General features: G+C 41.3%; 83 protein-coding genes, 8 tRNA genes, 1 rRNA gene, 3 pseudogenes and 1 riboswitch. Of the genes and pseudogenes, 80 read left to right on the plus strand and 15 right to left on the minus strand.

What is annotated here, in order from left to right:
* Window positions 1-11 precede the first annotated feature (11 nt).
* The 22 genes from rrf to AEQ18_RS02725 all read left to right on the plus strand — a co-directional run bounded on the left by rrf (window position 12) and on the right by AEQ18_RS02725 (window position 14,385).
* Window positions 12-127, plus strand: a 5S ribosomal RNA gene (rrf, locus tag AEQ18_RS02620).
* A 16-nt stretch (window positions 128-143) separates the two neighbouring features.
* Window positions 144-216: transfer RNA gene (locus AEQ18_RS02625), tRNA-Val, on the plus strand.
* A gap of 3 nt (window positions 217-219) precedes the next feature.
* Window positions 220-292 (plus strand) — tRNA-Lys (locus tag AEQ18_RS02630).
* Window positions 293-306: 14 nt separating this feature from the next.
* Window positions 307-388, plus strand: a tRNA-Leu gene (locus tag AEQ18_RS02635).
* Window positions 389-396: 8 nt separating this feature from the next.
* Window positions 397-469, plus strand: a tRNA-Thr gene (locus AEQ18_RS02640).
* Window positions 470-480: 11 nt separating this feature from the next.
* A tRNA-Gly gene (locus AEQ18_RS02645) sits at window positions 481-552 on the plus strand.
* A 17-nt stretch (window positions 553-569) separates the two neighbouring features.
* Window positions 570-655: transfer RNA gene (locus AEQ18_RS02650), tRNA-Leu, on the plus strand.
* 12 nt (window positions 656-667) lie between these two features.
* Window positions 668-741: transfer RNA gene (locus tag AEQ18_RS02655), tRNA-Arg, on the plus strand.
* Between the two features lie 29 nt (window positions 742-770).
* Window positions 771-844, plus strand: a tRNA-Pro gene (locus tag AEQ18_RS02660).
* A 96-nt stretch (window positions 845-940) separates the two neighbouring features.
* Window positions 941-1,822 (plus strand): ribosome small subunit-dependent GTPase A, encoded by an 882-nt coding sequence (gene rsgA / locus AEQ18_RS02665; protein ID WP_054114818.1) that lies wholly within the window; start codon window positions 941-943, stop codon window positions 1,820-1,822.
* 12 nt (window positions 1,823-1,834) lie between these two features.
* Window positions 1,835-2,485: a ribulose-phosphate 3-epimerase gene (gene rpe / locus AEQ18_RS02670; protein WP_054114899.1), complete on the plus strand. Its 651-nt coding sequence runs from the start codon at window positions 1,835-1,837 to the stop codon at window positions 2,483-2,485.
* Window positions 2,486-3,127: a thiamine diphosphokinase gene (locus AEQ18_RS02675; protein WP_054114819.1), complete on the plus strand. Its 642-nt coding sequence runs from the start codon at window positions 2,486-2,488 to the stop codon at window positions 3,125-3,127.
* A gap of 136 nt (window positions 3,128-3,263) precedes the next feature.
* Window positions 3,264-4,121, plus strand: a complete 858-nt coding sequence (gene mreC, locus AEQ18_RS02680; protein WP_054114820.1) for a rod shape-determining protein MreC — start codon at window positions 3,264-3,266, stop codon at window positions 4,119-4,121.
* Between the two features lie 2 nt (window positions 4,122-4,123).
* Entirely contained in the window at window positions 4,124-4,633 is a 510-nt protein-coding gene (mreD, locus tag AEQ18_RS02685) for a rod shape-determining protein MreD (protein ID WP_054114821.1), read from the plus strand.
* 173 nt (window positions 4,634-4,806) lie between these two features.
* Entirely contained in the window at window positions 4,807-6,162 is a 1,356-nt protein-coding gene (locus tag AEQ18_RS02690; protein ID WP_054114822.1) for a C40 family peptidase, read from the plus strand.
* Between the two features lie 140 nt (window positions 6,163-6,302).
* On the plus strand, window positions 6,303-8,000 hold the full coding sequence (locus AEQ18_RS02695; protein ID WP_235505475.1) for a PTS sugar transporter: 1,698 nt from the start codon (window positions 6,303-6,305) through the stop codon (window positions 7,998-8,000).
* A complete protein-coding gene (locus AEQ18_RS02700; protein ID WP_054114823.1) occupies window positions 7,963-9,993 on the plus strand; it encodes a BglG family transcription antiterminator in 2,031 nt (676 codons plus the stop codon). The genes AEQ18_RS02695 and AEQ18_RS02700 overlap by 38 nt, the downstream gene beginning before the upstream one ends.
* 12 nt (window positions 9,994-10,005) lie before the next feature.
* Window positions 10,006-10,440, plus strand: coding sequence for a PTS sugar transporter subunit IIA (locus AEQ18_RS02705; RefSeq protein WP_054114824.1), 435 nt, complete (start codon window positions 10,006-10,008; stop codon window positions 10,438-10,440).
* A 149-nt stretch (window positions 10,441-10,589) separates the two neighbouring features.
* The gene (locus tag AEQ18_RS02710) at window positions 10,590-12,356 is read left to right on the plus strand and encodes a PTS mannitol transporter subunit IICBA (protein WP_054114825.1); all 1,767 of its coding nucleotides are present in this window, start codon (window positions 10,590-10,592) and stop codon (window positions 12,354-12,356) included.
* A gap of 13 nt (window positions 12,357-12,369) precedes the next feature.
* Complete coding sequence (locus AEQ18_RS02715; protein ID WP_054114826.1) at window positions 12,370-12,807, plus strand: PTS sugar transporter subunit IIA; 438 nt, start codon at window positions 12,370-12,372, stop codon at window positions 12,805-12,807.
* 13 nt (window positions 12,808-12,820) lie between these two features.
* The gene (locus AEQ18_RS02720; protein ID WP_054114827.1) at window positions 12,821-13,969 is read left to right on the plus strand and encodes a mannitol-1-phosphate 5-dehydrogenase; all 1,149 of its coding nucleotides are present in this window, start codon (window positions 12,821-12,823) and stop codon (window positions 13,967-13,969) included.
* Between the two features lie 116 nt (window positions 13,970-14,085).
* Complete coding sequence (locus AEQ18_RS02725; RefSeq protein ID WP_054114828.1) at window positions 14,086-14,385, plus strand: hypothetical protein; 300 nt, start codon at window positions 14,086-14,088, stop codon at window positions 14,383-14,385.
* Window positions 14,386-14,457: 72 nt separating this feature from the next.
* Here the strand turns inward: AEQ18_RS02725 and AEQ18_RS02730 are convergent, their stop codons facing one another.
* A complete protein-coding gene (locus AEQ18_RS02730; protein WP_054114829.1) occupies window positions 14,458-14,970 on the minus strand; it encodes a type 1 glutamine amidotransferase domain-containing protein in 513 nt (170 codons plus the stop codon).
* 132 nt (window positions 14,971-15,102) lie between these two features.
* Here AEQ18_RS02730 and AEQ18_RS02735 point away from each other — a divergent pair, with 132 nt between their 5' ends.
* The 3 genes from AEQ18_RS02735 to AEQ18_RS02745 all read left to right on the plus strand — a co-directional run bounded on the left by AEQ18_RS02735 (window position 15,103) and on the right by AEQ18_RS02745 (window position 17,017).
* Window positions 15,103-15,654, plus strand: a complete 552-nt coding sequence (locus AEQ18_RS02735) for a hypothetical protein (RefSeq protein ID WP_054114830.1) — start codon at window positions 15,103-15,105, stop codon at window positions 15,652-15,654.
* A gap of 179 nt (window positions 15,655-15,833) precedes the next feature.
* Entirely contained in the window at window positions 15,834-16,256 is a 423-nt protein-coding gene (locus AEQ18_RS02740) for a hypothetical protein (protein WP_054114831.1), read from the plus strand.
* A gap of 8 nt (window positions 16,257-16,264) precedes the next feature.
* Entirely contained in the window at window positions 16,265-17,017 is a 753-nt protein-coding gene (locus AEQ18_RS02745) for a DUF6681 family protein (protein WP_054114832.1), read from the plus strand.
* 83 nt (window positions 17,018-17,100) lie between these two features.
* Here AEQ18_RS02745 and AEQ18_RS02750 read toward each other — a convergent pair whose 3' ends face one another.
* Window positions 17,101-17,508: an Hsp20/alpha crystallin family protein gene (locus tag AEQ18_RS02750; protein WP_054114833.1), complete on the minus strand. Its 408-nt coding sequence runs from the start codon at window positions 17,506-17,508 to the stop codon at window positions 17,101-17,103.
* A gap of 188 nt (window positions 17,509-17,696) precedes the next feature.
* Between AEQ18_RS02750 and ispE the strand changes: the two genes are divergently transcribed.
* From ispE to thiT, 8 genes are all read left to right on the plus strand, one after another.
* Entirely contained in the window at window positions 17,697-18,548 is an 852-nt protein-coding gene (ispE, locus tag AEQ18_RS02755) for a 4-(cytidine 5'-diphospho)-2-C-methyl-D-erythritol kinase (RefSeq protein ID WP_054114834.1), read from the plus strand.
* A gap of 233 nt (window positions 18,549-18,781) precedes the next feature.
* Window positions 18,782-19,714 carry a metal ABC transporter substrate-binding protein gene (locus AEQ18_RS02760; protein ID WP_054114835.1) on the plus strand — a complete coding sequence of 311 codons (933 nt, stop codon included), beginning with the start codon at window positions 18,782-18,784 and terminating at the stop codon, window positions 19,712-19,714.
* A gap of 11 nt (window positions 19,715-19,725) precedes the next feature.
* The gene (locus AEQ18_RS02765; protein ID WP_054114836.1) at window positions 19,726-20,406 is read left to right on the plus strand and encodes a metal ABC transporter ATP-binding protein; all 681 of its coding nucleotides are present in this window, start codon (window positions 19,726-19,728) and stop codon (window positions 20,404-20,406) included.
* Window positions 20,379-21,209, plus strand: coding sequence for a metal ABC transporter permease (locus AEQ18_RS02770; protein ID WP_054114837.1), 831 nt, complete (start codon window positions 20,379-20,381; stop codon window positions 21,207-21,209). Before AEQ18_RS02765 ends, AEQ18_RS02770 begins: the two co-directional genes overlap by 28 nt.
* A gap of 151 nt (window positions 21,210-21,360) precedes the next feature.
* Window positions 21,361-22,188 (plus strand): pur operon repressor, encoded by an 828-nt coding sequence (gene purR / locus AEQ18_RS02775; protein WP_054114838.1) that lies wholly within the window; start codon window positions 21,361-21,363, stop codon window positions 22,186-22,188.
* A gap of 162 nt (window positions 22,189-22,350) precedes the next feature.
* On the plus strand, window positions 22,351-23,730 hold the full coding sequence (gene glmU / locus AEQ18_RS02780; RefSeq protein WP_054114839.1) for a bifunctional UDP-N-acetylglucosamine diphosphorylase/glucosamine-1-phosphate N-acetyltransferase GlmU: 1,380 nt from the start codon (window positions 22,351-22,353) through the stop codon (window positions 23,728-23,730).
* A 111-nt stretch (window positions 23,731-23,841) separates the two neighbouring features.
* Window positions 23,842-24,816: a ribose-phosphate diphosphokinase gene (locus AEQ18_RS02785; protein ID WP_054114840.1), complete on the plus strand. Its 975-nt coding sequence runs from the start codon at window positions 23,842-23,844 to the stop codon at window positions 24,814-24,816.
* Between the two features lie 156 nt (window positions 24,817-24,972).
* Window positions 24,973-25,074: riboswitch (TPP riboswitch) on the plus strand.
* 52 nt (window positions 25,075-25,126) lie between these two features.
* Window positions 25,127-25,699 carry an energy-coupled thiamine transporter ThiT gene (gene thiT, locus AEQ18_RS02790; RefSeq protein WP_054114841.1) on the plus strand — a complete coding sequence of 191 codons (573 nt, stop codon included), beginning with the start codon at window positions 25,127-25,129 and terminating at the stop codon, window positions 25,697-25,699.
* 33 nt (window positions 25,700-25,732) lie between these two features.
* Here the strand turns inward: thiT and AEQ18_RS02795 are convergent, their stop codons facing one another.
* Window positions 25,733-26,521: a hypothetical protein gene (locus AEQ18_RS02795; RefSeq protein ID WP_054114842.1), complete on the minus strand. Its 789-nt coding sequence runs from the start codon at window positions 26,519-26,521 to the stop codon at window positions 25,733-25,735.
* 231 nt (window positions 26,522-26,752) lie between these two features.
* On the opposite strand from AEQ18_RS02795, the gene AEQ18_RS02800 reads away from it, so the two are divergent.
* From AEQ18_RS02800 to gor, 19 genes are all read left to right on the plus strand, one after another.
* On the plus strand, window positions 26,753-27,466 hold the full coding sequence (locus AEQ18_RS02800; protein ID WP_054114843.1) for a class A sortase: 714 nt from the start codon (window positions 26,753-26,755) through the stop codon (window positions 27,464-27,466).
* Window positions 27,467-27,539: 73 nt separating this feature from the next.
* Complete coding sequence (locus tag AEQ18_RS02805; RefSeq protein ID WP_054114844.1) at window positions 27,540-29,210, plus strand: patatin-like phospholipase family protein; 1,671 nt, start codon at window positions 27,540-27,542, stop codon at window positions 29,208-29,210.
* A complete protein-coding gene (locus AEQ18_RS02810) occupies window positions 29,191-29,406 on the plus strand; it encodes a YdbC family protein (protein ID WP_054114845.1) in 216 nt (71 codons plus the stop codon). The genes AEQ18_RS02805 and AEQ18_RS02810 overlap by 20 nt, the downstream gene beginning before the upstream one ends.
* A 45-nt stretch (window positions 29,407-29,451) precedes the next feature.
* On the plus strand, window positions 29,452-30,336 hold the full coding sequence (locus AEQ18_RS02815; protein WP_054114846.1) for a YicC/YloC family endoribonuclease: 885 nt from the start codon (window positions 29,452-29,454) through the stop codon (window positions 30,334-30,336).
* Between the two features lie 12 nt (window positions 30,337-30,348).
* The gene (locus AEQ18_RS02820; RefSeq protein WP_054114847.1) at window positions 30,349-30,630 is read left to right on the plus strand and encodes a hypothetical protein; all 282 of its coding nucleotides are present in this window, start codon (window positions 30,349-30,351) and stop codon (window positions 30,628-30,630) included.
* Window positions 30,631-30,756: 126 nt separating this feature from the next.
* Window positions 30,757-31,371 carry a guanylate kinase gene (gene gmk, locus AEQ18_RS02825; protein WP_054114848.1) on the plus strand — a complete coding sequence of 205 codons (615 nt, stop codon included), beginning with the start codon at window positions 30,757-30,759 and terminating at the stop codon, window positions 31,369-31,371.
* 5 nt (window positions 31,372-31,376) lie between these two features.
* Window positions 31,377-31,682: a DNA-directed RNA polymerase subunit omega gene (gene rpoZ, locus AEQ18_RS02830; RefSeq protein ID WP_054114849.1), complete on the plus strand. Its 306-nt coding sequence runs from the start codon at window positions 31,377-31,379 to the stop codon at window positions 31,680-31,682.
* Between the two features lie 125 nt (window positions 31,683-31,807).
* Window positions 31,808-34,210: a primosomal protein N' gene (gene priA, locus AEQ18_RS02835; RefSeq protein ID WP_054114850.1), complete on the plus strand. Its 2,403-nt coding sequence runs from the start codon at window positions 31,808-31,810 to the stop codon at window positions 34,208-34,210.
* 10 nt (window positions 34,211-34,220) lie between these two features.
* Window positions 34,221-34,712, plus strand: a complete 492-nt coding sequence (gene def / locus AEQ18_RS02840; RefSeq protein WP_054114851.1) for a peptide deformylase — start codon at window positions 34,221-34,223, stop codon at window positions 34,710-34,712.
* Window positions 34,705-35,658: a methionyl-tRNA formyltransferase gene (gene fmt, locus AEQ18_RS02845; protein WP_054114852.1), complete on the plus strand. Its 954-nt coding sequence runs from the start codon at window positions 34,705-34,707 to the stop codon at window positions 35,656-35,658. Before def ends, fmt begins: the two co-directional genes overlap by 8 nt.
* Window positions 35,648-37,006 carry a 16S rRNA (cytosine(967)-C(5))-methyltransferase RsmB gene (rsmB, locus tag AEQ18_RS02850; RefSeq protein WP_054114853.1) on the plus strand — a complete coding sequence of 453 codons (1,359 nt, stop codon included), beginning with the start codon at window positions 35,648-35,650 and terminating at the stop codon, window positions 37,004-37,006. The genes fmt and rsmB overlap by 11 nt, the downstream gene beginning before the upstream one ends.
* Before the next feature lie 14 nt (window positions 37,007-37,020).
* Complete coding sequence (locus tag AEQ18_RS02855) at window positions 37,021-37,761, plus strand: Stp1/IreP family PP2C-type Ser/Thr phosphatase (RefSeq protein WP_054114854.1); 741 nt, start codon at window positions 37,021-37,023, stop codon at window positions 37,759-37,761.
* Window positions 37,758-39,740, plus strand: a complete 1,983-nt coding sequence (gene pknB, locus AEQ18_RS02860; protein WP_054114855.1) for a Stk1 family PASTA domain-containing Ser/Thr kinase — start codon at window positions 37,758-37,760, stop codon at window positions 39,738-39,740. The genes AEQ18_RS02855 and pknB overlap by 4 nt, the downstream gene beginning before the upstream one ends.
* A 227-nt stretch (window positions 39,741-39,967) precedes the next feature.
* Entirely contained in the window at window positions 39,968-40,435 is a 468-nt protein-coding gene (locus AEQ18_RS02865) for a CtsR family transcriptional regulator (protein ID WP_054114856.1), read from the plus strand.
* A 5-nt stretch (window positions 40,436-40,440) separates the two neighbouring features.
* Window positions 40,441-42,921: an ATP-dependent Clp protease ATP-binding subunit gene (locus AEQ18_RS02870; RefSeq protein WP_054114857.1), complete on the plus strand. Its 2,481-nt coding sequence runs from the start codon at window positions 40,441-40,443 to the stop codon at window positions 42,919-42,921.
* 166 nt (window positions 42,922-43,087) lie between these two features.
* Entirely contained in the window at window positions 43,088-43,420 is a 333-nt protein-coding gene (locus AEQ18_RS02875) for a hypothetical protein (protein ID WP_054114858.1), read from the plus strand.
* A gap of 258 nt (window positions 43,421-43,678) precedes the next feature.
* Window positions 43,679-44,599, plus strand: coding sequence for a peptidase U32 family protein (locus AEQ18_RS02880; RefSeq protein ID WP_054114859.1), 921 nt, complete (start codon window positions 43,679-43,681; stop codon window positions 44,597-44,599).
* 13 nt (window positions 44,600-44,612) lie between these two features.
* Window positions 44,613-45,854, plus strand: coding sequence for a peptidase U32 family protein (locus AEQ18_RS02885; RefSeq protein WP_054114860.1), 1,242 nt, complete (start codon window positions 44,613-44,615; stop codon window positions 45,852-45,854).
* Between the two features lie 145 nt (window positions 45,855-45,999).
* Window positions 46,000-47,343: a glutathione-disulfide reductase gene (gor, locus tag AEQ18_RS02890; protein ID WP_054114861.1), complete on the plus strand. Its 1,344-nt coding sequence runs from the start codon at window positions 46,000-46,002 to the stop codon at window positions 47,341-47,343.
* A 40-nt stretch (window positions 47,344-47,383) separates the two neighbouring features.
* On the opposite strand, the gene AEQ18_RS02895 is transcribed toward gor, so the two are convergent.
* From AEQ18_RS02895 to AEQ18_RS02910, 4 genes are all read right to left on the minus strand, one after another.
* Window positions 47,384-48,370 (minus strand): polyprenyl synthetase family protein, encoded by a 987-nt coding sequence (locus AEQ18_RS02895; RefSeq protein WP_054114862.1) that lies wholly within the window; start codon window positions 48,368-48,370, stop codon window positions 47,384-47,386.
* An 11-nt stretch (window positions 48,371-48,381) separates the two neighbouring features.
* Window positions 48,382-48,945 carry a Gx transporter family protein gene (locus AEQ18_RS02900; protein WP_054114863.1) on the minus strand — a complete coding sequence of 188 codons (564 nt, stop codon included), beginning with the start codon at window positions 48,943-48,945 and terminating at the stop codon, window positions 48,382-48,384.
* A 10-nt stretch (window positions 48,946-48,955) separates the two neighbouring features.
* A complete protein-coding gene (locus AEQ18_RS02905) occupies window positions 48,956-49,366 on the minus strand; it encodes a NusG domain II-containing protein (RefSeq protein WP_054114864.1) in 411 nt (136 codons plus the stop codon).
* A gap of 190 nt (window positions 49,367-49,556) precedes the next feature.
* A complete protein-coding gene (locus AEQ18_RS02910) occupies window positions 49,557-51,500 on the minus strand; it encodes an NAD(P)/FAD-dependent oxidoreductase (protein WP_054114865.1) in 1,944 nt (647 codons plus the stop codon).
* 271 nt (window positions 51,501-51,771) lie between these two features.
* On the opposite strand from AEQ18_RS02910, the gene pplA reads away from it, so the two are divergent.
* The 11 genes from pplA (at window position 51,772) to menA (ending at window position 61,456) form a co-directional block, all read left to right on the plus strand.
* Window positions 51,772-52,713: an extracellular electron transfer flavoprotein PplA gene (gene pplA / locus AEQ18_RS02915; protein ID WP_054114866.1), complete on the plus strand. Its 942-nt coding sequence runs from the start codon at window positions 51,772-51,774 to the stop codon at window positions 52,711-52,713.
* A 221-nt stretch (window positions 52,714-52,934) separates the two neighbouring features.
* Window positions 52,935-53,402: a hypothetical protein gene (locus AEQ18_RS02920; protein ID WP_054114867.1), complete on the plus strand. Its 468-nt coding sequence runs from the start codon at window positions 52,935-52,937 to the stop codon at window positions 53,400-53,402.
* A complete protein-coding gene (locus AEQ18_RS02925; RefSeq protein WP_054114868.1) occupies window positions 53,383-53,883 on the plus strand; it encodes a thioredoxin family protein in 501 nt (166 codons plus the stop codon). The genes AEQ18_RS02920 and AEQ18_RS02925 overlap by 20 nt, the downstream gene beginning before the upstream one ends.
* 26 nt (window positions 53,884-53,909) lie before the next feature.
* The gene (locus AEQ18_RS02930; RefSeq protein ID WP_054114869.1) at window positions 53,910-54,809 is read left to right on the plus strand and encodes an ATP-binding cassette domain-containing protein; all 900 of its coding nucleotides are present in this window, start codon (window positions 53,910-53,912) and stop codon (window positions 54,807-54,809) included.
* On the plus strand, window positions 54,793-55,515 hold the full coding sequence (locus tag AEQ18_RS02935; protein WP_054114870.1) for an ABC transporter permease: 723 nt from the start codon (window positions 54,793-54,795) through the stop codon (window positions 55,513-55,515). The genes AEQ18_RS02930 and AEQ18_RS02935 overlap by 17 nt, the downstream gene beginning before the upstream one ends.
* Before the next feature lie 17 nt (window positions 55,516-55,532).
* A complete protein-coding gene (locus tag AEQ18_RS02940; RefSeq protein ID WP_054114871.1) occupies window positions 55,533-56,087 on the plus strand; it encodes a hypothetical protein in 555 nt (184 codons plus the stop codon).
* A gap of 963 nt (window positions 56,088-57,050) precedes the next feature.
* A complete protein-coding gene (locus AEQ18_RS15890; protein WP_235505476.1) occupies window positions 57,051-57,722 on the plus strand; it encodes a sensor histidine kinase in 672 nt (223 codons plus the stop codon).
* Window positions 57,719-58,471: a LytR/AlgR family response regulator transcription factor gene (locus tag AEQ18_RS02950; RefSeq protein ID WP_235505477.1), complete on the plus strand. Its 753-nt coding sequence runs from the start codon at window positions 57,719-57,721 to the stop codon at window positions 58,469-58,471. The genes AEQ18_RS15890 and AEQ18_RS02950 overlap by 4 nt, the downstream gene beginning before the upstream one ends.
* Window positions 58,472-58,888: 417 nt before the next feature.
* On the plus strand, window positions 58,889-59,158 hold the full coding sequence (locus tag AEQ18_RS02955) for a hypothetical protein (RefSeq protein ID WP_054114874.1): 270 nt from the start codon (window positions 58,889-58,891) through the stop codon (window positions 59,156-59,158).
* Between the two features lie 257 nt (window positions 59,159-59,415).
* The gene (locus AEQ18_RS02960; RefSeq protein WP_054114875.1) at window positions 59,416-60,492 is read left to right on the plus strand and encodes an FAD:protein FMN transferase; all 1,077 of its coding nucleotides are present in this window, start codon (window positions 59,416-59,418) and stop codon (window positions 60,490-60,492) included.
* A gap of 10 nt (window positions 60,493-60,502) precedes the next feature.
* A complete protein-coding gene (gene menA / locus AEQ18_RS02965) occupies window positions 60,503-61,456 on the plus strand; it encodes a 1,4-dihydroxy-2-naphthoate polyprenyltransferase (RefSeq protein WP_054114876.1) in 954 nt (317 codons plus the stop codon).
* Window positions 61,457-61,519: 63 nt separating this feature from the next.
* Here the strand turns inward: menA and AEQ18_RS02970 are convergent, their stop codons facing one another.
* On the minus strand, window positions 61,520-62,482 hold the full coding sequence (locus tag AEQ18_RS02970) for a biotin--[acetyl-CoA-carboxylase] ligase (RefSeq protein ID WP_054114877.1): 963 nt from the start codon (window positions 62,480-62,482) through the stop codon (window positions 61,520-61,522).
* Window positions 62,483-62,915: 433 nt separating this feature from the next.
* Between AEQ18_RS02970 and rpoB the strand changes: the two genes are divergently transcribed.
* Window positions 62,916-66,533 (plus strand): DNA-directed RNA polymerase subunit beta, encoded by a 3,618-nt coding sequence (gene rpoB / locus AEQ18_RS02980; protein WP_054114878.1) that lies wholly within the window; start codon window positions 62,916-62,918, stop codon window positions 66,531-66,533.
* Window positions 66,534-66,620: 87 nt separating this feature from the next.
* Complete coding sequence (gene rpoC, locus AEQ18_RS02985; RefSeq protein WP_054114879.1) at window positions 66,621-70,271, plus strand: DNA-directed RNA polymerase subunit beta'; 3,651 nt, start codon at window positions 66,621-66,623, stop codon at window positions 70,269-70,271.
* Window positions 70,272-70,358: 87 nt separating this feature from the next.
* Here the strand turns inward: rpoC and AEQ18_RS02990 are convergent, their stop codons facing one another.
* The gene (locus AEQ18_RS02990; protein ID WP_054114880.1) at window positions 70,359-71,003 is read right to left on the minus strand and encodes a hypothetical protein; all 645 of its coding nucleotides are present in this window, start codon (window positions 71,001-71,003) and stop codon (window positions 70,359-70,361) included.
* A gap of 124 nt (window positions 71,004-71,127) precedes the next feature.
* Here AEQ18_RS02990 and AEQ18_RS02995 point away from each other — a divergent pair, with 124 nt between their 5' ends.
* The gene (locus AEQ18_RS02995) at window positions 71,128-71,616 is read left to right on the plus strand and encodes a Dps family protein (protein WP_054114881.1); all 489 of its coding nucleotides are present in this window, start codon (window positions 71,128-71,130) and stop codon (window positions 71,614-71,616) included.
* Window positions 71,617-71,657: 41 nt separating this feature from the next.
* Here AEQ18_RS02995 and argH read toward each other — a convergent pair whose 3' ends face one another.
* Window positions 71,658-73,037, minus strand: coding sequence for an argininosuccinate lyase (gene argH, locus AEQ18_RS03000; protein ID WP_054114882.1), 1,380 nt, complete (start codon window positions 73,035-73,037; stop codon window positions 71,658-71,660).
* Window positions 73,038-73,106: 69 nt separating this feature from the next.
* Entirely contained in the window at window positions 73,107-74,321 is a 1,215-nt protein-coding gene (locus tag AEQ18_RS03005) for an argininosuccinate synthase (protein WP_054114883.1), read from the minus strand.
* A 408-nt stretch (window positions 74,322-74,729) separates the two neighbouring features.
* Here AEQ18_RS03005 and rplM point away from each other — a divergent pair, with 408 nt between their 5' ends.
* The 8 genes from rplM to AEQ18_RS03045 all read left to right on the plus strand — a co-directional run bounded on the left by rplM (window position 74,730) and on the right by AEQ18_RS03045 (window position 84,685).
* Window positions 74,730-75,176 (plus strand): 50S ribosomal protein L13, encoded by a 447-nt coding sequence (rplM, locus tag AEQ18_RS03010; protein ID WP_326930183.1) that lies wholly within the window; start codon window positions 74,730-74,732, stop codon window positions 75,174-75,176.
* Between the two features lie 20 nt (window positions 75,177-75,196).
* On the plus strand, window positions 75,197-75,589 hold the full coding sequence (gene rpsI, locus AEQ18_RS03015; RefSeq protein ID WP_054114885.1) for a 30S ribosomal protein S9: 393 nt from the start codon (window positions 75,197-75,199) through the stop codon (window positions 75,587-75,589).
* A gap of 362 nt (window positions 75,590-75,951) precedes the next feature.
* Entirely contained in the window at window positions 75,952-76,530 is a 579-nt protein-coding gene (locus AEQ18_RS03020) for a restriction endonuclease subunit S (protein WP_054114886.1), read from the plus strand.
* Between the two features lie 4 nt (window positions 76,531-76,534).
* Window positions 76,535-79,609, plus strand: a complete 3,075-nt coding sequence (locus tag AEQ18_RS03025) for a type I restriction endonuclease subunit R (protein ID WP_200908889.1) — start codon at window positions 76,535-76,537, stop codon at window positions 79,607-79,609.
* A 6-nt stretch (window positions 79,610-79,615) separates the two neighbouring features.
* Complete coding sequence (locus AEQ18_RS03030; protein WP_054114887.1) at window positions 79,616-80,608, plus strand: virulence RhuM family protein; 993 nt, start codon at window positions 79,616-79,618, stop codon at window positions 80,606-80,608.
* Window positions 80,605-81,882 carry a restriction endonuclease subunit S gene (locus AEQ18_RS03035; protein ID WP_054114888.1) on the plus strand — a complete coding sequence of 426 codons (1,278 nt, stop codon included), beginning with the start codon at window positions 80,605-80,607 and terminating at the stop codon, window positions 81,880-81,882. Before AEQ18_RS03030 ends, AEQ18_RS03035 begins: the two co-directional genes overlap by 4 nt.
* A 15-nt stretch (window positions 81,883-81,897) precedes the next feature.
* The gene (locus AEQ18_RS03040) at window positions 81,898-83,514 is read left to right on the plus strand and encodes a type I restriction-modification system subunit M (RefSeq protein WP_054114889.1); all 1,617 of its coding nucleotides are present in this window, start codon (window positions 81,898-81,900) and stop codon (window positions 83,512-83,514) included.
* Window positions 83,515-83,578: 64 nt separating this feature from the next.
* Entirely contained in the window at window positions 83,579-84,685 is a 1,107-nt protein-coding gene (locus AEQ18_RS03045) for an Abi family protein (protein ID WP_160316047.1), read from the plus strand.
* A gap of 724 nt (window positions 84,686-85,409) precedes the next feature.
* On the opposite strand, the gene AEQ18_RS03050 is transcribed toward AEQ18_RS03045, so the two are convergent.
* The 3 genes from AEQ18_RS03050 to AEQ18_RS03060 form a co-directional block, all read right to left on the minus strand.
* On the minus strand, window positions 85,410-85,853 hold the full coding sequence (locus AEQ18_RS03050; protein ID WP_054114891.1) for a helix-turn-helix domain-containing protein: 444 nt from the start codon (window positions 85,851-85,853) through the stop codon (window positions 85,410-85,412).
* Between the two features lie 310 nt (window positions 85,854-86,163).
* On the minus strand, window positions 86,164-86,385 hold the full coding sequence (locus AEQ18_RS03055; protein ID WP_054114892.1) for a helix-turn-helix domain-containing protein: 222 nt from the start codon (window positions 86,383-86,385) through the stop codon (window positions 86,164-86,166).
* A 257-nt stretch (window positions 86,386-86,642) separates the two neighbouring features.
* Complete coding sequence (locus AEQ18_RS03060) at window positions 86,643-86,861, minus strand: helix-turn-helix domain-containing protein (RefSeq protein WP_054114893.1); 219 nt, start codon at window positions 86,859-86,861, stop codon at window positions 86,643-86,645.
* A gap of 287 nt (window positions 86,862-87,148) precedes the next feature.
* Here AEQ18_RS03060 and AEQ18_RS03065 point away from each other — a divergent pair, with 287 nt between their 5' ends.
* From AEQ18_RS03065 to AEQ18_RS03085, 5 genes and pseudogenes are all read left to right on the plus strand, one after another.
* Complete coding sequence (locus tag AEQ18_RS03065; RefSeq protein ID WP_054114894.1) at window positions 87,149-90,178, plus strand: glycoside hydrolase family 2; 3,030 nt, start codon at window positions 87,149-87,151, stop codon at window positions 90,176-90,178.
* A 19-nt stretch (window positions 90,179-90,197) separates the two neighbouring features.
* Window positions 90,198-91,493, plus strand: a complete 1,296-nt coding sequence (locus tag AEQ18_RS03070) for an ABC transporter substrate-binding protein (protein WP_054114895.1) — start codon at window positions 90,198-90,200, stop codon at window positions 91,491-91,493.
* Between the two features lie 23 nt (window positions 91,494-91,516).
* Complete coding sequence (locus AEQ18_RS03075) at window positions 91,517-92,398, plus strand: carbohydrate ABC transporter permease (RefSeq protein ID WP_054114896.1); 882 nt, start codon at window positions 91,517-91,519, stop codon at window positions 92,396-92,398.
* The gene (locus AEQ18_RS03080) at window positions 92,395-93,210 is read left to right on the plus strand and encodes a carbohydrate ABC transporter permease (RefSeq protein ID WP_054114897.1); all 816 of its coding nucleotides are present in this window, start codon (window positions 92,395-92,397) and stop codon (window positions 93,208-93,210) included. Before AEQ18_RS03075 ends, AEQ18_RS03080 begins: the two co-directional genes overlap by 4 nt.
* A 765-nt stretch (window positions 93,211-93,975) precedes the next feature.
* Window positions 93,976-94,476: pseudogene (locus AEQ18_RS03085) on the plus strand (family 1 glycosylhydrolase); the annotation flags it as partial.
* Window positions 94,477-94,486: 10 nt separating this feature from the next.
* Here the strand turns inward: AEQ18_RS03085 and AEQ18_RS03090 are convergent.
* Window positions 94,487-95,444 (minus strand): annotated as a pseudogene (locus tag AEQ18_RS03090) (IS30 family transposase).
* Window positions 95,445-95,616: 172 nt separating this feature from the next.
* Between AEQ18_RS03090 and AEQ18_RS03095 the strand changes: the two are divergent.
* Window positions 95,617-96,095 (plus strand): annotated as a pseudogene (locus tag AEQ18_RS03095) (hypothetical protein); the annotation flags it as partial.

A 96,095-nucleotide genomic window follows, 5' to 3' on the forward strand; every position in this document is an offset into this window, starting at 1 on the left:
CAATTGAATAGTGTGGTGGCGATAGCAAGAAGGATACACCTGTAACCATGCCGAACACAGAAGTTAAGCTTCTTAGCGCCGATTGTAGTGAAGGGTTTCCCTTTGTGAGAGTAGGACGTCGCCACGCGTTTTTTTTACCTTATGGGGGTTTAGCTCAGCTGGGAGAGCATCTGCCTTACAAGCAGAGGGTCAGCGGTTCGAACCCGTTAACCCCCATATGAGCCGTTAGCTCAGTTGGTAGAGCATCTGACTTTTAATCAGAGGGTCGCAGGTTCGAGCCCTGCACGGCTCATAGTAATAACCTATGCGGGTGTGGCGGAATTGGCAGACGCACTAGATTTAGGATCTAGCGCCTTCGGGCGTGGGGGTTCAAGTCCCTTCACCCGCACTTAAATCGCCGGCTTAGCTCAGTTGGTAGAGCATCTGATTTGTAATCAGAGGGTCGAGGGTTCAAGTCCTTTAGCCGGCATCAGGATTTATGCGGAAATAGCTCAGTGGTAGAGCACCACCTTGCCAAGGTGGGGGTCGCGGGTTCGAACCCCGTTTTCCGCTTTTGCCAACGCAATAAAGCCGGGGTGGCGGAACTGGCAGACGCACAGGACTTAAAATCCTGCGGTGAGTGATCACCGTACCGGTTCGATTCCGGTCCTCGGCATTTTTATATGATGCGCCCATAGCTCAATTGGATAGAGTGTTTGACTACGGATCAAAAGGTTAGGGGTTCGACTCCTCTTGGGCGCGTAGTCTTTTTATTTTTTGTTTACTATTATCGGGAAGTAGCTCAGCTTGGTAGAGCACTTGGTTTGGGACCAAGGGGTCGCAGGTTCGAATCCTGTCTTCCCGATTTTTTATGTCTGAAGCAGATATGCTTCAGGCTTTTTTTGTCTTCAGAAATAGTGGATAAAGTATGATACAATAGAACAAACGAGGAGGAATCTTTTTGAAAGGACAAATCATCAAAGCTTTAAGCGGCTTTTATTATGTTGATGCGGCAGACGAAATCTTCCAAACCCGTGGACGGGGGAATTTTCGCAATCGCAATATCACACCATTGGTTGGGGATGAAGTCGTATTTGAAAGCAGCAGTCGGACTGACGGCTACTTATTAGAAGTTTTGCCGCGTAAAAACCAATTGGTGCGTCCCCCTGTGGCGAATGTCGATCAAGGCGTTGTAGTAACAAGCCTGATCGAGCCTAATTTTTCGTATAATTTGCTGGATCGTTTTTTAGTTACACTAGAATATGAAGACATAGAGCCAATCATCTTTTTGACAAAGGCTGATTTAATGGCGGATGAGAAAATGATTCACGAAATTGAAGCAATTTATGAGGAAATCGGCTATCACGTGATCACTTCTAAAGCTGATGGAGAAGAACTACAGGCACTACAAAGGTATTTTCCTGAGCGGCTTACCGTCTTTATGGGACAATCGGGTGCTGGAAAATCTACACTCCTTAATCGGATCATGCCTGAACTTGAGTTGAAAACTGCGGCTATTTCTGAATCTTTAGGGCGTGGCAAGCATACGACAAGACACGTTGAGCTCTTGCCAATTTGTGATGGTTTAGTGGCAGATACACCAGGTTTTAGTTCCATTGATTTTTTGGAGATCGAGAGTAGTCAGCTACCTAAGTTATTTCCAGAATTTCAAGCAATTGCGAATCAATGTCGTTTTCGAGAATGTATGCATTTAAATGAGCCTGATTGTGCCGTGAAAGAGGGCGTCGATGAAGGCCACATCGCAGCCTCTCGTTATAACAATTATGTACAATTTTTAGAAGAAGTAGAGAACCGACGTCCGGTTTATAAAAAGAAGAAGTGAGGGAATCCAATGATCAAGTTAGCGCCATCGATTTTAAGTGCTGATTTTGCAAATTTGCAAAGAGATATTGAATTAGTTGAGCAACATGGAGCCGATTATATCCATGTTGATGTTATGGACGGACACTTTGTCCCCAATATTACTTTAGGCCCCAACATCGTTAAAGCGATTCGTCCTGTAACGAAGCTGCCATTAGATGTTCATTTGATGATCACTGAGCCTGAAAATTATATCCATGCATTTGCTGAAGCCGGTGCAGATATTATTGGTGTACATGCCGAAGCAACCGCACATATTCATCGGGCAGTTCAAATGATCATTGCCGAAAATGTGAAAGCTGAAGTTGTGATCAATCCTGGAACACCTGTTTCAGCAATTAAACATGTTTTATCTATGTGTGATCAAGTATTGGTGATGACGGTCAATCCAGGATTTGGTGGGCAATCTTTCATTGAAGAGTCATTGGAAAAAATTAAAGAGTTAGCTGAGCTGAAAGCAGAAAATCAGTACCATTACGATATTGAAGTGGATGGTGGCATCGTACCAGAAACGGCCAAACGTTGCTTAGATGCTGGTGCGAATGTTTTTGTAGCAGGAAGCTATATCTATGATGCGGATGAACCTGCCGCGCAGATCAAGGCGCTGAAAGAAGCATTGCAGTAGATGAGGATCCTATTAGCTGCTGGCGGTAGGCCTGAAACATGGCCAGATCTAATCAACTATGATGTATTTGTTGGCATTGATCGAGGGGCATTTTATTTATTCAATGCTGGGTTTCCTTTGACACTTGCAATAGGTGATTTTGATTCACTGACACCAGAAGAATTGGTTCAAGTAAAAACACAAGCTGAAGCATTTATCCAAGCACCGCCAGAAAAAGATGATACAGATACGCAACTTGCTTTAGCCGAGACTTTGAAACGTTATCCCACAGCTGCCATTGATTTAATCGGTGTGACCGGGGGACGGTTAGACCATTTGCTGGCGAATCTTTGGCTTGTTTTAGAGCCTAGATTTCAACAATATGCAGCAAATATTCGTTTACTTGATCGTCAAAATAGTATTCGTTTTTACTTACCGGGGAGCCATCTGATCACTCATGAAAAAGGCATGAACTATTTGGCCTATTGTTGTTTGACGCCGGTAGTCAATCTAACTTTAAGAGACAGTAAATATGTATTGAACAATATGGATGTTTCTCACCCAACTTCTTATGCCAGCAATGAGTTTGTCACTGAAACAGCTTCATTTTCATTTGATGAAGGTGTGATAGCGGTGATTCAAAGCCGTGATGAAGAGACCTAGGTCTCTTTTTTTTGTTATTGAAATTTTCAGAAAGTCAATTACAAAAAAAACATTAAGACGGTCAACTTATCTTTTGTTTCAGTGATTTTAATGGTAAAATTAAGCCTATCAGTTTCTAACTATTTGAGGTGTCTTTGTGAAAAAGTTTAATCCGAATAAAAATATTATTATCACATTGATTATTGTGATTTTAGTCGTGACCGTATTGAGTGTGACCATTGCCAAACGTGCAGTGGGTAATTCGACAAATGTTGTTCAATCGACAGTGAATGATACCATGGCGATCGTTGATAAAGTGATCACAGCCCCTATCCGCTGGATTGAAAGTGGTGCCAACTCTGTGAAGAACTTGTTTGTCACGTTTGAAGAAAATGAGCGTCTAAAAGAAAAATTAGACAGCTATGATGAACTTGCCCAATCCAATGAAAATTATCAACGTGAGATTGATGCGTTAAAAGAAGAATTGGCGCTGAATGAAACATTGACCAATTATGATAAAATCTCAGCGAATGTCATTAATCGCTCACCTGATACTTGGCAAGATATGCTAGTTGTCGATCAAGGAACCAAAGACGGTGTTGAGATCAATATGGCAGTCATGTCGCAAAAAGGCTTGATTGGTCGTGTGATTGAAGTCAATGCGGCGTCTTCTAAGGTGGAATTGTTGACATCTGAAAATCAAAATTCCAATCATTTTCCAGTGAGGATCAGCGGAGAAGATGGAGAAAACTTTGGTATCTTAAGCAGCTATGACCAAAAAGAAAAATCACTAGTCATTACACAGTTAACTGGCTCAAGCGATCTAAAAGAAGGCGATGTCGTTCAAACATCTGGCCTCGGTGGGAATTCTCCAGCTGACCTTGCAATCGGTACAGTTGTCAGTACGACCAAAGATGAGTTTGGCCTGGATACAAAAGTTTACGTCAAACCGTATGCACAAATGTATGATATTCAAACTGTGACCATTATCAAACGGTTGGCAGGTGATGAATAGCCATGAAAAAGCATGACTATATCAAATATATTTCAGCATTATTCTTGTTTGTGATGATGCTTGTCGACGGACAGTTGACGCGATTGTTAGAAAAATGGACACAGGATAACTATATTGCGAGTGCGCATGTCTTGCTGATTGCTTTATTATGCGGCGCCCGATATCTGCCGAGAAATTTTCTGATTCCTACAGCGTTGGTTATTGGATGTCTATACGATCTATACTATATAGGTTTGATCGGTATTTATACTGTTGCCTTTCCTTTGATTGTTTGGATCATGTATTTGCTTGATAAAACAATCTATCAAAATATTTTTACTATGTTTTTTGGGATGATCATTTTTGTCACAAGTCTGGAAATCGTTACACTGAGCATTCAGCTTTTGTTTAAAATTGCTTCGGTCAATACGTCCTTTTTTGTATCAAGATTTTTGGCCCCGACATTATTGCTGAATATGATTTTATTTTTTATTTTAGTGATTCCATTTATGAAGCTATTCAAAGAAGAATAGCTTCATTTTTTTGTTCTGAACCATCGTTAAATGAAATGTTTTTGTAATATTTCCTTTATCAATCTGACATGGGGCTATGTTACAATCAGTTTAGCCTAAATATCTTTAGATATTTTTAAGTAATTGTACATAAAAAAAGCACATTATGAGCATGTCAGCCGGAGGAATGAAGCGTGAAAAAACGTATTTTGTCAGCATTATTAGTAAGTTCGATCGTTCTTACAACAATTGCCGCACCGACAATTGTTTCAGCAACTGATTATGACAACAAAATTGAAGCGAAAAATCAAGAAATCACAGATCTGAAAGATCAACAAGCAAGTACGCAAGCGCAGGTTTCAGCACTTGAAAGTGAAGTTGCTGGCATCAACGAAAAAGCGCAAAACTTATTGCAGCAGCAAAGTGAATTGCGCAGTGATTCTGAAAAATTGACACAAGAAATTGCTGATTTGAAAGTAAGAATCGAAAAACGCGAAGCAGCCATTCAAGAACAAGCGAGAGATGTTCAAGTCAATGGAAAAAGTTCTTCTTTCATTGATGCTGTTTTAGAAGCAGACTCTTTGACCGATGCGATTGGCCGCGTCCAAGCGATGACGACGATCGTGAATGCCAACAATGACTTGGTTGAACAGCAAAAAGCTGATCAAGAAACAGTCGAAAGCAAAAAAGCTGAAAACGATGAAAAATTAAAGACGATTGAAACCAACCAATATGAGTTGGAAACTCAATTAAGTGATTTGCAAACCAAACAGGCAGCTTTGAATGTTTTGCAAGCTGATTTGGCTCTGCAACAAGCCAGCAAAGAAGATGAAAAAGCTGATCTAGAAAACCAAAAAGCTGAATATGAAGCAGAACAAGCCCGCATTGCTGCGGAAGAAGCTGCTGCCAAGGAAGCTGCTGCCAAAGAAGCCGCTGAAGCACAACAAGAAGCCGAAGCTGCTGCAGCCCAAAGCACTGAATCATCTACAACTGCCAGCACAAATGAAGAATCAACGAGTTCAGCATCATCAACAAATCAATCTTCAAATAACGCTAGCAGTACAGAAACTTCAACTTCTGAGAGCAATTCAAGCAATACATCAAATAATAGCCAAGAATCTGCGAATACCGATTCATCAACAAATAACTCAGGATCGACGACTGATTCCGGCAACACATCAACACCTGCACAATCAGTGGATGGCGCAGCCATCATTGCGGAAGCACAAAAATACATTGGCACACCTTATCTGTGGGGTGGTTCAACACCTAATGGTTTCGACTGTTCTGGTTTCACGCAATATGTTTTTGCTAAAGTCGGCATTTCATTGCCTCGGGTGACGTATACGCAAGAGTATGCAGGTACTGTTATTTCAATCGATGAGGCCAAAGCGGGTGACTTGCTATTTTGGGGCAGTCGCGGCAGCACCCGTCATGTGGCGATCGCTATGGGAAATGGACAATACATCCATGCACCAACAACTGGTCAAACTGTATCGATCAGTAGTTATTCATACTACTCTCCAGATTTTGCGGTTCGCGTAAATTAATCAAAATGATCTTCAAAAAAAGCTGGCGTTTGACGTCAGCTTTTTTAGTGTCTTATACTATTCTTGCAGAAGAAACGATGGAAGGCAGTATTTTCATAGTGTCGAAAGTTAATGTGAAGGTGCAGAGAAAGGTAGCAAGCATGATAAAACGCACATATGCAGCCAGAGAAAAAATGGATACGCTTAAATTTTATACAAACTACCTCACCAGAATGATGATGCCTAATTTGAGTATATTTATTGCTTGGATGCTCATCTCTTTGGTTTTGACCAAGCTAAATGTCGAATCAGCAATCATTCAACAAGCGGAAAAAGGCATCTTTCAGTTTGTGCTACCATTAATGATCGCCTATACAGGAGGGGAACTTCAGTATCGCGGCCGAGGAGGGATTGCTGCCATCCTCGCTGTATTCGGCTTGATTTTAATGACAGATGCACCCCAAGTATTTGGTGCGATGGCACTTGGTCCAAGTGCTGGTTGGCTGATCAAACAGTTGGATATGAGAATCAAAAATAAAGTACCAACCGGATATGAAATGATTACTTCGAATATATCGGTAGGTTTTGTGGGCGGTCTGCTTTTTTTGCTTAGTTTTTTTTTATTGGCGCCTTTGTTCGAAAGTGTCAATCAAGCAAGTTATCAAATGGTTGACTTCTTTATTGACAAAAATGCGATTGCCATTATCCATATCATTCTTGAACCGATGAAGATTTTCTTTTTCAATAATGTCATCAATCATGGTTTGTTTACTCCTTTGGGCATTGAAGATACTGCTGTCCATGGTCGCTCACTTTTGTTTTTGATTGAAACCAATCCTGGACCGGGGATGGGGGTCTTAGCGGCTTATTGCTGGTTGAGCGCAAAGCCAATGCGAACTAACGCTGCTACTGCAATCGTCGTCCAGGCGTTGGGCGGTATCCATGAGGTGTATTTTCCATTTGTCTTGCTTCATCCAGCACTGTTTCTGGCGCCAATCATGGGGGGGATTAGCGGCACATTGATTTTTCAATTATTTGATGCGGGACTCAAGGCACCCGCATCACCAGGTTCAATCCTCATCCTCTTGGCCAATGCCCCTTTGACAAAAATGGCTGCTGTTCTAGGAGGAATTGTCATTAGTATGTTTGTTTCATTTAGCATAGCAAGTATTGTTCTGAGAAGAAGCAGTCCAAAGTACGAGGTGAAAAATATGCCAAAGATCAATCAAATCACTGAGATCATCGTTGCTTGCGATGCTGGTATGGGATCTAGTGCGATCGGTGCCAGTATGTTAAAACGCCAATTGCAAGCAGCTCAGATAACCTTGCCTGTTCGATATGAATCGATTTATCGTGTCACTGATCAAGACAATATTTTGCTGGTCACACAAAAAGAACTGGCTGCACTTGCCCAAAAGCAAGCACCATCTGCCCAACACTTTCATGTTGGAAACTTTTTAGATACAGCTGAATATGATCAGCTGATCTATCACATCCAAACAACACAAGCACCAGACGATCCCACCACGGCGATGGCCCCACAGTCTACAGTACGTGCAATGGTCTTTTTGTATCAGGGAACGGTACGAGGATCACAAACGATGGCAGTAGAGTTGGTCAAAAAAATGGTTTCTGAGGAAGGGTTATCGATTGAAATCAGTAAAGCACCACTGGAAGAGGTATCTTTTTCTAAAGATGTGATCTATATCGCTTCAGAAGAATTAGCAAAGACAGTGGATGCCAAAGGTGCAGCACTATTTGCAGTCAACGACATGCTGCAAATGGAACAATATCGTCAGTTGCTGACAGAAGGAGCCGACTATGTTCTTAACCAAACGCGAAACGATTTTATTAACTGAACTAATGAATAGTGCAGGGCCTGTATCGTTGGATCGAATGATGCAAGTCTTAAAAGTCAGCAAACGGACACTTTATAGAGAACTCGCTAACTTGGAAAATTCTTTGCAGCGAGTGGATGCATCATTGGAAAAGAGTGGCCGTGGTGCTTTCCAAATCATTGCTTCAGAACAAGGGTTCCGACAATTGCAAGAAGCCATCATGACGGACACAGGGCAAGAATTTGCCGCCAATGAACGACAACACCATATTCTATTACAACTGACGATGGCAAAGGAGCCAGTATCGATTCACGATCTATTAGCAACCTATCAAATCAGCAATACGACCTTTTTTGCCGATATCAAACAATTGGAAGAAAGTTTAGCGCGCTTGCCGTTGCGGATTGTCCGCAACCAGGGCTATGAAATCCAAGGATCGGAAAAATATCGCCGCTTGGTAACTGCCAATACGATGGTGATGGAAATCAATGAGTATCAGTTTTTTCACTTGCCCGAAGCAGAAGAGCAAGAGCGATCCGTTTTTCAATTCATCTCTCGTACCCACTTATTGTTGGCACAGCGTTTGGTTCGCGAGATGATCGAACCTAAGTTTACAGAACTTAGTGATCGTAAATTGGCGTTTATTATCTTGATGTTGGCATTGGCGATGGATCGTGTCGAGCAAGGGCATGCTGTAGAAGAAGAAACCTATCCTAGCCAACTCAATAAAGGACTCTTAAAGGCGGCGAAGCAAGTCTTTGGTAAAGTGGCTGAGCAGACCAAGTTGTTGTATTCGATCAATGAGATTGTCTTTTTTGCTGTTCTGTTGGGTGATTTTGCCAATTCATTTGATCGAGATTTTTTTGATGAAAATTTTGATACTGATTTGGCTTATCGGGTCAAACGCCTGATCGAAGGTGTCAGCAAGCAAACTGAGGCGGCATTTTATGAGGATACCAATCTCTATAAAATGTTATTGACACATATTTCAGGGGTGATGACACGGGCAATTTTAGAAGAAAATCAATTGAATAATCCAATCTTAGAAAAAATCATGAATCAATATGTAGAGATAGCGGCTGCCATCAGAAGCAACTTGCCGCATATCTTTTCGCAACAACAATTTTCCGAAGAAGAAATTGCCTACATGGTCTTGCATTTTGCTAATTCCTTAGAGAAAAATCCTAAAGTATTAGAAGTTAATATTGCAGGGGTTTCACCCAGTGGCTTAGCCTCAATCAGTTTGTTGGAGATGCAGTTGCGAAAACATTTTCCGTTCATCAACCAAATCACCTTTTTTCGCGTAGGAGATGTGCAGCGGGAGAAAATCGAAGAACACTACGACTTGATTATTTCTACTTCGTTGCTGCCGGGTTATCAAGGAAACTATCAACTGGTTTCACCGATATTACTAGACGAAGACATCAAAAAACTTAAAACGGCCTTTCAAGAAATCAGTCAGCAAAAGCACTCGGCCCATAAAGCACCTCCGCAAGCGAGTAAGAGTGATACCTACGAAGAAGTTTTGGCCTTTATTGACGCTATCAACGCTTTGTTAGCTCTGTTTCGTGTTGAAATGATCGACAACAGTCTCGACTTAGAACAAACCCTTGCTGAAGTCATGGCTCGCTTTGAACGAACGCTGATTGCTGATCCCAAAAAAGTAGCTGAAAAATTGTTAAAACGGTATCTTCAAGCACCGGTTGGTATACCCGACACGCATGTTGCTCTGTTCCATGCATCGAGTTCAGCGATTCTGGCGCCGGTCTTTCGCATCTTTGATTTACGCCAACCTTTAGAACTATTCGCGATGGACAAAAAAGAAATCACGGTCACACGGCTGCTCGTTATGCTTGCACCTTATCCAATCAATGAAAAAAGCAGCCAAATGCTTGGGAAAATCAGCGGATCGATCATTATGAATGATTTGAATACTGAGATATTCAACTCGGGGAATGAATCGATCATTTACCAGTTGTTGTCATCCCTTTTGATTGAAGAAGTCAAACAATAGGAGGAATACGCGTTGTATATTCCAATCGAACGAATTATTGTTAACCAGCAATTTGCCAGTGCGGAAATTGCTTTACAGGAAATTGGTGCCTATCTGGTACAACAGGGCATCGTTGCTGAACCCTATGTCGATAGCTTGTTGCGTCGGCAACAGCAGTACGGTGTCTATATTGGTAATTTTGTGGCATTGCCTCACGCTGAAGAACAGGCGCATCAATGGATCATGGAAGAAGGGGTCTTTTTATTCCAAGTACCTGATGGTGTAGATTTCGGTACTGCAGCAGAAGCCAAGATCGCCACGATTTTGTTCGTGGTCGTTCTGAAAGAAAAGCAGTTATCTTTTTTACAGGAGATTGCCTTTTTTTGTTCAGATATCCAAAACGTCCGCTTACTCAGTGATGCCAGCAGCCCGCAAGAGATACAGCAAATTTTACTAGATGAAGAATGATGCAATCTGGAAGCCTAGCAAGTGTATCTTGCTAGGCTTTTTTTGCGTGGATAATATTTGGCACAGCTTTTTGTGCCAAAGTGCGACTTTCGGCAAGTTTCGTAAGCGCCTACAATGAGGATGTCAAGAAAACGAAGGGAGTTAGGAAAATGGAACAAGTACAAGGAGCAAATAAATCATCGCTGAAATCCAAAGTCCAAAAACTGGGGAGCACGTTATCAAGTATGGTGATGCCGAATATCGGCGCATTGATTGCATGGGGTGTATTAACGGCATTATTTATTCCAGATGGTTATTTACCAAATGAATCTTTCGCAACGATGGTCGGTCCGATGTTGACTTATTTGATCCCAATATTGATTGGCTATACCGGTGGGAAAGTGATTGCTGGTGACCGCGGTGCGGTCGTGGGCGCGATTGCGACAATGGGTGTGATTGTCGGAACAGATATCCCGATGCTGCTGGGAGCCATGATCATGGGTCCTTTAGGCGGCTGGGTAATCAAGAAATTTGACGAAATGTTTCAAGATAAAATCCGAGCTGGCTTTGAGATGCTGGTCAACAACTTCTCGGCAGGTTTGATCGGTTTTGCTTTAGCTTTACTAGGATTTGTTGCAATTGGTCCAGTTGTCAATACATTGACTGAAGCCATGGCTTCTGGTGTAGAAGTGATCGTCAATGCTCATTTGATTCCACTGGCAAATATCTTTATTGAACCAGCAAAAATTTTATTTTTGAACAACGCAATCAACCACGGTATTTTGACACCGCTTGGCACTGAACAAGTGAGTGAATTCGGTAAATCGATTCTTTATCTATTAGAAGCAAACCCTGGACCAGGTTTGGGTGTCTTGCTTGCTTTCACCTTGTTTGGCAAAGGGGCTGCAAAATCCTCTGCGCCAGGTGCGATCATCATTCATTTTATCGGCGGAATCCACGAAATTTATTTCCCCTACGTAATGATGAAACCAATTATGTTTTTAGCAGTAATAGCCGGTGGGGTTTCTGGAAGTTTCACCTTCCAATTACTAGGTGCTGGATTACGCGCACCCGCTTCACCAGGATCAATCATTGCGATCATGGCCATGACCCCATTTAACTCGGTCATGAGTGTAGTATCCGTATTAGCCGGAATCGCGGTGGGTGCCGGGGTATCATTTGTGATCGCCGCAGCGATCTTGAAAGCCGATGCCAAAAATACTGTTGATAATTTTGAAGAACAAGTCCAACAAACACAAGCGGCAAAACTCAGCGCAAAAGGGATCGCTGTGCAACCCGTCAGCGGTATCAACCGGATCATCTTTGCTTGTGATGCAGGCATGGGCTCTAGTGCTATGGGCGCATCGATTTTGCGAAAGAAAGTCAAAGAAGCTGGTCTAGCACAACAAGTCAGCAATTCTGCGATCAACAATTTACAAGACGATGCCAACGCATTGATCGTGACGCAAGAAGAACTGCAAGAACGGGCAAAGCAAAAAGCACCAAATGCGACCTTTGTAGCAGTTGAAAACTTTCTGAATTCACCTCGCTACGATGAAATCGTTGCAAGTCTTTCAGGCAATACAGGTGAAGAAGCAAAAAAGCCTGAAGCGTTTCAACCAGAAGAACAGTTTTCATCAAATGAGTTGAAACATGTCAATGAAATTATTTTGGCCCATGATGACCGTAAGGGATCGGCTACGATGGCAAAAAAAGTCGTCCAAGATCTACTGACCAAAGAGTCATTGACAGTGCCAATCAGAAAGAGTCATATCAATGATCTGCAGGCGAGTGCCTCATCGTTGGTCATTACCAAAGAAGCATTGACCCAGCAAGCCAAAAATACAGCACCTGAAGCCATTCATTTTTCTGTTAATAGCTTGATGGGCAATACCAACTATCAACGAATCATCTCTTCACTGAAAGAAACAGTATAGGAAGGTGTGTACGATGAAAGAATTACAAAAAGAAATGATCGAACTGAATAAACAGTTTGCGACAAAGGAAGAAGCCATTCGCTACTGTGGAGAAAAGTTATTGGCCGCAGGCTGCGTTGAACCCGAATATGTCGATGCAATGGTGGTTAGAGATGAGATGCTTTCTGTCTATATGGGGAATTTTATCGCTATTCCCCATGGAACAGATGAAGCCAAGAAATATGTCAAAGAATCTGGGATCTGTATCGTACAAGTGCCAGACGGCGTCAACTTTGGTACAGCTGAAGAAGAAAAAATCGTGACGGTTCTTTTCGGGATCGCCGGCAAAGGGGAAGACCATTTGCAACTGGTCCAACAAATCGCCCTGTTCTGCAGTGACATCGACAATGTTGTTGAATTGGCTGATGCACTGGACAAAGAAGAAATTGCCAGAAGCTTAACGGTGGCATAAGGGGGAAACAAAGATGAAAGCAGTTCATTTCGGTGCCGGCAATATTGGCCGGGGATTTATTGGCGAGATATTAGCCAACAATGACTTTGAGATTACATTTATCGATGTCAATGATACAATCATTGACGCCTTGAAAGCGCGAGAAAGCTATACGATCGCATTAGCAGATGATAGCCACGAACAGATCCAGATCGATCACGTGACTGGGTTAAATAATGCCAAAGAACCCGAAGCAGTGATCCAAGCGATCGCTGAAGCAGACATTCTGACAACGGCGATCGGCCCCAATATTTTGCCGCGGATCGCTGCATTGATCGCCCAAGGTCTAGAAGCCCGCGCACAAGATACGACGAAGCAGCCAATCGATGTGATCGCGTGTGAGAATATGATAGGTGGATCAACCTTCCTGAAAAGTGAAGTTCAAAAACATCTTGCAAATTGGCAAGAGATCGAGGCAACAGTGGGCTTTCCGGATGCAGCCGTTGATCGAATCGTTCCCATGCAGCAGCATGATGATCCATTGTTTGTGCAAGTCGAACCTTTCAGCGAATGGGTCATCCAAGAAACAGGAATGAAATCAGGCATTTACTTAAACGGTGTCCACTATGTTGCCGATCTGGAACCGTATATTGAACGGAAATTGTTTAGTGTCAATACTGGGCATGCCACAGTTGCCTATACAGGCGCATTGCAAGGCTATCAGACGATCGATGAAGCGATGCAAGACCATTTAGTTGTTATTCAGCTAAAATCGGTCTTAGAAGAAACTGGACGGCTATTGATTGAGAAATGGGATTTTGATCCTGAAGAACATGAACAATATATCGAAAAAATCATCCAGCGCTTCAAAAATAAATATATTTCTGATGCCATTACCCGCGTAGCACGGACGCCTGTGCGGAAATTAGGAACGGAGGAACGGTTTATCCGTCCAGTCTTGGAATTGGAAAAACGCAATGTCCAGCCAGAGCATCTGTATGAAACGATTGGAATGATCTTTAATTACCATGATCCAGAAGATGAACAAAGTCGCCAACTGCAAGCGCTTTTGGCAGAAAAAGAGTTGTCAGAAGTGATTACAGAAGTGACTGGCCTGACTGATGTCGAAATGATTGACCTCATTCGGCAAAATATCGAAAAATATGCCTATGTGGCAGCATAAAGCAGCAACAACCACTGGTTTGACTCAATTTTAGAGTCAAACCAGTGGTTTTATCATTTCTAGGATTGACTTTTATCTGGTCTAGCTGATAATAGAGAGTGAAATGAGGGGATCATATGGATAGATGGTTTGAAGAGGCACAGCTGCATGTCGTTGAGCTGCCAGTTGAATGGGTAGAAGACCGCCCATTGTATCAGGCATTTATTCGCGAGTTGCCGACGCTGCAAGCACAAGGCCCTTCTCGTCAAGCAGTCTATCGGCAACTGGCCGAGTTGTACGCGGCATATGCGGCACAACTAAGAGAGCGTGCCGAATCAACGGAAGAGATGACCTCTTCTTTACTGACGACGGAAGAACTGTTGAGATATTATGATGGTGAAACCTTCGATGGGTTTGAATTGCCGCAAAATGACTAAAAAAAATCAGCCGCTGACTTTGATCAGTTGGCTGATTTTTTTGCAGGATATGACCACCCTGCTATGGAGACATTATTTCAAGGCATCAACGATTGCTTGATTGAAAGCGGGGATATCGTCTGGATTCCGACTGGTGATCACACGATAGGTCTCATCGATCACCACAGGTTGATCTTTGACATCCGCGCCTGCGTAAGCCAAGTCAGGGCGTACTGAATCATACGCAGTCAATGTCAGTTTATCTGTTAAACCAGTTTGAATAAACAGCTGTGGGCCATGGCAAATGGCAAAAACTGGCCGATCTGAGTTGATGAAAGCTTTAGTCAGGTCCACATAGCGGTCATCTGTTCGTAGTTGGTCAGGAGAGAATCCGCCTGGGATCAACAAGGCATCGAAACGATCTGGGTCAATGGCATCGATGGTGGTGTCCACCGCGAAGGTCCCGCCTTGTTTGCCGGTTACTTGAGAAGTGCCTTCATTACTGATCACGACGACATCGTGTCCGGCAGCTTCTAACGCTTCCTTAGGTGCTGACAATTCAATATCTTCTACTAAATCTGTGACGATCACTGCAACTTTACTCATATGATTTCCTCCTTATGACTTGATGGACAAGACGTCCACCTGTTACTATTTATGCTAACGAAGTTTGTCATTGCTGACAAATGATTTGTTTGGCAGCGAGACATACGTCTATCAAAGAAAGAGGTGCCTGATGTGGCTGAGATCGAGTTATATATAGCAGAAGATCCTTTATGTTTGGAGAAAGTGACGTTACACTTTATGGGCAGCGAGGTGAGCCGCACGCCACAAAAAATATTTGAAAAAGCCGATGCCAGGATGCACGAATCAGTAGATCACTTATGTACAGTGCTTATAGAAGAGGCAATCACTCAGTTAGAAGCAATTGGCGAAGAGTCAGATTATCTTGATCTCATCTATCTCAGGATCAAGGATGTTTATCAGACGAGAAGCGGCAAACAATTGATACAATACCCTTTCCCTAATATGGAGGCGGCATTAAGACCGATCATGATGGAGGTAGCTGAGCCAATCGCTGAGAAATTCTATGAGGAACTGACCAATCAATTGGAAGAACTTACAGACGACGAGTTGTTCAGTACCTACTACCTTGATGACCAACAGGTCGTGATCCAAGTGACGGCGCCAATCGACTATGAAGAAGTTTTGTCCATCGACACATTGATCAGAAATTACCACGACACACTGCACATCGTGTATGAAAAAATCTATCCCTATATCGTTTAACGACTGCTAAGACAGTCGTTTTTTGTTGCAAACGGATGCAAGTTTAGCTTTTTTTTAAATCAAGCCAATTGTTGCCAAGAAACCTTGACCCTTGTGAAAGAAACGATTATAAAGAAAATAAGCGGTGCAATCCTTTAAGCCAGATGTGCATCAAATAGAGAAAGAAAAGGATGAGATCTATGCGCAAAGTTCCGCCAATTTTGAAACCAATTGCTTTATTGACGATTTCAACGATCATCGCTACGGCAACGGGCGTCGTCAATTCTCAAAGCTACCGTGCCCCAAGTACGAGCAGCCAAACAAGTGAATCGACTGACCAGTCAGTACCCGCGTCGACACAAACTTCAGTGAGTCAAGAAACGGATGAACAACAGACACAGCCGACAAGCAGTTCTCAATCTATGGAACAAGAGCAGCCAGCTTCATCGGTTGATCAAAACGTGACAGATGAAATAAGCAGTGGGACAGCGGATGACAGTACGACACCTTCCAGCGAGGCGAATACGGAACAAGAAAGTCAAGAAAATCAACAAACGCCAGCTTCTAGCGAAGAGAATAGTGTGGATCCACAAGTCGTTACAGACGAAAATCAAGATGAGTAGGTGAGAAGATGACACTTATATTAGATATGATCAATGGCATCCACAAATTTTTGGGCTATTTGGATATTAGTCCGAAATACTTAAATCGGGCCTATACCGTTTTGAGTATCATTCCCACGGCGTATATCGTACGGATCATCTTTGGTTTGTTCTCTAACCAAAACTATGTCCAAGCAACGCTGTATAGTATCGGTTTTTTGCTCTTGATCTACTTCTGGATTTTGAATATCTTTTACTATTTTTTGGATAAAAATATGAAAGGCGATGTGACCCAAGTATTTGTCAAAGTATTGCCAGATGAAGTATTCAATATCGAAAGTGAGCACGTCAGCACGACACAAATCGATCATTTACACACCGAAAAAGCCCAAATCGACTTCGAGGAAGACTATCAATTGATTTTGGCCGATCACTTGCAGACCTTGATCAGTCGTGATGAATTGCGTTTGCAGCCATTGAAAAATGGATTTACGATTCCTAAGAATACGTTATATCCCTATTACTTTATCAAACAACAATCAGCCGATCGTTATATCTTGCAGATTGGTACCAGCTATAGTGACATGACGGCTATTGGCACGATTCAGTGGCAAGAGGAGAAAGCGTTGGAGCCAGTTGGATTATTCATCACTGGGGGCGATTTCCTCAAAAATGAGGTGACGTATCATGAGCCTTACAGCTTGAAATTATATATCAAAAAAGCGGTTAGCCAAGAAGAAGCCACCACGTCTAGACAAGCGTATCGCCGACGAAAAAAATAAACGTAGTTGTGTAAATAGTGAAAACCTGCGCCAAAAGGTTTGCAATGCATCATGCATGCAAGCTCTCGGCGCAGGTTTTTTGGTTATTCAATAGGAATATTTTTGGCAGGCGCATCTTTATAACTTGCTTTAGGCAAGGTCAAAGTCAGCACGCCATCTTCAAACTTAGCTTTGATCGAGGCTTCATCGATATCTGTTATCGTGAAGGTCCGTTGATAAGCACTGCTGGAACGTTCTTTGCGCAAATAATGGCCCAGGTCGTCTTTTTCTTCCACTTCATCCGTCTGCGTTGCCGAGATCGTCAAGGTGTTGTTGACATAACTAACGCGGATATTTTCTTTTTTGATGCCAGGCAAGTCTGCTTTTACGAGATATTGATCTTCGTATTCTTTAATATCCGTATTCATTTGCCGTTCTTGCCAAAAGCTATTCATTAATTTTCCCAACAATTCTTCGCCGCCTGTAAAATCTTTTGGAATCAAGTTTGCCATAATGTTCCCTCGCTTTCTTTTGTGCATATAATGATTGGTTCTCAGTTGCTACTTTTATTTTACGAGGAACAACAGGAAAGGGCAACCAAAAGGTCGGCATCTAAGAAAACAAGAGAAATCACTCAACTATCTTTACAGAATCTGCTATGATAGAACTAAACAACTATCAGATGATGGGATGAATGAAGATGGAGATAATTGAAAAAGCGCCCGCTAAGATCAACCTCGGTCTTGATGTCGTAGACAAAAGAGCAGATGGGTATCATGAGTTAGAGATGGTGATGTCCAGCGTTGATTTAGCCGACCGTCTGATATTGGAAGAACTTGCAGAAGATAAAATCATTATCGAAACCAATAAAGCGTTCTTACCAGTAGATAAACGCAATAACGTTTATCAAGCAGCAAGTCTGATCAAAAAACGATTCGGGATCACCAAAGGAATCAAAATCAAAATCACCAAGCATATTCCTGTTGCAGCAGGATTAGGTGGTGGCAGTACCGATTGTGCTGCGGCATTGCGGGGGATGGTCCGTTTATGGGATCTGCACATATCCATGGAGGAACTGATCGAGATTGGCATGGAAGTGGGGACCGATGTTCCCTATTGTCTATATGGCACCACAGCCCATATCGCCGGAAAAGGAGAAATCGTCACACCCTTAAAACCGATGCCGCAATGTTGGGTCGTTCTGGTGAAGCCGCGCTTGAGTGTGTCGACAGGTAAAATCTTTCAACAAGTAGCTTTAGACCAATTGCATCATCCGAATATTGCTGCCTTATCTGAAGCAATTTTGGCAGAAGACTACCCAGCGATGGTGGCAGCGATGGGCAACAGCTTAGAAGCGATCACGATTCCTAAGTATCCAATTGTGCAGCAAATCAAAGACCGCATGCTAAAATATGGTGCCGATACCGCGTTGATGACCGGCAGTGGTCCAACTGTCTTTGCTTTATGTCAAAAATACTCTCGGGCACAACGCGTATACAATGGGTTAAAAGGCTTTTGTGATGAAGTCTATTTGGTTCGGACATTGAAATAACAGACGACAAAAAACACAAGTGGATGACTTGTGTTTTTTGTATGTGGCCAACATATGAACAAAAGTACGGATGTTTTCCGATTTGGCAGTCGATTTCCTAAGCAAATCGGAAAACATCCGATTTATCTTGACGAAGTTGCAAAGATTTGATAAAGTATCTCTTGCTTGATAAAACGGAACAAGTCCGTTTTGTATTAAGATTGTCGATTTTAAAAGGAACAAAGGAGAAAATAATGAAAAAAATCATCGCCGCAACCGCACTGTTTTGTAGTTTGCTCTTAGGTGCCTGCAGCAATAGCCAGAGCAATGACGCTGATCCTGCGAAAGATGCAGGATTGTCGATCGTGACAACTTTTTATCCAATGTATGAGTTTACCAAAGAAGTAGTCGGTGATGCTGGAGAAGTATCCTTGCTGATCCCAGCAGGAACCGAACCTCATGATTTCGAACCAAGTGCCAAAGATATGGCCAAAATCATGGAAGCTGATGCCTTTGTCTATAATAGTCCAGCATTAGAAACGTGGGTATCAAACGTAACAGATTCTATTGATACAAAACAAACAGCGATCATTGAAGCCGCCCAAGATATTGACTTAGCAGAAAATGAGGAAGAGCATGACCACGAAGAAGCAGACCATGACCATGAATTAGATCCGCATGTCTGGACGGATCCGGTGTTGGCCATCCAAGAAGTAAAAACGATTCGCGATCAGCTGTCAGAAGCGTACCCTGACCAAAAGGACCAATTTACGGAAAATGCCGCCGCCTATATCGAGAAACTAGAGGCCTTAGATAAAGCTTACAGTCAGGCGTTTAAAGAGGCGACACAACGGACATTCGTGACCCAACATGCTGCTTTTGGGTATTTGGCACGACAATACGATTTGGTTGAGGCATCGATTTCTGGGATCTCGCCAGATCAAGAGCCAACACCTAGTCGTTTGGCTGAGTTGAAAGAATACGTCGAAGAAAATCAAGTCAAAGTGATTTATTTTGAGGAAAATGCATCGTCTAAAGTCGCAGAAACGTTGGCGAATGAAACAGGCGTCGAGTTAGCGGTCTTGAATCCAATAGAAAGCTTGACACAAGAACAGATGGACAATGGCGAGACCTATCTATCCGTAATGGAAGACAATTTATCGGCTTTGCAAAAAAGTATCAAATAAGGAGGCGCTCCGTGCGTTATATCGATGTAAAAGACTTAACCTTTTATTATGATGATGAACCAGTTTTAGAAGACATTTCTTACTATGTAGAAGATGGAGAGTTCGTCATCTTGACAGGAGAAAATGGGGCAGCCAAATCCACCCTGATCAAAGCAACACTAGGCTTGCTGAAACCGTCAAAAGGACAGGTCACAGTAGCTAGTCAAAATGTGGCAGGTGAAAAATTAAGTGTTGCGTATATTCCCCAGCAGATTGCTTCTTTCAATGTGGGTTTTCCAAGTACAGTTTTGGAATTGGTAGAATCTGGCCGTTATCCTAAAGATCGCTGGTTCAAACGTTTGACCAAGCGTGATCACGAACATGTACGTCGCGCTTTGGATGCGGTGGGTATGTGGGAGATGCGCAACAAACGAATTGGAGAACTATCCGGCGGGCAAAAACAACGGATTAGTTTGGCACGGATTTTTGCCACAGATCCTGATTTGTTTATTTTAGATGAACCAACGACGGGAATGGATGAACAATCACGTAATTTGTTTTATGAACTATTGCGGCACAATGCCCATGATCATGGCAAATCGATTTTGATGATCACCCATGACCACGAAGATATCAAAGAATACGCGGACCGTCAGATTCGCTTAGTGCGGAAGGAGGATTCACCATGGCGCTGCTTTCATATGAATTCATGAGAAGGGCTTTTTTAGCCGCTATTTTTATTGCAGGTATCGCACCGATGCTAGGCGTCTTTCTCGTGATCCGTCGCCAATCTTTAATGGCAGATACACTTTCCCATGTTTCATTGGCAGGGGTGGCTTTAGGGTTCTTCCTCAATTTGAACCCGGATCTAACCACTTTGCTTATCGTGGTGATCGCAGCCATCATCCTGGAATATTTGCGGACATTATATCGAAGCTATTCGGAAATATCGATTGCTATTTTAATGTCAGGCGGGTTAGCCCTTGCTCTGGTCTTAATGAATCTTAGTGGTGGGAATTCTGCGACAAGTATCCAATCATACTTATTTGGGTCAATCGTGACGATCACCCAAGAGCAAGTCTGGATTTTAGGCTTCCTTTTCTTGATTGTTTTTGCTTTATTCTTTTTGTTCAAGCGTCCCATGTATATATTGACATTTGACGAAGATACCGCCCATGTGGATGGTTTGCCGATTCGTGTGATGTCGATGCTGTTCAATGTCTTAACAGGTGTGGCCATTGCCATGATGATTCCCATCGCAGGGGCACTATTGATCTCAGCCATCATGGTCTTGCCAGCAGCCATCAGTATGCGTTTAGGTAAAAGCTTTAATGCAGTGATCTTGATCAGTGTCGTGATTGGCATGATCGGTATGATGACGGGATTGACGAGTTCGTTTTATTTAGACACACCACCAGGAGCCACGATCACGTTAGTTTTCATCGGCTTGTTCTTACTTATCAACCTGATCAAAAGGATCATCATTCTCTTCCAACGAAAACAACGACTAAAATAAACCGCTTTATGAAAAAGAAACGAAGAATCAGCGTTTCTTTTTTTTATATTCTAATCAAACCCGAACGTTTTAAACTTATTTTGAGATAATGCTCGCATTTATTTCAGAAAAGCCTTATAATAAGGCGAATAAACTAAAGGAGTTGTCTGGTGTGAAAATACGTCGCAGTGAACGTCTGATCGACATGACCCACTATTTATTGAATCATCCCCATGAACTGATTTCATTGTCTTTTTTTGCGAAGCGTTATGCCTCTGCAAAATCATCGATCAGTGAAGATCTTTCGATTATCAAAAAGACTTTCAAAGAGCGTGGAACTGGCCTGTTAGATACTGTACCTGGCGCAGCGGGCGGTGTTTTTTTTGTGCCTGAAATCTCAAAGGAAGAAGCGTATGCATATGTAGAAGGATTGGCAGAACGATTGTCGGAACAAGACCGTTTACTACCAGGCGGCTATGTGTATCTTTCAGATTTGTTGGGGGAACCAGAACTGTTGCGGCAAGTTGGCCGAATCATTGCGTCAAAGTATCTTGGTGAAAAAATCGATGCGGTCATGACGGTGGCGACGAAAGGTGTACCCATCGCACAAGCCGTTTCTTATTATCTGAATGTCCCTTTCGTTATCGTTCGTCGGGATTCTAAAATCACTGAAGGCTCAACTGTGAGCGTAAACTATGTTTCCGGATCTTCTGAGCGGATCGAGAAGATGGAATTATCCAAACGCAGTTTAAAACGCGGTTCTCGCGTGTTGGTGGTCGACGACTTTATGAAAGGTGGCGGCACAGTCAACGGGATGAAGAGCTTGATCGAAGAATTCGAAGCCGAACTCGTGGGGATCACGGTATTTGCTGAAACGAAATTCAAAGGTAAGCGGGCAATCACGGATTATAGCTCATTGTTATTCGTAGAAGATGTTGATACCCAAACCAAAACGATCTCGGTTGTACCAGGAAATTATTTTACAAAAGAAGCTGAATAATTGAAACACCTTGCTCGCAGATGTTCATCTGAAGCAAGGTGTTTTTTCAATTGGTCTAGGTGCAAATAACGCTAAACATTGAAATTTACAATCACTTGGGCTAAACTAATTGTAGGATAAACCAAAGGGCAGAATATGTCCCAATCGATAGGAGTGGAATACGTGGAAGCACGTTATGCAATTATTTTGGCAGCTGGTAAAGGCACACGCATGAAATCAAAGTTATACAAAGTCTTACATCCAGTTTGCGGGAAACCAATGGTCGAGCATATTATGAATCGTGTGGCTGAAACTGCACCTGAAGAGATCGTTACGATCGTCGGTCACGGCGCAGAAATGGTGAAAGAACAACTAGGGGACCGCACACAATACGCCCTTCAAGCTGAGCAGTTAGGGACAGGGCATGCAGTTGTCCAAGCTGAAACATTTTTGAAAGGCAAAAAAGGGACAACACTTGTGATTAGCGGGGATACACCGCTTTTAACGACCGAAACATTGAACAATTTGTTTGATTACCATCAAGGCAAAAACGCCTCAGCCACAATTTTAACTGCCCAAGCAGACGATCCAACCGGTTATGGCCGTATTTTGCGTGATCATGTCGGCATCGTAGAGAAAATCGTTGAGCAAAAAGATGCTACAACGGAGGAAGCACTAGTCAAAGAAATCAATACAGGCACGTACTGTTTTGATAATGAACTGCTTTTTGATGCCTTGGCAAAATTAGATACAGACAATGCACAAGGGGAATATTATCTAACGGACATTATCGAGATCTTGAAAGAAGAAGGCAAAATTATCGCGGCGTATCAAACCGAAGATTTCAATGAATCATTAGGCGTGAATGATCGCTTGGCATTGGCCGAAGCCAATCGATTGATGCGGATTCGTATCAATCAAACCCACATGCGCAATGGTGTCACGTTGATCGATCCGGCAACGACCTACATTGACGAAGGTGTTGTGATCGGTTCAGATACATTGATTGAAGCAGGGGTCGTGATCAAAGGTCAGACAACGATTGGCGATGACTGCATCATCACAGCCTCGTCGCAAATCATTGACAGTCAAATCAAGGATCATGTCACGATCAAAGCATCTGTTGTCGAAGAAAGTATCATTCATGCAGGAGCTGACGTGGGTCCTAATGCGCACTTGCGGCCAAAAGCTGAAATCATGGAAGGCGCCCATGTGGGCAACTTTGTTGAGATCAAAAATGCCACGATCGGCGAAGGAACCAAAGTGGGTCATTTAACCTATGTTGGGGATGCGACATTAGGCAAAAATATCAATGTCGGCTGTGGTGTCGTATTTGTCAATTATGATGGCAAGCATAAATTTAAAACAACTGTCGGCGACAACACCTTTATCGGTTCGGGTTCAAATTTGGTTGCACCATTGGCGATTGCTGAAGAAACGATGATCGCAGCAGGTTCCACGATTACCCAAGATGTGCCCAAGCACAGTATGGCGATTGCACGTGCCCGCCAAGAAAATAAAGCGGATTATGCAAAAAAACTGCCTTATCTAAATGAGAAATAGCGAAATGACTTGATTTATTCACGAAAAATGACTACTATTTATTAGGAAGAAGATTCTAGTAAAATAGTCGTCATTTTTTATTAGTTACACGTAAAGAAAGTGGAGGTTCTCATGTCAAATCATTATTTTGATCCAAGATTGAAGATTTTTTCTCTGAACTCAAATCGTCCTTTAGCGGAAAAAATCGCAGCTGCAGTAGGTGTCGAATTAGGTAAGTGTTCCGTAAAACAATTCAGCGATGGCGAAATCCAAGTGAATATCGAGGAAAGTATTCGCGGTTCACATGTCTATGTGATCCAATCGACCAGCAGTCCTGTAAATGATAACTTAATGGAATTGTTGATCATGATCGACGCATTGAAACGCGCAAGTGCGAAGACGATCAATGTGGTCATGCCTTATTACGGCTACGCTAGACAAGACCGAAAAGCACGTTCAAGAGAACCAATCACAGCAAAACTTGTAGCAAATATGATTGAAAAAGCCGGTGCGGACCGTATGGTGACACTTGACTTGCACGCATCGCAAATCCAAGGATTTTTCGATATGCCAGTCGATCATTTGATGGGTGCGCCATTGATTGCCAATTACTTTTTAGAACGCAATATCCAAGGAGATGACGTTGTTGTCGTTTCACCAGACCATGGTGGTGTGACACGTGCGCGCAAACTGGCTGAGTTTCTTAAATCACCCATTGCAATCATTGACAAACGTCGGCCTAAAGCCAATGTAGCTGAAGTCATGAATATTATTGGTCATGTTGAAGGCAAAACGTGTGTCTTGATCGATGATATGATCGATACGGCAGGAACCATTACACTAGCGGCCAATGCTTTGAAACAAGCCGGTGCCAAAAGTGTCTATGCCTCATGTACACACCCAGTATTGTCAGGCCCAGCTTTGGAACGGATCGAAGATTCTGCCATCGAACATTTGGTTGTGACTGACTCGATTTATTTGCCATCAGACCGCAAATCAGAAAAAATCGATGAAATCAGTGTTGGTGCGTTGATGGGCGAAGCCATCAAACGAATCCATGAGAACAAACCTGTAAGTCCATTGTTTGAATCAAAATTATCTATCTAATACTTGGTGTTCCTTCAAGTATGTTGTATCCTCCAGTTGACCGAGACAGCTGGAGGATTTTTATATTTGATTGGTATCGGAACAATAACGCTTCTTTTTTTACAGAAGTATGATATGCTATGAGAGGACTTACAGTCCAAAAAAAACAAATAGAATCTAATCACAAAGGGGAGCCTGAAAAGGCTGAGAATGAGTATACTCTAAACCCTTCGTACCTGTTTCGGTCATACGAACGTAGGAATTGTGACGAGTTGAAGTGTCTGACACTTCTCCTTTGTGAATTGTGATGATTCGAAAAGGAGGAGTTTTTTTGACGAAAAAAATGGATCTGCGGGTATGGACGGAAGGGACGATGATTGCGGCGCTTGGGGTGGCATTGTCTTTTATTCCAGTACAATCGGTCAATGCAGGGTTGGATCTCTCGCTGGGATTGGTTCCTTTGGTCTTGTATTCCTATCGCCGCGGTTTTGTGCCTGGTGTGACAGCTGGCTTCATGTGGGGGCTATTGAACATACTGGTGGGTAGTGCTATGAAAAATTTCATCAGCGTCCCACAAATTATTTTTGAATATCCTTTTGCCTTTGCATTTGGTGGATTTGGCGGGTTGTTTGCCAATCGGATCCAACAAGCACTGCGGAACAAAGCCAATATCGCTTATTGGTATATCGGGATTGGTGGATTTATCGCCGTGGTTTGCCGCTGGTTCTGGCATTTCTGGGCGGGGGTATTTGTTTGGGGAATGTATGCACCAGAAGGTCAAAGCCCCTATGTTTATTCACTGATTTTTAATGGCGGGTCCGTAGTGATCAACACCATATATGTTAGTGTTGTGCTGATATTATTAGCCAAAACCGCACCAAAATTATTTTTGCCGAAAGCATAAAATAAAAAATGTCATGCCCGCGAGTCGTGTGGGTCATGACATTTTTTTGTCCATAAAGCCAAAAGCTAGATCTTCTTGATCAATATCTAGTGTCCATTTTTTTTGGTTGGCGTAGTAGCGCAACACGGCAATTTGATCAAGGGAACTTTTGTTGACTTGGCTGCTTTTCAAACCGGAGTCTTCCATCAGATAAATCGGGATCGTGAATGTTTTGTCGATCAATTGATCTTGGCTCAAGCAGAATAAGACACCTTCTTGCATGACACTGCGGAGTTCTTTCAGTAGATTGAAGTCTAATTTTTCGACAGAAACAGCTTTTTTGAAGAAAGAAATACGGTCGTTGATTTTTTCTAAGACGATTCGGGTGATTCGATCGGCTAAAATGCGGTAATACTCGTCTAAATAGCGGTAATATACACGGGAGCGGTTGTCTTTCAAATCAAAAAAGACAAAGTTGTTTTGCAATTTATAAAAAAACGGTGAATGCAAGTGGGTTTTCATATGACCAAAATATAACAGTTCTGAAATCTCTAATGGCGTGAGTTCTTTCAACATATCGAAATCATTGAAATCGACCCATTTCATTTCTTCCGTGACGCGTCCTTTGTTCAATTGTTGGAAGAAAAGTTGCACATTTTCGATGCCGCGAATCACTTTGAGGCCAGTGTGGCCGTCAAATTCACCAAATTCGCTGGAAGGATCAAGCAAAAGCAGATTCTTGGGTTGATGCACAATGCTCTTGTTGAAATCTTGGGGGGCAAGCCCACGGGTCAAGACGGCATTGCTGGTTGTATCTATATGTACGTAAATCGTATTGGACATGCCGGTTGATCCCTCCTATGTAATATGTTCATTCTACAACAAAGCGCTGAAAAATGCTTGTATCTTTTCGTTTAAAGTTATATTACAAAATAACAGAAAAAACAATTTTTAAGCTCCACCCCCCTCTTTGCCTAAACATTTCTTTTCTTTTGGTAAAATAACTGAGCAAAATTGGCGCTATCAAGAGGTTTTTGGTATGATAAAAGGAGATAAAAATTGGAGAGATATGAGATGAAAAAAAAGAAGAGATTCAGGCGCTGGCTCAGCAATCTTTTTTTGTTATTATTGCTTTTAGTTGGACTAGTGCTGGTATTCAACAATCAAATCAAAAACTTCTTTATCAAGCAGACCGGGGATGCATACGCGGTCAGTGAGATCAGTCGTGCCGATGTCGAAAAAAACATGGAAGCTGACACGACATTTGATTTCGATGCAGTGGAGCCGGCCAGTTCAGAAGCAGTGCTGAGAGCGCAACTCAGCAATAAAGTATTGCCTGTGATCGGGGGCGTAGCGATCCCAAGTGTGGCGATCAACTTACCGATTTTCAAAGGATTATCCAATGAAGCCTTATTATATGGTGCAGGGACTTTGAGCCCTACGCAGCAAATGGGTGAAGGCAATTATGCCTTAGCCAGTCACCGCGCACAATCGCCGGAACTGTTGTTTACACCTTTAGATGATGTGGCGATCGGCGCAACGATTTACATCACTGATCTGGAGAATATTTATACCTACACCGCGACTTCAACAGTGCGGGTCGAGCCAACAGATGTCTATCTTTTAGACGAAGTGGAAGGACGCAAAATGATCACATTGATTACCTGCGGCGAAATGGGTGGTATCACTCGGCGGGTCGTGCAAGGGGATCTGCAAGCAGTGACACCTGTTGCTGAAGCCACATCAGATATGTTGGCTGCATTTAATATGGCACAACGAACATTTTAACGTGAAGAATAGCGAGTGGTAGGTCAACAGCCGTGTCATTCGGCTATTCTTTTGTTCTTTAAGGAGGTTTTTGATGAAAGCCAAAAAAGTAACGACCGTCGATTTCGTTTTGCAACGCAAGGCGTTTCAAGAAAGCCAACTGACCTTTTCATTCTTTGACAGTCATTCTGCAGGCAGGGCGTATTTTGGCCAGCACATAGAAGAGCAAGGCTGGCAGATCAACACACGTCAAGGCCGTTTGTACCTCAGTTACCGTCTTGAAGAAAATCAAATGATCATTTATGATTTGTTGCATGAAGCCGATACGCAGTTTTCCTGGCAAAAATACACGGGGGTTGTCGAAAGTTTTGCCCGCAGTCGATTTGCCGCAAGTGTCTGTTGGCGATTGCCTGACCATCCGCTATTGTCGGAGTTTTTCACCCAGCAAGGCTATCAAAAGGTGGCAGCCGGCTTTCAAAAAACATTGGTTTATAATACAGCCTTGGTTTTAGGTGGCGGCGGGGCTCATGGCGCATATCAAATAGGGGTCTGGCAAGCGCTGCAAGAGCGCGGCATCAATTTCAAGTGGATCACTGGTACCTCGGTGGGGGCGTTGAATGGCGCGTTGATTTTAATGAATGATGTCGAAGCGGCCGTGGACTTGTGGGCCAATATTTCAAGCGCCAAAGTCTTGCAGTATCCGTTAGCAGAAGCCAAGGCGCAGACGCTGCGAGAAATGATGGACCAGACCCATTCCTTAGTGACGACCGCATTGAGGACCAATGGCGCAAGTACGGCACCGTTGGCCGCTTTATTGGCTTCCGTATTTGATCCAGAAAAATTTGCGCAAACGACGAGGCAACTGCTGATTTGTACCACGCGACTGCCTGATTTCAAAGAAACGATTTATACCTTTGATCCTGCAGATACGGCAGAGAACTTGCAATGGCTGTTGGCTTCAGCATCTTTCTACCCGGCGATGCAAGCCCAGCAAATCAATGGCACTTATTATATCGATGGCGGCTACCGCAATAATCTGCCGATCGATGTAGCCATTGCACAAGGCGCAACAGAATGTATCACCGTGGATGTCCAAGGACCCGGCGTCAATAAAAAAATCAATGTGTCGGAAAATATCGCGCAAATTTCTCTCGGTTCCCCGTGGACGATGGGCAGCTTCTTGATCTTTGATGCCCAAAGGTCTTTAGACAATATGACCTTGGGCTATTTGGAAACGTTGAAAACCTTTGGCAAGTACCAAGGCTATTGGTATACTTTTGAGAAAGATGCCCAGTTCCAGCGTCCATGGCGACAGTGTTTGCGTTGGTTGAAGCAAGAGCACGCGTATCTATACGAAGAAATCAAAAAAACTGATTTCTTAAAAAAACTGCGTAAATTTTATCAAGGGGATATCCCAGTGGCCGAGTGGGGACGGATCTTGTTGGAGTGCAGCGCCAAGACGTTACATTTGCCGCCAACAGTCATTTATGAACCAGTAACGATGACCCAAGGCATTGCCAAAAAAATTGCGCAAGAAGCCAATGGCGGTAGCGAAGCGTGGTCCATCAGTGAGTGGCTGACCTTTTATAAAGACCGTTTTTACCTTTTATCGGAGCAAAATCGTTTTTTGTTCTTTTATCGAACACAAGCCTTATCCACACCTGCATTGCAGCAAATCCGCCGGCGATATCTTCTGCTTGCGACGCTTGCTGCTTATAGTTATTATCTTTTGAAAGGAGATAGAGATGGAGAAATTTTCTTATGAAATCGTTGAAGAGATTGCCGTTTTGTCAGAAAACCCGAAAGGATGGCGCAAAGAATTGAACTTGGTCAGTTGGAGCGGCCGGCCGCCGAAGTTTGACTTGCGAGATTGGGCACCTGATCATGAAAAAATGGGCAAAGGCATCACATTGTCCAATGAGGAATTTGAAGGGTTGAAAAAGGCATTGGCGTCAATGTAGTCGCCAACCGCCAAGTCAGGTACGACCAAGAAAGGACGTCAACAGATGAAAAGTATGACAGGTTTTGGCAAGGGCAGTGCGGATACACCAGCTGGTCAAATCGAAGTAGAGATCAAAAGTGTCAATCAGCGCTTTTTTGATTTACAATTACGCATGCCTAAGCAATTGAATACCATCGAGAGCACGATCAGACAACAAATCAAGCAGACCCTGCAACGCGGGCGCATCGAACTGTATGTCACGATAAAAGAGACCGCAGCGCAGCAGAAACAAATCAATATTCAATGGGATCTATTGTCGGCATTTATGGAAGAAGTAGAAACAGAAGCAAAGCAACGTTTTGGCCTCACTGATTTGCCTAGGGAACAATTATTGGAGCGCTTTTTGACCAATGACGCTTTTTTGTCTGTATCGGACAATGAACCAGAGGAAAATCAGCTCACATCAGGGGTCTTGGCTGCGTTGACGGACGCGTTAGCCGCTATCGAGAGTAGTCGCCAAGCAGAGGGTGCTGGCATTTTGCAAGTGTTGCAAGAGAATCAGCAGCAACTGCAAGACAAACTGGCGGAGTTGGCGCAATTTGTCGCTGTCTATGAGGCGGATTACCAAGCCCGTTTTGAGAAAAAATTGACCGCTTATCTTGGGGAAACTGTCGATCAAGATCGCTTGCTGACAGAGCTAGCCTTGCTATTGGAGCGTGGCGACATCCACGAAGAAATCGATCGTCTAGGCATCCACTTGACAACAATGACCAGTTTATTGGCCACTGAAACGCCGGTCGGTCGGGAGTTGGATTTTTTGATCCAGGAAATGAATCGCGAAGTCAATACGATCGGCTCGAAATCAGGCGCGATCACCATCAAAAATCACGTCGTTCAAATGAAGACGATCCTAGAAAAAATCCGCGAACAAATCCAAAATATTGAGTAGGAGGAAGCATCAATGACATATTACGATATCACTTTTCATGAATTAAGCGGCAAAAGTATCATCAAACGGAGTGTCCCTTCGGACAAAACAAATTTCGATGCATGGCAAGATGCTTGTGCAGCCATCGAACCCGATTTTTTGCATATTCTAGTCAATGGAGATGCCGTTTCGTTGAACCGACGCTATATCGTGCGTATTGATTGCCAAGAAGTATCAGATCCAACTGAAAAAGCCATCACCGCAAAGGATGAATTGGCAGGTGTCATCAATACCTTGAGCAATATGGGCTTTTGATGAGAATCCCGCAGACTAGGGACTAGCTATTTCATAAAATTCCCATTATAATAAAGTAGTTCTTGAAAGTTGCTGAAAAAAAGTGCAAAATAGACGTTAAGCAAATGTCAGTGAAAGGACGTCATTATGTCAGAGCGAGGATTACTTATAGTTTTATCAGGGCCTTCTGGAGTAGGCAAAGGCACCGTTAGAAAGGCGATTTTTGAACGTGATGACAACGATTTTCAATATTCGGTGTCAATGACAACACGCCAACAACGCCCAGGAGAAGTCGAAGGTGTAGATTATTATTTCCGCAGTCGCGAGGAGTTTGAAGCCTTGATCGAGGCCGGCGAAATGTTGGAGTATGCCGAATATGTCGGCAATTATTATGGCACACCATTGTCTTATGTCAGACAGACCTTAGACCAAGGAAAAGATGTTTTCTTGGAGATAGAAGTACAAGGGGCTAAACAAGTCAAAGACAACGTACCCGACGGAGTCTTTATTTTCTTGACGCCGCCTGATCTGGCCGAATTACGCTCTCGTATTACAGGAAGAGGGACCGACTCTGCCGAAGTGATCGATGAACGCATGCGGGTGGCCCGCGAAGAAATCGAAATGATGGCATTATATGATTATGCTGTTGTGAATGATGAAGTCCCCAAGGCAGTCGATCGGATCCGCGAGATCATTTCTAGTGAACATTTTCGCGTCGACCGAGTGATCGGAACCTATATCAAAATGTTAGAGGAGCTGTAAGAAAAATGATGTTAAAACCTTCAATCGATTCATTATTGGATCGTGTCAATTCAAAATATTCATTGGTGATCCTAGCCAGCAAACGTGCCCATGAGCTAGATGCCGGTGCCCAAGCAACATTGGAATCTTTTGACTCAGTCAAAAGTGTTGGCCAAGCATTAGAAGAAATCGAGGCAGAAATGGTCGTAAACGATCCGCATCCAGAAATCAAACGTGCCCGTTTGAAAATGGAGCAAGAAGAACGTAAAGCGCTAAAAGACCAAGAACAAAAAGAATTAGAAGCGCGCATTCGTGACGAACAAAAGCTTTAAACAAAACAGCTGGAGCACGCCTGTGTTCCGGCTTTTTATTTGGTTTGCCGATCGTTAAATTTTTGTAAGGGATACAGACAAACAGACAGCTATTTAGTAAAATAGAGCCTAAAGGAGGAGCAGAGATGACGCACATAGCAGAAGTCATCGTGGATGTCCCCACGATGCAGACCGACCAGCCGTTTACATATGAAGTACCAACTGAATTACAAGCTGTCATCGAAACTGGGATGCGTGTGGAAGTCCCCTTTGGCCAAGGCGATCGCCACATCCAAGGCTTCGTCGTTGGATTGTCACAGATAGCAAAGATTGACCAGCCATTGAAACCAATCACGCGGTTGTTGGATCTTTCGCCAGTAGTCAATGATGAGCTGCTCCAACTCGCTGATTATATGAAGCAAACCACATTCGCCTTCAAAATCACTTGCTTGCAAACGATGTTGCCGAGTGTGATGAAGGCCGAATACCAAAAACAAATCGTTTTGTTAGATGACAGCCACCAGATTCGCAGTTATTTTCCAGAAAACGGGGTACTAAGCTGGCAAGATGCTGAAGCAGCTGGTTTGCTGCCGCGTTTAAAACCATTACGGTCAGCTGCCGTAGTAGAAGTACAGTACTTAGTCAAAAATAAGAACAAAGCCAAAATGATCCGCTACGTGCAACGACAAATCGATCCGGCAGTGATTCCTGATATCGTGGATCAGTTGCGTAAAGGGTCGACCCGAAAAGCAGCGCTCTTACACATTTTGTCACAGGAAGCCTATTTGCCGGTTTCCTTTTTTACCGAAAATGGCATTTCTTCTGCTGTCTTGAATCAAGGGGAAGCAGAAGGGTGGTTGACCTTCAAAGAAGTGGAAGCCTACCGAGATCCTTTCAAGGACCATGACTTTCAAAAAACCAGCCCACTTGAATTAAATACCGATCAAATAAAAGCAGTGACGGCTATCACAGCAGCCGTGCAAAACAAGCAAGCCCAAACCTTTTTATTGGAGGGCATCACTGGCAGCGGTAAAACTGAAGTCTATCTCCAAACGATTGCTCAGTTGCTGGAACAAGGCAAAACAGCGATCATGCTCGTACCTGAAATTGCATTGACACCTCAGATGGTGGAACGCTTCAAGAGCCGTCTAGGCAATGCCGTCGCGGTCTTGCACAGTGGCTTGTCGCAAGGCGAAAAGTATGATGAGTGGCGCAAGATCGAACGAGGTGAAGCGCAAGTCGTGGTTGGTGCCCGATCAGCTATTTTTGCTCCGTTGAAAAATATTGGGGTGATCATCGTTGATGAAGAACATGAAGCGACATACAAACAAGAAGAAGCCCCCCGTTACCATGCACGAGATTTAGCCATTTGGCGTGGCTCTTATCACCATTGCCCTGTTGTGCTAGGCAGTGCAACGCCTTCACTGGAATCGCGGGCCCGGGCACAAAAAAATGTCTATCAGCTATTGCGCTTGAACCAACGGGCAAAAGCCAATGCCCAACTGCCGACAATCGATGTCGTAGATATGCGGACTGAGTTTGCGCAAAAACAATACCAAACCTTTTCAAAACTGCTCCAGGAAAAAATCGTTGATCGTTTGGCGCGTAAAGAACAAATCGTCTTGTTGTTGAACCGCAGAGGCTATTCTTCCTTCGTGATGTGTCGCGACTGCGGCTATGTTTTACCCTGTCCCAATTGCGATATTTCTTTGACCTTGCATATGGATACAAAAACGATGCGCTGCCACTACTGCGGCCATGAAGAACACATTCCGCATCGTTGCCCCAACTGTCAAGCCGACAAGATCCGTTATTATGGAACGGGTACCCAAAAAGTGGAAGAAGAACTGCATGAATTATTCCCAGAGGCGCGCGTGCTGCGGATGGATGTCGATACCACGCGTAAGAAAGGCGCACATGAGAAGATTTTAACGGCCTTTGGCGAAAAGAAAGCGGATATTTTACTGGGTACCCAAATGATTGCCAAAGGTTTGGATTTTCCCGATATTACTTTGGTAGGCGTCCTCAATGCTGACACAGCATTGAACTTGCCAGATTTTCGCTCCAGCGAGCGAACATTTCAATTGCTGACGCAGGTTAGTGGTCGGGCAGGACGAGCTGAAAAAACCGGTGAAGTAGTGATCCAGACTTTCAACCCAGAACACTATGCGATCCAATTGGCACAAACGCAGGATTATGAAGACTTTTATCAAAAAGAAATGTGGGTCCGCCATCAAAGCGGCTATCCGCCTTACTTTTATACCGTTAAAATTACGTGCAGCCATCCTGAAGAACAGGTGGCGGCCCAGAAAATGTTTGCCATCGCCCGCGACCTCAAACAAGAGCTTTCTCCGCAAAGTGTCTTATTGGGTCCGGCACCTAGTGCGATTTTGCGGATCAAAAACCGTTATTATTATCAACTGATCATCAAATATAAACAAGAACCGCAATTACCAGCAATGTTGACCCGTCTGTTGGATCAAAGTCAAATCGATCAGCGCAAAGGCCTATATGTGTCGATTGACCAAGAGCCGTTGAATTTTATTTAGAGGAGAAATTATGCGTTATCCAATTATATTAAATCCCGACGAACGTCTTCGTCGTAAAGCCAAACCTGTATCCGTGATCACAGATGAGCTGGTCCAGTTGTTAGATGATCTTTATGAGACGATGGTCGCCCATGACGGCATTGGCATCGCTGCACCGCAAGTTGGCAAAAATCTGCAAGTGGCTATCGTTGAAGTAGACGAAGACGATCGGTTTGAACTGATCAATCCTGAAATCATCGAAGCCAAAGGCGAAACGCTAGATGTTGAAGGCTGCTTAAGCATTCCCCACACATTCGGTACGGTCAAACGGGCGGATGAGATCACTGTCCGGTACTATGACCGTGAAGGAGAAGAAATGGAAGTGGAGGCTTTTGGCTATTTGGCGCGTGCCATGCAGCATGAAATCGATCATTTGAACGGGGTCTTATTTACCGATAAACTGATCGAACGTATTCCAGAAGAAGACCTAGAAAAATATATGGAGGAACATGACCATGACTAAAATCGTCTTTATGGGGACACCGGCTTTTTCAGTGCCGATCCTGGAAGGCTTGCTAGAAGAAGGCTACGACATCGCTGCAGTTGTGACACAACCAGACCGACCCGTCGGCCGTAAAAGAATCATCACACCGACACCAGTCAAAGAAGCTGCTTTGAAACACGGGTTACTTGTTTTGCAACCAGAAAAAATCAGCGGTTCTCCAGAAATGGAACAAATCAAGACGCTGGCGCCTGATTTATTGATCACGGCAGCTTTTGGCCAATTTCTGCCTAGCAGCTTGTTGGCAGTGCCTACACATGGTGCGCTGAATGTCCATGCATCATTGTTGCCGAAATATCGCGGCGGTGCGCCCGTTCATTATGCCATCATGGCAGGTGATCAAGAAACTGGCGTCACCATCATGGAAATGATCAAAAAGATGGATGCTGGCGGCATTTTTGCCCAAGAACGGTTACCAATCACCCCTCAAGATGATGTGGGTACGATGTTTGACAAACTAAGCGCACTAGGTAAAACGCTATTGCTGCAAACTTTGCCAAACATTTTATCGGGGGAATTGACACCTGTGCCTCAAGATGAAGATTTGGTGACCTACTCGCCAAATATCAGCCGAGAACAAGAAGCAATCGATTGGCGCAAAACAGCCCAGCAAATTGATGCACAAGTTAGAGGCATGCGGCCATGGCCTATCGCATTCACAATGTATCAAGACCAACGTTGGAAAATTTGGTCAGTGTCATCAGTAGCGCAAACGACAACTGCTGCGCCGGGTACGATCATTGAACGCAGCAAAAAAGAACTATTGATCGCTTGCGGATCAGGAACCGTTTTAGCAATCGATTCATTGCAACCGGCAGGCAAAGGCCAACAAGACATTGCTGCTTTTTTAAATGGTAGTGGACAACAGGTTCAGGTTGGACAAAAGGTCGGTGCATATGAAGCGTGATGTAGGAGATATTCAATATACCGTTCGATATGTAGCACTGGATGCACTGCTTAGGATCGAAAAAGGCGGGGCTTATTCCAATCTCTTATTGCGAGAGTTGATCAGCCAGGGGCGCTTAAACAGCAAAGATGGCCGCTTATTGACAGAATTGGTCTATGGTACAGTCAGCCGACAAATCTTGCTTGATTTTTATTTAGAACATTTTATCAAGGATGCCAAAAAAGTTGAAACATGGGTCAAATCTTTGTTGCGTTTGTCGCTATATCAATTATTGTATCTAGATAAAGTACCGGACCATGCGATTATTCATGAAGCAGTAGATATCGCGAAAGCCAAAGGCAATCCAGGTACAGGCAAGTTCGTGAATGGCGTCTTGCGCAATGTCCAAAGAAAAGGTGTACCAGCCGTTAAAGTGCTCAAAAAACCGCTCAAACGCTTGGCCACGGAGATCAGTATGCCCAAGTGGCTGACAGAACAATTGGTGGATCAAATCGGTATGGAAGAAACACGAGAGCTAGGGTATTCATTATTCGACCCGAATCACGCCAGCGGTCGGATTGACTTAGCGCGTATCTCTCAAGAGGCGGCGATCGCACAATTACAAGAAGAAGGTATCGATGCCAGACCTAGTGAAATCTCGCCTTATGGCATTATCGCCGATAAAGGCTTTTTGGCTGGTTCCTCCTTGTACCGATCGGGTATGCTGACGATTCAAGACGAAAGTTCTATGCTGGTGGCACCGGCATTACAGATTGCACCCGATCATAAGGTGTTGGACGCTTGTGCGGCACCTGGGGGCAAGACCACCCACATTGCTTCTTTCTTATCCGCAGAAGCCGGTGGTAAAGTGACGGCATTGGATATCCATGAGCATAAAGTGAAATTGATCCAGGAAAATGCGACCCGCTTGGACGTATCCTCTGTCGTTGAAGCGATGGTCTTAGATGCGCGTAAGGTCGCGGATACATTTCCTGCAGAATCTTTTGACCGAATCTTGGTAGATGCGCCTTGCTCCGGTTTAGGCCTGATGCGCCGCAAGCCAGACATCAAGTACAACAAAACAGCCGCTGATTTCGCGCGGTTGCCAGTCATTCAACGGGCAATTTTGGAAAGTGTTGCCCCAACACTGAAGAAATCGGGTATAATGGTGTACAGCACATGTACGATTCTTGCAGAAGAAAATCAACAAGTTGTGGCTGCCTTTTTGGCCGATCACCCAGAATTTGAGTTGTATGATATCGCAGTTGATCCTTTGGTGGCAACATCGATCAAAGACGGCTTATTAACGATTTATCCGCAAGATTTTATGACAGATGGCTTTTTTATCAGTTGTCTGCGCAAAAAGTAATGAGGTGAAAGAAATTGGAGATACGTTTTCAATCAGATGTCGGCAAACGGCGTAATACGAACCAAGACTTTGCAGCAACCTATGTCAATAAAGCCAATATCACATTGGCATTGCTTGCAGATGGCATGGGCGGCCATCGTGCCGGCGATGTAGCCAGTCGACAAGCAGTTAGTGAGATCGGCACCGCTTGGGAACAAACGACACTGACCGATAGTGAAAAAACGGCCCAATGGCTGATCCAAAAGATTCAGCAAGAAAGCCAAGCCATTTACCAAAAAGGCCAAACGCAAGAAGAACTCAATGGTATGGGTACAACGATCATTGCCGTGGCGCTTTTTGGCGATCAATTTACGATCGCCAATGTAGGCGACAGCCGTGCGTATTTGTTGCGTAATCATACATTGACACAAATCACGGAAGATCATTCATTGGTCAATGAATTGGTCAAATCGGGACAAATCACTGCTGAAATGGCCTTGAATCATCCAAGGAAAAATGTGTTGACCCGCTCTGTGGGGATGCCCAGTGAAGTAGAAGTGGATGTGGCAATCCATTACTTTGGTGCACAAGACTATTTATTGGTTTGTTCAGATGGATTGACCAATATGGTGTCTGATCAAGAAATCGCTGCGACGATCGAAGGAACGCCAGCGTTAGAAACCACTGTCCAACAACTGATCGACCAAGCCAACGCTAGAGGCGGCGTAGACAATATCACTGTACTGCTGATCAAAGTCGGAGGAGAAGGCCTATGATAGAAATTGGCAAGAAAATCAACGGCCGTTACAAAATCATCGGCAATATCGGCAGTGGCGGCATGGCCAACGTCTTTTTGGCCCACGATCTGATTTTAGACCGTGAAGTTGCCATCAAAGTCTTGCGCTTTGATTTCCAAAATGATCAAAGTGCGATCCGTCGTTTTCAGCGTGAAGCATTGGCAGCTACCGAATTGGTTCATCCCAATATCGTGACGGTCTATGATGTAGGTGAAGAAGATGGGATGCAATTTTTGGTCATGGAATACGTCAAAGGCATGGATCTGAAACGATACATCCAAACGCATTATCCAGTTCCTTACTTGCAAGTGGTCGATATCGTGCAACAAGTATTGTCGGCAGTAGCCTTAGCCCATCAGCACCGAATCATTCACAGAGATTTGAAACCGCAAAATATTTTGATCAATGAAGAAGGTGTCGTGAAAATCACCGATTTTGGGATTGCGATCGCATTATCGGAGACATCGATCACGCAAACCAATTCGATGTTAGGTTCAGTCCATTACTTGTCACCAGAGCAAGCCCGGGGCAGCATGGCGACCAATCAATCGGATATCTACGCCATCGGGATCATTCTATATGAAATGTTGACGGGCAAAGTACCTTTCGACGGTGAGTCAGCCGTCACCATTGCATTGAAGCATTTCCAAGATGATATCCCATCGATTCGCATCTATGATAAAAATGTCCCACAATCGATTGAAAACATCGTATTGAAAGCCACTGCCAAAGAACAAGCCGATCGCTACAAAACGGCAGACGAAATGCGAGAAGATTTGGCTACTGTTTTGTCACCAGACCGTTTGAATGAGCCTAAATGGACGCCGCATGCTTTGTTGGATGAAACGCGGGTGATCACGCCAATCGAGGAAGCAGCGATCGTGGCACCTGCGGAAACAGAACCAGTCGAGGTGCCTGAGGAAGAAACCAAGGACAAACCTAAGAAGAAAAAGAAATGGTGGTTGATTTTTCCGATTCTAGTGTTTGCAGCGATGCTTGGGATCGGCGGTTATTTCTTATTTGGCGGTGGTCGAGGAGATGTCGCGATCCCAGATGTCAGCGGCGATACCGAGGCCACTGCTCGAACAACCCTGACGGATGCGGGCTTACAAGTTGCTGAGGAAGTTGAAGAAATCGCTGACGATGAGATCGAGGCAGGACAAGTGGTCAAAACCGATCCTCCAGCCGGCAATGAAGTCAAAAGAAATGCGACGGTGACCCTGTATATCAGCAGCGGCACGGAGAAGATTGCGTTCAAAGACTATACTGGCCAAACCTTTGAAGATGTCAAAGAAGAATTGATCAAACTAGGCTTCTCTGAAGATCAGATCAATACAGAAACCAAGTCAGATGATGATGTAGAGGAAGGGGATATCATTAGCCAATCCCCAGCAGAAGACGAAGAAGTATCGCCGAAAGAAGATACAGTCAGCTTCGTTGTCAGCAGTGGTCCTGCTTCTTTTGAAATGGACAACTATTACGGGATGACTGAAGCAGCTGCAAAAGCGGATCTAACCTCTAAAGGTGTTGCCTCAAGTCAGATTTCGATTGTCTATGCCACCAGTGATCAGCCATCAGGCACTGTGATCGCCCAAGCCCCTGAATCAGGCGGCGAAGTATTTGCCTCTAGAACGACGATCACTTTGACGATCAGCAGCGGACAAGAAATGGTCAATGTGCCACGGATCGTCGGCAAATCACAAGCGGATGCTGAAGCAGACCTAAATGAAGCAGGATTACTCTTTGACATTGAAGAAGCGTCTGATTACAGTGATACCCCAGCTGGTCAAGTGACAAGTGTTTCACCAGGTGCAGGGACGTCAGTTGCTGTCGGCTCAACAGTGACAGTCACAGTTTCAAAAGGACCAGAACCAGAAGAATCAAGCAGCAGTTCTACGACAAGTTCAGAATCGACAACAGACACACCAACGAGCTCTACTGAATCGAATGATGACTAACGATTAGAAGCATGGTATGTTTTAGAAACGTCAATCGCCAGCATGGGAGAATGATCCCTGCTGTCGACTTGGCGTTTTTTGCGCTAGTTAAGCAAGACATCAGCCCAATTCCAGTGTGCGACTTTAAAAATTCCTTTAGTAAACGCCTCCTGTTAAGCGTACGTCTTTGCAACGACGTAAAATTTGGGTATAATGAAGGTCAGAATTAGTCAAGGGAGGGAAATGAATTGAGTCATCATAACACTTCCGATTTGATTGAAGCCTATTTGAAAAAAATCCTTGAAGATAGCGAAATCATTGAAATTCGCCGTGCCGAAATGGCCAACCTTTTCAATTGTGTGCCTTCACAAATAAACTATGTCATCAATACCCGTTTTACCGTACAGCGGGGCTATACCGTTGAAAGCAAGCGAGGCGGGGGCGGATACATTCGGATCGAAAAAGTCAAAATTACAGATAGCCATCACTATTTAAAAGAAATCAATCAATTATTTGATGAAACGATTTCTGAAAAAGATGCCTATGCGATTATTCAAAAGCTGTACGAGGAAGGAATCCTGTCCAAGCGAGAAGGCAATTTATTATTGACCGTCATCGCGAAAGCAGTTCTAGGACGTTCTCCTTATGAAAATAGAACACGCGCAGATTTGCTCCATGCAATACTAGAACGATTAAGTTATGAAGACAGGAAGTGAAAGAGATGGATGAACTATTCACCCAACGCGCGAAAGCCGTTTTGGCGATTGCGCAAGAAGAAGCGAAATACTTTAAGCACCAAGCCGTTGGTTCAGAACACATCTTGCTTGCCTTAGTCATTGAACAAAATGGCATTGCTGGCAAAACACTACGAGAAATGAATATCACTGAAAATGATATACGTGAAGAAATCGAACATTTGACCGGATATGGCACTGTACGCCATTATCCAGAGAACGCCTATTTGGCTTACTCGCCACGGGCGAAACATACCTTCGCCTTTGCAGGAGATGAAGCCAAGCGATTAGGGGCTCCGCAAATTGGTACAGAGCATTTATTGCTGGGACTATTACGAGATGAAGACATTCTGGCGTCTCGCATCATGTTGAATTTGGGCTTAAGCTTAGCCAAAATGCGGCAATTATTGAAGAAAAAAATGGGCTTTAGTGAAACCAAAAATGGTACAGCCGGTCGTCGTCGTCCAGCCCAAGGAAAGGCGCAGCCACAAGGCACGCCAACCCTTGATTCATTGGCGAGAGATTTGACCAAATTGGCCAGTGACAAACGCTTAGACCCTGTTGTCGGCCGTGCCAAAGAAGTCAAACGGCTGATCCAAATTCTGAGTCGCCGGACCAAAAACAATCCAGTATTGGTTGGTGAACCTGGTGTAGGTAAGACCGCGATTGCTGAAGGGTTAGCCCAAAAGATCATCAATGGCGAGGTCCCAGAAGATATGCAGAACAAACGCTTGATGATGCTAGATATGGGTGCATTGGTGGCAGGCACGAAATACCGTGGCGAATTTGAAGATCGGATGAAAAAAATCATCGATGAAATCTATCAAGATGGGCAAATCATTCTCTTCATCGATGAATTGCACACCTTGATTGGTGCTGGTGGTGCAGAAGGCGCGATCGATGCCTCAAATATCTTGAAACCAGCATTGGCCCGTGGGGAACTGCAAACTATCGGGGCAACTACACTAGATGAATACCAAAAATATATCGAAAAAGATTCCGCACTTGAACGGCGCTTTGCTCGGGTTCAAGTGGATGAACCAACACCTGAAGAAGCCGAAGAAATTTTACGTGGCTTACGTCCACGTTATGAAGAACATCATGGCGTAGAAATTTCTGATGAAGCATTGCATGCAGCCGTTCAATTGTCTGTTCGCTACATCAATTCCCGTCAATTGCCTGATAAAGCCATCGACTTGATGGACGAATCGGCAGCCAAGGTCCGCTTGGATCGCACGGATGAGAGTTCAGAATTGGCTGAATTGCAAAATGATATCGCCAATTTGATCGAAGAAAAAGAAGCTGCGATTCGCCAGCAAGATTTTGAAGCCGCAGCCCGTTTGCGGATCAAAGAAAAGAAATTGACCCAGCAATTAACGGAAGTAGCTTTCATGGAAGTCAAAGAATCATCAGGCTATGCAGATAGCGTAACTTCCGAAGATGTCGCAACTGTCGTGTCTCAATGGACAGGTGTACCCTTGCAGCAAATGGAGAAAAAAGAAAGCGAACGCTTATTAGATCTTGAGAAAATCTTGCACCAACGTCTTGTTGGTCAGGAAGAGGCGGTCAAAGCCGTTGCCCGTTCGATTCGACGCGCCAGAAGCGGGTTGAAAGATCCTAACCGTCCGATTGGTTCCTTTATGTTCTTAGGCCCAACCGGCGTGGGTAAGACTGAATTGGCGAAAGCCCTAGCGGAAGCCATGTTTGGCAGCGAAGATGCCTTAGTCCGTGTCGATATGTCTGAGTTCATGGAAAAATATAGTACCAGTCGATTGATTGGTTCGCCGCCAGGCTATGTCGGCTATGATGAAGGTGGACAACTGACCGAAAAAATCCGCTCTAAGCCTTATTCAGTCATTTTGCTGGATGAAGTCGAAAAAGCCCATCCAGATGTTTTCAATATTCTATTGCAAGTCTTAGATGATGGCCATCTGACGGATGCCAAAGGCCGAAAAGTCGATTTCCGCAATACGATTTTGATCATGACATCAAATATCGGGGCACAAGCAATCCGAGAAGAAAAAAGTGTTGGCTTCAATGTGACGGATCTGACCAAAGACCATCAAGCAATGCAAAAACGGATTCTTGAAGAGTTGAAGAAAGCGTTCCGCCCAGAATTCTTGAACCGTGTCGATGAAACAGTCGTCTTCCAATCATTGGGTGAAGGCGAGATCCACGAAATCGTCAAAATTATGAGCAAGTCGATTATCAAGCGCTTGGCGACACAAGACATTCAATTGAAAATCACGCCATCTGCCATCGATGTGATCGGCAAGGCTGGTTTCGATCCTGAATATGGTGCCCGTCCTATCCGACGTGCACTGCAAAAAGAAGTAGAAGATCGGTTGAGTGAAGCCTTGCTATCTGGACAAATCCATTTAGGTGACAAAGTCACGATCGGTGCCTCTAAGGGAACGATCACCTTAAATGTCAAAGAAGGCCAAGCCAAAGTATTGCAACAAGTCTAATCACGGAAGGCAGCAGGTATCCTGTTGTCTTCTTTTTTGTTTGCACATGTATGAGAAACGAAAAGGCCCGTTGATCCATCTATTGATGGGGATTCTCTTTGATGGTACGATAGGAATGAATCGCTAAATAAATATTATGAAAAGGAAAGGCAAAGGAGTGAGAAGGATGCGATATGCCTATATCTATTATGGACGCAAGATAAGAAGGGTGAGTATATTTACGCTGAAATTCATCGATTATCTATTGTTGTATCTTGTTGCCGCCAGACAGTTGTATCTATTTATTCAGCTCTTTTTCTTATGTCTTTTTTGTTTGCTCATAGGCGCAGGGATTGCATGCATAAGAAGAAAAAGGCAGTATGGGATGATCAAGGACCGGCCAAAATCTGATGCATATCTACATCCCAATCATGATCAACGAGAAAATTTGATTTTATTCACGTGTATCTTGATTTTCCTTGCAGCACTATATTTGATTTCCTTACCATTACCAGTTTAAATAGGCATCCTCAACAAACAGACATCGTAAGCAAAATCGATGGCTGTTTGTATTTGATTGCATTCATGTATCATTCGTATCAAGAAGATCTTGTCAGATATGCGTGGATATTCACAAATATTTTCCATGTAAAAGCTTTCTATATCAGCAATAAAAACTGATCGACACCATTTTTCGTGAAAGAAAGAATAGCGGAGACTATTGGAAACTTGCTATCTATGTGATACTATGAATGAGTTAAAAAAAAGGAGGCGCACTATGGTCGAGATTATTGCAACGGTCGAATCGATCGAACAAGCGACGGCGATCATGCCCTATATCGATACTTTATTTTTTGGAGAAGAAACATTCGGACTGCGTTTGCCGGCATCTTTTTCTCGTGAAGAACAATCTACATTGATCCAAATGGCCCACCAAGCAGGCAAGAAAGTAACAATTGCTGTCAATGGGATCATGCATCCCGAAAAAATGACTTTGATCCCCGAATATTTACGTTTTTTGCGGGCACAAGCAGCAGATCAAATTGCCATCGGTGATCCAGGCATTATTTACCGCATGCAGCAAAATCCTGAATGTGCGCTGCCATTTATATATGCAGCTGAAACCTTAGTTACCAGTGCACGCCAAATCAATTTTTGGGGCCAAAAAGGTGCAATTGGTGCAGTCTTAGCGCGGGAAGTTCCCTTCGATGAAATGAAAGACCTTGCGCCGCAAGTCGATATTCCAGTAGAAGTATTGGTCTATGGTGCAACTTGTATTCACCAATCGAAACGGCCGTTACTGCAAAATTATTATCACTATACGCAGCAAACAGAAGAAAAAAATCATAAACGCGGATTGTTTCTATCGGAACCTAAAAAAGAAGAAACCCATTATTCAATTTATGAAGACAGTCATGGTACCCATATTTTTGCCAATAACGATCTTAATTTGATGGAACAACTGCTGGAATTGACAGAACATGGCTATCATACGTGGAAATTGGATGGACTATATACACGAGGAACTGATTTTGTCGACATTGCGGCCTTGTTTGCGCAAGCCAAAGCGGCAATTGAAACCGATCAATTCACAACAGCTGATGCCATGCATCTGAGCACACAAATCCAAGCACTTCACCCGCAAAATCGGGGACTGGATACTGGATTTTATTCTTTTGATCGTGATGATATCAAGTAAGGAGCAATCGGAAATGACAGTCAAACAAGCATTGAAACGACCAGAAGTGTTGGCACCTGCTGGGACGTTAGAAAAATTAAAAACAGCGATCCATTATGGCGCAGACGCTGTCTATATCGGCGGTAATGCCTATGGATTACGCAGTCGTGCCGGCAATTTTACATATGAAGAGATGGCGGAAGGCGTTGCTTTTGCCAAAGCCCATGATGCCAAGGTCTATGTGGCAGCGAATATGGTCACCCATGAGGGCAACCAAGAAGGCGCGGGAGAATTCTTCCGAGAGTTACGGGATGTCGGCATTTCAGCTGTGATTGTATCTGACCCAGCATTGATCAGTATTTGTGCTGCGGAAGCCCCAGGTTTGCCGATCCATTTATCGACACAAGCTAGCGCCACCAATTACGAAACACTAGAGTTTTGGCGGGAAGAAGGCTTGGAACGTGTGGTTTTGGCACGGGAAGTTTCGATGTCAGAAGTGGCTGAGATCCGCAAACATACAAGTGTTGAGATTGAAGCCTTCATCCATGGCGCGATGTGTATTTCTTATTCTGGTCGTTGTACGTTATCGAACCATATGTCGATGCGAGATGCCAACCGCGGCGGGTGTTCGCAATCTTGCCGCTGGAAGTATGACTTGTTCGATATGCCTTTTGCAGGAGAACGGAACAGTTTGACCAAAAACGGCGCAATTGAAGAAGAATACTCCATGAGTGCAGTAGATATGTCGATGATCGAACATATTCCTGATTTGATCCAAAACGGTGTCGATAGCTTTAAAATCGAAGGGCGCATGAAATCGATCCACTACGTGTCCACAGTAGCCAATGTCTATAAAGCAGCCGTTGACAGTTATATGGCCGATCCTGACAATTATGTCTGCAAACAAGAATGGATCGATGAGTTATGGAAAGTGGCGCAACGAGAATTGGCCTCAGGTTTTTATTACGATACACCAAGTGAAAATGAACAACTATTCGGAGCCCGGCGCAAAATCCCGCAATACAAATTCATCGGGGAAGTCATGGCGTATGACCCAATCACCCAAACCGCCACGATTCGCCAAAGAAATCACTTTTCAGTCGGCGATGAGATCGAATTTTATGGTCCCGGATTCCATCACTTTCACCAAACTGTGGAAGTCATGTATAATGAAGATGGTGAAGCCATCGATCGCGCACCAAATCCAATGATGCTTTTAACGATGCCGGTCAAAGAACCAGTAGCCGTTGGAGATATGATTCGGAAGAAAAAATAAGGTCGAGAGTTATTCTCGGCCTTTTTGCTGTCCATCCTCTTCCATTCTATCATGCTCCGTATGACAGAATGGAAGAGGAACAGCACTAAAGGAACCTAGTGGCACATAGTTACGCTAAGAAGATAGCAAAGGGAGGAAATAAAATTTGGAAACTTATGATTACATAGTGATAGGCGGCGGCAGTGGCGGGATTGCTTCTGCTAATCGTGCGGGCATGCATGGTGCCAAAGTATTATTGATTGAAGGAAATGAATTAGGCGGTACCTGTGTCAATGTCGGTTGTGTGCCCAAAAAAGTGATGTGGCAAGCCAGTGAAATGCTGGAGATGATCAAGCGGGATGCACCTAGTTACGGAATTTATCCACATGTGGATAAATTTGATTTCGCAGAGCTTGTGGATAAACGCGAAAAATATATTGAGTTTTTGCATTCAGCCTATCAAAAAGGCTTAGATAGCAATCATATCGATGTGATTCGAGGTTATGCACAGTTTGTGGATAACCATACAGTGACTGTCGATGGCACAGCCTATAAAGGCAAACATATCCTGATCGCTACAGGTGGCAAACCAAGTAAAATGCGTATACCTGGTGGCGAATATGCGATCGATTCTAATGGTTTCTTTGCCCTCAAACAAGCCCCTAAACGGATGATCGTCTTAGGCGCTGGCTATATCGCTGCAGAAATCAGTGGTGTCAGTCAGCAACTAGGCAGTCAGGTGGCTTGGGCTTATCGCAAAGAACGGCCATTACGGACTTTTGATCAGATGTTAGCAGATAACTTAGTAGAGATGTACCAAGAAGCGGGTATCGAAACATATGCTGGTTATACTGCGACTGCTATCACGAAAGAAGAGGAAATCTATACGGTCACCTTTGAAAATGGCGCTACGCTAAGTGGCGATTGTGTATTATTCGCAGGGGGCCGTATCCCGAATACAGATCAGTTGAATATTGAAAACACGGATGTCACATTAGATGAAAAAGGATTTGTTGTGGTTGATAAATATCAAACGACTACCGTTGACCACATCTATGCAGTCGGCGATGTGATCGGCAAATTAGATTTGACACCAGTAGCCATCGCCGCTGGCCGCCGCTTGTCTGAACGGTTGTTTAACGGACAGTCCGAATCTTATTTGGACTATGATCTCGTACCGACGGTTGTCTTTACGCATCCGCCAATTGCTACGATTGGTCTAACCGAAGAAGCGGCCCGCGCACAATATGGAGAAGCAATCAAGGTTTACCGTTCTCGCTTTACGCCGATGTATTTTGCTTTGAATGACTATCGGCAAAAATGTGAAATGAAATTAGTATGTCTTGGCAAAGAAGAAAAAATCATTGGCCTGCATGCTATTGGTGTAGGTGTGGATGAAATGCTGCAAGGCTTCGCAGTCGCAATCAAAATGGGGGCAACAAAAGCTGATTTTGATCAGACAGTGGCGATCCATCCAACGGGTTCAGAAGAATTTGTCACGATGCGTTAAAAAAAAGTTGTTGAGGGGCTTCCTCAACAACTTTTTTTGATTAGTTTGTGCGGCTTAAAATTTGTTCAGTGATGCGATAAAGATAGTCTTTACTCTCGTCTGGTGTTTCTGGCAGTTTCTTGATGCCTTGCAAGGCTTTATCGGTGTATTTGGCGGCTAATTTTTTGGCCTCAACCAACCCTTGCCCCTCTTGCACCAGTTGATAGATCACTTGGGTATCTGCATCTGTCATGGCGTCTTTTTTGGCTAATATCGGCAGCATTTGCGTCCGGTCAGTCTTTAATGCCAACAATAAGGGCAGTGAATAGACCCCCTGACGGACATCTTCCAAAACCGGTTTGCCAAGCTGAGCAGAAGCTTGGCTATAATCAAGAATATCGTCCATGATTTGGAAAGCCAATCCAATTGATTCGCCAATTTCTTTGGCTTGATTGGCAAACCGCAGCGAAGTGCCGCTTTCATATGCCCCGATAAAACAGCTCAAAGCAAACAATTCAGCTGTTTTGCCGCTGATATTTTCTAAGTAATCGGCGACCGTCACATTGACATCGTATCGTTTACTCATTTGCCCCAATTCGCCAGCCAATATTTTTTCCATACTGCGGGAATTCATTTGCAGGCTTTTCATAGAGCTGGCATAATCCGCCATCAATTTGAAACAGCAGACAAATAAGTAATCACCCGCATAAACCGCCACATCGTTGCCAAACTGTGACCGAATCGTTGGCAAGCGGCGACGTGTATCTGCGTGGTCAACGATATCATCATGGATCAATGATGCCGTATGCAGCATTTCGATCGATGCCGCCAATGCCACCGCTTTTTCAGGATCTTTCTCACTGCCAAAGGAAGAGAATAAGAGTTGATAGGCTGGGCGCAATAATTTACCGCCGGAATGAATCATAGCGAGAATGGCTTCTTCAACAGCCTTATTTTTTAATTTGAGCGATTTTTCCATTAATTGCAAGGAGGCAGACAAGTCAGCTTGCAGTGCTGGATATTCTTGCCACATTGAATGAAGTTTCATAATTGGCTCCTTTATTTTGAATCCGTCGTGCGCCATTTGACCTTTGTCTGACGCTCATAATCCAGTTGAAAACGACGAAGCGTTTCAACGCGTTGTAATAAGTAATTGGCGGCGATCCCGATTGCGATCCCGGACAAAATCCCAAAAAAAGACAAGACAGGTAAATAGAGCATCACACTCCATGATTGTGCAATCCAAGAAGCGGTCACCAGTTGGCCCACATTATGCAAAAAACCGCCTGCCGCACTAATCCCGATAATGCTGACTCTTTTAGGCCCTAATTGTTTCACTAGGAGCATGCCGAAATAACTGAGTAGCGAGCCGCTCATGCTGTACAAGAAGGTGGAAACAGTCCCGCCGAGCAATGTGGTGAGGATCAATCGCAGCCAGATCAGCAAAAAGCTGTCTTTTTTTGGCATCGTGAACAAGGCGATGATCGTGATCAGATTCGCTAATCCCAGCTTGGCACCAGGTGCAAAAGCGAAAGGATAAGGGATCATATTTTCCACTAAGCCAATCACGACACCTTGTGCCACCAAGAGGGAAATGAAAATTATTCGTTGTAATCGACTCATAAGCAAACGATCAATAAATCAGATCGTCGGTTTCACTCCCATCTGAAGCTTGGATTTCTATCACCATTTTGTGGGGCAGACACACGATCGTTTCGCCGTTTTTGCTGGCCCAGCCGCGACGTACGCAGATCTGATCACCGCAATTGGCTTCTTTGATCCGGATACGATCGCCATCTATTTCAAGTAAATTATAATCACCATCTTCATCTTCGTAAAGATAGGTATAGCTTTTTTGTCCTTCTACGAGATCAAAACGTTTGATCTCAGTGCCATCCACCCGCAAAACAGCTTCTTTGGTTGCTGTTTGTGTTTGCCCGAAAATGAGGATTGGCAAAAAAGAGCTGAGAATCAAGAGGAGGATGATCACGCCGTCCCACGGTTTTAAATGGGCGTTTTTGATAAATGTTTTCAATTTTGTCATCATAAGACTCCTGTTCTGACATGGGATCTGTTTCATTCTAGCACAATCACCCATTCTTCTACTAGGTCTATCCGCCAATTTATAGGCAAGTGCATAGGAACGATCCATAATTTGGAAAAAGACTAAGACACTGATCAAAAATCAGGCTGTCTCAGTCTTTTCTCGTGCTATTGAATTGATCCTCAAAGGATTATTTTTTGCCGTATAAAGATCGTGGTGTACCGTACCACCATTTACCTACAGTACGTTGCAACCATGGAATCACCCAACGGTCTAAACCAACTGCGCGGCCAGAACCATTCATCAAGGCGAAGGCAACTGGAATGAACCAGATGTTGACCCAATAGAACATGCCGGACATACAGAAAGTGATCACCAAGATAATCGTTGTTGCGTTGACTAACCATGTGAACAAACCAGCCATCAAAGCCAAAGCCAAAGCAATTTCAGCGAAGACCATGAATTTTTGGAAGAACATTGCGACATCGTTGTTCGGCATGATGAATTGCATCACTTTTGTGAACCAATCAGGTGATTTTTCGATCACGATCATTGGTTGTTCGCCGTAAGCATAGCTTAAACCGAAATGCGCTGCTTGTGTTGCCGCTTCACCAGCTGCTTCACCAGCGCCACTTGCTGCACTTGCTGCATCTGCCGCTTCGCTCGCGCCACTTGCCGCGTCTGCAACAGTTTGATATTCCCAAGTCCATGGGAAGACACTGTTTCCTTGGAACCAAGAACCTTCACCAAACCAAGTGCTTGGTTTGAATACTTCACCATTGTCGCCTAAGATTTTGGTAAAGGCTTCAATGAACCAAACCAAACCGTAGAAAATACGTAAAGGCACACTCCACAAGACATTACCATAACGAGAAGTATGGCCGCGGGCCACTGTCCGGTCGTCTTTGATGTGGAAAATTTCATGCATCAAGTATTGGAACATATAGTAACCTGAACGAATATCAAAGAAATATTTTAAGTTGACGATATGCTTCATAATGATGGCTAAGAAACCACTTAAATGAATTTTGTTAAATAAGTTCGCTACGCCCCATTTCGCGCCGATCGATACCATAAATCCTTGATAGTTCCCTTTGAATTTATGTTTCTCGCCGCCTTTGATGGCTGCTACGATATTGCTTGCCGCAGTATGACCAGTTTGTTCAGCTGCTTGCACGATTTGTGGTGTTGGCGTATTCGGGAATTCTTCGAAGTAAACCAAGTCACCGATAATATACATATTTTTGTCTTCATAGCCTTTGGCTTCCATATATTCATTGGCAACCAAACGGAACCCACGGGCTGTTTCCAAACCAAAGTCAGCTGCATCGCTCGTTCCTTTCACACCAGCTGTCCAAATCAAGGTATGCGTTGGTACAGTTGACCCATCTTTCAATTTGATATGGTCAGGTGCGACTTCAACGATTGGTGCGTTCAAGACCAAATCAACATGATTTTTCTTCAAGTAACGTTCTGCTTTAGCTGCATCGTTACGATCCAACATGTTCAAGATCGTTGGCATTGCTTCAACGACTTTCAGGCTGATCTCGCTTGCATCTAACTTGTAATCTTCTGCTAGACGGTCTTTCCATTCAATCAGTTCACCGATCATTTCGATCCCAGTAAATCCAGAACCGCAGACAACGAATGTCAACATTGCTTTACGCAAAGCTGCATCCGGTTCGATCGCTGCTTTTGCGACAGTTTTTTCGATATGTTCGCGAATGCGGACAGCATCGTCGAATGACCACAACGTGAAGCCATGTTCTTTAACACCAGGCGTACCGAAGTCGTTTGGCTCGCCACCCATACCAAGAACAAGGTAATCAAAGGAATAGCTGCCTAATTTTGTTTGAACAGTTTTATTTTCTTTATCGATACCTGTTACAGTATCGGTAACCAAGCGGACATTTTTCTTACGGGCGAACAAACGTTGCAGATCGTATTGGATCGCAGTTGGTTCAACGCGTCCTCCAGCGACTTCATGCAGTTCAGTCATCATCGTGTGATAAGAGTGACGGTCGATCAATGTTATCTCAACATCATTGTCTTTTTTTAGCTTTTTTGCCATGTACTTTGTTGCAGAAACCCCTGCATAACCCGCACCGACAACGACAATGTTTTTCTTTGCCATTGCAAATCTCTCCTTAGTAAAAAATAATCTATGATAATAATTACACAATCGCTCCTATTATATAGAGAAAAGTTCCATTTGTCTAACTATTCTGTTGAAAAAAATAGGGATTTCATGAAATTCGTGAAAATTTCCGGAAATCAAAAAAGAAAGTAAATTTATGTGAAAAAGCGTTAAGTAAGCGGTTGACATATTGATAATTTACTTTACAATGTTATATATATCACAAACTTTTTTGTGGGAAAAATAATATAGTAAAAGGTGGATAATCATGAAAGCAAAGAAATTGATTGTAGGTATGGCAGTATTTTCATTCGCAGCGTTATTGTTAGGGGGCTGCGGATCAGACAACAACAGTGCTGACTCTTCGTCAACTAACGAAACAACATCACAAAGTTCTACAGTGGCATCATCAACGGCAACAAGTGAAAGTGAAGCGACAGTGGTGGCTGGCGCGCCTATGCAAGATGGCACTTACAAGTTAGAAGAAAAGAATTATAAAAATGATTATAGAGTATCATTTGAGATCACAGTCGTAGATGGCAAGATCACAGAGTCTAAGTATGACAACATCAATGCCGATGGCGAATCAAAAACAGAAAACACTGAATACAATGAAACGATGAAAGAAAAAGCAGGTATCAGCCCAGAAGAATTTATTCCTAAATTCAATGAAGAGTTGGTTGCTGCCCAAAGCCCATCTTCGATCGAAGTGGTTTCAGGTGCGACACATTCATTTGATTCATTCCAAAACTATGCACAACAATTGATCCAAGCAGCACAAGCCGGCAATACAGAAACGATCGAGATCGATAATGGCGCAGACTTGCAAGATGGAACATATACTTTAGAAGAAAAGAACTATTCTAACGGTTACCGAGTAGCCTTCTCTATCACAGTTGCCGATGGCAAAGTATCAGAATCAAACTATGACTATGTCAATGAAGCTGGCGAATCGAAGAAAGATGATGCCGACTACAACGAAAACATGAAAGCAAAATCTGGTACCAACCCTGAAGAATTCATTCCAAACTTCAACGAAGAATTCGTCACAGCAGTCAATGCAGAAGATGGGTCAGTTGCTGACATGGACGTCGTTTCAGGTGCGACACACAGCTTCCACAGCTTTGTGATCTATGCACAACAATTATTGAACGCTGCTGAAAAAGGCGATCAAACACCAATCGAAGTTGACAACTTTGTCACTGAATAAGCTTCTAGCAATACATGAACAGCATCCTGAGGGATGCTGTTTTTTTGTTAGGTGAAAAGAAACAACACTATAACAGAACACTTAAGAAGTCTTAATCGTTAATTTTTCTCGTGAAATTGCGTTTAAGACTGAAATTATATATTTGGCGAAAGAAATGTGTGCCTTTGATGAATTTATATAAACTATAAGTAGTTAGACAAATAAAAAAGGAGGCAGGAGGTATGTTACAGAATTTAAATAGCAAACTAACAAGCATTCCATTTTCATCTTTCGAAATGGTAGAAAAGGCGAATGGTGAACCAGTTGTAATGCTAGAAATTTTCAAGCTGCTCAAATGTCATCCTAAGAGTAAAAATGACGATCTGCACATATACAATACTGAAATCATAATGATAGTTAATAACCAATTATTTATAAAACAAAATGGAAAAGACCAAGTGGATGTTTTTGTGAACGATATCTTCAATCATTTAGAAGAAGATAGCCATTTTTTATTATTTATTGATAATGGTTCCTTAATCGACAATACCTCATTTCTAAAAGATCAGGTGAGGAATCTGTTGCTTTCCATGGATAGGAAGTGGGTTGAACTCCTTCATTTGGAAGGCTCAATTAGTGGGTTTTTAGTGGATAAAGTGATTGAAACGGAATTAGGGGAGGGAAAAAGAGATGAGCTTAAAACAATATAAAAAACTGCTACTTCCTATGATATTCATTCTAACTATAAGCGCTGCTAGCAACTTAAAAATAAAAGAAAAATCAAATCAACATAAAGAAGAATTGTACCAAGCTAAGATGGACTATCCAGAAATTTACGATTATATGGATTCATTAAGCTTTGAATCTTTTGAAGCAAATGTTCAAAATAGTGAATTGCTAGTTTATATTGGAAGAACTGATTGCGGTGATTGTACTGACTTTGAACCAAGGTTCATTTCGATGCTTGAAGAAAGGAGTATGAATCAGAGAATTATGTATTTGAATGTTTCAAAGTTGAGGCAAGATAAAAATAAATGGGAGACATTCAAAGATACCTACAATGTAATATACACACCAACACTTGCACATTTCAAAGAAGGGGAATTAATTAGCAAGGTAGAATGGACGCCAGAAAGAGGCACTGTACTATCTGAATTCGCAGATTGGCTAGACGATATTATAGTCGGGTAACCTAATTTAACAAGGAGTGGCAACTAGTGAGCAGACTAATCTTTAAGACGACTGATTTGACAAAAAAATATAAGGAATCTACAGCTTTGGATCATATCAATATGTCAGTTTATGAAGGAGATATTTATGGAGTTATTGGTAAAAATGGATCAGGTAAAACTACATTAATGCGAATCATGACTGGGTTGACTTTCCCCACATCGGGTGAATATGACTTTTCCAAAAAAGATATAAAGGTTGGTGCAGTTATAGAATCTCCAGCTGTTTATCCAGAATTAAGTGCTTTTGAAAATTTATCCTATGCTGCGATTCAAAAAAATGTCACTGGAAAAACTGTTGTCGCACAGACTCTTGAATTTGTCGGGTTGGAAAAAACGTATAAGAAAAAAGTTCGTGATTTTTCTTTAGGGATGCGTCAAAGATTAAGCATAGGATTGGCAATCATAAACGATCCAGATGTATTGATTTTAGATGAACCGATAAATGGTTTAGATCCAGCTGGAATCATTGAAATGCGAAAGATGATCCATCGAATCAATCAAGAATTGAAAACGACCGTTATTATTTCTAGCCATATCCTCTCAGAACTATCAATGGTAGCAACTAGATACGGTATTATTCAGGATGGAAAATTAATCAAAGAGTTTTCCAATAGCGAATTAGAAGAGCAGCTAACATGTACTTATATTTTAGCTGTTTCAGATAAGGAAGCGACACTAAAGCTGATTGAAGAAGAATGTATCGACATATTAAGTCTAGAAAATAACAAAATTACTTTTCGTACAGATAATGAGACATTGCTTACTTTTTGCGAGATGCTATCTGATCGGAAAATTAGTATCTATCAACTACAGCATGTGAGAAAAGAGTTGGAGGATATATTTTTAGAAATAGTTGGAGGAGATCACCATGTCTCAGTTAATTAAGGCAGATATGTACCGATTATCAAAATCAAAGATAATATATGTGGTAGTACTCCTTGAAATGTTTGCAGTTCTACTCGCTGTCCAGATATTGTCAACAGAAAATAGACTGTCATTACTTCATAATTTATTGATTAATGGAACAATCTTTTTGCCTATGCTGTTTATCCCCATTTATGTGTTGATATGGCAGAATGACTTTGTAAATAGAACGATAAATTCTGTACTTATCTCCGGACTTTCAAGACAAAGATATTATGTAAGCAAAGTCGCCATTACATTTATTATGGGTATTCTATTTGTTATGATATATAGTTGTTTTTCATTCGTATATACTTTGATTCTTCAAGGAAACGTTGATTTTCCCGGTTTTGTAAGAATTGTAGGCGTTCAAACTGTACTATATCTTGTTGTTTTAGTCATAGGGCTATTTTTCTTCAGCCTAGAGAATTCAGCAGCCTTATCGACAGCATCCTATGTCTTGTTTGTGCTTTTAGGCGAAGATATTGCAAATATATTCTTAGGTCATTTCGGCATAAACACACAAAGGTTATCACAATATTATTTATTTAAAAACCTTGCACTAGTAGCTCAAGTGGACGCGATAAGTCAAACGCAGTTGGTAAAAATGTTGGTAAGTGGATTTGTGGTTCTATGTTTCATAGGTATTGGAACGATAATAATGGTTCAGAAGAAAGAATTAAAGTAATGAGTAGAGGTATAAGGATGAAAAAGAAACTATTAATCATTTTATGCTGTATGACCGCGATGGGTTTGCTGGTTTTTAGCTATGTAAATGAAGATGAAGCCTATGTAAATAAAAATTGGGAACTAACGTCTGACCAAATGAAGAATATAACAATAAAAGGAATTAGTCAGGATGTAGATATTTATTTGCAAAAAGGAGAAACGAATCAACTTTTATTAGAAGGGCTTATGCCCGTTTCATTTGCAGAAAAATTAGCTGACTTTCATCCAGGTAATGAAGAAATGGTTCTTGATTTTGCTACATCAATGGGAATAAGTGTAGCAAAAATAAGTGGTGACAAGTTAAAAATGATTGTCCGTACAACGGATGAGACAAATGTAGAAAAACTATTAGTTCAGATTAACAAAGGTAATGTGTATATAGAGCAAGATAAAGTATTTGCCAATTCATATGAACTAAAAACCAATCAAGGAGTAGTCAGCCAGCCAGATCAGAAAAGTGTTACACAAGGATCAATAAAAGTTGAATTGGGTTTTGGAGATATAACTGTGAATGTTTTTGAGGAGGAATGATTGATGTATGCACACACAATGCAAAATAGTCTATGATTAATTGTGCGAATTTTCTTTGATCTTTAAAAACACAATACATTTATATCCATATTTTTAAACACTTCGTGGTTTCGATTCTAGGAAGTGTTTTTTCAGTTTAAAGTTTGATACAGATGTTTTTATAGTTAATTTGCTGAAAACCATCAATTGAAAATAAAACTTTAGGTGAAATAATGTGATTATTAATCGAAAAACATAATTTTTTTGATTTATTTTAGTTAATATGCGAATTTGATAAATTGTTTAATGATATAATAAGTGTAACTCTAAAAGAAAGAGAGATCCATAAATATGTGGCATCTTTATACATTTTATCAGTCATTTTTATTATTTCTGGTTAGTTATTTTCTAGATAACGGTACTGTTAAAACGATACATTCGAAGCAAATAATTCCGGCTGTTATATTGTGTGTGTGTTCAGCAATATCTGGAATATTTATTGGGATATATGGTGCCTTATTTATGCTCATTAGTGTATACATGTTAAATTTTCAACGCAACAATAACTGGGTTCGATCTCTTGGAATTGTTTCAAATGCGTCTATTTTATTAGTTATTTCTGATCATTTAACATCTGTATTAGTATTTTTTATGGGGAATGAAGGTTATATGGAAACTTCATTTTCTAATCAAACTTTTTACGGTATTTATTTTGGTGTGGTTACGATGATTTTAACATTTGTTGTTTCATATATTTTAAAATATTTTAGGATAAGCAAGCAAATAGATTTAAGAAATAACAATATATTCATATTTATAAATTTTTTCATTCTTATTACGTACTATTGCAATATTTTTCTTGGTTCTTATCTAGGTAATACATCAGACTTGATTCGGTTAAACTTCTTTTTCTTTTTATTATATTTATGCTTATCTATCATAGCTTTCAGTTTCTACTATCGAACGATGAAAGAAAAATATAACTTGATCAAAAAAGAGTCGGATTATAAAGTACTAATGGAATATACGGAGTCAATTGAAAACCAATATAAAGAAGTTAGAAAGTTTCGGCATGATTTTCAGAATATTTTAAATTCTCTGGATGATTACATTATGTCCGATGATTTTTCGGGCTTAAAAGATTATTACTTAAATGAGATCAAACCAACGTCTGAAGGGATTTCAGATATGAACTTTAAATTAACGGAGCTGCAAAATATTAAACAAAGAGAAATCAAAAGTGTCTTAGCGTTAAAACTAGTAACTGCTCAAATGTCTGGTATAGAGATAGATTTAGAAATCAAAGAAGTGATTGAAGATTTTCCGCTAGATTCCATAATTTTAGTCAGATCCTTAGGAATATTATTAGATAACGCGATTGAAGCACTAGAAGAATTAAGAATTGGCAAGTTAGCTATTGCTATCTTTAAAAATAAAAAAGAAACACAAATCATTATTCAAAATGATTGTGCAGTTCACATGCCATCTATTCAATTACTTAAAAAAGAAGGATTTTCTACCAAAGGAGAAAATAGAGGTCTTGGTCTTAGCAATATAAAAGAGATGTTAGCTAATTATAAAAATGTAGTGCTAAAAACCACTATCAAAGATCAATTGTTTACCCAACAATTCATTATTACTAGGAGGGACATATGATGCTATCAGTCTATATATGTGAGGACAATAGAAAGCAACGAGAAAAAATAGAACAAATTGTCAAAAAATTTATTATGATCGAAGCTTTAGATATGAAACTAACACTGTCTTCTGATGACCCGAAAGAAATTCTAGATTATGTCCAGCAACATCCTGAAAATGTGGGTTTATACTTCTTGGATATTGATTTAGGTCATGAAATGAATGGGATGATGCTAGCCTCTGAGCTTAGAGAGTTAGATGATTTAGGGAAAATCGTATTTGTCACCACACATACGGAAATGTCATTTTTGACTTTCACCTATAAAATAGAAGCAATGGATTTCATTATGAAAGATCAAAATGATCAGTTGCAAGAAAAAGTCCAAAGCTGTATCAAGACGGCCTACCAAAGATATGTCAATGATCGCAGTGGTAAGAAAAAGCTGTTTCAAGTGAAAATAGGCGACACACAACAAAGTTTATCAATAGATGAAATTATCGCGTTTGAAGCTTCAACATCAGCACATCGAATCATTGTATATACAGAAAATAGCGAAATAGAATTTTATGATACAATGAAGAATGTAGAAAAAAAGTTGCCTAATTTTTATAGGAGTCATAAGTCTTATTTGATTAATATAAATCATGTCTCTTGTCTTAAAAAACATGAACGAGTAGTGGAGATGTCAAATGGAATGGAATGCTTTGTATCAGTTAGGGCCTTGTCTAAGCTTGTTAATATTTTGTATGAAAGACATATGACATAATCATTAGCCAAAATGAAGTATTAAAACAAAATCAAGTGACGGTTTACTTAACTTTAAGAACATATTTCCATGAATATTAAATACTCAAAATGATACATAACTAACCAATAGTCATTACAGATGTTTCCACGTCTACTTTTGGAAAACTATAATTGATTCAGAAGTTCGGATGACATATCTTTAATAATCACCAAAGTAATACGTTAACTAAATAAGCTTCTATCAATACATGAACAGCATCCTGAGGGATGCTGTTTTTTTGTCCATCAAAAAGTATATACCTAGCTGTTTTTTTCACGAGATTCATCGTGGTGTGAAAAATGTGAGTATCTATTCTGGTACTGTCCATTATATAGTGAAGTCAAAAGCCTCAGTATAAGTCTAATTAGACATACCAACAAATGAAAGGATGTTTTTTTGAAAATAGATAAAATCGATTTTTCTGCTTTTGTGTATAAAATGAGTTGCTTGGAGTATTCCTACTACTTGATAAAAAATGGGCAATCAAATATCACCTTAACAAGCAAAGAAAAAGAAGAGGTAGAAAGTATTATTTATAACCAATTACATAGAGCTTTACTGTCTTCACGACGCACCTATTTGTTCTCCTCTAAAGTCAAACTATCCAAAAAAGAAAAAGCCATTTATAAATTATTAAAGAAATATGCGCATATCGTTGAGACGTAAGACAATGGAAATGTTAAAGCGCGCATCAATTGATTGATAGTGAAACGATCGATAAGCTCTCTTTTATTCAGGCAGTATTCGTGTATGTTTGAACGAGGTGGCTCATAGTGAACCACCCACGAAGTGAAATCCGCATGCTATTTTCTCCGACCATTAAAGAATCCTAAAACCAGCACCGAATCATGGAAAAACCCTTTTCATCGATGCAAAAAAAGGCTATTATATGATGGTTGAAATCAATAGAAAAGAGGAAAATCATGAAAAAGAAATTACCGTTTTTTCTGATGATTGTTTTATGTGTCACAATGTTGGCAGCATGCGGCAGTGAAAAGGAAACAACCACACTTAGAGACGATCCTTATTATCAAGAAGAATTTTTGTTAGGCACTTATACCCGTATTCGTATTTATGATGAAGGCAAGGAATCTGCGATGGAACCAGCTTTTGCCCGCATCAAGGAGTTGGGGGACAAGATCACGATCAATCAATCGGGTTCTGAGATCGATGAGATCAATTCTCAGGCTGGGATCAAACCGGTCAAAGTGTCCGATGATATCTACTACTTGTTAAAGGACGCTTATGCGTATAGTGAAAAGTCGGATGGCGGATTCAATATGGCGATCGGTGCAATCACACAATTGTGGCGCATTGGATTTGACGATGCCCGCAAACCAGAACAGTCAGAGATCGATGAAGCGTTGAAACATATCGATTACAATAAAGTTGAATTCAATGACGATGACCAAACGGTTTATTTGCCGGACAAAGACATGATCATTGATTTGGGTGCGATCGCCAAAGGATACATCACAGACGAAGTGGTCAAAGTGTTGAAAGACAATGGGGTCACTTCAGCAATCGTTGATTTAGGCGGAAATGTTTATGTGCTTGGTCATAGCAATCGCGGGGAAGATGAACCGTGGAATGTCGGCATTCAAGATCCAAATAAATCTCGTGGCTCGATCATTGGCAGTATCAAAGAAACCAACAAAACAGTCGTCACATCAGGTATTTATGAACGCTACTTGAAAGTCGGCAATCAGACGTACCATCATATTTTTGATTCAGAAACTGGCTATCCTTATGACAATGATGTAGCGAGTGTGACTGTCATTACCGACAAATCTATCGATGGCGATGGGTTAACGACTGTGGCCTTTGATAAAGGGGTCAAGGAAGGGCTTGCGTACATCGAAGAACATACAGAAGATGGTACGGATGCGATTTTCATCACCAAAGAAGACATTGTCTATGTGACAGATGGCATCAAAGATACCTTTGAATTGTCGGATGAATCTGGGTATACGATGGGAGATCGTTCAGATCTAGAGTAGGAGGAGTCAAATGTCCCTTGCGGTATTTTTAGAAGTTGTGGAGCTGCGGACCAAAGTAGCAAGTGTGTTTCCCTTTGTGATGGGGGTACTGTTCTCTTTGGTGTATTTTCATGAAATACATCCGATAAATACAGTCATCTTTTTTATCGGTATGCTGGTTTTTGATTTGACCACCACATCGATCAATAACTATATGGACTTTAGAAAAGCCAAATCAGAGCAATACAAGTTTGAACACAATGTGATTGGACGAGAAAAAGTACCGGAAGCATTGGTGCGCAACATGATTTTTGGGATGTTGGCATTGACCTTTGTGATTGGCTTGTATTTGACCTATGCGACAGGTTGGCTGCTGCTGGTGATGGGGGCTGTGGTTTGTTTCATTGGGGTCTTTTATACCTTTGGGCCAATCCCGCTGTCTCGGATGCCGTTAGGTGAAGTCTTTAGTGGATTTACGATGGGCTTGGGGATTTTTGCGATCACAATCTATATCAATACTGTGAATCAAAAAGTCTTTTATCTAGCCCTTGATTTTGCGAGTGGGACATTTGGTCTGATTGGCAATCTTTGGGCGGTTTGCGCCATCGTGTTGGCTTCCTTACCGTTGGTGTTTACGATCGCCAATATTATGTTGGCCAATAATTTACGGGATTTAGAAGCGGATATCGAGAACCATCGGTATACGTTGGTCTATTATATTGGCCGTCAACATGGGATCCAATTGTTTCAAGGCATGATGCTGGCGTCATATGCCGCCTTGCTGCTAGGTTTCTTGTTTGGGATTTTTCAATGGCCGATTTTACTGGTCTTCTTGTCCTTGCCTAAAATTCGCCAAAATTTGAAGGCACATCAAGCCAGTCTGCCTCATCCGAAGAGCTTTGGTTATTCGATCAAGAACATGATTTTATTCAATAGTTGTTATGCTGGTGGTTTGCTGCTGTGCTTATTATGGCAACTGATTTGAATCGACAAAAAACGTCTGCGATGCATCAGCCAAATGGTTGATCTTTCGCAGACGTTTTTGCGTTTAGTATTTCTCTAGACTGATCTCACCAGAAGACAAGACCTTGGTCTCCGTGGCAGTTTTGACCACTAGTTCCCCCGTTGAAGTAATATCTTGTGCGATCCCTTCATAGGTGACCCCTTGTTGGGTAAATTGGACGTGGCGTCCTAAGACAAAGGACTTCTCACGGTAACGACCCAAATAATCGTCGTTAGGCAATGCAGCCAATAAAGCAAAGAAGCGGGTCCAAATCTCAGTGATCAAAGTACTGCGAGAAAAGGTTGGTGCTTCTTCGTGGGCAAACAGTGAAGTGGCTTTGTTGCGAATCTCAGCTGGGAAGTCGGACTGGGGAATCGAGAAACTAATGCCGATCCCAATAATGATCGATGTGATCCGTCCGCTCTCGAAATCACTCGTGGCTTCAGACAAGATACCGCAGATTTTCTTGCCGTCTAAATAAATGTCGTTGACCCATTTGATCGACGTTTGTTGACCCAATAAAGCATCAATGGCTTCAGCAACAGCAACAGCAGCCAGTACAGTGTATTGGGGCAATTCTTGGAAAGATTGGTTGGGTTTCAAGAGCAGGCTCATATAGATTCCTTGTTTTTTCGGTGAAAAGAAGGGCCGATTAAAACGACCATGGCCGCCTAATTGCGTTTCAGTCAGAAACAAGGCCGGTGTCGTCACATCAAGCTCAAGCGCCGCCAATTTGGCTTCTTTCATGGTCGATTCAGTCGCTTCACTCGTACGAATCGTGGGAATCATGGCTAAATCTTTGCTCAATGCTGCGGCATTGTACAAATCAGTAGAAAGATAGCGATAGCCGTTGGCCAAATGGTCAAATTGATAGCCTTCTTTTTCCAATTCTTTGATGGCTTTCCAGACGGCGGTTCGAGAGATTGCCAATGATTGGGCAATTTTTTCGCCAGATAACACGACATCTGATTGCTGGAGCAAATGCAGGATTTTTTCTTTGGTTGTCATAGCCGATTTCCTTTCAATATGTTTCACGTGTAACGTTTTCGTAAGCATAGCAAGAAAATAAGAAAAAGCAAAGAATTTTCAGATAAAATTTCGAGATAACGCGTCCATTTTTTCTTAAAAAAATCTTAGCATTTGCCCCCATCAGAAAAGGATTGGAACTTCCAATGAAAGCTTGACAGAAAAGTGTTTCATCTGTATAATAAGGAGTTGCAAAAACTATCTGAACGAAAAAAGCAGAAACGAAATATTGTCCGTTTCGGCGTAGGAATAGGAAAACAAAAGTAGAAAATGCCCAATGCATCTGTTCTATTTTTGGTTTTTTTTTGCCTAAATGCCGCAAAAAATGCTTTCTGTTACACATACTTAATATTTGTAATAGTTTTGTAAATAATCGGATAGCCTTTTTGAAAGACTTTATGAAGAGGTGAAGAGCTTGGCTGGACACGTAGTAAAATACGGAAAGCACCGCGAACGTAGAAGTTTCGCACGGATCAGTGAAGTATTAGAATTACCGAATTTGATTGAAATTCAAACCGACTCTTACCAATGGTTCTTAGATGAGGGCCTAAGAGAAATGTTTGAAGATATTTTGCCGATCGAAGGATTTAATGGCAACTTGTCCCTTGAATTTGTTGATTATGAATTGAAAGAACCGAAGTACACAGTAGAAGAAGCCCGCGCCCATGATGCGAACTATTCCGCACCATTGCACGTCACATTGCGTTTGACAAACCGTGAAACTGGCGAAATCAAATCACAAGAAGTCTTCTTTGGCGATTTCCCATTGATGACAGAACAAGGCACATTCATTATCAACGGAGCGGAACGGGTTATCGTTTCTCAGTTGGTTCGTTCTCCAGGTGTCTATTTCCACGGTAAAGTGGACAAAAACGGAAAAGAAGGCTTTGGTTCAACGGTGATCCCTAACCGTGGTGCATGGTTAGAAATGGAAACTGATGCCAAAGATATTTCTTACGTACGGATCGACCGTACCCGCAAAATTCCTTTGACTGTCTTGGTCCGTGCTTTAGGGTTTGGTTCAGATGACACGATTTTTGAAATTTTCGGTGACAGTGATTCATTGCGCAACACGATCGAAAAAGACTTGCACAAAAACGCAAGCGATTCTCGTACAGAAGAAGGATTAAAAGATGTTTACGAACGTCTGCGTCCAGGCGAACCAAAAACAGCAGACAGCTCAAGAAGCTTGCTGAATGCCCGTTTCTTCGATCCAAAACGTTACGACTTAGCAAATGTTGGTCGTTACAAAGTCAACAAAAAATTAGATTTGAAAACACGTTTGTTGAATCTAACATTAGCAGAAACATTGGTTGATCCTGAAACAGGCGAAATCATCGTAGAAAAAGGCACTGTGTTGACGCATCAAGTTATGGAAACATTGGGCGCCTTTATCGATAATGGTTTGAACAGTGTGACTTACTATCCATCTGAAGATGGTGTTGTCACTGAACCAATGACTGTACAAGTCATCAAAGTCTTCTCACCAAAAGATCCTGAACAAGAAGTCAATGTGATTGGCAACGGTTATCCAGATACAGCTACACGGACGGTTCGTCCCGCAGATATCATTGCTTCAATGAGCTACTTCTTCAACTTGATGGAAGGAATCGGCAATGTCGATGATATCGATCACTTAGGGAATCGTCGGATCCGCTCTGTCGGTGAATTGCTGCAAAACCAATTCCGTATCGGTTTGGCACGGATGGAACGTGTGGTTCGGGAACGGATGTCGATCCAAGATACCGAAACATTGACACCACAACAATTGATCAATATTCGTCCAGTTGTTGCAAGTATCAAAGAATTCTTTGGTTCTTCTCAGTTGTCACAGTTCATGGACCAAACAAACCCATTGGGTGAGTTGACCCATAAACGTCGTCTATCTGCCTTAGGACCTGGTGGTTTGACTCGTGACCGCGCCGGCTATGAAGTCCGCGACGTTCACTATTCCCACTATGGCCGTATGTGTCCGATCGAAACGCCTGAAGGACCAAACATCGGGTTGATCAATAGCTTGGCGTCTTATGCGAAAGTCAACAAATATGGGTTTATCGAAACACCTTACCGTCGTGTGGATCGCGAAACAGGTCGCGTGACAGACAAAATCGATTATTTAACTGCTGATACCGAAGACCACTACGTTGTGGCCCAAGCGAACAGCTTGTTGAACGAAGATGGTTCATTCGTGAACGATGTCGTTATGGCCCGTGCCACTTCTGAAAACTTAGAAGTAACGATCGACAAAGTGGATTACATGGACGTTTCACCAAAACAAGTAGTTGCTGTCGCAACTGCATGTATTCCTTTCTTAGAAAACGATGACTCCAACCGTGCCTTGATGGGTGCCAACATGCAGCGTCAAGCTGTGCCGTTGATCAATCCGAAATCTCCTTGGGTCGGTACAGGTATGGAATATAAATCTGCCCATGACTCAGGTGCTGCATTACTATGCAAACAAGACGGAATCGTTGAGTATGTCGATGCTGCTGAAGTCCGCGTACGTCGCGACAACGGTGCGCTAGATGTATACTCAGTAACCAAATTCCGCCGTTCAAACTCAGGAACAAGTTATAACCAACGCCCATTGGTTGCCCTTGGCGAAAAAGTAGAAAAAGGCGATATCTTAGCAGATGGCCCTTCTATGGAAAATGGCGAAATGGCTTTAGGCCAAAACGTCCTAGTCGCATTCATGACTTGGGAAGGGTACAACTACGAAGATGCCATCATCATGAGCCGTCGTTTAGTCAAAGATGATGTATATACTTCGGTCCATATTGAAGAATATGAATCAGAAGCCCGTGATACAAAATTAGGACCTGAAGAAATCACCCGCGAAATCCCGAACGTAGGGGAAGACGCATTGAAAGACTTAGACGAAATGGGGATCATCCGCATTGGTGCTGAAGTCAAAGATGGCGACTTGCTTGTTGGTAAAGTTACACCGAAAGGCGTGACTGAACTATCTGCTGAAGAACGCTTATTGCATGCGATCTTTGGTGAAAAAGCCCGCGAAGTCCGTGATACATCCTTGCGTGTACCACATGGCGGCGGCGGTATCGTCCACGATGTCAAAATCTTTACCCGTGAAGCCGGCGATGAATTGTCACCTGGTGTCAATATGCTGGTTCGCGTTTATATCGTCCAAAAACGTAAAATCCATGAAGGGGATAAAATGGCCGGACGTCACGGAAACAAAGGGGTCGTTTCACGCATCATGCCTGAAGAAGACATGCCTTTCTTGCCAGACGGCACACCAGTCGATATCATGTTGAACCCATTAGGGGTACCTTCTCGGATGAACATCGGACAAGTATTGGAATTACACTTAGGAATGGCTGCCCGCCAACTAGGTATTCATGTCGCAACACCAGTCTTTGATGGTGCGAGTGATGAAGATGTTTGGGCAACTGTCGCAGAAGCTGGAATGGCCAGCGACGCTAAAACAGTCCTTTACGATGGCCGTACCGGAGAACCATTTGATGGTCGGATCTCTGTCGGTGTGATGTACATGATCAAATTGGCCCACATGGTCGATGACAAATTGCATGCCCGTTCAATCGGACCATACTCATTGGTTACACAACAACCATTGGGTGGTAAAGCCCAATTTGGTGGACAACGTTTCGGAGAAATGGAAGTATGGGCACTGGAAGCATATGGTGCTGCGTATACATTACAAGAAATCTTGACCTACAAATCTGATGATGTCGTTGGTCGTGTGAAAACATACGAAGCCATCGTCAAAGGTGAACCAATTCCAAAACCAGGCGTACCAGAATCATTCCGCGTATTAGTAAAAGAATTGCAATCATTAGGTCTAGACATGCGTGTCTTGGATATCGATGATGCAGAGATCGAATTGCGTGACATGGATGATGACGATGATGATTTGATCACCGTTGATGCCTTAACAAAATTCGCTGAGCAGCAAAATGCCCGTGAATTAGAACAAAAAGCACAAACAGAAGCTAAAAATGCCGCCGATGCGTTGAACCAACAAATCGAAACAGCAGAAGATCGCTTGCAATAATAGCCAAGTGCCGCTCTTTCCGCAACCTGCGGAAAGAAGGCCTGCGCTATCGGACATGTCCATGAAACGAAATGGAGGGAACCTTTTTTGATCGATGTAAATAAATTCGAAAGTATGCAAATCGGTTTGGCTTCTCCTGAAAAAATCAGAAGCTGGTCTTATGGTGAAGTAAAAAAACCAGAAACCATTAATTACCGTACGTTAAAACCTGAACGCGAAGGGTTGTTTGACGAGCGTATTTTCGGTCCTACCAAAGACTGGGAATGTGCTTGTGGAAAATACAAACGGATCCGTTACAAAGGAATCGTTTGTGACCGTTGCGGCGTTGAAGTAACCCGCTCCAAAGTACGTCGCGAACGCATGGGCCACATTGAGTTGGCTGCACCAGTATCACATATCTGGTACTTCAAAGGGATTCCTTCACGGATGGGTCTTGTCTTAGACATGAGCCCCCGCGCATTAGAAGAAATCATCTACTTTGCCTCATATGTCGTGATCGAACCAGGCAATACCAGCCTTGAGAAAAAACAATTGTTGACTGAACGGGAATACCGAGAAAAACGGGACCAATACGGCCAAGAATTTTCAGCAGCTATGGGTGCTGAAGCCATCAAACAATTGCTAGATGGTGTTGATTTAGAAGGCGAAGTTGCTGAACTGAAAGAAGATTTGAAAAATGCAACTGGCCAAAAACGGACCCGTGCGATCCGCCGTTTGGATATCTTAGAAGCTTTCCGTGCTTCAGGAAACAAACCAAGCTGGATGGTCATGGATGTCATTCCAGTGATTCCGCCTGATTTGCGCCCAATGGTGCAATTAGAAGGTGGCCGTTTTGCCACAAGTGACTTGAATGACCTTTACCGTCGTGTCATCAACCGTAACAACCGTTTGAAACGCTTGTTAGACCTGAATGCACCGAACATCATTGTCCAAAATGAAAAACGGATGCTTCAAGAAGCTGTTGATGCATTGATCGATAATGGCCGCCGCGGCCGTCCAGTCGCAGGTCCAGGGAACCGCCCATTGAAATCTCTTTCTCATATGTTGAAAGGGAAACAAGGACGTTTCCGTCAAAACTTACTAGGTAAACGGGTTGACTACTCTGGTCGTTCCGTTATCGTCGTAGGTCCATTCTTGAAAATGTATCAATGTGGATTGCCAAAAGAAATGGCTATCGAATTGTTCAAACCATTTGTGATGCGTGAATTGGTTTCCCGTGAAATCGCCTCAAACATCAAAAATGCCAAACGCAAAATCGAACGCCAAGAAGATGAAGTTTGGGATGTCTTAGAAGACGTCATCAGAGAACATCCAGTCCTATTGAACCGGGCACCTACGTTGCACAGACTAGGAATCCAAGCTTTTGAACCAGTATTGGTTGAAGGCCGTGCGATCCGTTTGCACCCATTGGTTTGTGAAGCCTACAACGCCGATTTCGATGGAGACCAAATGGCCGTTCACGTACCGTTGAACGAAGAAGCCCAAGCAGAAGCACGGATGTTGATGCTTGCAGCGCAAAACATTTTGAATCCAAAAGATGGTAAACCAGTTGTAACCCCATCTCAAGATATGGTTCTAGGGAACTACTACTTGACGATGGAAGAAGAAGGCCGTGAAGGGGAAGGCATGATCTTCCGTGACATGGATGAAGCCGTGACTGCTTGGCGCAATGGCTACGTGCATTTACACTCACGTATTGCTGTGAATCCAAACACACTAGGCGACAAACCTTTCACTGCTGAACAAAAAGAACGTTTGATGGTAACGACTGTCGGTAAAGTGATCTTTAACTCGATCATGCCGCCTGAATTCCCATTCTTGAATGAACCAACAGACTTTAACTTGACTGTTCAAACACCAGATAAGTATTTTGTCGAAGCGGGTACTGACGTGCCAGCATTCATCAAAGATCAACCATTGGTCTTGCCATTCAAGAAGAAAAACTTAGGAAATATTATTTCTGAAGTCTTCAAACGTTTCCGTATCACAGAAACATCACGCATGCTTGACCGCATGAAAGACTTGGGATACAGCCATTCAACAATGGCCGGTATCACTGTTGGGATCGCCGATATCATGAACTTGCACGAAAAACATGACATTATTGATACTGCCCATAAACAAGTCGAAACGATCACCAAACAATTCCGTCGTGGTTTGATTACAGATGACGAACGGTATGAACGGGTTATCGGCGTGTGGAATGCAGCCAAAGATGAAATCCAATTGAAACTGATGGAATCATTGGAAGCGAAAAACCCAATCTTCATGATGTCAGATTCAGGTGCCCGTGGTAACATCTCCAACTTTACTCAGCTTGCTGGGATGCGTGGATTGATGGCCGCACCGAATGGCCGTATCATGGAATTGCCGATCATTTCGAACTTCCGTGAAGGTCTATCTGTCTTAGAAATGTTTATCTCTACCCATGGTGCCCGTAAAGGGATGACCGATACCGCCTTGAAGACAGCCGATTCAGGTTACTTGACCCGTCGTTTGGTTGACGTGGCCCAAGATGTCATCATTCGTGAAGACGATTGTGGTACGGACCGTGGTTTAGATATCCAAGCGATTCGTGAAGGCAATGAAATCATTGAAGCACTAGAAGAACGCTTAGTTGGTCGTTATACACGTAAATCGATCATCCATCCTGAAACTGGCGCAGTAATGATGGGTGTCAATGAATTGATCACAGAAGATTTGGCTCGTGCGATCGTAGATGCGGGTATCGAAACCGTATCGATCCGCTCTGTCTTTACATGTAACACCAAACATGGTGTATGTAAACATTGTTATGGCCGTAACTTGGCAACTGGTTCTCAAGTCGAAGTAGGTGAAGCAGTCGGTACCATCGCTGCCCAATCTATCGGTGAACCTGGTACTCAGTTGACCATGCGTACATTCCATACCGGTGGTGTAGCCGGAGACGATATCACACAAGGTTTGCCTCGGGTCCAAGAAATCTTTGAAGCCCGTAACCCTAAAGGTCAAGCGGTCATTACTGAAGTAACTGGTGAAGTCATCGACATTTCTGAAGATCCTTCAACCCGTACCAAAGAAGTGACGATCAAAGGTGAAACGGATACTCGTACGTACACAGTACCGTATACCGCCCGCATGAAAGTGGCAGAAGGCGACTTCATCCACCGTGGTGCACCATTGACTGAAGGTTCGATCGATCCTAAACAATTGCTGCAAGTTCGCGATGTACTGTCAGTTGAAAACTATCTATTGCGTGAAGTCCAACGTGTTTACCGGATGCAAGGGGTAGAAATCGGCGACAAACATATTGAAGTAATGGTTCGTCAAATGTTGCGTAAAGTTCGCGTCATGGATCCAGGTGATTCAGGTATCTTACCAGGTACATTGTTAGATATCGCAGACTTTACTGACAGAAACTACAATACGTTGATTGCTGGTGGCGTTCCTGCGACAAGCCGTCCGGTATTGCTAGGGATCACGAAAGCTTCCTTGGAAACAAACAGCTTCTTATCTGCTGCTTCCTTCCAAGAAACCACTCGTGTATTGACTGATGCTGCAATCCGCGGCAAGAAAGATCCATTGCTAGGATTGAAAGAAAATGTTATCATCGGTAAAATCATCCCAGCCGGTACTGGTATGGCCCGTTACCGTGAAATGGAACCAAAAGAAGTTTCAGTAGCAAGCGAAAATGTCTATAGTATTTCTGACATCGAAGCCCAAATGGCTGCTGAAGATGCGTTGAATAATCAAAAATAGGCTAAAATGAATGAGCCAATGTTTTGAATAACAAAACACCTGAGAAGTCAGTGATGATTTCTCAGGTGTTTTTTTGATGAATATAGCTTATAGGGAGTTGGGAATAAGTCGGACGATACATAGACCCAAACTTAAAAAAGGAACGAAAGGCAAGTGGTGAATAGGGTATCTCCATATGACATAGTACAAGGCAAAAACTACCATGCCTAAGCCGCTGGCAATGAGCAGCAGCCAGGCAAGCTCTGATAAAGTCAGCCAAGGTGCCCATCCAATCAGGAGCAGCACATCGCCATCGCCTAACTTCCCCCATAGAACAAAGCCAAACATAGGGAGGACAATCAGTAGTGTTGGCCAATGTATGTGGTTGCCTTGCAAGAGATGGCCGACAGCTACTGCCGCTAGACCTGGATAGAGCAGGCACGCAGGGACGCTGTAATCAATCAAATCAGTGATACTAAGCAAATAGCCGCTAGTTAGCCAAATCACTGTCAGCACCGCCTCAGAAGCGGATAGACTGTTGAATATCGTGCATAGCAAAATCCCATAGATCAAACCGATAGCGGAGATTGTGAAAGGATTGAAAGAAAGGATAGTAGATGCTTTTTCAGGAAAACCTTCGGGGTCTTTTGATGGTTTGGTATACGACAGTGGCGGTTGGCTATAATACTGGTGAAGTAAATAGACCAACATCGTTCCCAGAATCCAGCCAAATAAGAAGATAAAAACTGACATATTCAATCACCTCATAAAGAAATACGTAAATATGTTGAGAAATTTTCTCAAGTAGAGGATTTCAGTGTACTTTTATCGAGATTCGTACTATGCTTAAAATAGAGAAATTTAAGGAGGAATCGTTATGAAATTTGAACAAACAAAAGAAGTTTTGAACCAACTTGTTGCTGATTTGAGCCAAATGGCAATGGTTGTTCACCAAACACATTGGTACATGCGCGGACCAGGATTTTTGACATTACATCCGATGATGGATGATTTTATGGATGATTTGAATGAACAATTGGATGAGATCTCAGAACGTTTGATCACATTAGATGGTTCACCTTATTCAACTTTACGGGAAATGGCTGACAATACGCAAATCCACGATGAAGTGGGCAATTGGGACCGTACGATCCCAGAACGCTTAGCGACATTGGTTGAAGGGTATCGCTATCTAGCTGACTTATACCAAAAAGGGATCGAAGTCAGTGGTGAGGAAGGCGATGATCCAACACAAGATATCTTTATCGGCTTCAAAACAGCCATCGAAAAACGTATTTGGATGATCCAAGCGCATCTAGGCGAAGCGCCATTGATCGATCCAGCGAAATCACGGGTACGTCATTAAACAAACGAAAAAGTGCGGGGTATAAAGCCTCCGCACTTTTTTTATTTATGGGTCAATGCTTCTTTGGCGACCTTGATTTGATACGCGACTTGATCGAACCCAGTCCCGCCATAAGAATGACGATTTTTGACGGCAGCATAGGAATCAAGTTTGTCGTAAATATCGGCGTCGATCACTTCGTTGATGGCTTGATAGTCTGCCAAAGGAATATCTTGCAAATAGATCCCTTTGCTGAGACAATCACTGACCAACTTCCCAACGATCTCATGGGCCTGCCTGAAAGGAATCCCTTTAGTTGCCAGATAATCCGCCAATTCAGTGGCGTTGGAGAAGTCTTTCTCTGTCGATTCTTTCATCCGTTCTTGGTTCACCGTCATCGTGGCAATCATCCCCGCCATGATCTGCAGGCTTTTGGTGATGGTTTCGGCACTGTCGAACATGCCTTCCTTGTCTTCTTGGAAGTCTTTGTTATACGCCAAAGGCAAACCTTTCATCACCGTCAGTAAGCCAAAGAGGTTCCCATAGACACGTCCTGTTTTTCCGCGGATCAATTCCGCCATGTCTGGGTTTTTCTTTTGGGGCATGATCGAACTGCCGGTGGAGAAGGTATCCGTTAATTCGACAAATTGATATTCATGGCTGCACCAGAGGATGATTTCTTCACAAAAACGAGAAAGGTGCATCATCAAGAGCGATGCATTGCTTAGAAATTCCAAGATGAAATCACGGTCGCTGACTGCATCCAGACTATTCGCATAAATATGGCTAAACCCCAGGGCCTCTGCCGTAAATGTGCGGTCGATAGGGAAGGTGGTCCCTGCCAATGCAGCACTGCCTAAAGGCATGATATCGATTCTGTCCAAGCTCTCGCTGAAGCGGGCTTGGTCGCGTGTCAGCATACTATAGTAGGCCAGTAGGTGATGGGCAAAAGAAATCGGTTGGGCATGCTGTAAATGCGTATAGCCAGGCATTACAGTATATATATTGGCTTCCGCTTGATCCACCAAGGCCTTGCGCAATTCTTCGATCAATCCAATGACTGTTTCGACGACTTCTTTCAGATACAAATGCATATCCGTTGCGACTTGATCATTTCGACTGCGGGCTGTATGCAGCTTGCCCGCAGTTGGACCAATCAATTCGTGTAAGAACGTTTCGATATTCAAATGAATATCTTCATTCTCAACACTGAAAGTCAGTTCGCCAGCTGTTAGTTGTTGCTGGATCGTTGTTAATCCGCCAATGATCGCTTCGCTGTCTGCTTGGCTGATGATCCCAGTATGGGCCAACATCTTTACGTGGGCCAAACTACCCATGATATCCTGTTTTGCTAATTTTTGGTCAAAGGAGATCGATGCGCCAAATGCGTCGATCCACGCTTCGTTTTTGCCATCAAAACGGCCACCCCATAATTTTGCCATGTCACACTCACCTCAAAAAAAGATTACGGCTGAAGCGTCACCTGCGTGTCTTTTCAGCCGTGTTGGTTTTTAAATCAATGTTTCGGTTAGTTTTTGCTGCGCTTGGATCTCTGCGTGGACTTTACTTGGCAGTCCCCATAGTTTGATGAAGCCAATCGCTGCATGTTGATCAAACGTATCTGCAGACGTATACGTCGCTAAGTTTTCATCATATAGACTGTTTTCTGATTTCCGACCTTCACAAATGACATTGCCTTTGAATAATTTCAAACGCACGATGCCGTTGACGTAGACTTGCGTGCTCTTCAAGAAAGCAATCAAGGCATCAGTGATTGGGTTGAACCACAAGCCGTCATAAATGATTTGGGCCAATTGCTGTTCGATGATTGGTTTGAAATGTGCCAACTCACGGACAAAGACCAAATCTTCCAATTCTTTATGGGCGGTCATCAAGGTGATGGCCCCTGGACATTCGTAGACTTCCCGCGATTTGATGCCCACCAAACGGTTTTCGATATGATCGATCCGGCCAATCCCATGTTCACCAGCCATTCGATTCAACTTCAAAATCAATTCAGCCAAATTCAAGGTTTCACCATCGATCGCTGTCGGTACGCCTTGATCAAACGTAATCTCAACGATGGTTGGCACGTCAGGTGTGTCTTCCAATTCTTGTGTGATGGCATAAGCCCCTTTAGGCGGTGTTGCCCACGGATCTTCTAAGACGCCGCATTCGCACGCGCGGCCCCACAAGTTTTGGTCGATTGAGTAAGGATTGTCTAAATCAGCAGGGATCGGCACCCCTTTTTCTGCGGCATACGCAATCTCTTCTTCACGGGACCATTTCCATTCCCGGACAGGAGCGATGACTTTCAAATGCGGTGCCAAAGCTGAGATCGCCACTTCAAAACGTACTTGGTCGTTGCCTTTGCCAGTACAACCATGGGCAACTGTCGTCGCGCCAGTGGCCAAAGCCAATTCAACCAATTTTTTGGCAATCAATGGTCGAGACAAAGCGGATACTAACGGATAAGAGTTTTCATAGAAAGTATTGCCTTGCAAAGCAATCAAGGCGTAATCTTGCGCAAATTCTTCGCGGGCATCGATGGCATAGGATTCGATGGCACCAACTTCTAAAGCTTTATTCTTGATCGACTCGGTGTCGCGGCCTTCGCCAATGTCCAAACAACAAGCGACCACGTCATAGCCTTGATCCGTTAACCATTTAATTGAGACAGAGGTATCTAAGCCTCCAGAATAAGCCAAAATTACTTTTTCTTTCATATTTATGAACTCCTTTTCTCGGTTGTATTCAAGTAATTGAAGTTATCTTAACAGAATAAAAATAGAAAATCAAGCATTAAATTAAATATTTATACATAAAATGATGTTGAATTCATCTTTTATACGTAAAATTGTGAGTGCAGATGAAAGGTCTGCATAGTCATGGTCAATTTATTATATACACTAAATTCGATTGAATATGCAATTTTGTGAATGGCTGATAGGGAGAAATAAACATGGAGGAATATCAGGAGAAAGCGGTGAAAGAAAATTTTTGAAAACACGTGGAAATACGTTGACATTAGGCATCTAAGAGGGTATTATGTTAGATGGTATTGTTTGCCCCACAAGAGCCCCGGAAACTCAAGTGTATGTCAAACATTCGTGAAATTGAATTGGAGGAAAAAAATCGTGCGTACAACATATATGGCCAAACCAGGCGAAGTAGAACGTAAATGGTACGTAGTAGATGCAACAGATGTTCCTATGGGTCGTCTTTCAGCAGTCGTAGCATCTATCTTACGTGGTAAAAATAAACCAACATTCACACCTAACGTGGATACAGGCGATTTCGTAATCGTCATTAATGCAGAACAAATCAAATTAACAGGTAACAAAGCAAGCGATAAAATTTATTACCGTCACTCAAATTACCCAGGAGGATTGAAATCAATCTCTGCTGGTGAATTACGTGCTAAAAATTCTCGTCGTTTGATCGAAACTTCTGTTAAAGGCATGCTTCCTAAAAACACTTTAGGCCGTAAACAAGGAATGAAACTTCATGTTTATGCTGGCGCTGAACACCCACATGCTGCTCAACAACCAGAAGTATTGGATATCACAAACTTAATCTAATTAATTAGGAGGGAATTTCATTGGCACAAGCTCAATATATCGGCACTGGCCGTCGTAAAAATGCAGTAGCCCGCGTACGTTTAGTACCAGGTACTGGTAAAATTACTGTTAACAAAAAAGATGTTGAAGAATACATCCCACACGCAGACTTGCGTGAAGTTATCAACCAACCATTCGGCGTTACAGAAACTAAAGGTTCTTATGATGTTTTTGTAAACGTAAATGGTGGTGGATATGCTGGACAATCAGGTGCAATCCGTCATGGTATCGCACGTGCATTGTTAGAAGTAGATCCTGACTTCCGTCTAGCGCTTAAACGTGCTGGCTTGCTTACACGTGACGCTCGTATGGTTGAACGTAAAAAACCAGGTCTTAAAAAAGCGCGTAAAGCTTCACAGTTCTCAAAACGTTAATCTTTTTTATATCAAAGATTTCAAGACACTTTCTCATTCTGAGAAGGTGTCTTTTTTGTTTAGTCATGTAAAGGTGATGTTAGTATTTTTCCTATTTATAATCTAGTCTAAGCACTACATTAGATTATATCGCAAAGCTCTTACCTTGGTTCTCTTTTATAGATATTGTGTATTCAATTTAGTCGGAATAGGTGGAATTTGATTAGCTAATATTTTTTATTTTTTGAAATATAGTAATATTTCCGTTGACAATTTATCGAGTAAAGCTTATGATTTGAAATGTAGAAATATAAGGAAATATGATGATATTTCAAAAAATGTAGAAGATGATTTAAATTTATGCTTCAAAGGAGGTAATATTAATGGAAATGATGAAACTTTCTGAGTTTGTTGAGTTTATTCAGGGTATTAATCCATCGAGAGCTGAGAAACAATTTGGAAATCAAGAAATTAATTATTATGGACAGGCTTCATTTGATGAGGATTATAGAAACCATAATGAAGCAACACAAGAAGAAAAGAAAAATGATGTATTTGATAGTGAAGTTTCTTTAAATAGAGGGAATGTTGTTATCAGTAACTCTTTGCAGCGAGCAACGTTAGTAAGTGAAAAACATGTTGGAAAAGTACTCTCTTTAAATTTTACAAAAGTAAAATTCAAGAACGAGGCTATAGATAGACGTTACTTTCTTTATTTATTTAATAGTCACAAGGAGGTTCAACGTCAAAAAGAGCGTGAACTTCAAGGTACGGGGCCAATTTTAAGACTAACAAAACAATCTTTAGAGCAACTTGTTATTCCAATTGTTCCATTAACAGAGCAAAAACGAATTGGATTGATTTATATAGAATCATTAAAACTACAAACCAAGCTAAGCGAGTATGCACAATTATTAGAGCAATTTACAGGAACAATGTTAGAAAACACTTTGGAGGGATAGGCGCATGGGAAAACAATTCAGCATAAAAAGTCAATCTGAATTAAAGTTTGAGCAAGAAGTCGTAGATCATCTAACAAAAATTGGTGGCGTTAAACAATGGGATTACAAAAAAGAAATTAGAACTACAGAACAACTATGGGATAACTTTAAGGGAATTCTAGAACAGAATAATCAAGCCCGTCTGGATAGTCCTTTGTCTACAACAGAATTTAATCAAGTAAAAAAAATCATTACTAACATTAATTCTCCTTATCAAGCTGGCCAATTTTTATATGGTGTAAATGGTGTCTCCGAAATTGAAGTTGATCTTGATGATGGAAAACATGTATTTTTGACTGTTTTCGATCAAGCACAAGTTGGGGGAGGAAATACAGTCTATCAAGTTGTTAACCAAATTCAACGTCCGAAAGTTGTAGATGGCAAGCCCAATCGTCGGTTTGACATTACGCTTCTAATTAACGGTTTACCTATAATTCAAATTGAATTGAAAAAAGCCTTACACAATGCATCAGAAGCTTTAAATCAAATGGAACAATATATTTCTGAGAAACAATTTAGTGGGATTTTTTCCACCCTACAAATACTCATAGCAATGACGCCATTTGATATTCGTTACATGGCAAATACCACTTTGCAAAACTTTAATCGTGCATTTGCTTTCAATTGGCAAGATGAAGAAACGGCTCACCCAGTACGATCATGGAAACTATTTGCGGATAAAGTATTGTCTATTCCTATGGCCCATGATCTATCTACTCGATATATGGTTTTGGATGGTACAAAGAACAAAGAAAGTATCAAGGTCATGCGCCCATATCAAGTCTACGCCACAAAACGAGTACTCGACAAAGTCAGAAAATTCGATTTTAAGTATGATGATGGCAAGCTAGGTTATATTTGGCACACGACAGGTTCAGGTAAAACAATTACCAGTTTTAAAACTGCTTGGTTAGCGAGTCGTTTATCGAATGTACAAAAAGTTGTGTTCTTAGTAGATAGGATTGCATTAACGAATCAAACAGTAGATGCGTATAGGGCGTATGATCCAATTGCTGGATTTGAAGGTAAAACTGGTGTTGTAAGCGATACAGCGAATATTTCTGATTTGCATGGTAAGCTCACCAAAAAAAGTGACAAAAACATTATTGTGACAAGTATTCAAAAAATGTCTCGATATGTAACAAGAGATAGCTTTAAATCTATAGCTGAGAATGTCTTATTCATTGTCGATGAAGCGCATCGGTCAACTGGGGACGGAACTAAAAATGAAGGAATGCTAGAATCAATTCGAAAGGCTTTTCCTAGTTCTGCTTGGGTCGGTTATACAGGAACACCTAAATTTCCTGAAACGCGAGAAATTTTCGGCGACTTGATACATGCGTATACGATTAAAGAAGCGATTGCAGATAAAAATGTTTTGGGATTTAAGGTGGAGTTTAAAGAAACAATTGAAGCACCAAAAGATCCCACAGAAGAAGAGATTGATGATAATCTTCGTGGAAGTGTATATGATAACAGTCCTGAGCATGTAGAACTTGTTGTTGAAAATATTTTTGACAATTGGAAAGAACGCTCCAATAATCGAAAATACAATGCGTTATTTACGGTACATGTGGGAGGAAATCGAGCTAGTACGCCTCGAGCCATGGAGTATTTTGATAAATTTATGGAAGAAAACAATAAGCGATCAGTTGATGAACAGATTAAAGTTGCTATTAGTTTTTCGGTAGATACGTCAAATAGTAATCGTCAGTTAAAAACAAATGAAAATCTCCACCGAGCAATTCAAGCCTACAACATACTGTTTGGTACAGCATTTGATATGGCGACAGTTAAGTCATACACAGAGGACTTAGCAAGGCGATTGAATAAAACCGCTGATGATGGGAATTACTTAGATTTGGTCATTGTCGTGGATCAATTACTAACGGGCTTCGATGCACCTGAGCTAAATACACTATATATTGATCGTACTTTAAAAGGTGGGAATCTGATTCAGGCATATTCACGTACGAATCGGATTCATGATAGAGATGCAAAACCACAAGGAAATATTGTGAATTATCGTTGGCCGGTTCAAAATGAATACGAAATGAATAAGTCCTTTGCTATTTATTCAAATCGAGATTCCGCAGCGGAGCAGCTTACGCTGGATGAATTAAAGAAAGACAATGAAGAATCGGGAATTCTCTCAAAATCATTTGGTAAAATTGAAGAAGAAACCAAAGAAGTCATTCAAAAATTAGCTAAATTAACAGATGAATTTATTCAATTACCACCGAGTGAAAAAGCGCAAGAAGAAGTTTTTGAAGGGTTAAAGGAATATAATCGTTTGTTAAATCAATTGAAGCAATTTACTGAAGATGATGAGAAAAATCCTGTTTCTGTTTATGATGAACCGGAACTATTTTATGACCGCTTAGGAATTACAGAGGGTCAAGAGGTTATGCTGACAACAGTACTTGCGAATGAGTTGCGTGAACGCCGTGCCCAAATCGAAAATATTGATATTTCTCAAGTCAATTTAGAGATGGTGCATATTCACGATGTGACGATCAATTATGATTATCTGATTGAATTAATCGCACGAATGGCAGATGAAGTCCATGAGGACAAAATGGATCAAGCTGAACTGACAAAAAGTGAGATCGATGTTGAGATTGCCAAATCGGATAGCGATAAGGAAATTACGAAAGTTCGTAATTTTGTTTCCAAAATCCTTACAAAGGAATTCATCTTTGATAAGTATCCGGCTCCTAGAGATGTTGAAGAAATGAATCAGGCGATGGAACAATCTCAAAAAGATAGCAATATCAAACTATATACAGAATTTGTTCGTACATGGGGATTGGATAATAGCGTGAAGCCAAAAGATTTAGCCAAATTAATTTCACGGCATCGAGTTGGTCAAGAAGATATGGATAAGCAAGGTGAACTCACAGCAATGATGAACGATGCAAGAACAGATTATAAAGAAATTGCGGCAGAAGAAGTGGCGAGTCTTTCATGGGTCAAGTATCGAATTGAATTTCGTAAAGCTTTCTATCAGATGGCGGACGAGATTAAGAAAGGGGAGTAAGCTCTATTGAATGAAATTCAGTTTTTAATTTATGAGGATAGTGACAAAATCGAAGTGCTTATTCGAGAAGAGTCAATTTGGGCAACGCAAAAGACTATTTCACAACTTTTTGATGTTGGGGTGCCAGCAATTAGCAAGCATTTAAAAAATATATTTGAGTCTGGTGAATTGGAGGAGGATCGAACTGTTTCCAAAATGGAAATAGTTCGAAATGAAGGTAGTAGAGAAGTAAAAAGAGAAACGACATTTTACAATTTAGACGTTATTATCTCTATTGGTTACCGAGTTAATTCTCAAAAAGCAACAAAATTTCGAATTTGGGCAACAGACGTTTTGAAAGACTATATTCAAAAGGGCTTCAAAATTGACGTAGAGCGAATGAAACAAGGTGAGAATGCTTTTGGAAAGGATTACTTCCGAGAGTTATTAGAAACGGTTCGCTCAATTCGTGCCAGTGAACGGAGAATTTGGCAACAAATTACCGATGTATTTGCAGAAATCTCTTATGATTATGACAAAAACTCTGAAATTACGAAGCAGTTTTATGCGACGGTACAAAATAAATTTCATTTTGCGATTACTGGAAAAACGGCAGCGGAGATTGTTTATGATAGTGCAGACAAAACAAAAGAGAACATGGGGCTCACGAATTGGAAAAACTCACCAGATGGAAGAATCTTACAGTCAGATGTATCGGTTGCTAAAAATTATTTCTCAGAAAAACAAATTCGCAGCCTTGAACGGAATGTATCTGCTTATTTTGATTACGTTGAACGATTATTGGAAGATGAAACACTTCTAGGTATGGAAGATTTTGCCAAAAGTATAGATGAATTTCTCACATTTAATCGTTATCAAATCCTTGATGGAAACGGAAAAATCAGCAGTAAAGAGGCTAAAAGAAAAGCAGTTGATGAGTACAAGGAATTTAACAAACATCAGCATATCATTTCTGATTTTGATAAGGAGATAACGAAGATTGAAGGAGAGTTAAATTGAGTAATGAAATAACAAATGAACCTGAAATTCGATTTGTTGGATATGAGGGAGATTGGGAACGGCGTAAGTTTACCGACTACTTTAATTTTCCTGTATCTACTAATTCATTATCACGGGCAATGTTGAATTATAATAATGGAGAAATTAAGAATATTCACTACGGAGATATTTTAATTAAATATTCTACTATTCTAAATGTTAAAGAAGACGAGATTCCATATATCACTGGAGGAGAGTTAGAAAAATATAAATCTAATTTATTAGAGAATCAAGATTTAATTTTTGCAGATGCAGCTGAAGATGAGAGTGTCGGAAAAGCTGTTGAAGTTAGTGGAATCACAAATGAGAATCTTGTATCAGGGCTCCATACTATAGTTGCAAGAGCTAAAGGAGAAAAAGATTCCTTTTTTTGGGGATATTATATCAACTCAGATATTTACCACAGACAACTTTTAAGATTGATGCAAGGATCTAAAGTATCGGCAATCAGCAAAGGAAATCTACAAAAAACTAATGTCTCATTTCCAAATCGAATGAAAGAACAACAAAAAGTCGGTGCCTTCTTCAAGAAACTTGACGACACTATCGCTCTTCATCAGCATGAGCTGGATCTGTTAGAGCAAATAAAACAAACTTATTTACAAAAAATGTTTCCTAAAACAGGTGAAGATAAACCAGAAATTCGTTTTGCTGGATTTACTGACGCTTGGGAACAGCGTAAGTTGTCTGAAATTATTAATCTAATTGGAGGAAATGCGTTTAGTAGTAGTAGTGCAACTGAAGAAGGCATCCCATGGTTAAAGATAGCTAATGTTGGTAAAAACGGGATAAACTGGAATGTTCAAACATTTTTACCATTAGAATATTGGGAAATTCACTCTGATTATCAGCTATTACCTGGTGACTATGTAATGGCATTGACACGACCTATTTTAAATCATACTTTGAAAATAGGGATGGTTGATAAACAAGCACTATTAAATCAGCGAGTAGCCAAATTATTTTTTATTATAAATAAGGAATTTACATTTCAACTTCTTCAAAGGAGAAGCATAGTAGATAAAATCGAAAATGAATTAGCTGGAACTGATCCTCCAAATCTAGGAAGTAAAAACTTAACTAATATTGATGTCATGATAACTAATAACAAATATGAAGCGAAAAGAATCGGAAATTTTTTTTGTAAATTCGATAATACTATTACCCTTCATCAGCGTAAGTTGGATTCACTAAAAGAAATGAAAAAAACATTGTTACAAAAAATGTTTGTCTAAAAGGAGAGAAAATAAATGAGTAATGCAAGTGAGATAACAGCAAAATTATGGGCAATGGCCAATAAATTACGTGGAACAATGGATGCGAGTGAATATAAAAATTATATTTTACCATTTATGTTTTACCGCTACTTATCAGAAAATCAAGACGAGTATTTAGAAAAAAATGGGTTAGATGAGTACTACGAAGTCACCGAGTCTGAAGAAAAAGAAGATTACTTGGAAGAAATCAGTCGAGGAATTGGTTATGCGATTGATCCGGAATATACTTGGGAACAATTAGTATCAAAGATTGAAAACCACCAGATCAAAGCGAGTGACTTTCAGGATATGCTTGATTCATTCAATTTGAATGCGAAACGTAACCCGGTCGCCGAAGATGATTTTGCAAATGTTTTTTCGGACATTAATCTTGGCGATACTCGGTTGGGATCGAATACGAATGAGCGAGCAAAGGCCTTGAATGATGTTGTTTTGATGGTGAATGATTTTACCTTTAAAGATGATTCTGGTCACGATATTCTTGGTGATGTGTATGAATACTTAATTGGTCAATTTGCTGCCAATGCTGGAAAGAAAGGCGGAGAATTTTATACACCACATGAAGTAAGCCAAGTATTAGCAAAAATTGTAACTAAAGACGCCAAAGCGGATGACACACAATTTCGAGTGTATGACCCAGCAATGGGATCGGGCTCATTGCTATTGACAGTAAAAAATGAATTGCCCGATGGAGATAAATCAGGCAGTGTTGATTTCTATGGGCAAGAGTTGAATACGACAACCTATAACCTTGCCCGCATGAATCTGATGATGCATGGTATTATTTATCGAAATATGAATTTGAAACGTGGTGATACCCTTGATGCAGACTGGCCGTTCGCAGAAAAAGATGGTATGCAAATCCCACTGAAATTTGATGCTGTAGTGGCTAATCCGCCATACTCTGCTAAGTGGGATATAAAAGATGTGGATCGAGAAAAAGACACACGGTTTAAAGGTTACGGCGTAGCACCTGCTTCCAAAGCAGACTATGCGTTCATTCTACATGGTCTGTATCACCTAGATAAATCTGGGACGATGGCAATTGTATTGCCTCATGGCGTACTATTCCGAGGAGCTTCCGAAGGGAAAATTCGGAAAAATATTATCGATAATAACTTGCTAGACACTGTTATCGGATTGCCGGCAAATCTATTTTATGGGACAAGTATTCCAACCGCTGTGTTGGTATTCAAAGGAAGAGAAGCTAGAAAAACGAAAGACATTCTATTTATCGATGCTTCAAGTGAATTTGTCAAAGGAAAAAACCAAAATAAACTATCACCAGAAAACATTAATAAAATGATTGAAACCTATGAAAAACGTGAAGATGTTGAAAAATATGCACATGTAGCAACCTTGGATGAAATTAAAGAAAATGATTATAACCTAAACATTCCAAGATATGTAGACACGTTTGAGGAAGAAGAAGTGATTCCATTACCACAACTTGCACAGGAATTAGCAGATGTGAAGCAAGAGATTGAAGAGTCAACAGATAAATTATTTGAAATGTTGGGTGAATTGCACGGGACAACAGATGAAGCGCAAGAAGAGTTGCGGAAGTTTATGGACATATTGGAAAGATAGTATAAGAATAAAGAGATAAAGGAGGTGTGTTTTTATTAAAAGCGGCAAATTGACCAAATTAAAGTTGCAGTTAGAAGAAGAAGAGAGAGTTAATCAAGTCTCTGAAGAATTATCAGAAGAAATTAAAGATCTTTGTAAAAAAGCTAAAAAAAAGGAAATTTTTTCGATTACGGATCAAATTAAATATGCTAGATTTAAAGGAATAGAAATTTCTGAATCGGATGAAAGTATTGTTCAGGATATTTTATTGAATAGATCATATTATTTCAAGGTAACCGCATACCGTAAGAATTTTGAAAAAGATATAAATGGAAAGTATATAGATTTATCATTTGTAAAATTAGCTGATTTAGCAAAAATTGATATGTATTTAAGAATGATTTTGAGTAGAATGATTTTTGAACTTGAACATTCTTTGAAAACTTTGATAATAAGTTCAATCACTAATTCGTTAACCGAAGATGGATATAAAATTGTTGAAGATTACGATATGTATATGCAAAATAAATTTATTGATAGTCAAAGAAAAAAAGGTAATACTAAAACAAATGAAGAGATCTTGTCTGAATATACACAAGCTTCTGAAAAGATTCTAGATAAGGTGAAAGGAAAGTTCGGATATGATTTTGATTTTTATAATCATCATCATGATAAGATTTCAATTTGGGCTTTATTAGAAGTTATGACCCTAGGAAATTTAGAGCGATTTATCACTTTCTATTTCGAAGAGGAACATTTTGGATATCTAGGATTAAAAACAGCTCAAAAATTATTAAAATATGTTACGAATGTCAGAAATGCTTCTGCACATAGTAGACCTCTTATTTATAATATTGTTGAACCTTATCAATTTGGTAGAGCTGACAGCAACTTTAAGAAAAGAAGGCCTGTTATTCAATTAAAACAGTTTGCAACGAATGCGGGTCTTGATTCTGAACTAATCGCCAGAGCACTCACCAATATGAAAATGAATGATATTGTGGCTACTATATATCTTCACGAAAAATATGTTCAAACACAAAAGTTGAAAACAACAAACTTTGAAGCTCTATCTGATTTACTTGATCGCATAAAAGTTAATAGTAAAATGTATGAAAAAAACCATGAACTTTTAGAAGCTTTCCGCTTTTTTGAAAAAATCATAATGGAGTATGGTAAATTAATTACTTGACTATTGAGTATCTTGGATGCTATTCTGTAATCAGATGAAATACCCCTTCCGAAAGGGTAGATAGTAACGGGTAAAAGCGAAGCTATTTTTAGGATTAATGATGTTGAAAATAAGTATTGAGTAGTGTACTTATTTTTGGCGTCATTTTTTATTTGGTTAAAAGTATTCTTCAATCAGCCAACTCGCCAAGGTGAGGTAATGATATGAGTTAATGACAGCATATCACTTTAATAAAACTTGATGAATAAGATAACGTTGATTTCATGCTGTGTATAGCTTTGTAGAACGTTATAAAATAGAAGTTTGTTTAACCAAGTCTTAAAAAGGCCCGTAATGCTTCACAGTTTTCAAACCATTAATCTTTTTATACAGTTTTCGAAAGGCATTCTCCGTGAGAGTGTCTTTTTTGATGTGGGGTTTTTATATTGTTCATATAACTATTGCCACCAGTCATTTTCGATAAGCGATTCTTCCGACAGGCATCTTAATAATGTTTACGCTTCTATTGTCAATGACAGCTTAAAAATGCAGATTTAGAAGTGCGGGCATCATAACGGACTAAAAAAGTTCAGAAGAAAATCCGTATTTCTTTGCTGGATTGGTAAAACCATAGAAATCAAGCGTCCTTCTGTGCACAATCAGTAAACAGAATGATAATCAGTTGATTTCAAAAAATAATAAAACACCCACAATTCAGTATTATAAGATAACACCTAAAACCTCATTATTTCTGATACAACTTCTCACCTATCAAACGATTCACAACTTCAAAAGCCACAGCTATATCTTTCTTCTCCTCACGCGAAAGTTCCCTACCTTCAAAAGTTAAACCCGGTTCACGCTCTAAATATTCAATAAAATAAGGTATCTGTTTAGAGATATCTTTCTGATTATTTCTTTGATAGTCCAAAAACTTTTCTTGTTCGTCAAGATCAACTTCTGTTTTGTTATCCAGAATCAGATCCGTAGATACTTTAAATATTTCAGCCAACTTCAAAATTTCTACATCTCTCAGCGGCCGTTCTCCTCTTTCAATTCTACCCAGAACATTTTTATTCAAGTTTAGCAAATCTGCTAAGTGTGTCTGAGAAAAATCCCTGCTCTCTCTGAGGTCGACCACGTTGTTACCGAAATTTGAGTATTTATAGGTATTTTTTTGTTTGGCCATAGGAAATATACCTTCCAATATCTATTTTATAAAATCGTATCATAGAGCACAAAATAGATTCAACTTAAAAATCCAGAAGAAGGATATAATATTGTGATTTATAGTCATAAAAAAGAAAAAACCAATAAATTGTTGCTTATAAAAGCAACAATATGTATAATAAGCACCAATGATACTTATATAAGTATCATTGGTGCTTATTTATTAAAAAATGATTCATATCACGTTTTTCTAAAATATCTTCACTTAAAATAATTCTCTCTCTTTTTCAGTGAATTTAGTTGATACAACTAATAAGCATACAAGTTGCCTATTTATCTTTAATTGTCAAAATTTCACGAATATCGTCTATATCCAAAGCCTCAGCTATCCGTTCGATATATTCAATATTGATGCGCTGACGTTTTCCACTAGATAATTCACTCAAACGGGCAATATCTATGTCGGATCGGCGGGAAAGTTCACGCAAAGAAATATTATGTTTCTTCACGAGCTCTTGAATATGAATGACTAACATTTTTTCTTTATACATAGATAACACCTCTTTTATTGATGCTTACATAAGTATCATAAAGTAAAAGAATCTAAATTGTGCTACTTAATTAGCAAACAGTAAGGGCGACTTTTCTATTATGCACTTTGAAAGTAAAAATTATTCCCATTATCATGATTTGTCCGTATGATTCTCTTACAGAATGCAAGAGTTGGAACATATAAATCATTTTTCTTCATTTCAGCGTATGCTATTTTAGTATATTGACTTTTATGCGCTTTGCGCATATCATATTACTAATTACGAGGATAAGGTTTTTGCTGGTCAGTTAAATTAAGCAAGTAGTCAACACTAGTAGAATAAAAATCTGCCAGTTTGATCAAAGATTGAAGGGGGATTTCTAACTTTCCTGATTCATAACGAGAATAAGTTGCTTGGTTGACACTCAAAATAGTAGCAAGTTGACCTTGATTCAAGTCTTTATCTTCGCGCAAGTCACGGATCCTATGGTACATAAAATCACCTCAACTTTATTTTATGTGAGGAATTTTGTGTTGCAGTATATTATGCGATAAACGCATAATATTTTTGATTAGAAGGTATCAGAATTTAGTTGAGAGAAGAATAGCAACTACTCTCAACGATTTTTATTCATTTATTTAGAAAATGAAAGGAGAAGATACTTAGAAAGTAGGATCAGATATTATTATTATATTTGTCTGTCATTTCTAAGAAGATGTTTAGATAAAGGAACAGTTACTTTGTTTTCAGAAGCAATACTAAAAAATGTTTGGAGGACACCATGCTAAAAGAAAAAATCTTCAACCCAGCAATCTTACACGAAAACCGTCTAGCCCCCAGATCCAGTTTCTTTGCCTATCAGACCATCAAATCAGCACTGCAAAATGATCCCATCGATGCTTATGGCTATCAAACGCTACACGGTACATGGGATTTCCAGTTGAGCAATGAAGAGAATGTAACCGCATACGAACATAAGATTGAGGTACCTTCTCATTGGCAGTTCCAAGGACATGGACAACCCATTTACACCAACGTTCAATATCCGTTCCCTGTCGATCCGCCATTTGTCTACAAAGACAATCCCACCGCTTTTTACCGAAAAGAATGCTGGATCGATGAACTAGGTCCGGAGTATATTCTGCATTTTTCCGGTGTAGAATCGGTTTTTGAAGTCTATGTCAATGGACACTATGTCGGATACAGCACAGGTAGTCGACTGGCCGCTGAATTTGATGTGACACCCTATATAAAAAGCGGCAACAATGAAATCTGTGTACAGGTCAAGCAATGGAGCGCGATGAACTATGTAGAAGACCAAGATATGTGGTGGTTAGGCGGGATTTTCAGAGATGTCTACCTCTTTTGCCGACATCCGCAAGCCATTCAAAATATCACGATCCAGGCTGACTTATCCAATGACTACCAAGACGGTGTCTTTGAAGCAACAATGTTTTTCAAACCCGACACACGAAAGCAAGCAGCAAAAAGTATTATCGAAATTGAACTGACTGATCATAACAATGTAACCGTTTTAAATCAAACGCAAGACCTACAAACGAATACCAAAACCTGCAGCCTTTCAGGGAAGATTCCACATGTGACACCGTGGAATGCCGAAGAACCATATCTCTATCAATTGTTGATCAAGCATTATATCGACGGGGCATTGTTGGAAGTGATTCCTTTGCCAGTCGGCTTCAGGCATATTTCGATAGAAGCAGGTATGTTGAAAATCAACGGCCAGCGAATTGTCCTAAAAGGTGTCAATCGCCATGAATGGCACTGTGAAACAGGGCGAAGTCTGACATATGACACAATGAAGCAAGATGTCTTGATGATGAAACAGTTTAATATCAATGCAGTGCGTTGTTCGCATTACCCTGCAGATACAAGGTTCTATCAGTTGTGTGATCAATATGGCTTGTATGTGATTGATGAAGCAGATATCGAAACCCATGGTATGGATATTGTCCAAAGAATCAATGAACTAAGCAATAGTGACGTATGGTTGCCAACGTATTTAGACCGCGGAGAAAGAATGGTTGCCAGTAACCGAAACCACCCCTCTATTATTTTTTGGTCATTAGGCAATGAATCTGGCTACGGAGAAAATCATTTGAAAATGGCGTACCTGATCAAGCATTTGGATCCGAGCCGATTGATTCATTATGAAGGGGAGGCCCGTTACTGGAAGACTTTCGGCGTATATAGCCAATGTGAAGCCTCTGATGTGATTTCAACGATGTATACGTCCGTTGAGGAAATGACAAAGCAGGGACAAACCCCTTTAGATCAACCGCATATCTTATGCGAGTATGGGCATGCGATGGGGAATGGCCCAGGTGGTCTGATTGACTATATGAATCTTTTTTATCGTTATCCTAGATTGCAAGGTGGGTTTATCTGGGAATGGATCGACCATGGTCTATTGCGCAAAGATCGATCTTCAGGTGAGACGTATTACAGCTATGGCGGTGATTTTTCTGAAGAAATCCACGATGGCAACTTTGTGATCGACGGTTTACTATTTCCAGATCGATCCCCTTCGCCAGGTTTGTTTGAATACAAGAAAGTGATTGAGCCAGCGCAGATCAGCATCAATCTTCAAGAACAAAATTACCATGTGATCAATCGCTTTGACTTTCGAAATTTAGCCACGTTACGACCAGTGCTGCAGATCAAGCATGATGATCAGGTGGTTTATCTAAAAGAATTGCCCCGAGTGGATCTTCAGCCACAAGAAGAGAAGTGTTTGCCTTTCCCAGATGATGCGCTGGCATGTTTGGCAGCTATAAGGCATGCCAATATTACCATCTTTTTCTTCGAAGAACAGATAGCGGCGTTCACTTTGGAAAATGCATCTGCATGGGGGCAGGCAATCGTGGATGAACCAAAGCCTGAGAAGATTTGTCCAAGGAAGGACAACACGTTTGCTTGTTCCGAAACGACAGATGAACTGACCATTACTTTGGCGGATCAAGTCTATGTTTTTCAGAAGCAGACGGGCGTATTTCACCAATGGATCGTCGATGGTGCGTCACTCTTTATCAAGCCATTGCAAATGAATTTTTGGCGGGCTATGACAGATAATGATCTGCTAGGCAGTGAAGAGTTTGGTGCGGCAATCATCGGTGATGAATGGGAAAAATATCGTATTCGCTATCTCAAGGAACGTCTGCTTGATTTTCAATACAAACAATCTCCTGAAGAAGTAAAAATCGATGTGAAGATAAAGACCATGCCGATCTCCCTTGATTGGGGCATTCAGTTGTTCTTTACGTATCGGCTCTCTATAACAGGAGAAATCCAGGTTGAAGTAAGAGGGGAACCTTTTGGTACAGGTCCGCAAACACTGCCCAGAATCGGTATGCAACTGATGATTGAGAAAGAGCACCAGCATGTGGAATGGTATGGTTTTGGTCCACATGAAACGTATCCGGATAGTTGTCAAAGCGGCTACCTCGATTGGTGGAAAAAAACGGTCGCTGAGATGCATACACCTTATGTTCGACCACAAGAGAATGGCAATCGCATGCAGACAAAGACGTTTCTATTATCAAAGGATTCAGGAAAGGGATTACGGGTTACAAGTGATGCATTAAACTTTAGTGTCCATCACTATACACAAGACAATGCAGCACAAGCGACGCATCGCAATCAGTTAGTCGAAGCAGACGGCATTGAGGTAAATATTGATGCTGCTGTTCAAGGTCTAGGCACCGCCAGCTGTGGTCCAGGGATCCTACCGAAGTATCTTTTATTGAATCAGGCATTTCATTTTGAGTTTACGATGCATTATCTAACTTAAGTCAGGAGGAAAATAGACAATGAAAAAAGTATCTTTGTTTTTGGTCATTTTTGTATTAGGAGTATTGGCTGGATGTGACAGTGAAAGTAGTACGTCTGGCAGCGATGCGAAGGAAACGAACGAGGGGCAGGAAATCACCATTTGGGCGTGGGATCCTAAGTTTAATATTGCAGCTTTTGATTTGGCTGAGTCATATTACCAAGAAGATCATCCCGATTTTAGCATCAATGTCACAGAAATATCACAACAGGATAGCGTGCAAAAAATGAATACGATTTTTAGTTCTGGTGGGACACAAGGGCTGCCGAATATTGTATTGATCGAAGATTTTCGTATTCGGAATTTTTTAGAAGTATTTCCTGAATACTTTGTTCCATTAACGGATTATATCAATGTAGAGGACTTCATGGATTATAAAATTGAAGTTTCTTCTGTGGATGGTGAGCAATATGGGATGCCTTTTGATTCAGGGGTAGCCGGTGTCTATTTGAGAAAGTCGATCATTGAAGAATCTGGATTGGCGATAGCCGATTTTCATGACATCAGCTGGCAAACCTTCAATACATTAGGTATGCAAGTAAAAGAGGCAACAGGAAAGCCATTATTTTCAATTGATATGAATGATTTGGCACATTTGAGAATGATGATGCATTCGAGCGGGTATTGGTACACAACGGAGGATGGCGAAACACCATTTATTGATGGCAATCCGTCTTTGAAACAAGGATTTGAAGATTTGAAAATGATGCTTGAGTCAGGGGTGATCACGACACATAACGGATGGGATCAATTGTTGGCTGGTTTTAATAGCGGTGATGTCGCGGGTGTTTTACAAGGAAATTGGATCACGCCTTCTGTTAAATCAGAAGATAGCCATAGTGGTGACTGGGTAGTGGTGCCCGTACCGAAACAAGAGAATATCGACAGATCAGTTCATGCAACGAACTTAGGCGGTTCCTCTATCTATGTATTGGATATTGACGGGAAAGAAGAGGCGCTACACTATATTTCAGAAGTATTCGGCAAGAACATCGCTTTCTATGAAGAACTTGTTCAAACAGTAGGCGCGATCGGCTCATATATTCCGGCAGCAGAAGGAGAAGCCTACAAAGTAACGGATCCATTTTTTGACAACCAACCGATCTATCAAGATTTTGTGACTTGGGCGACAGAAATTCCATCTGTTAATTTCGGCAAAAACACATATGCACTAGAAGATATTATGAATCCTGTTTTTCTAGACTATGTCAATGGTGCTGATTTGGCAGAGGGACTAAAGAATGCGCAAGCAATTGCTGAAAATCAATTAAACTAACACTTGCTGAGGAGAATGTACTTATGCGTAATCGATTATTGTTGAAGAAAGGGGCGCTGACGGGTTGGTGTTTTATTGCCATCCCGACGCTCTTGATTTTCTTTTTCTCATTCTATCCGATGGTTCAGGCTTTCATGATGTCATTGCAATCAGGCACAGGTATCGGGCTGAGTTTTAGTGGGTTAGCCAACTATCGGCGACTATTTTCTGACCAAACATTTCTAGCAGCCACAAAAAACACGCTTACCTTTCTCTGTTTTCAAGTGCCAATTATGGTTATACTGGCGATGTTTTTTTCCGTACTATTGAATAATCGAGCCCTCAAACTCAAAGGCGTTTTTCGGACAATTATTTTTTTGCCAGCTGTCACTTCATTGGTGGCTTATTCAATGGTATTTAAGTCCCTTTTTGCAAATAATGGGGTCATCAATGGGATTTTGCTGAGGCTATCTCTTGTATCCGAGCCGATTGCTTTTTTCTCAAGCCCATTTTGGGCGAAGGTGATTATTGTCTTGGCGATTACTTGGCGTTGGACGGGGTATAATATGATTTTCTTTCTATCCGCTTTGCAGAATGTTGATCCGTCGATTTACGAAGCGGCCAGAATTGACGGGGCTTCGCCGATCAAACAATTTTTCAATATTACGATACCAATGCTGAAGCCAGTTATCTTGTTTTCAGCGGTTACTTCCACGATTGGGACATTGCAACTATTTGATGAACCGATGAATTTAACCCAAGGCGGACCAGGGAATGCGACATTTACGATTTCGCAATACATCTATAACCTGTCTTTTCGCTATACACCAGACTTTGGCTATGCTTCTGCAGTGTCTTATGCCATTGTGGTCATGGTCATCTTCTTTTCATTCATTCAGTTCAAGGTAGGAGGAGATGATACATGAAAAAAGTTGGCAGTTATCTGTTCTTAGGGTTCTTCACGATTCTTTTTGCTTTTCCCTTTTATTTTATGCTTGTCAGTATGACCAATCCGACAGTAGAGATCATGCAAGGGAAACTCGCACCCAGCACCCATTTGCTGGAAAACTGGCGCAATTTGCGTGCAACGTATGATATTGGACGAGTATTCATGAATAGTGCCAGGATTTCTGTTTTACAAACGCTCTTTTCTATAACGATTGCGTCTTTAGCTGGTTATGGTTTTGAGATCTACCAAAGCCGAGCAAAGAATGTGATTTTTCATGTGTTGCTGTTATCCATGATGTTGCCCTTTGCAGCAACAATGATCCCATTGTTCCGTATGTTTGGCAGCTTTTCAACGACGATTCCCTTTATCGGATTGGATACAGTGGCTTCGGTTATTTTGCCCACGTTGTCGACAGCATTTTTGATTTTCTTTTTCAGGCAAAATACCAAGATGTTCTCTAGGTCTTTGATCGAAGCCGGACGGATAGATGGGCTGTCTGAGATTGGGATATTTATTCGTATTTATATGCCCACAATGAAAACAACCTATGCGGCTGCCGCCATTATCACCTTCATTAACAGTTGGAATAGTTATCTATGGCCGTTGATCACCCTCCAGACTCAAGAAAAGCAAACATTCCCTTTGCTCATCTCGGCCATCGGCGCAGCCAATAATCCAGATTATGGCTTGTTGATGCTGGCGATCATGGTTGCTACATTACCGACAATGATCGTGTTCTTTTCTTTGCAGAAATATTTTGTGGCAGGGATGCTGGGGTCGGTGAAGTGATAAACAGAGAGATGGATAGAGTCGTGGTTTATAAGGGATAAGAAGACGTAGAGTATGCTATTATCTTCTTTACTTCTAGTTGTGAAATTTCATTAATTCATTTTCAATTTGAAATGATTGTTGATGATCCGAATAAAGTAGTATGGGCTAATATTAGTGTAGAAGATATGATTCCGTTGTTCTCAGACTTGATGGCTCAACTATGGTTAATTCATCCGTTTAGGGAAGAGAATACTCAAACGGTTATGTGCTTTGCCAGTCTATTTGCAAACGCTAAAGGATTTTTGTAAAACTCAAAATTTTACGAGATTATGCCACCTATGTAAGGAATTCATTGGTTTAGCATTTTTATAAGAACGCTGATTAGTATTGGCATTTCAATTAACTTTTAAATATTCGTTATTTTATGTGCGACGTTGGGCCACAAAAAAACGCGTATAACAGTATATTTATTTCAAATCGTTAATATTTATATATCCCTATCTTTAGACGTTTAGCATTTTTATATTGCGAAACGTTTCTTCTTGTTGAGGGCCTGGCAGTCTTCATTAAAGGTTTTTAATCCAGATTGCAACGAATACCTTTTTGTTGCTGGCATTACACGAATCATTATCGTTGTAAGTCACGTAAAACATCTATAAAACGCAACGTTGTTTCTTTTAGAATATCTCTATCCATCTTTTTTTGAAACAAAGAAACATTTTCGTTGAATACGCTTTCTGAAAAAGTGGAACAATGCTAATCTTACTTTAGAAATAGAAGGGGATGAAAAAGAATAAGAATTATTTTCCGCAGGAGTTTTTATGGGGAGGTGGACTAGCTGCAAATCAATGTGAAGGGGCGTGGAATATTGATGGCAAAGGTGACAGTGTCATCGACCATTTAACTGGTTTAACGGGGGAATATAAGACTATTCACGAAATGAATAGAGGGAGAAAATTTACTGACAAAATTGATGAAGGGAATTTTTTTTATCCTAGTCATGAAGCAATTGATTTTTATCATAGATATGAAGAGGACTTAGAATTATTTGCTGAAATGGGCTTTAAAGCACTGAGAACGAGTATAAACTGGACTAGAATCTTTCCAAATGGGAATGAGCCTGAACCTAATGAAAAAGGCTTAGAATTTTATGATCGCCTCTTCAATAAAATGCTTGAGTTAGGAATTGAACCAGTCATCACGATCTCACATTTTGAGATGCCGATGTATTTGTTTAAGAAATATGGTGGTTGGCGAAGCAGGGAACTAATCGACTTTTATATTCTCTCAAATGTCAAATTAAGTTAGACAAATCATCATCAGCTAAATAGCTCAAGAATACTTCTAACGGTGTCTTGTAATTCAATGATTTCCTTGGAATGTGATTTCTTTTTGATGCTACAGACTGAATAAACGTTTCATCCACTAAATGAAAATCCATTGCTTTTGATAAGCCGTCTTTTCGTAATAATCCATTAGAATTCTCGTTCAACCCTCGTTTCGAAGGTGTTCCGGGATCTGCAAAGTAGATATCGATATCGTTTTTATTACTGATTTGTTTCCAATTTGAAAATTCTTTCCCGCAATCAAAAGTAATCGACTTGAACAAGTTTTTAGGTACGGATTCAAACCAAGCATTTAATCTATTTTCGATATCCGTAGCCAGTCTACCACAAGGCTTCAATGTAATAATGACTTTAGACAAACGTTCAACTAAGGTAATAACCGCACTTTTGTGTTTCTGTCCTACGATAGTGTCACCTTCAAGGTGACCAAACTCTGCTTCAAAAGAAGTATAATCATTCGAACGTTCATGTATTGAACGTCTAAATGCTTGTTTACCGCGTTTTTCTTGGTGTCCATTGGGTTTTCGTTTCCTTTCATTGGTAAAACAGAACAATCAAATATACCCCTTTTGAACATTCTATAAATAGTACGGACAGAACAACCAATAGGGAACTCAGCTCGACCAACAATCACATCTGGAGCCCACCCTTGAACAACTTTTTTTGAATGTAACTTACTTGTTCTGCTGGTAAAACAATGGTATGTCTTCCACATTTCGCCTTATTTTTATTGTAATTTCGGTAGTATTCTAATGCAGTATGTCCATCCTTAAAATAATCGTAAACATTATAGATTGTTTGTATTGAACGTTTCAACATCTGAGCTGTTTTCGCAACAGGTTGATGGGCTTTCGCATAAGCCTCTATCATAACGAGCTCGTCTGGTGTAAGATGGGTATAGGTCATTTGTATCCACTCCTTATAATTCTTTCGACGGAACTATCTTGAGTGTATCACAAATGACTTTTTTATTTGTCTAGCTTAATTTTACAATCGGCGTTATTTAGTTAAATAGGTATTGTTCTGAAATTTTGCTATACTATTAAAGAGATTAGAATCAATTACATGGAGGTATTTTATGGCTAGAACGGTAACTACATACGATATTGTACTATCATGTCCAACAGATGTAGAAATAGAGAAAGAAATTATTAAAGAAGTAATTGAGGATTTTAATAGAACAATAGGTAATAAATTGAATACAAATTTAAATTTAAAACATTGGTCAACAGATTCATATGCTCAGTCAGGAGGTTCTGCTCAAGAATTACTGAATAAACAATTTATAGATGATTCTGACATGATTATATGTATATTCTGGGGAAGAATGGGAACTCCTACAGATAATTATGAATCAGGTACTGCTGAAGAAATGCAAAAAGCAATTGAAAATGGAAAACAAGTATTCCTATATTTTTCGAATGCCCCTATATCGCCTAGGGAGTTAAATACTGAACAATTTGATAGAGTTAAAGAATTTGAGAAAAAGATACAAGATATGGGGATGGTTTATTATAAAAACTATAATGATATAGAAGAGTTTAAAAAAATGATTAC

Source organism: Enterococcus sp. RIT-PI-f, assembly GCF_001297065.1.
GTDB lineage: Bacteria > Bacillota > Bacilli > Lactobacillales > Enterococcaceae > Enterococcus_D.

What these genes read in the sequence shown, in the direction of transcription:
- AEQ18_RS02675 (WP_054114819.1), top strand. Translation starts at nt 2,486, where the DNA reads ATGAGGATCCTATTAGCTGCTGGCGGTAGGCCTGAAACATGGCCAGAT.
- mreD (WP_054114821.1), top strand. Translation starts at nt 4,124, where the DNA reads ATGAAAAAGCATGACTATATCAAATATATTTCAGCATTATTCTTGTTT.
- AEQ18_RS02695 (WP_235505475.1), top strand. Translation starts at nt 6,303, where the DNA reads ATGATAAAACGCACATATGCAGCCAGAGAAAAAATGGATACGCTTAAA.
- AEQ18_RS02700 (WP_054114823.1), top strand. Translation starts at nt 7,963, where the DNA reads ATGTTCTTAACCAAACGCGAAACGATTTTATTAACTGAACTAATGAAT.
- AEQ18_RS02710 (WP_054114825.1), top strand. Translation starts at nt 10,590, where the DNA reads ATGGAACAAGTACAAGGAGCAAATAAATCATCGCTGAAATCCAAAGTC.
- AEQ18_RS02715 (WP_054114826.1), top strand. Translation starts at nt 12,370, where the DNA reads ATGAAAGAATTACAAAAAGAAATGATCGAACTGAATAAACAGTTTGCG.
- AEQ18_RS02720 (WP_054114827.1), top strand. Translation starts at nt 12,821, where the DNA reads ATGAAAGCAGTTCATTTCGGTGCCGGCAATATTGGCCGGGGATTTATT.
- AEQ18_RS02725 (WP_054114828.1), top strand. Translation starts at nt 14,086, where the DNA reads ATGGATAGATGGTTTGAAGAGGCACAGCTGCATGTCGTTGAGCTGCCA.
- AEQ18_RS02730 (WP_054114829.1), bottom strand. Translation starts at nt 14,970, where the DNA reads ATGAGTAAAGTTGCAGTGATCGTCACAGATTTAGTAGAAGATATTGAA.
- AEQ18_RS02740 (WP_054114831.1), top strand. Translation starts at nt 15,834, where the DNA reads ATGCGCAAAGTTCCGCCAATTTTGAAACCAATTGCTTTATTGACGATT.
- AEQ18_RS02745 (WP_054114832.1), top strand. Translation starts at nt 16,265, where the DNA reads ATGACACTTATATTAGATATGATCAATGGCATCCACAAATTTTTGGGC.
- AEQ18_RS02750 (WP_054114833.1), bottom strand. Translation starts at nt 17,508, where the DNA reads ATGGCAAACTTGATTCCAAAAGATTTTACAGGCGGCGAAGAATTGTTG.
- ispE (WP_054114834.1), top strand. Translation starts at nt 17,697, where the DNA reads ATGGAGATAATTGAAAAAGCGCCCGCTAAGATCAACCTCGGTCTTGAT.
- AEQ18_RS02760 (WP_054114835.1), top strand. Translation starts at nt 18,782, where the DNA reads ATGAAAAAAATCATCGCCGCAACCGCACTGTTTTGTAGTTTGCTCTTA.
- AEQ18_RS02770 (WP_054114837.1), top strand. Translation starts at nt 20,379, where the DNA reads ATGGCGCTGCTTTCATATGAATTCATGAGAAGGGCTTTTTTAGCCGCT.
- AEQ18_RS02785 (WP_054114840.1), top strand. Translation starts at nt 23,842, where the DNA reads ATGTCAAATCATTATTTTGATCCAAGATTGAAGATTTTTTCTCTGAAC.
- AEQ18_RS02795 (WP_054114842.1), bottom strand. Translation starts at nt 26,521, where the DNA reads ATGTCCAATACGATTTACGTACATATAGATACAACCAGCAATGCCGTC.
- AEQ18_RS02800 (WP_054114843.1), top strand. Translation starts at nt 26,753, where the DNA reads ATGAAAAAAAAGAAGAGATTCAGGCGCTGGCTCAGCAATCTTTTTTTG.
- AEQ18_RS02805 (WP_054114844.1), top strand. Translation starts at nt 27,540, where the DNA reads ATGAAAGCCAAAAAAGTAACGACCGTCGATTTCGTTTTGCAACGCAAG.
- AEQ18_RS02810 (WP_054114845.1), top strand. Translation starts at nt 29,191, where the DNA reads ATGGAGAAATTTTCTTATGAAATCGTTGAAGAGATTGCCGTTTTGTCA.
- AEQ18_RS02815 (WP_054114846.1), top strand. Translation starts at nt 29,452, where the DNA reads ATGAAAAGTATGACAGGTTTTGGCAAGGGCAGTGCGGATACACCAGCT.
- AEQ18_RS02820 (WP_054114847.1), top strand. Translation starts at nt 30,349, where the DNA reads ATGACATATTACGATATCACTTTTCATGAATTAAGCGGCAAAAGTATC.
- gmk (WP_054114848.1), top strand. Translation starts at nt 30,757, where the DNA reads ATGTCAGAGCGAGGATTACTTATAGTTTTATCAGGGCCTTCTGGAGTA.
- rpoZ (WP_054114849.1), top strand. Translation starts at nt 31,377, where the DNA reads ATGATGTTAAAACCTTCAATCGATTCATTATTGGATCGTGTCAATTCA.
- priA (WP_054114850.1), top strand. Translation starts at nt 31,808, where the DNA reads ATGACGCACATAGCAGAAGTCATCGTGGATGTCCCCACGATGCAGACC.
- def (WP_054114851.1), top strand. Translation starts at nt 34,221, where the DNA reads ATGCGTTATCCAATTATATTAAATCCCGACGAACGTCTTCGTCGTAAA.
- fmt (WP_054114852.1), top strand. Translation starts at nt 34,705, where the DNA reads ATGACTAAAATCGTCTTTATGGGGACACCGGCTTTTTCAGTGCCGATC.
- rsmB (WP_054114853.1), top strand. Translation starts at nt 35,648, where the DNA reads ATGAAGCGTGATGTAGGAGATATTCAATATACCGTTCGATATGTAGCA.
- pknB (WP_054114855.1), top strand. Translation starts at nt 37,758, where the DNA reads ATGATAGAAATTGGCAAGAAAATCAACGGCCGTTACAAAATCATCGGC.
- AEQ18_RS02870 (WP_054114857.1), top strand. Translation starts at nt 40,441, where the DNA reads ATGGATGAACTATTCACCCAACGCGCGAAAGCCGTTTTGGCGATTGCG.
- AEQ18_RS02875 (WP_054114858.1), top strand. Translation starts at nt 43,088, where the DNA reads ATGCGATATGCCTATATCTATTATGGACGCAAGATAAGAAGGGTGAGT.
- AEQ18_RS02880 (WP_054114859.1), top strand. Translation starts at nt 43,679, where the DNA reads ATGGTCGAGATTATTGCAACGGTCGAATCGATCGAACAAGCGACGGCG.
- AEQ18_RS02885 (WP_054114860.1), top strand. Translation starts at nt 44,613, where the DNA reads ATGACAGTCAAACAAGCATTGAAACGACCAGAAGTGTTGGCACCTGCT.
- AEQ18_RS02895 (WP_054114862.1), bottom strand. Translation starts at nt 48,370, where the DNA reads ATGAAACTTCATTCAATGTGGCAAGAATATCCAGCACTGCAAGCTGAC.
- AEQ18_RS02900 (WP_054114863.1), bottom strand. Translation starts at nt 48,945, where the DNA reads ATGAGTCGATTACAACGAATAATTTTCATTTCCCTCTTGGTGGCACAA.
- AEQ18_RS02905 (WP_054114864.1), bottom strand. Translation starts at nt 49,366, where the DNA reads ATGACAAAATTGAAAACATTTATCAAAAACGCCCATTTAAAACCGTGG.
- AEQ18_RS02910 (WP_054114865.1), bottom strand. Translation starts at nt 51,500, where the DNA reads ATGGCAAAGAAAAACATTGTCGTTGTCGGTGCGGGTTATGCAGGGGTT.
- pplA (WP_054114866.1), top strand. Translation starts at nt 51,772, where the DNA reads ATGAAAGCAAAGAAATTGATTGTAGGTATGGCAGTATTTTCATTCGCA.
- AEQ18_RS02920 (WP_054114867.1), top strand. Translation starts at nt 52,935, where the DNA reads ATGTTACAGAATTTAAATAGCAAACTAACAAGCATTCCATTTTCATCT.
- AEQ18_RS02925 (WP_054114868.1), top strand. Translation starts at nt 53,383, where the DNA reads ATGAGCTTAAAACAATATAAAAAACTGCTACTTCCTATGATATTCATT.
- AEQ18_RS02935 (WP_054114870.1), top strand. Translation starts at nt 54,793, where the DNA reads ATGTCTCAGTTAATTAAGGCAGATATGTACCGATTATCAAAATCAAAG.
- AEQ18_RS02940 (WP_054114871.1), top strand. Translation starts at nt 55,533, where the DNA reads ATGAAAAAGAAACTATTAATCATTTTATGCTGTATGACCGCGATGGGT.
- AEQ18_RS02950 (WP_235505477.1), top strand. Translation starts at nt 57,719, where the DNA reads ATGATGCTATCAGTCTATATATGTGAGGACAATAGAAAGCAACGAGAA.
- AEQ18_RS02960 (WP_054114875.1), top strand. Translation starts at nt 59,416, where the DNA reads ATGAAAAAGAAATTACCGTTTTTTCTGATGATTGTTTTATGTGTCACA.
- menA (WP_054114876.1), top strand. Translation starts at nt 60,503, where the DNA reads ATGTCCCTTGCGGTATTTTTAGAAGTTGTGGAGCTGCGGACCAAAGTA.
- AEQ18_RS02970 (WP_054114877.1), bottom strand. Translation starts at nt 62,482, where the DNA reads ATGACAACCAAAGAAAAAATCCTGCATTTGCTCCAGCAATCAGATGTC.
- AEQ18_RS02990 (WP_054114880.1), bottom strand. Translation starts at nt 71,003, where the DNA reads ATGTCAGTTTTTATCTTCTTATTTGGCTGGATTCTGGGAACGATGTTG.
- AEQ18_RS02995 (WP_054114881.1), top strand. Translation starts at nt 71,128, where the DNA reads ATGAAATTTGAACAAACAAAAGAAGTTTTGAACCAACTTGTTGCTGAT.
- argH (WP_054114882.1), bottom strand. Translation starts at nt 73,037, where the DNA reads ATGGCAAAATTATGGGGTGGCCGTTTTGATGGCAAAAACGAAGCGTGG.
- AEQ18_RS03005 (WP_054114883.1), bottom strand. Translation starts at nt 74,321, where the DNA reads ATGAAAGAAAAAGTAATTTTGGCTTATTCTGGAGGCTTAGATACCTCT.
- AEQ18_RS03020 (WP_054114886.1), top strand. Translation starts at nt 75,952, where the DNA reads ATGGAAATGATGAAACTTTCTGAGTTTGTTGAGTTTATTCAGGGTATT.
- AEQ18_RS03025 (WP_200908889.1), top strand. Translation starts at nt 76,535, where the DNA reads ATGGGAAAACAATTCAGCATAAAAAGTCAATCTGAATTAAAGTTTGAG.
- AEQ18_RS03040 (WP_054114889.1), top strand. Translation starts at nt 81,898, where the DNA reads ATGAGTAATGCAAGTGAGATAACAGCAAAATTATGGGCAATGGCCAAT.
- AEQ18_RS03050 (WP_054114891.1), bottom strand. Translation starts at nt 85,853, where the DNA reads ATGGCCAAACAAAAAAATACCTATAAATACTCAAATTTCGGTAACAAC.
- AEQ18_RS03055 (WP_054114892.1), bottom strand. Translation starts at nt 86,385, where the DNA reads ATGTATAAAGAAAAAATGTTAGTCATTCATATTCAAGAGCTCGTGAAG.
- AEQ18_RS03060 (WP_054114893.1), bottom strand. Translation starts at nt 86,861, where the DNA reads ATGTACCATAGGATCCGTGACTTGCGCGAAGATAAAGACTTGAATCAA.
- AEQ18_RS03065 (WP_054114894.1), top strand. Translation starts at nt 87,149, where the DNA reads ATGCTAAAAGAAAAAATCTTCAACCCAGCAATCTTACACGAAAACCGT.
- AEQ18_RS03070 (WP_054114895.1), top strand. Translation starts at nt 90,198, where the DNA reads ATGAAAAAAGTATCTTTGTTTTTGGTCATTTTTGTATTAGGAGTATTG.
- AEQ18_RS03075 (WP_054114896.1), top strand. Translation starts at nt 91,517, where the DNA reads ATGCGTAATCGATTATTGTTGAAGAAAGGGGCGCTGACGGGTTGGTGT.
- AEQ18_RS03080 (WP_054114897.1), top strand. Translation starts at nt 92,395, where the DNA reads ATGAAAAAAGTTGGCAGTTATCTGTTCTTAGGGTTCTTCACGATTCTT.